114 protein-coding genes and 2 tRNA genes (1 of these 116 running past the window's edge) are annotated in these 115,343 nt (G+C 54.3%); 44 read left to right on the top strand and 72 right to left on the bottom strand.

Going from position 1 to position 115,343, the window contains the following annotated elements; genetic code table 11:
* From APU11_RS22140 to APU11_RS22095, 11 genes are all read right to left on the bottom strand, one after another.
* On the bottom strand, positions 1–180 hold the 5' end (the start) of the coding sequence (locus APU11_RS22140) for a DEAD/DEAH family ATP-dependent RNA helicase (protein WP_013098911.1). 1,716 nt of this gene lie to the left of the window's left edge; 180 of the gene's 1,896 nt are visible here — the first part of the coding sequence; the start codon lies at positions 178–180; its stop codon lies off the left edge, out of view.
* Positions 173–253 carry a protein YrbN gene (gene yrbN / locus APU11_RS28220; RefSeq protein ID WP_097533792.1) on the bottom strand — a complete coding sequence of 27 codons (81 nt, stop codon included), beginning with the start codon at positions 251–253 and terminating at the stop codon, positions 173–175. The genes APU11_RS22140 and yrbN overlap by 8 nt, the downstream gene beginning before the upstream one ends.
* A 108-nt stretch (positions 254–361) precedes the next feature.
* Entirely contained in the window at positions 362–1,246 is an 885-nt protein-coding gene (nlpI, locus tag APU11_RS22135; protein ID WP_013098912.1) for a lipoprotein NlpI, read from the bottom strand.
* A 108-nt stretch (positions 1,247–1,354) separates the two neighbouring features.
* Complete coding sequence (pnp, locus tag APU11_RS22130) at positions 1,355–3,493, bottom strand: polyribonucleotide nucleotidyltransferase (protein ID WP_013098913.1); 2,139 nt, start codon at positions 3,491–3,493, stop codon at positions 1,355–1,357.
* Positions 3,494–3,735: 242 nt separating this feature from the next.
* The gene (gene rpsO, locus APU11_RS22125) at positions 3,736–4,005 is read right to left on the bottom strand and encodes a 30S ribosomal protein S15 (RefSeq protein WP_013098914.1); all 270 of its coding nucleotides are present in this window, start codon (positions 4,003–4,005) and stop codon (positions 3,736–3,738) included.
* 156 nt (positions 4,006–4,161) lie between these two features.
* Entirely contained in the window at positions 4,162–5,112 is a 951-nt protein-coding gene (truB, locus tag APU11_RS22120) for a tRNA pseudouridine(55) synthase TruB (RefSeq protein ID WP_038420696.1), read from the bottom strand.
* Positions 5,112–5,516 (bottom strand): 30S ribosome-binding factor RbfA, encoded by a 405-nt coding sequence (rbfA, locus tag APU11_RS22115; protein WP_003024988.1) that lies wholly within the window; start codon positions 5,514–5,516, stop codon positions 5,112–5,114. The genes truB and rbfA overlap by 1 nt, the downstream gene beginning before the upstream one ends.
* A 102-nt stretch (positions 5,517–5,618) precedes the next feature.
* Entirely contained in the window at positions 5,619–8,309 is a 2,691-nt protein-coding gene (gene infB, locus APU11_RS22110) for a translation initiation factor IF-2 (RefSeq protein ID WP_013098916.1), read from the bottom strand.
* A gap of 24 nt (positions 8,310–8,333) precedes the next feature.
* On the bottom strand, positions 8,334–9,836 hold the full coding sequence (nusA, locus tag APU11_RS22105; protein ID WP_013098917.1) for a transcription termination factor NusA: 1,503 nt from the start codon (positions 9,834–9,836) through the stop codon (positions 8,334–8,336).
* A gap of 28 nt (positions 9,837–9,864) precedes the next feature.
* Complete coding sequence (gene rimP / locus APU11_RS22100) at positions 9,865–10,317, bottom strand: ribosome maturation factor RimP (RefSeq protein ID WP_014833432.1); 453 nt, start codon at positions 10,315–10,317, stop codon at positions 9,865–9,867.
* Positions 10,318–10,524: 207 nt separating this feature from the next.
* A tRNA-Met gene (locus APU11_RS22095) sits at positions 10,525–10,601 on the bottom strand.
* A gap of 286 nt (positions 10,602–10,887) precedes the next feature.
* On the opposite strand from APU11_RS22095, the gene argG reads away from it, so the two are divergent.
* A complete protein-coding gene (gene argG, locus APU11_RS22090) occupies positions 10,888–12,234 on the top strand; it encodes an argininosuccinate synthase (protein ID WP_029883387.1) in 1,347 nt (448 codons plus the stop codon).
* Between the two features lie 182 nt (positions 12,235–12,416).
* Here argG and APU11_RS22085 read toward each other — a convergent pair.
* The 6 genes from APU11_RS22085 to rlmE form a co-directional block, all read right to left on the bottom strand.
* A tRNA-Leu gene (locus APU11_RS22085) sits at positions 12,417–12,503 on the bottom strand.
* Positions 12,504–12,512: 9 nt separating this feature from the next.
* Positions 12,513–12,845 carry a preprotein translocase subunit SecG gene (gene secG, locus APU11_RS22080; RefSeq protein ID WP_003861803.1) on the bottom strand — a complete coding sequence of 111 codons (333 nt, stop codon included), beginning with the start codon at positions 12,843–12,845 and terminating at the stop codon, positions 12,513–12,515.
* Positions 12,846–13,068: 223 nt separating this feature from the next.
* A complete protein-coding gene (gene glmM, locus APU11_RS22075) occupies positions 13,069–14,406 on the bottom strand; it encodes a phosphoglucosamine mutase (RefSeq protein ID WP_013098919.1) in 1,338 nt (445 codons plus the stop codon).
* Entirely contained in the window at positions 14,399–15,247 is an 849-nt protein-coding gene (folP, locus tag APU11_RS22070) for a dihydropteroate synthase (protein WP_058651421.1), read from the bottom strand. The genes glmM and folP overlap by 8 nt, the downstream gene beginning before the upstream one ends.
* Before the next feature lie 98 nt (positions 15,248–15,345).
* Positions 15,346–17,280, bottom strand: coding sequence for an ATP-dependent zinc metalloprotease FtsH (ftsH, locus tag APU11_RS22065; RefSeq protein WP_013098921.1), 1,935 nt, complete (start codon positions 17,278–17,280; stop codon positions 15,346–15,348).
* 102 nt (positions 17,281–17,382) lie between these two features.
* A complete protein-coding gene (gene rlmE, locus APU11_RS22060) occupies positions 17,383–18,009 on the bottom strand; it encodes a 23S rRNA (uridine(2552)-2'-O)-methyltransferase RlmE (protein WP_003861812.1) in 627 nt (208 codons plus the stop codon).
* 127 nt (positions 18,010–18,136) lie between these two features.
* On the opposite strand from rlmE, the gene yhbY reads away from it, so the two are divergent.
* The gene (gene yhbY, locus APU11_RS22055; protein ID WP_014833438.1) at positions 18,137–18,430 is read left to right on the top strand and encodes a ribosome assembly RNA-binding protein YhbY; all 294 of its coding nucleotides are present in this window, start codon (positions 18,137–18,139) and stop codon (positions 18,428–18,430) included.
* 151 nt (positions 18,431–18,581) lie between these two features.
* Here yhbY and greA read toward each other — a convergent pair whose 3' ends face one another.
* On the bottom strand, positions 18,582–19,058 hold the full coding sequence (gene greA / locus APU11_RS22050; protein ID WP_013098923.1) for a transcription elongation factor GreA: 477 nt from the start codon (positions 19,056–19,058) through the stop codon (positions 18,582–18,584).
* A 227-nt stretch (positions 19,059–19,285) separates the two neighbouring features.
* On the opposite strand from greA, the gene dacB reads away from it, so the two are divergent.
* Genes dacB through pmrB form a run of 3 tightly spaced genes read left to right on the top strand, consistent with a single transcriptional unit; the run spans position 19,286 to position 22,424 of the window.
* Positions 19,286–20,719 carry a serine-type D-Ala-D-Ala carboxypeptidase gene (gene dacB, locus APU11_RS22045; protein WP_023622305.1) on the top strand — a complete coding sequence of 478 codons (1,434 nt, stop codon included), beginning with the start codon at positions 19,286–19,288 and terminating at the stop codon, positions 20,717–20,719.
* Positions 20,720–20,721: 2 nt separating this feature from the next.
* On the top strand, positions 20,722–21,384 hold the full coding sequence (gene pmrA / locus APU11_RS22040) for a two-component system response regulator PmrA (RefSeq protein WP_058651422.1): 663 nt from the start codon (positions 20,722–20,724) through the stop codon (positions 21,382–21,384).
* Positions 21,381–22,424, top strand: a complete 1,044-nt coding sequence (gene pmrB / locus APU11_RS22035; RefSeq protein ID WP_058651423.1) for a two-component system sensor histidine kinase PmrB — start codon at positions 21,381–21,383, stop codon at positions 22,422–22,424. Before pmrA ends, pmrB begins: the two co-directional genes overlap by 4 nt.
* 38 nt (positions 22,425–22,462) lie before the next feature.
* On the opposite strand, the gene cgtA is transcribed toward pmrB, so the two are convergent.
* From cgtA to rplU, 4 genes are all read right to left on the bottom strand, one after another.
* Positions 22,463–23,635, bottom strand: coding sequence for an Obg family GTPase CgtA (gene cgtA, locus APU11_RS22030; protein WP_014833442.1), 1,173 nt, complete (start codon positions 23,633–23,635; stop codon positions 22,463–22,465).
* Positions 23,632–24,606, bottom strand: coding sequence for a DMT family transporter (locus tag APU11_RS22025; RefSeq protein ID WP_013098928.1), 975 nt, complete (start codon positions 24,604–24,606; stop codon positions 23,632–23,634). Before APU11_RS22025 ends, cgtA begins: the two co-directional genes overlap by 4 nt.
* Positions 24,607–24,702: 96 nt before the next feature.
* A complete protein-coding gene (gene rpmA / locus APU11_RS22020) occupies positions 24,703–24,960 on the bottom strand; it encodes a 50S ribosomal protein L27 (protein ID WP_004385076.1) in 258 nt (85 codons plus the stop codon).
* Positions 24,961–24,979: 19 nt separating this feature from the next.
* Positions 24,980–25,291 (bottom strand): 50S ribosomal protein L21, encoded by a 312-nt coding sequence (gene rplU / locus APU11_RS22015; RefSeq protein WP_003025032.1) that lies wholly within the window; start codon positions 25,289–25,291, stop codon positions 24,980–24,982.
* A 257-nt stretch (positions 25,292–25,548) separates the two neighbouring features.
* Here rplU and ispB point away from each other — a divergent pair, with 257 nt between their 5' ends.
* Both ispB and sfsB read left to right on the top strand, forming a co-directional pair.
* A complete protein-coding gene (ispB, locus tag APU11_RS22010; RefSeq protein WP_013098929.1) occupies positions 25,549–26,520 on the top strand; it encodes an octaprenyl diphosphate synthase in 972 nt (323 codons plus the stop codon).
* Between the two features lie 228 nt (positions 26,521–26,748).
* Positions 26,749–27,036 carry a DNA-binding transcriptional regulator SfsB gene (sfsB, locus tag APU11_RS22005; protein ID WP_038983629.1) on the top strand — a complete coding sequence of 96 codons (288 nt, stop codon included), beginning with the start codon at positions 26,749–26,751 and terminating at the stop codon, positions 27,034–27,036.
* Positions 27,037–27,099: 63 nt separating this feature from the next.
* Here the strand turns inward: sfsB and murA are convergent, their stop codons facing one another.
* From murA to mlaF, 7 genes are all read right to left on the bottom strand, one after another.
* Complete coding sequence (murA, locus tag APU11_RS22000) at positions 27,100–28,359, bottom strand: UDP-N-acetylglucosamine 1-carboxyvinyltransferase (RefSeq protein WP_013098931.1); 1,260 nt, start codon at positions 28,357–28,359, stop codon at positions 27,100–27,102.
* A 50-nt stretch (positions 28,360–28,409) separates the two neighbouring features.
* Positions 28,410–28,664: a BolA family iron metabolism protein IbaG gene (gene ibaG, locus APU11_RS21995; protein ID WP_008501458.1), complete on the bottom strand. Its 255-nt coding sequence runs from the start codon at positions 28,662–28,664 to the stop codon at positions 28,410–28,412.
* A gap of 126 nt (positions 28,665–28,790) precedes the next feature.
* Positions 28,791–29,084 carry a lipid asymmetry maintenance protein MlaB gene (gene mlaB, locus APU11_RS21990; protein ID WP_023622313.1) on the bottom strand — a complete coding sequence of 98 codons (294 nt, stop codon included), beginning with the start codon at positions 29,082–29,084 and terminating at the stop codon, positions 28,791–28,793.
* Positions 29,084–29,719, bottom strand: coding sequence for a phospholipid-binding protein MlaC (mlaC, locus tag APU11_RS21985; RefSeq protein WP_013098933.1), 636 nt, complete (start codon positions 29,717–29,719; stop codon positions 29,084–29,086). The genes mlaB and mlaC overlap by 1 nt, the downstream gene beginning before the upstream one ends.
* Before the next feature lie 18 nt (positions 29,720–29,737).
* Complete coding sequence (gene mlaD / locus APU11_RS21980; protein ID WP_013098934.1) at positions 29,738–30,286, bottom strand: outer membrane lipid asymmetry maintenance protein MlaD; 549 nt, start codon at positions 30,284–30,286, stop codon at positions 29,738–29,740.
* A gap of 4 nt (positions 30,287–30,290) precedes the next feature.
* The gene (gene mlaE, locus APU11_RS21975) at positions 30,291–31,073 is read right to left on the bottom strand and encodes a lipid asymmetry maintenance ABC transporter permease subunit MlaE (RefSeq protein ID WP_010436044.1); all 783 of its coding nucleotides are present in this window, start codon (positions 31,071–31,073) and stop codon (positions 30,291–30,293) included.
* 7 nt (positions 31,074–31,080) lie between these two features.
* On the bottom strand, positions 31,081–31,893 hold the full coding sequence (gene mlaF, locus APU11_RS21970; RefSeq protein WP_020687352.1) for a phospholipid ABC transporter ATP-binding protein MlaF: 813 nt from the start codon (positions 31,891–31,893) through the stop codon (positions 31,081–31,083).
* 228 nt (positions 31,894–32,121) lie between these two features.
* Between mlaF and APU11_RS21965 the strand changes: the two genes are divergently transcribed.
* The 11 genes from APU11_RS21965 to npr all read left to right on the top strand — a co-directional run bounded on the left by APU11_RS21965 (position 32,122) and on the right by npr (position 40,041).
* Positions 32,122–33,099: a calcium/sodium antiporter gene (locus tag APU11_RS21965; protein ID WP_013098936.1), complete on the top strand. Its 978-nt coding sequence runs from the start codon at positions 32,122–32,124 to the stop codon at positions 33,097–33,099.
* Between the two features lie 13 nt (positions 33,100–33,112).
* Positions 33,113–34,099: an arabinose-5-phosphate isomerase KdsD gene (kdsD, locus tag APU11_RS21960; protein ID WP_029883390.1), complete on the top strand. Its 987-nt coding sequence runs from the start codon at positions 33,113–33,115 to the stop codon at positions 34,097–34,099.
* A gap of 14 nt (positions 34,100–34,113) precedes the next feature.
* On the top strand, positions 34,114–34,680 hold the full coding sequence (gene kdsC, locus APU11_RS21955; protein WP_029883391.1) for a 3-deoxy-manno-octulosonate-8-phosphatase KdsC: 567 nt from the start codon (positions 34,114–34,116) through the stop codon (positions 34,678–34,680).
* On the top strand, positions 34,677–35,252 hold the full coding sequence (gene lptC, locus APU11_RS21950; RefSeq protein ID WP_013098939.1) for an LPS export ABC transporter periplasmic protein LptC: 576 nt from the start codon (positions 34,677–34,679) through the stop codon (positions 35,250–35,252). The genes kdsC and lptC overlap by 4 nt, the downstream gene beginning before the upstream one ends.
* The gene (gene lptA, locus APU11_RS21945) at positions 35,221–35,775 is read left to right on the top strand and encodes a lipopolysaccharide ABC transporter substrate-binding protein LptA (protein ID WP_013098940.1); all 555 of its coding nucleotides are present in this window, start codon (positions 35,221–35,223) and stop codon (positions 35,773–35,775) included. Before lptC ends, lptA begins: the two co-directional genes overlap by 32 nt.
* Positions 35,776–35,781: 6 nt before the next feature.
* Positions 35,782–36,507 (top strand): LPS export ABC transporter ATP-binding protein, encoded by a 726-nt coding sequence (lptB, locus tag APU11_RS21940; protein ID WP_013098941.1) that lies wholly within the window; start codon positions 35,782–35,784, stop codon positions 36,505–36,507.
* 47 nt (positions 36,508–36,554) lie between these two features.
* Positions 36,555–37,988: an RNA polymerase factor sigma-54 gene (rpoN, locus tag APU11_RS21935; RefSeq protein WP_058651424.1), complete on the top strand. Its 1,434-nt coding sequence runs from the start codon at positions 36,555–36,557 to the stop codon at positions 37,986–37,988.
* Positions 37,989–38,010: 22 nt separating this feature from the next.
* Positions 38,011–38,298, top strand: coding sequence for a ribosome hibernation promoting factor (gene hpf, locus APU11_RS21930; RefSeq protein ID WP_006178790.1), 288 nt, complete (start codon positions 38,011–38,013; stop codon positions 38,296–38,298).
* Between the two features lie 82 nt (positions 38,299–38,380).
* Positions 38,381–38,872: a PTS IIA-like nitrogen regulatory protein PtsN gene (gene ptsN, locus APU11_RS21925; protein ID WP_013098944.1), complete on the top strand. Its 492-nt coding sequence runs from the start codon at positions 38,381–38,383 to the stop codon at positions 38,870–38,872.
* 45 nt (positions 38,873–38,917) lie between these two features.
* Positions 38,918–39,772 (top strand): RNase adapter RapZ, encoded by an 855-nt coding sequence (gene rapZ / locus APU11_RS21920; protein ID WP_013098945.1) that lies wholly within the window; start codon positions 38,918–38,920, stop codon positions 39,770–39,772.
* Positions 39,769–40,041: a PTS phosphocarrier protein NPr gene (gene npr / locus APU11_RS21915; RefSeq protein WP_003861872.1), complete on the top strand. Its 273-nt coding sequence runs from the start codon at positions 39,769–39,771 to the stop codon at positions 40,039–40,041. The genes rapZ and npr overlap by 4 nt, the downstream gene beginning before the upstream one ends.
* Positions 40,042–40,080: 39 nt before the next feature.
* Here the strand turns inward: npr and mtgA are convergent, their stop codons facing one another.
* From mtgA to lptF, 5 genes are all read right to left on the bottom strand, one after another.
* Positions 40,081–40,806, bottom strand: coding sequence for a monofunctional biosynthetic peptidoglycan transglycosylase (mtgA, locus tag APU11_RS21910; protein WP_020687356.1), 726 nt, complete (start codon positions 40,804–40,806; stop codon positions 40,081–40,083).
* A complete protein-coding gene (gene elbB / locus APU11_RS21905) occupies positions 40,803–41,456 on the bottom strand; it encodes an isoprenoid biosynthesis glyoxalase ElbB (RefSeq protein WP_058651425.1) in 654 nt (217 codons plus the stop codon). Before elbB ends, mtgA begins: the two co-directional genes overlap by 4 nt.
* A gap of 231 nt (positions 41,457–41,687) precedes the next feature.
* Positions 41,688–44,021: an aerobic respiration two-component sensor histidine kinase ArcB gene (gene arcB / locus APU11_RS21900; protein WP_058651426.1), complete on the bottom strand. Its 2,334-nt coding sequence runs from the start codon at positions 44,019–44,021 to the stop codon at positions 41,688–41,690.
* Between the two features lie 135 nt (positions 44,022–44,156).
* Positions 44,157–45,239: an LPS export ABC transporter permease LptG gene (lptG, locus tag APU11_RS21895; protein WP_013098949.1), complete on the bottom strand. Its 1,083-nt coding sequence runs from the start codon at positions 45,237–45,239 to the stop codon at positions 44,157–44,159.
* Entirely contained in the window at positions 45,239–46,339 is a 1,101-nt protein-coding gene (gene lptF, locus APU11_RS21890; RefSeq protein ID WP_029883394.1) for an LPS export ABC transporter permease LptF, read from the bottom strand. Before lptF ends, lptG begins: the two co-directional genes overlap by 1 nt.
* Before the next feature lie 266 nt (positions 46,340–46,605).
* Between lptF and pepA the strand changes: the two genes are divergently transcribed.
* From pepA to APU11_RS21865, 5 genes are all read left to right on the top strand, one after another.
* Positions 46,606–48,117, top strand: a complete 1,512-nt coding sequence (pepA, locus tag APU11_RS21885; protein ID WP_013098951.1) for a leucyl aminopeptidase — start codon at positions 46,606–46,608, stop codon at positions 48,115–48,117.
* An 86-nt stretch (positions 48,118–48,203) separates the two neighbouring features.
* Positions 48,204–48,647 (top strand): DNA polymerase III subunit chi, encoded by a 444-nt coding sequence (gene holC / locus APU11_RS21880; RefSeq protein ID WP_008502815.1) that lies wholly within the window; start codon positions 48,204–48,206, stop codon positions 48,645–48,647.
* Positions 48,647–51,502, top strand: a complete 2,856-nt coding sequence (locus APU11_RS21875; RefSeq protein ID WP_058651427.1) for a valine--tRNA ligase — start codon at positions 48,647–48,649, stop codon at positions 51,500–51,502. Before holC ends, APU11_RS21875 begins: the two co-directional genes overlap by 1 nt.
* Before the next feature lie 123 nt (positions 51,503–51,625).
* Positions 51,626–52,129, top strand: coding sequence for a GNAT family N-acetyltransferase (locus APU11_RS21870; RefSeq protein WP_038983643.1), 504 nt, complete (start codon positions 51,626–51,628; stop codon positions 52,127–52,129).
* Between the two features lie 83 nt (positions 52,130–52,212).
* Complete coding sequence (locus APU11_RS21865) at positions 52,213–53,232, top strand: NAD(P)-dependent alcohol dehydrogenase (RefSeq protein WP_058651428.1); 1,020 nt, start codon at positions 52,213–52,215, stop codon at positions 53,230–53,232.
* A 58-nt stretch (positions 53,233–53,290) separates the two neighbouring features.
* Here the strand turns inward: APU11_RS21865 and APU11_RS21860 are convergent, their stop codons facing one another.
* A complete protein-coding gene (locus tag APU11_RS21860) occupies positions 53,291–54,937 on the bottom strand; it encodes a dihydroxyacetone kinase subunit DhaK (protein WP_040021918.1) in 1,647 nt (548 codons plus the stop codon).
* A 137-nt stretch (positions 54,938–55,074) separates the two neighbouring features.
* Here APU11_RS21860 and APU11_RS21855 point away from each other — a divergent pair, with 137 nt between their 5' ends.
* Positions 55,075–56,577 carry a helicase HerA-like C-terminal domain-containing protein gene (locus tag APU11_RS21855; protein ID WP_013098956.1) on the top strand — a complete coding sequence of 501 codons (1,503 nt, stop codon included), beginning with the start codon at positions 55,075–55,077 and terminating at the stop codon, positions 56,575–56,577.
* Here APU11_RS21855 and APU11_RS21850 read toward each other — a convergent pair.
* Positions 56,557–57,498: a TIGR01212 family radical SAM protein gene (locus APU11_RS21850; RefSeq protein ID WP_096896980.1), complete on the bottom strand. Its 942-nt coding sequence runs from the start codon at positions 57,496–57,498 to the stop codon at positions 56,557–56,559. The genes APU11_RS21855 and APU11_RS21850 overlap by 21 nt on opposite strands.
* A gap of 681 nt (positions 57,499–58,179) precedes the next feature.
* Here APU11_RS21850 and gltB point away from each other — a divergent pair.
* Together gltB and gltD are read left to right on the top strand one after the other, a co-directional pair.
* The gene (gene gltB, locus APU11_RS21840; protein ID WP_013098958.1) at positions 58,180–62,640 is read left to right on the top strand and encodes a glutamate synthase large subunit; all 4,461 of its coding nucleotides are present in this window, start codon (positions 58,180–58,182) and stop codon (positions 62,638–62,640) included.
* Between the two features lie 9 nt (positions 62,641–62,649).
* On the top strand, positions 62,650–64,068 hold the full coding sequence (gene gltD / locus APU11_RS21835; protein WP_013098959.1) for a glutamate synthase subunit GltD: 1,419 nt from the start codon (positions 62,650–62,652) through the stop codon (positions 64,066–64,068).
* A gap of 30 nt (positions 64,069–64,098) precedes the next feature.
* Here gltD and APU11_RS21830 read toward each other — a convergent pair whose 3' ends face one another.
* The 9 genes from APU11_RS21830 to zapE form a co-directional block, all read right to left on the bottom strand.
* Positions 64,099–64,650, bottom strand: a complete 552-nt coding sequence (locus APU11_RS21830) for a hypothetical protein (protein ID WP_058651429.1) — start codon at positions 64,648–64,650, stop codon at positions 64,099–64,101.
* Complete coding sequence (locus tag APU11_RS21825; RefSeq protein WP_013098961.1) at positions 64,647–67,073, bottom strand: fimbrial biogenesis outer membrane usher protein; 2,427 nt, start codon at positions 67,071–67,073, stop codon at positions 64,647–64,649. The genes APU11_RS21830 and APU11_RS21825 overlap by 4 nt, the downstream gene beginning before the upstream one ends.
* A gap of 6 nt (positions 67,074–67,079) precedes the next feature.
* Positions 67,080–67,787, bottom strand: coding sequence for a fimbria/pilus chaperone family protein (locus tag APU11_RS21820; protein ID WP_038420707.1), 708 nt, complete (start codon positions 67,785–67,787; stop codon positions 67,080–67,082).
* Positions 67,788–67,897: 110 nt separating this feature from the next.
* Entirely contained in the window at positions 67,898–68,569 is a 672-nt protein-coding gene (locus tag APU11_RS21815; RefSeq protein WP_058651430.1) for a DUF1120 domain-containing protein, read from the bottom strand.
* Between the two features lie 421 nt (positions 68,570–68,990).
* On the bottom strand, positions 68,991–69,488 hold the full coding sequence (gene sspB, locus APU11_RS21810) for a ClpXP protease specificity-enhancing factor (protein ID WP_013098964.1): 498 nt from the start codon (positions 69,486–69,488) through the stop codon (positions 68,991–68,993).
* 5 nt (positions 69,489–69,493) lie between these two features.
* Positions 69,494–70,132 carry a stringent starvation protein SspA gene (gene sspA, locus APU11_RS21805; RefSeq protein ID WP_013098965.1) on the bottom strand — a complete coding sequence of 213 codons (639 nt, stop codon included), beginning with the start codon at positions 70,130–70,132 and terminating at the stop codon, positions 69,494–69,496.
* A gap of 308 nt (positions 70,133–70,440) precedes the next feature.
* Positions 70,441–70,833, bottom strand: coding sequence for a 30S ribosomal protein S9 (rpsI, locus tag APU11_RS21795; protein WP_000829818.1), 393 nt, complete (start codon positions 70,831–70,833; stop codon positions 70,441–70,443).
* A 15-nt stretch (positions 70,834–70,848) separates the two neighbouring features.
* Positions 70,849–71,277 (bottom strand): 50S ribosomal protein L13, encoded by a 429-nt coding sequence (rplM, locus tag APU11_RS21790; protein WP_013098967.1) that lies wholly within the window; start codon positions 71,275–71,277, stop codon positions 70,849–70,851.
* A 289-nt stretch (positions 71,278–71,566) separates the two neighbouring features.
* Positions 71,567–72,691, bottom strand: a complete 1,125-nt coding sequence (gene zapE / locus APU11_RS21785) for a cell division protein ZapE (protein ID WP_058651431.1) — start codon at positions 72,689–72,691, stop codon at positions 71,567–71,569.
* A 189-nt stretch (positions 72,692–72,880) separates the two neighbouring features.
* On the opposite strand from zapE, the gene zapG reads away from it, so the two are divergent.
* From zapG to degS, 3 genes are all read left to right on the top strand, one after another.
* Complete coding sequence (gene zapG, locus APU11_RS21780) at positions 72,881–73,279, top strand: Z-ring associated protein ZapG (protein WP_008502832.1); 399 nt, start codon at positions 72,881–72,883, stop codon at positions 73,277–73,279.
* 172 nt (positions 73,280–73,451) lie between these two features.
* Positions 73,452–74,819, top strand: coding sequence for a serine endoprotease DegQ (gene degQ / locus APU11_RS21775; RefSeq protein ID WP_013098969.1), 1,368 nt, complete (start codon positions 73,452–73,454; stop codon positions 74,817–74,819).
* Between the two features lie 93 nt (positions 74,820–74,912).
* Entirely contained in the window at positions 74,913–75,980 is a 1,068-nt protein-coding gene (gene degS, locus APU11_RS21770) for an outer membrane-stress sensor serine endopeptidase DegS (RefSeq protein WP_058651432.1), read from the top strand.
* Between the two features lie 50 nt (positions 75,981–76,030).
* Here degS and mdh read toward each other — a convergent pair whose 3' ends face one another.
* Positions 76,031–76,969, bottom strand: coding sequence for a malate dehydrogenase (mdh, locus tag APU11_RS21765; protein WP_020687375.1), 939 nt, complete (start codon positions 76,967–76,969; stop codon positions 76,031–76,033).
* 397 nt (positions 76,970–77,366) lie between these two features.
* On the opposite strand from mdh, the gene argR reads away from it, so the two are divergent.
* The 3 genes from argR (at position 77,367) to yhcN (APU11_RS21750) (ending at position 78,852) form a co-directional block, all read left to right on the top strand.
* Positions 77,367–77,837, top strand: coding sequence for a transcriptional regulator ArgR (gene argR / locus APU11_RS21760; RefSeq protein WP_013098972.1), 471 nt, complete (start codon positions 77,367–77,369; stop codon positions 77,835–77,837).
* Positions 77,838–78,212: 375 nt separating this feature from the next.
* Positions 78,213–78,476, top strand: coding sequence for a peroxide/acid stress response protein YhcN (gene yhcN / locus APU11_RS21755; RefSeq protein WP_013098973.1), 264 nt, complete (start codon positions 78,213–78,215; stop codon positions 78,474–78,476).
* Positions 78,477–78,585: 109 nt separating this feature from the next.
* Complete coding sequence (gene yhcN / locus APU11_RS21750) at positions 78,586–78,852, top strand: peroxide/acid stress response protein YhcN (protein WP_013098974.1); 267 nt, start codon at positions 78,586–78,588, stop codon at positions 78,850–78,852.
* Between the two features lie 67 nt (positions 78,853–78,919).
* Here yhcN (APU11_RS21750) and APU11_RS21745 read toward each other — a convergent pair whose 3' ends face one another.
* The 5 genes from APU11_RS21745 to aaeX form a co-directional block, all read right to left on the bottom strand.
* Positions 78,920–79,192: a barstar family protein gene (locus APU11_RS21745; protein ID WP_013098975.1), complete on the bottom strand. Its 273-nt coding sequence runs from the start codon at positions 79,190–79,192 to the stop codon at positions 78,920–78,922.
* Between the two features lie 45 nt (positions 79,193–79,237).
* Positions 79,238–80,692: an NAD-dependent succinate-semialdehyde dehydrogenase gene (locus tag APU11_RS21740; protein ID WP_013098976.1), complete on the bottom strand. Its 1,455-nt coding sequence runs from the start codon at positions 80,690–80,692 to the stop codon at positions 79,238–79,240.
* Between the two features lie 88 nt (positions 80,693–80,780).
* On the bottom strand, positions 80,781–82,748 hold the full coding sequence (gene aaeB, locus APU11_RS21735; protein ID WP_058651433.1) for a p-hydroxybenzoic acid efflux pump subunit AaeB: 1,968 nt from the start codon (positions 82,746–82,748) through the stop codon (positions 80,781–80,783).
* Positions 82,749–82,753: 5 nt separating this feature from the next.
* A complete protein-coding gene (gene aaeA, locus APU11_RS21730) occupies positions 82,754–83,686 on the bottom strand; it encodes a p-hydroxybenzoic acid efflux pump subunit AaeA (RefSeq protein ID WP_013098978.1) in 933 nt (310 codons plus the stop codon).
* Positions 83,687–83,693: 7 nt separating this feature from the next.
* Positions 83,694–83,897, bottom strand: coding sequence for a p-hydroxybenzoic acid efflux pump operon protein AaeX (gene aaeX / locus APU11_RS21725; RefSeq protein ID WP_003860416.1), 204 nt, complete (start codon positions 83,895–83,897; stop codon positions 83,694–83,696).
* A gap of 178 nt (positions 83,898–84,075) precedes the next feature.
* On the opposite strand from aaeX, the gene aaeR reads away from it, so the two are divergent.
* Positions 84,076–85,002 carry an HTH-type transcriptional activator AaeR gene (gene aaeR, locus APU11_RS21720; protein ID WP_013098979.1) on the top strand — a complete coding sequence of 309 codons (927 nt, stop codon included), beginning with the start codon at positions 84,076–84,078 and terminating at the stop codon, positions 85,000–85,002.
* Between the two features lie 49 nt (positions 85,003–85,051).
* Here the strand turns inward: aaeR and tldD are convergent, their stop codons facing one another.
* The 8 genes from tldD to csrD all read right to left on the bottom strand — a co-directional run bounded on the left by tldD (position 85,052) and on the right by csrD (position 97,306).
* Positions 85,052–86,497: a metalloprotease TldD gene (tldD, locus tag APU11_RS21715; protein WP_060578722.1), complete on the bottom strand. Its 1,446-nt coding sequence runs from the start codon at positions 86,495–86,497 to the stop codon at positions 85,052–85,054.
* An 84-nt stretch (positions 86,498–86,581) separates the two neighbouring features.
* The gene (yhdP, locus tag APU11_RS21710) at positions 86,582–90,382 is read right to left on the bottom strand and encodes an AsmA2 domain-containing protein YhdP (RefSeq protein ID WP_058651434.1); all 3,801 of its coding nucleotides are present in this window, start codon (positions 90,380–90,382) and stop codon (positions 86,582–86,584) included.
* A 41-nt stretch (positions 90,383–90,423) separates the two neighbouring features.
* The gene (gene rng, locus APU11_RS21705) at positions 90,424–91,893 is read right to left on the bottom strand and encodes a ribonuclease G (RefSeq protein WP_014833490.1); all 1,470 of its coding nucleotides are present in this window, start codon (positions 91,891–91,893) and stop codon (positions 90,424–90,426) included.
* Positions 91,883–92,476, bottom strand: coding sequence for a nucleoside triphosphate pyrophosphatase (locus tag APU11_RS21700; protein WP_038420713.1), 594 nt, complete (start codon positions 92,474–92,476; stop codon positions 91,883–91,885). Before APU11_RS21700 ends, rng begins: the two co-directional genes overlap by 11 nt.
* Positions 92,477–92,485: 9 nt before the next feature.
* Complete coding sequence (mreD, locus tag APU11_RS21695; protein WP_013098985.1) at positions 92,486–92,974, bottom strand: rod shape-determining protein MreD; 489 nt, start codon at positions 92,972–92,974, stop codon at positions 92,486–92,488.
* Positions 92,974–93,978, bottom strand: coding sequence for a rod shape-determining protein MreC (gene mreC / locus APU11_RS21690; protein WP_013098986.1), 1,005 nt, complete (start codon positions 93,976–93,978; stop codon positions 92,974–92,976). Before mreC ends, mreD begins: the two co-directional genes overlap by 1 nt.
* A gap of 61 nt (positions 93,979–94,039) precedes the next feature.
* Positions 94,040–95,083 (bottom strand): rod shape-determining protein MreB, encoded by a 1,044-nt coding sequence (mreB, locus tag APU11_RS21685; protein ID WP_000913396.1) that lies wholly within the window; start codon positions 95,081–95,083, stop codon positions 94,040–94,042.
* A 282-nt stretch (positions 95,084–95,365) separates the two neighbouring features.
* The gene (csrD, locus tag APU11_RS21680; protein ID WP_013098987.1) at positions 95,366–97,306 is read right to left on the bottom strand and encodes an RNase E specificity factor CsrD; all 1,941 of its coding nucleotides are present in this window, start codon (positions 97,304–97,306) and stop codon (positions 95,366–95,368) included.
* 181 nt (positions 97,307–97,487) lie between these two features.
* Between csrD and APU11_RS21675 the strand changes: the two genes are divergently transcribed.
* The 11 genes from APU11_RS21675 (at position 97,488) to fis (ending at position 106,973) form a co-directional block, all read left to right on the top strand.
* Positions 97,488–98,462: an MDR family oxidoreductase gene (locus tag APU11_RS21675; RefSeq protein WP_023620881.1), complete on the top strand. Its 975-nt coding sequence runs from the start codon at positions 97,488–97,490 to the stop codon at positions 98,460–98,462.
* Between the two features lie 77 nt (positions 98,463–98,539).
* On the top strand, positions 98,540–99,541 hold the full coding sequence (gene msrP / locus APU11_RS21670) for a protein-methionine-sulfoxide reductase catalytic subunit MsrP (protein WP_040021899.1): 1,002 nt from the start codon (positions 98,540–98,542) through the stop codon (positions 99,539–99,541).
* Positions 99,542–100,141: a protein-methionine-sulfoxide reductase heme-binding subunit MsrQ gene (gene msrQ / locus APU11_RS21665; RefSeq protein WP_013098990.1), complete on the top strand. Its 600-nt coding sequence runs from the start codon at positions 99,542–99,544 to the stop codon at positions 100,139–100,141.
* 233 nt (positions 100,142–100,374) lie between these two features.
* Complete coding sequence (gene aroQ, locus APU11_RS21660; RefSeq protein ID WP_040021895.1) at positions 100,375–100,827, top strand: type II 3-dehydroquinate dehydratase; 453 nt, start codon at positions 100,375–100,377, stop codon at positions 100,825–100,827.
* A 21-nt stretch (positions 100,828–100,848) separates the two neighbouring features.
* A complete protein-coding gene (accB, locus tag APU11_RS21655) occupies positions 100,849–101,313 on the top strand; it encodes an acetyl-CoA carboxylase biotin carboxyl carrier protein (protein ID WP_013098992.1) in 465 nt (154 codons plus the stop codon).
* Positions 101,314–101,323: 10 nt separating this feature from the next.
* Positions 101,324–102,673, top strand: a complete 1,350-nt coding sequence (accC, locus tag APU11_RS21650) for an acetyl-CoA carboxylase biotin carboxylase subunit (protein ID WP_003860388.1) — start codon at positions 101,324–101,326, stop codon at positions 102,671–102,673.
* Positions 102,674–102,781: 108 nt separating this feature from the next.
* A complete protein-coding gene (locus APU11_RS21645; protein WP_013098993.1) occupies positions 102,782–103,024 on the top strand; it encodes a YhdT family protein in 243 nt (80 codons plus the stop codon).
* Complete coding sequence (gene panF, locus APU11_RS21640; RefSeq protein WP_047351791.1) at positions 103,014–104,465, top strand: sodium/pantothenate symporter; 1,452 nt, start codon at positions 103,014–103,016, stop codon at positions 104,463–104,465. Before APU11_RS21645 ends, panF begins: the two co-directional genes overlap by 11 nt.
* A gap of 11 nt (positions 104,466–104,476) precedes the next feature.
* A complete protein-coding gene (gene prmA / locus APU11_RS21635; RefSeq protein ID WP_058651435.1) occupies positions 104,477–105,358 on the top strand; it encodes a 50S ribosomal protein L11 methyltransferase in 882 nt (293 codons plus the stop codon).
* Positions 105,359–105,687: 329 nt separating this feature from the next.
* Entirely contained in the window at positions 105,688–106,653 is a 966-nt protein-coding gene (gene dusB, locus APU11_RS21630; RefSeq protein WP_013098996.1) for a tRNA dihydrouridine synthase DusB, read from the top strand.
* 23 nt (positions 106,654–106,676) lie between these two features.
* On the top strand, positions 106,677–106,973 hold the full coding sequence (gene fis, locus APU11_RS21625) for a DNA-binding transcriptional regulator Fis (RefSeq protein WP_000462905.1): 297 nt from the start codon (positions 106,677–106,679) through the stop codon (positions 106,971–106,973).
* Between the two features lie 151 nt (positions 106,974–107,124).
* On the opposite strand, the gene APU11_RS29030 is transcribed toward fis, so the two are convergent.
* The 13 genes from APU11_RS29030 to APU11_RS28530 all read right to left on the bottom strand — a co-directional run.
* The gene (locus tag APU11_RS29030) at positions 107,125–107,280 is read right to left on the bottom strand and encodes a hypothetical protein (RefSeq protein ID WP_225380942.1); all 156 of its coding nucleotides are present in this window, start codon (positions 107,278–107,280) and stop codon (positions 107,125–107,127) included.
* Positions 107,281–107,321: 41 nt separating this feature from the next.
* On the bottom strand, positions 107,322–107,672 hold the full coding sequence (locus tag APU11_RS21620) for a hypothetical protein (protein WP_239691340.1): 351 nt from the start codon (positions 107,670–107,672) through the stop codon (positions 107,322–107,324).
* Positions 107,669–108,271 carry a tail assembly protein gene (locus APU11_RS21615; RefSeq protein ID WP_044704023.1) on the bottom strand — a complete coding sequence of 201 codons (603 nt, stop codon included), beginning with the start codon at positions 108,269–108,271 and terminating at the stop codon, positions 107,669–107,671. Before APU11_RS21615 ends, APU11_RS21620 begins: the two co-directional genes overlap by 4 nt.
* A gap of 13 nt (positions 108,272–108,284) precedes the next feature.
* A complete protein-coding gene (locus APU11_RS21610) occupies positions 108,285–109,946 on the bottom strand; it encodes a terminase large subunit (protein ID WP_042998350.1) in 1,662 nt (553 codons plus the stop codon).
* A complete protein-coding gene (locus APU11_RS21605) occupies positions 109,930–110,286 on the bottom strand; it encodes a phage terminase small subunit P27 family (RefSeq protein WP_023326190.1) in 357 nt (118 codons plus the stop codon). The genes APU11_RS21610 and APU11_RS21605 overlap by 17 nt, the downstream gene beginning before the upstream one ends.
* Before the next feature lie 128 nt (positions 110,287–110,414).
* The gene (locus tag APU11_RS29025; protein WP_226434703.1) at positions 110,415–110,567 is read right to left on the bottom strand and encodes a hypothetical protein; all 153 of its coding nucleotides are present in this window, start codon (positions 110,565–110,567) and stop codon (positions 110,415–110,417) included.
* Positions 110,560–111,003 carry an HNH endonuclease gene (locus tag APU11_RS21600; protein WP_032672058.1) on the bottom strand — a complete coding sequence of 148 codons (444 nt, stop codon included), beginning with the start codon at positions 111,001–111,003 and terminating at the stop codon, positions 110,560–110,562. The genes APU11_RS29025 and APU11_RS21600 overlap by 8 nt, the downstream gene beginning before the upstream one ends.
* Complete coding sequence (locus tag APU11_RS21595; RefSeq protein WP_032660536.1) at positions 111,003–111,296, bottom strand: head-tail connector protein; 294 nt, start codon at positions 111,294–111,296, stop codon at positions 111,003–111,005. The genes APU11_RS21600 and APU11_RS21595 overlap by 1 nt, the downstream gene beginning before the upstream one ends.
* Positions 111,293–111,631, bottom strand: coding sequence for a phage head closure protein (locus APU11_RS21590; RefSeq protein WP_001201224.1), 339 nt, complete (start codon positions 111,629–111,631; stop codon positions 111,293–111,295). Before APU11_RS21590 ends, APU11_RS21595 begins: the two co-directional genes overlap by 4 nt.
* Positions 111,628–112,863 (bottom strand): phage portal protein, encoded by a 1,236-nt coding sequence (locus APU11_RS21585; protein WP_060578721.1) that lies wholly within the window; start codon positions 112,861–112,863, stop codon positions 111,628–111,630. Before APU11_RS21585 ends, APU11_RS21590 begins: the two co-directional genes overlap by 4 nt.
* A gap of 1 nt (position 112,864) precedes the next feature.
* Entirely contained in the window at positions 112,865–113,425 is a 561-nt protein-coding gene (locus tag APU11_RS21580) for an HK97 family phage prohead protease (RefSeq protein WP_019077813.1), read from the bottom strand.
* A 51-nt stretch (positions 113,426–113,476) separates the two neighbouring features.
* Positions 113,477–114,643: a phage major capsid protein gene (locus tag APU11_RS21575; protein ID WP_060578720.1), complete on the bottom strand. Its 1,167-nt coding sequence runs from the start codon at positions 114,641–114,643 to the stop codon at positions 113,477–113,479.
* 242 nt (positions 114,644–114,885) lie between these two features.
* Positions 114,886–115,343: hypothetical protein (locus APU11_RS28530; protein ID WP_060578719.1), on the bottom strand; the 458-nt coding region annotated here is incomplete at its 5' end.

The following is a 115,343-nucleotide window of genomic DNA, read 5'->3' as shown; positions in this document are numbered from 1 at the left end:
GAATGCTGCGGTTTTGCCGCTACCAGTCTGGGCCATGCCCAGCACGTCACGACCAGAGAGCAGATGTGGGATACATTCTGCCTGGATCGGAGATGGTTTTTCGTAACCGAGATCGTTAAGAGCTTCAAGGATAGGAGCCTTCAGGCCCAGATCTGCAAAAGTGGTTTCGAATTCAGCCATGTAGTACGAGTGCCTCAATGTCAATGGCGGCCAGTCTACTTAGCTCATCGTGAAAATGATCTGCAATTTTCATTGAAAAGTGTGAACCGGCTCAAATTAGGTGTATTGACGAACAACAACGCCCTCACCAGTGAAGGTGATGGCAATCAAAAAGATTACGGGCTGATGTTTATGTCGTCAGCTATTGCTGGTCCGATTCTGCCAGGTCATCTTGCTCCTGGCCCAAGAGCGATAATTCCAACAATGCATAACGGTGCTCAACGAAGTTGTGTACGTTGTTAGCAACCGCTAATTTGAACAGTGCCGTAGCGCTGTCCTTATCCCCCAGACTTAGGTAGTACTTACCTAAATAGAAGTTGGTTTCACTGAGATGCTCAGCGAGCGAGGTGTTATCCGTTGCGTCCGCCTTGAGACGTTCCATCAGCGTTGCTTCGCTAATGTTGCCCAGGTAGAACTCGACAATGTTCCATCCCCACTGTTCCTTGTCCGATTTGTCGAAGCGCTGTTTCAGTGCCTCTTTTGCCTGCTTCTCATCGAGCTTCTGCTCAACGATGTAAAGCCACAGGCTACGGAAAGGATCATTAGGATCGTCTTGATAAAACGCCAGCAGATCATCTTGCGCTAACTTATCACGACCGCCGTAATACAATGCGATACCGCGATTCAAGTGCGCGTAGTTGTAAGTTGGATCAAGCTCAAGTACAGAATCAAACGCTTCATAGGCAGCATCAAAATTGCCTGCCTGCGTTAAATAAATGCCTAAGTAATTGAATACTTCAGGCATATCAGGTCGGATAGCCAGCGCTTGTGAGAAATCATTTCGCGCTAATGCCCTCAGACCGAGACTATCATACAACACTCCGCGCTCATATAAAAGCTGTGCGCGTTCGTCATCGGTTAAAGCCCGACTGGCAAGAATTTGTTCCATGCGTGCCAGAATCACTTCCTGCTGCAAAGTCGGTTGCAATGGCACTGCGAGGACTTCGCTCTTACGCCAGGCAGAGTTGCTGCATCCTGCCAGCGTTAAAGCTGTCGCAACGAAACACCAGCGCAAAAAAGGCTTCATTTCCCACTCCCGAAGACAACTATTGGATGAACGTCCTGTCCCCCGGCGGCTTAACAAGGCGTCCTGCCTGATAATGGCCCTCCGCGATGCGGAGGGCAAATGGCAACCTTACTCGCCTTGCTGTTCTGCTGCCGGTGCTTCTGGCGCAGCAGCTGGCTGAGACTGCTCGGTTGCTTCTTTAATGCTCAGACGGATACGGCCCTGGCGGTCAACTTCCAGAACTTTAACCGGTACTTCCTGACCCATCTGCAGGTAATCGGTCACTTTCTCAACGCGCTTGTCAGCGATTTGAGAGATGTGTACCAGACCTTCTTTACCGCCACCGATGGCAACGAACGCGCCAAAGTCAACGATACGGGTCACTTTACCATTGTAGATACGGCCCACTTCGATTTCTGCAGTGATTTCTTCGATGCGACGAATCGCGAATTTCGCTTTTTCGCCGTCGGTCGCTGCGATCTTCACCGTACCGTCATCTTCGATTTCAATGGTGGTGCCGGTCTCTTCGGTCAGCGCACGGATCACGGAACCGCCCTTACCGATAACATCTTTGATCTTGTCTGGATTGATCTTGATGGTGTGAATACGCGGAGCGAATTCGGAGATATCACCGCGTGGCGCGTTGATAGCCTGTTCCATCACGCCCAGGATGTGCAGACGCGCACCTTTAGCCTGGTTCAGAGCAACCTGCATGATCTCTTTGGTGATACCTTCAATTTTGATATCCATCTGCAGTGCAGAGATACCGTCGCGGGAACCCGCCACTTTGAAGTCCATATCGCCCAGGTGGTCTTCGTCGCCCAGAATGTCAGACAGAACAACAAAGTTGTCGCCCTCTTTCACCAGACCCATTGCGATACCCGCAACGGCGGCTTTGATTGGCACGCCTGCATCCATCAGCGCCAGAGAGGCACCACACACGGAAGCCATGGAAGAAGAACCGTTGGATTCGGTGATTTCAGAAACCACACGAACGGTGTACGGGAATTTGTCTGCGTCTGGCATCACTGCCAGCACGCCGCGTTTCGCCAGACGACCGTGACCAATTTCACGACGCTTAGGCGAACCCACCATACCGGTTTCCCCTACGGAGTACGGAGGGAAGTTATAGTGGAACAGGAAGCTGTCAGTGCGCTCGCCCATCAGCTCGTCGATGATCTGTGCGTCACGTGCAGTACCCAGGGTCGCGGTAACCAGCGCCTGCGTTTCGCCACGGGTGAACAGCGCAGAACCGTGAGTACGTGGCAGTACGCCAGTACGCACGTCCAGACCACGGATCATGTCTTTTTCACGGCCATCGATACGCGGCTCGCCAGCCAGTACGCGGCTACGAACAACGTTTTTCTCGATTGCGTGCAGAATTTCGCTCAGCTCGTTAGCGTCCAGCGTTTCGTCTTCAGCAACCAGCGTGGCGATGGTTTCGTCTTTGATCACGTCAACCTGAGCATAACGCTCCTGCTTGTCGGTGATACGGTATGCATCGCTCAGACGCGCTTCAGCCAGTGCAGCAACGCGTGCGTTCAGCGCGTCGTTAGCGGCTTCAGGCTGCCAGTCCCAACGCGGTTTACCGGCTTCTTTCACCAGCTCGTTGATGTTCTGGATAACAACCTGCTGTTGGTCGTGGCCGAAGACCACAGCGCCCAGCATCTGGTCTTCGCTCAGCAGCTCTGCTTCAGACTCAACCATCAGAACGGCGGCTTCCGTACCGGCAACAACCAGGTCCAGCTTACTTTCTTTCAGCTCTTCCTGAGTCGGGTTCAGCACGTACTGGTCGTTGATGTAACCAACGCGCGCAGCACCGATAGGACCATTGAATGGAATACCGGACAGAGACAGCGCAGCGGAGGCACCAATCATCGCAACGATATCCGGGTTAACCTGTGGGTTAACGGAAACCACGGTCGCGATAACCTGCACTTCGTTTACGAAGCCTTCCGGGAACAGCGGACGAACCGGGCGGTCAATCAGACGCGCGATCAGGGTTTCGCCTTCGCTTGGGCGGCCTTCACGACGGAAGAAGCCACCCGGGATTTTACCGGCAGCGTAAGTACGCTCCTGGTAGTTAACGGTCAGTGGGAAGAAGTCCTGACCTGGTTTAGCTTTTTTCTGGCCAACAACGGTCACGAATACCGCGGTGTCATCCATGCTTACCATAACGGCAGCAGTAGCCTGACGTGCCATCATGCCGGTTTCCAGCGTGACGGTATGCTGACCATACTGGAATTTACGAACGATCGGATTCAGCAAAATTCTGTCCTTTCTTAAATGTTTGACAGCACACCACCGGTGTGCTGACGATTTAACCCGACCTTCTTCGCATCCTCGCGACTAATGACAACCAACACCCCCATGGGTGAAGCCTCTCATTAGCCGCGCGAACCTCTGCAAGGAAGATCATTTATAGCAACAATACAATAGTTTCCAGTGAATTGCTGCGGTCCGGTTGAAAAAAGGGGCCATCAGGCCCCCTTTTCTGAAACTCGCAAGACTTAGCGACGCAGACCCAGACGCTCGATCAGCGCGGAGTAACGTGCAACATCTTTACGTTTCAGGTAGTCGAGCAGTTTACGACGCTGAGAAACCATACGCAGCAGACCACGACGGCTGTGGTGATCTTTTTTGTGCTCTGCAAAGTGACCCTGCAGGTGGTTAATCTGTGCAGTCAGCAGTGCAACCTGAACTTCGGTAGAACCGCTGTCGTTAGTACCACGACCAAACTCAGAAACGATTTTAGCTTTAGCTTCAACGCTTAGAGACATTTTCAAACTCCAAAGTATAAAGAATGTAAGGATGCCGATCTCTAATTCAGCAATCCCCGTATACGCCCCGCAAAATTGTTAAACAATTTGCCGGACGTTAAGCCGCGATATTCTACTCGCCTCACCGGTTTACCGCAAGGTGAGCTGATATCGCCGTCAGCCTTCGACCGGGTATTCCACCACCAGACGGCGGGGCGCAACGCGTCCTTCACCGTCCATTTCACCCATGCCGATAAACTTACTGTCATCCCCTTCGGTCACGCGTACCAGGCCTTCCAGCGGTGCATTCGTGGTCCGAACCGGGTTTCCGTTCTTAAAGTAAACGGACGATGTTAAAGGAAGATTAACAACCGGGAAGTCGGCCGCCGGGCTGTCCATCGGCATCAGCAGCGGGTCAAGCAAATCTGCCGCGGCAACACCCTGCGCTTGCGCCTGTTCAACCAGCGCGTGCAGATGCTCAAGGGTCACCATCCGCTCAACCGGATATTTACTGACTGCCAGGCGACGCAGGTAGATAACATGCGCACCGCAGCCCAGCTTCTCGCCCAGGTCATCGATAATGGTGCGAATATAGGTGCCTTTCGAACAGTGCACTTCCAGCTCCAGTTCGTCACCCTCGTGGCGAATAAAGAGCAGTTCATACACGGTGATCGGGCGGGCTTCACGCGGCACTTCAATACCCTGGCGCGCATATTCGTAGAGCTTTTTACCCTGATATTTCAGTGCAGAATACATCGACGGCACCTGCAGCGTATCGCCACGGAAGCTCTCCAGCGCCGCATCCAGTTGCTCTGCGCTAAACGTCACAGGACGCTCTTCCACCACCTGACCATCGGCATCGGAGGTGTCCGTGCGCTGGCCCAGCCTGGCGATAACGCGATAACGTTTATCGGAATCCAGCAGGTACTGAGAAAACTTTGTTGCCTCCCCCAGGCAGATGGGCAGCATGCCCGTCGCCAGGGGGTCCAGCGCGCCGGTATGGCCCGCACGGTTGGCATTATAAATACGCTTCACTTTTTGCAGCACGTCGTTGCTGGATGCGCCCTGGGGTTTATCCAGCAGCAGCACACCATGCACGTCGCGGCCACGACGACGAGGACGACTCATCAGTCCTCCTTGCTGTCGTCCGCCGGGTTAACACGACGTTCGTCGTCATGTTTCACCACGCTGGTCACCAGGTTGGACATACGCATACCTTCGACCAGGGAGTTGTCGTAGAAGAAGGTCAGCTCAGGCACGATACGCAGACGCATCGCTTTGCCGAGCAGAGAGCGGATGAAACCAGAGGCTTCCTGCAACGCTTTAATGCCATTTTTCACTGCTGCTTCGTCCTGATCGTTCAGGAACGTCACGAACACTTTGGCATACGCGAGGTCACGGGACATCTCCACGCCGGACACGGTGGTCATCATGCCCACACGCGGATCTTTAATTTCGCGTTGCAGAATGAGCGCGATCTCTTTCTGCATTTCCTGCGCTACGCGCTGCGGGCGACCAAATTCTTTCGCCATAATAAATTCTCCAGACAAAAAAGGGGCTAAAGCCCCTTTTTAAAATTATTGCCGGGTGGCACGAGGCGATCCCGGCCGACATATGGACCTATCCCAACAGGATTAGTCGATGCTGCGTTGGATCTCGATGATTTCGAACACTTCGATCATATCGCCAACGCGAACGTCGTTGTAGTTCTTCACGCCGATACCACATTCCATGCCGTTACGGACTTCGTTAACGTCATCTTTGAAGCGGCGCAGGGATTCCAGCTCGCCTTCGTAGATAACCACGTTGTCACGCAGTACGCGGATTGGGTTGTGACGCTTGATGGTACCTTCGGTAACCATACAGCCCGCGATCGCACCGAATTTCGGCGATTTGAACACATCGCGCACTTCAGCCAGACCGATGATCTGCTGTTTCAGCTCTGGAGACAGCATACCGCTCATCGCTGCTTTCACTTCGTCGATCAGGTTATAGATGACGGAGTAGTAACGCAGATCCAGGCTTTCTGCTTCGATCACGCGGCGAGCAGACGCATCAGCACGCACGTTGAAGCCAACCAGAATGGCGTTAGAGGCAGCCGCCAGGGTTGCGTCGGTTTCGGTGATACCACCTACGCCAGAACCGATGATCTTCACTTTAACTTCGTCAGTAGACAGTTTCAGCAAGGAGTCGGAAATCGCTTCCACAGAACCCTGAACGTCAGCTTTCAGTACGACGTTCACTTCGTGAACTTCGCCTTCAGCCATGTTCGCGAACATGTTCTCGAGTTTAGATTTCTGCTGACGAGCCAGTTTAACTTCACGGAATTTGCCCTGACGGTACAGTGCAACTTCACGCGCTTTCTTCTCGTCACGCACAACGGTCACTTCGTCACCGGCAGCCGGCACACCGGACAGACCGAGGATTTCCACTGGAATGGACGGACCTGCTTCCAGCACTTCCTGACCCAGTTCGTTACGCATCGCACGAACACGACCGTATTCGAAACCACACAGGACGATATCGCCTTTATGCAGTGTACCTTCGCGAACCAGAACGGTAGCCACCGGGCCACGGCCTTTATCCAGGAAGGATTCGATGACCGCGCCGCTCGCCATACCGTTACGGATCGCTTTCAGCTCCAGAACTTCAGCCTGCAGCAGGATCGCGTCCAGCAGCTCGTCGATACCAGTACCTGCTTTCGCAGACACGTGTACAAACTGGCTTTCACCGCCCCACTCTTCTGGCAGGATGCCGTACTGGGACAGTTCGTTTTTAACACGATCTGGATCCGCTTCTGGCTTATCGATTTTGTTCACTGCAACCACAACCGGCACACCCGCCGCTTTCGCGTGCTGGATAGCTTCGATGGTCTGTGGCATGACGCCATCGTCTGCAGCAACAACCAGAACAACGATATCTGTCGCCTGAGCACCACGAGCACGCATTGAGGTAAACGCGGCGTGGCCTGGGGTATCCAGGAAGGTGATCATACCGTTGTCGGTTTCTACGTGATATGCACCGATGTGCTGGGTAATACCACCCGCTTCACCGGAAGCCACTTTCGTAGAACGAATGTAGTCGAGCAGAGAGGTTTTACCGTGGTCAACGTGACCCATGATGGTCACAACTGGCGCACGCGGTTCTGCCGCAGCACCGGTATCACGGTCGCTCATTACTGCTTCTTCCAGCTCGTTTTCACGACGCAGGATAACTTTGTGGCCCATCTCTTCGGCAACCAGCTGTGCGGTTTCCTGGTCGATCACCTGGTTGATGGTCGCCATTGCGCCCAGTTTCATCATCGCTTTGATGACCTGAGAGCCTTTAACCGCCATTTTGTTCGCCAGATCGCCAACGGTGATGGTTTCGCCGATCACAACGTCACGGTTAACGGCCTGAGCTGGCTTCTGGAAGCCCTGCTGCAGGGAAGAACCTTTACGCTGTTTGCCGCCTTTACCGCCACGCACGGCTGCCCGCGCTTCTTCACGGTCAGCTTTAGACTCGGCGTGTTTGTTGCCTTTTTTCGCCGGACGCGCTGCTTTCGCATTGCGGCCACGACCACGACCGCCTTCTACTTCACGGTCGTTATCATCTTCAGCCTGACGCGCGTGCTGAGAAGTGGTCACGTGATAGTCGCTGGTATCTTCAGACTGCTCAGCGGTATCAATACCGTTCTTCTCGTTTTCTTCTGCCATACGGCGCGCTTCTTCAGCCACACGACGCGCTTCTTCTTCAAGCTTGCGGCGTGCTTCTTCTTCGGCTTTACGCTTCAGTTCGGCAGCTTCATTTTCACGACGGGCTTTTTCAGCCTGGGCGGTTTTGGTCATTTCGTCTGTCTGTTGATTGCTCACTTTGTCTTTTTCCGCAGCTTCACGCTTCACTTTTTCACTTGCGTCGCGTTTCGCTTTTTCTGCGGCCTCACGTTCAGCTTTTAATTCTGCCTCACGTTTGGCAGTTGCTTCTGCCTCACGCTGAGCTTGTTCTTCCGCTTCACGCTGTGCCTGCTCTTCCGCGGCAAGGCGCTCTGCCTCTTGCGGATCACGTTTTACAAAGGTGCGCGTCTTGCGGACTTCAATTTGTACCGATTTACTTTTGCCACCGGTACCTGGAATATTCAACGTGCTGCGCGTTTTGCGCTGCAGCGTCAGCTTGTCAGGCGCAGAGCCGTGTTCACGGTTGAGGTGCGCTAACAAGGTTTGTTTTTCGTTTGCCGTCACTGAGTCATCAGCGGTCTTCGGGATCCCTGCATCAGCAAATTGCTGTACCAGGCGGTCCACGGAGGTCTGAATCTCAGCAGCCAGCGATTTTACAGTTACATCAGTCATGCTGTTCCTTCCTGCTACAGTTTATTACGCTTCGTCGCCGAACCAGCAAATATTACGTGCGGCCATGATGAGTTCGCCGGCTTTCTCGTCGGTTAAACCTTCGATATCAGCCAGGTCATCAACGCCTTGCTCAGCGAGATCTTCCAGCGTACAAACACCACGGGCAGCCAGCTTGAACGCAATCGCACGATCAAGACCTTCCAGATTCAGCAGGTCATCAGCCGGCTTTTTATCGCCAAGGCTTTCTTCCTGAGCCAGTGCCAGGGTGGTCAGTGCGTTTTTAGCGCGTTCACGCAGGGCTTCAACGGTTGGTTCATCCAGACCGTCAATTTCCAGCAGCTCTTTCATTGGCACATAGGCCAGTTCTTCCAGCGTAGAGAAACCTTCTTCTACCAGAACCGTGGCGAACTCTTCGTCAATGTCCAGGTATTTCGTGAAGGTATCGATCGCCGCATGGGCTTCAGCCTGATGCTTGGCCTGCAGGTCATCAACGGTCATCACGTTGAGTTCCCAGCCGCTCAGCTGTGACGCCAGGCGTACGTTCTGACCGTTACGGCCGATTGCCTGCGCCAGGTTACCCGCTTCAACAGCGATATCCATGGTGTGTTTGTCTTCGTCAACAACGATAGACGCCACATCCGCCGGAGCCATTGCGTTGATCACGAACTGCGCCGGGTTGTCATCCCACAGAACGATATCGATACGTTCGCCGCCCAGCTCGGTAGAGACCGCCTGAACACGCGCACCACGCATACCGACGCAAGCACCGACCGGGTCGATACGCTTGTCGTTGGTTTTCACCGCAATTTTCGCACGGGAGCCCGGATCGCGAGCCGCCGCTTTAATTTCGATAACTTCTTCGCCGATTTCAGGCACTTCGATACGGAACAGTTCAACCAGCATTTCTGGTTTAGAACGGGTCACGAACAGCTGTGCACCACGCGCTTCAGGGCGAACGGCATACAGCACACCACGGATACGGTCGCCAGGGCGGAAGTTTTCACGCGGCAGCATGTCTTCACGGAGAATCACAGCTTCAGCGTTGCCCGGCATCCCTTCGGATTTGATCTCCAGAGAGATGTTGTCGCGGTTCACTTTCTTCACCACGCCAGTGATGATTTCGCCTTCCTGATCGCGGAACTGATCGACAACCAGCGCACGCTCGGCTTCGCGAACTTTCTGCACGATAACCTGTTTTGCGGTCTGGGTGGTGATACGGTCGAAGGTCACAGACTCAATCTGATCTTCAACATAGTCACCAACGTTCAGGCTTTCGTCTTCAAAACGCGCCGCTTCCAGGGTGATCTCTTTGGTTGGCTGGGTCACTTCTTCAACGATTACCCAACGACGGAATGTATCGAAGTCACCGCTTTTACGATCGATTTCTACGCGAACATCGATCTCTTGTTCGTATTTTTTCTTGGTTGCTGTAGCCAGTGCACTTTCCAGCGCTTCGAAAATCTTTTCACGCGGCAGTGATTTCTCGTTGGAGACGGCTTCAACAACAGCCAAAATTTCTTTGTTCATCGCGGGCTTTTCACCTCAATCCAGACTGTTAAAAGTGGGGAACCAGGTTCGCCTTCTGGATATTACTCAGCGCGAACACTTCATCTTTGCCTTCGACTGTTACCGTGATCATTTCACCATCAACGGCTTTGATAATTCCCTGCCATTTACGGCGGTTCTGTACGGCCATACGCAGAACGAGAGCCACTTCTTCACCGGTAAAGCGCACATAGTGCTCGGCCGTGAACATCGGGCGATCGAGGCCAGGTGAGGAAACTTCCAGGTTGTACGCAACGGTAATTGGGTCTTCAACATCAAGAACCGCACTCACCTGGTGGCTAACATCAGCACAATCATCAACATTGATGCCATCTTCACTATCAATATAGATGCGCAGCGTCGATGTGCGGCCGCGAACGAATTCGATGCCGACCAGTTCGTAGCCCAGTGCTTCGACCGGTGCAGTAATCATCTCTGTTAATTTTTGCTCTAATGTGGACAAGCCCACCCCCAAGACATAAAAAAAGGGCGTAAAGCCCAGTTATTCTGTAGTCAGATAACAAAAAACCCCGATAAATCGGGGCTTTAGATAACTGAACCCTATAGCCACAACTGTGGCCTGGAGCACTCTCCGAAAGAATTTTTTCAAATCCAGCTACGAAGGCTCTGAGTCTTCACAGTATATTTGAAAAATGACTTTATGGGAAAGTGGTTGCGGGGGCCGGATTTGAACCGACGACCTTCGGGTTATGAGCCCGACGAGCTACCAGGCTGCTCCACCCCGCGCCTGAAACGTGGCAAATTCTACGCGTTTTGGACAGAATTTGCAAATAATGCTGGGATTTGGTACCGAAGACGGGACGTAAAACCGGCGTTTAGTATATTGATAGTGAGCCCCATCTGTCAACTCAGTTTCCGCCAGGGCATACGGAGGGAAATTTTTACAAAAAACGCACGAGTCTCTTCCGGTCATCGACAAAAGATGATTAAATGAATACTCACTTATTTTGCATAAACATGCATCGAGAGCGAAAGCGGTCTCTAATCAGTCAATCACGCAGGGTTTTATTTTATGACGACGATTCTCAAGCATCTTCCGGTAGGACAACGTATTGGCATCGCTTTTTCAGGCGGCCTGGATACCAGCGCTGCACTGCTGTGGATGCGCCAAAAGGGAGCGGTTCCGTATGCATATACTGCGAACCTGGGTCAGCCGGATGAGGACGACTATGATGCCATTCCTCGTCGTGCTAAAGAGTATGGCGCAGAGAACGCACGTCTGATTGATTGTCGTAAGCAGCTGGTCGCCGAAGGTATTGCCGCTATCCAGTGTGGCGCGTTCCATAATACCACTGGCGGTCTGACCTATTTCAATACCACCCCACTGGGCCGTGCCGTGACCGGCACCATGCTGGTTGCCGCCATGAAAGAAGATGGCGTGAACATCTGGGGTGACGGCAGTACCTATAAAGGCAACGACATTGAACGTTTCTATCGTTATGGCCTGCTGACCAACGCCGAGCTGCAGATTTACAAACCGTGGCTGGACACCGATTTTATCGATGAGCTGGGCGGCCGTCATGAAATGTCTGAATTTATGATCGCCTGCGGCTTCGACTATAAAATGTCCGTCGAAAAAGCCTACTCCACTGACTCCAACATGCTGGGCGCAACGCACGAAGCAAAAGATCTGGAGTTCCTGAACTCCAGCGTGAAAATCGTTAACCCAATCATGGGCGTGAAATTCTGGGATGAAAGCGTCAAAATCCCGGCAGAAGAAGTGACCGTGCGTTTCGAGCGTGGCCACCCGGTTGCCCTGAACGGCAAGACCTTCTCTGATGATGTGGAACTGATGCTGGAAGCGAACCGCATCGGCGGTCGTCACGGCCTGGGTATGAGCGATCAGATCGAAAACCGTATCATCGAAGCGAAAAGCCGTGGCATCTATGAAGCCCCGGGGATGGCGCTGCTGCACATTGCCTATGAGCGTCTGCTGACCGGCATTCACAACGAAGATACCATCGAGCAATATCACTCCCATGGCCGTCAGTTGGGTAAACTGCTGTATCAGGGCCGCTGGTTCGATCCACAGGCACTGATGCTGCGTGATGCCCTGCAGCGTTGGGTGGCAAGCGCTATCACTGGCGAAGTCACTCTGGAACTGCGTCGCGGGAATGACTACTCCATTCTGAACACTGTGTCTGACAACCTGACCTACAAAGCAGAACGTCTGACCATGGAAAAAGGTGAATCCGTGTTCTCACCTGATGACCGTATCGGCCAGCTGACCATGCGTAATCTGGATATCACCGATACACGTGAGAAGCTGTTCAACTACGTTGAGAATGGCCTGCTGTCAGCCAGTTCCGGCAACGGCCTGCCGCAGGTTGAAAACCTGGAGCACAGCGATAAGAAGTAATCGAGAGAAGACATCCAAAAGGCGCCCAACAGGCGCCTTTTTTGTAGCCTTCGTAGGCCCGGTAAGCGCAGCGCCACCGGGCAATGGCGGGTGGCGCTGCGCTTACCCGCCCTACAAAAGATCAAATCCACAGAAGACAGACGAAAAAAAAGACGTCTTTCGACGTCTTTTTTCTGGAATATTGGTACCGAGGATGGGACTCGAACCCACAAGCCCGTTAGGGCACTACCACCTCAAGGTAGCGTGTCTACCAATTCCACCACCTCGGTACGGAATACTTACTGCGGGATATCGCTGGTTGGCTTAGCCGGTGCAGCTGGCTGAGTCTGCTCAGTTTTCGCTGGCGCGCTCAGATTTTCCCACTCGCTTCCTTTGCTGGTCTTGTTGCTGTTGATATTGCCAAGCACCAGGCTGATGATAAAGAACAGCGTAGCCAGAATCGCTGTGGTACGGGTCATGAAGTTCGCAGAACCACTTGAACCGAACAGCGTACCGGAAGCGCCTGCTCCGAAGGAGGCTCCCATATCAGCGCCTTTACCTTGCTGCAGCATAATCAGCGCTACGAGAGCGATGGCTACAATAAGGAAAATAACTAAAAGAGCTTCGTACATAATCAACCTGTTCCTTGCGGATTTGCCGCATACCAATGCTTCGACCAATTAGCAGGATTTTTGTTTCCCACTGAAGCGGGTGTGAATACTAACCAAAGCGAATGACCTTCGCAAGGGCAATTTTGACGCATTGTATCAACTGCAGAAAAAAACAGCAAAAAGCCATTAAATGCTTAAAACTAAGGCGGCAAGCGCCGCCTTTTTAAACACTTACTGTGAAAAGTTATGCAGCTTTTACAGCATCTGCAATACGGTGCGCAAATTCAGTCACCTGCGCTTCGTCTTCGCCTTCCACCATCACGCGGATCAGCGGTTCAGTACCTGACTTACGCAGCAGGACACGCCCACGGTTGCCAAGCGCAGCTTCAACGTCTGCCATCACCGCTTTGACGTTATCATTTTCCAGCGGATCGCCTTTGCCTGCGGTGAAGCGCACGTTAACAAGGATCTGCGGGAACATTTTCATGCCGCTGCACAGATCGTGCAGGCTCATATGGTTACGTGCCATCGCGGCAACAACCTGAAGCGCTGCCACAATGCCGTCACCGGTGGTGGTTTTGTCGAGCAGGATCACATGGCCGGAGTTTTCAGCGCCAATGCGCCAGCCTTTCTCCTGCAGTTTTTCCAGCACGTAGCGGTCACCCACCTTCGCGCGAACAAACGGGATCCCCAGCTGTTTCAATGCCAGCTCCAGACCCATGTTGCTCATCAGCGTGCCAACCGCACCACCGCGCAGCTGTCCCTGACGCAGACCTTCACGCGCAATAATGTAGAGGATCTGGTCGCCATCGACCTTGTTCCCTTCGTGGTCAACCATGATCACACGGTCGCCGTCGCCGTCCAGGGCAATACCCAGGTCCGCTTTTTCTGCCAGCACGCGTGCCTGCAGGGCACGAACGTCCGTCGCACCAACCTGTTCGTTAATGTTCAGACCATCAGGCTCACAGCCGATGGTGATCACTTTCGCCCCCAGCTCGCGGAAAACATTCGGCGCAATGTGATACGTCGCGCCGTTTGCACAGTCCACCACAATTTTGAGGTGAGCCAGGCTTAGCTCGTTCGGGAAGGTCCCTTTGCAGAATTCAATGTAACGGCCAGCCGCATCAACAATACGGTTTGCTTTGCCCAGCTCAGCGGAATCAACACAGGTGATCTCTTTTTCCATTTCAGCTTCGATCGCCTCTTCCACATCATCCGGCAGCTTGGTGCCATCGATGGAGAAGAACTTGATACCGTTATCATAGAACGGGTTATGTGAGGCTGAAATCACGATGCCGGCTTCCGCACGGAAGGTACGCGTCAGATAGGCGACAGCAGGTGTTGGCATTGGGCCAGTAAAGGATGCTGAAAGCCCGGCAGCGGCGAGACCGGCTTCCAGTGCGGACTCCAGCATATAGCCGGAAATGCGGGTGTCTTTGCCAATGATGATCTTACGCGAGCCATGACGCGCCAGAACCTTGCCAGCAGCCCAACCAAGCTTAAGCACAAAATCAGGGGTGATTGGAGCATCGCCTACGCGCCCACGGATACCATCGGTACCAAAATATTTACGATTACTCATAGCGTTTCTTTTCCTTCGCTGCCAGTGTGGCTTCCACCACACGCATGGCTTCTACTGTTTCTTTAACATCATGGACACGGATAATATGCGCGCCTTGCATTGCTGCAATCACCGCGCAGGCCAGACTGCCGCTCAGGCGCTCACTCGGCCCGACATTCAGCAACTGCCCAATCATCGACTTTCTCGACATGCCAACCAGCAACGGCAGGCCGAAATGATGAAACTCTGACAGGCGCGCAAGCAACGCATAATTGTGGGAGAGATTTTTACCGAAACCGAACCCCGGGTCGAGCAGCAATTTCTCTTTTGCGATACCTGCACGCTCACAGCGTGCAATATGCTCAATAAAGAAGCGATTCACATCTGCAAAGACATCCTCATACTTAGGCGCATCCTGCATCGTTTTCGGTTTTCCCTGCATATGCATCAGACAAACCGGCAGCCCGGTTTCCGCAGCCGCTTCAATCGCCCCCGGCTCGGTCAGAGAGCGGATATCATTGATGATGTGAGCACCCACTCGCGCCACTTCATGAATCACCTCTGGCTTAGACGTGTCCACGGATATCCACACCTCAAAACGTTGTGCGATGGCTTCAACCACCGGCACCACTCGCGCCAGTTCTTCCTCCACCGAAACCTCTGCCGCCCCCGGACGCGTCGACTCACCGCCAACGTCAATGATGGTAGCGCCCGCGTTGATCATCAGATTGGCGTGCTTAACCGCCTCAATAAGCGTGTTATGCGTACCGCCATCTGAGAAGGAGTCAGGGGTAACATTCAGGATACCCATCACATGCGGATGTGAGAGATCGAGATGCGAGTCCTGGGCGAAAAGTTTCATGGCTAAATCCCTGGTATTAATGTGGTTAAACAGAAAAGAAAAACCCCGGAGCAAGCTCCAGGGTTTGAGGTACAGACACACTCGCCAACAGCAGTGACTTACTTGTCGCCCAACTGTTCTGACATGGTGTTACCCGGGTTCGGCGTACGCGGTTCATCAACCGGACGCGGCGCACGCGGGGTGCCATTGTTGTCAGAATTGTTGGAAGCGCCTGGGTCTTCCCAGCCTGCTGGCGGACGCACTTCGCGGCGAGCCATCAGGTCGTCAATCTGCGGAGCATCGATGGTCTCATATTTCATGAGCGCATCTTTCATCGAATGCAGGATGTCCATATTGTCGTTCAGGATCTGACGTGCGCGACCGTAGTTACGTTCAATCAGCGCTTTCACTTCCTGGTCGATGATACGAGCCGTTTCATCAGACATATGTTTCGCTTTCGCCACAGAACGGCCCAGGAATACTTCGCCCTCTTCCTCTGCATAAAGCAGTGGACCGAGTTTGTCGGAGAAGCCCCACTGAGTCACCATGTTACGCGCCAGGTTTGTCGCCACTTTAATATCGTTGGACGCACCGGTAGAAACATGTTCCGGACCGTAGATAATCTCTTCCGCCAGACGACCGCCGTACAGGGTTGAAATCTGGCTTTCCAGCTTCTGACGGCTGGCGCTGATCGCGTCGCCTTCAGGCAGGAAGAAGGTCACACCCAGCGCACGACCGCGCGGAATGATCGTCACTTTATGCACCGGATCGTGTTCCGGCACCAGGCGACCGATAATCGCATGGCCCGCTTCGTGGTATGCTGTGGACTCTTTTTGCGCTTCCGTCATCACCATGGAGCGACGTTCCGCACCCATCATGATTTTGTCTTTCGCTTTTTCGAATTCCACCATCGACACTACACGTTTGTTACCGCGAGCGGCAAACAGTGCAGCTTCGTTGACCAGGTTAGCCAGGTCCGCACCGGAGAAGCCCGGAGTACCGCGCGCAATGATTGCCGCGTCGATATCTGGCGCCAGCGGTACGCGACGCATGTGCACTTTCAGAATCTGTTCACGACCACGAACATCCGGCAGACCGACCACAACCTGACGGTCGAAACGGCCTGGACGCAGCAGCGCAGGGTCAAGAACGTCCGGACGGTTAGTTGCCGCGATAACGATAATACCTTCGTTACCTTCGAAGCCGTCCATCTCAACCAGCATCTGGTTCAGGGTCTGCTCACGTTCATCGTGACCACCGCCCAGACCAGCGCCACGCTGGCGGCCTACGGCGTCGATTTCATCGATGAAGATAATGCACGGTGCTGCCTTTTTAGCCTGCTCGAACATGTCACGCACACGAGATGCACCGACACCCACGAACATTTCTACGAAGTCAGAACCTGAAATAGTAAAGAACGGTACCTTCGCTTCACCCGCGATGGCTTTCGCCAGCAGGGTCTTACCGGTACCCGGAGGGCCGACCATCAGGACGCCTTTCGGGATCTTACCGCCCAGCTTCTGGAAACGGCTCGGCTCGCGCAGGTATTCAACCAGTTCACCCACCTCTTCTTTTGCTTCGTCACAACCGGCGACGTCTGCAAACGTGGTTTTGATCTGATCTTCCGTCAACATACGCGCCTTGCTCTTACCGAACGACATGGCACCTTTGCCACCGCCGCCCTGCATCTGGCGCATAAAGAAGATCCAGACGCCGATAAGAAGCAGCATCGGGAACCAGGAGATGAAGATAGAAGCCAGCAGGCTCGGTTCTTCTGGCGGCTCACCTACCACCTTGACGTTTTTAGTCAGAAGGTTATCAAGCAGCTTAGGATCGTTCACCGGGATGTAAGTCGTGTAACGGTTACTATCTTTCTTGGTAACGTTGATCTCACGTCCGTTGATACGCGCTTCGCGAACCTGGTCCTGATTGACCTCCTGCAGGAAGGTAGAATAATCCACCTTGCGGCCATTCGACTCGCTGGGCCCAAAGCTCTGGAATACTGACATCAGCACAACGGCAATGACCAGCCAGAGTATTAGGTTTTTCGCCATGTCACTCAAGGGATTAACCTCATATTACAACTGTGTTAAAAACAGCGTCAGGATACTCTATATCCAGTGTCATTCAAACTTTCGTCTGAAATCTACCGGTTATCATTTTCGCCCGGTCGCTACAATATACACTTCACGGGAACGGGCCCGGGAAGAGTCCGGCTTACGAACTTTAACCTTCGCAAACAGGGAGCGAATTTCCTTAAGATACTCCTCGAAACCTTCGCCCTGAAACACCTTCACAACAAAACTACCACCAGGCGCTAGTACATCACGACACATTTCTAACGCTAGCTCCACCAGATACATGGCGCGGGGGATATCCACCGCCGGTGTTCCACACATATTTGGTGCCATATCCGACATGACAACCTGGACCTTACTGTCACCAACACGATCAAGTAACGCTTTCAGCACTAATTCATCACGAAAGTCGCCCTGAAGGAAGTCGACACCAACGATGGGATCCATTGGTAAAAGATCGCATGCGATGATGCGGCCCGTGCCGCCAATCTGCGTTACCGCATACTGCGACCATCCGCCAGGTGCCGCACCGAGGTCAACCACCGTCATCCCCGGCTTAAAAAGTTTGTCACTTTGCTGTATTTCATCAAGTTTAAACCAGGCACGGGAACGCAACCCCTTTTTCTGTGCCTGTTGAACATATTTATCGCTAAAGTGTTCCTGAAGCCAGCGGCTGGAGCTGGCAGAACGCTTTTTACCTGTCATTTAACATTTCCGTCCTGGTTCATCGTTGCTTGCCTGTGACGTAAATTTCTACGCAGCTATTTGGCGATATAAGGGAGATGGCGGTAGAATGAACCGTTTTCAATCCCAACGTAAGCAAAAATATACGATGAATCTGAGTACTAAACAAAAACAGCACCTTAAAGGTCTGGCACATCCGCTCAAGCCTGTAGTCATGCTTGGCAACAATGGTTTGACCGAAGGGGTGCTTGCCGAGATTGAACAAGCGCTGGAACACCACGAGCTGATCAAGGTGAAAATTGCCTCTGAAGACAGAGACACGAAGAACTTGATCGTGGAAGCCATCGTGCGCGAAACCGGTGCCTGTAACGTGCAGGTCATCGGTAAAACGCTGGTGCTCTATCGCCCAACTAAAGAGCGTAAAATCTCGCTGCCACGCTAAGGATATCCTGAATTAAACACATTTTCTGTGTAAAACGAGGGATTTCTGTCAGCAGGTGAGCAAAATGCCATGCTCCTTGAGTTGATAAAAGGCCGCTATGCGGCCTTTTTCCTTTCTTTACAATGTATCAACATCTTCGTAGAGAGGCGAATTACAGGTACTCAACCTTAATAATTTCGTATTCCACTTCGCCACCCGGGGTACGGATGGTCACGACATCGTCCTGCTCTTTGCCAATCAGGCCGCGAGCAATCGGTGAGTTCACTGAAATCAGGTTCTGTTTGAAGTCTGCTTCATCGTCACCCACGATGCGGTAAGTCTGCTCTTCGTCAGTGTCCAGGTTCAGCACGCTAACGGTTGAACCAAAGATCACACGCCCATTGTTTGGCATTTTGGTGATATCGATAACCTGCGCATTGGACAGCTTAGCTTCGATATCTTTAATACGCCCTTCACAGAAACCCTGCTGCTCACGCGCCGCGTGGTATTCAGCGTTCTCTTTCAGGTCGCCATGCTCACGCGCTTCCGCGATAGCGGCGATGATTTCAGGGCGACGAACAGATTTCAGGAAATCCAGCTCTTCGCGCAGTTTTTCGGCACCACGTAAGGTCATCGGAATAGCTTGCATTTGTTATACCTCTTAAACATTCCTGTTGGGAGCAGTGTTCCCTGCCCCGGCCCTCGCGAGCGGGCCAGAAGCAAAAAGAAAACCGACCCGGGAGCAACGCCCCAGGTCAGCAGCAATTTTCAATTTGATACGTATTTTACCGCGAAGTTCACTATGGGTCATCGTTTACTTTGCAGTGCCATGCACCGTAGTATGACGGTTTGTTTTCGGGTTGTTAGCGCGAGATTATGCGATTTTCCAGATTTATCATCGGATTGACTACCAGTATAACGTTCAGCGTTCAGGCCGCGAATGTTGATGAATACATTAATCAGCTCCCTGCCGGGGCCAACCTTGCTCTGATGGTGCAGAAGGTCGGCGCGCAGGCACCTGAGATTGACTACCACAGTCAACAAATGGCGCTGCCTGCCAGTACTCAGAAGGTGATCACTGCGCTCGCTGCCCTGCTTCAGCTTGGTCCTGACTTCCGTTTTACCACGACTCTTGAGACCAGGGGAGAGGTTAAAGACGGTGAGCTGAAAGGCGATCTTATTGCCCGTTTTGGCGGTGACCCCACCTTCAAACGTCAGGATATCCGCAACATGGTGGCGGTGCTGAAAAAATCTGGCGTACAGAAGATCGATGGCAACGTGTTGATCGACACCTCCATCTTTGCCAGCCACGATAAAGCGCCGGGCTGGCCGTGGAACGACATGACGCAGTGCTTTAGCGCACCGCCATCGGCAGCGATTGTTGATCGTAACTGCTTCTCGATTTCGCTTTACAGCGCGCCAAAACCGGACGATTTAGCGTTTATTCGCGTGGCGTCTTACTACCCGGTCACCATGTTTAGCCAGGTCCGAACGCTGGCAAAAGGCTCCCCGGATGCGCAATATTGCGAACTGGATGTGGTGCCCGGCGACCTTAACCGTTTCACGCTTACCGGGTGCCTGACGCAACGTGCCGATCCCCTCCCGCTGGCCTTCGCCATCCAGGATGGTGCAAGCTACGCGGGCGCAATTCTCAAGGACGAACTGAAACAGGCTGGGATCACCTATACCGGTACCCTGCTCCGCCAGACGCAGGTTAATCAACCCGGCACGGTTATCGCCAGCAAACAGTCTGCACCGTTGCACGATTTGCTAAGGATCATGCTGAAGAAGTCTGACAATATGATCGCCGACACCGTGTTCCGCATGATTGGTCACGCGCGTTTTGGCGTTCCGGGAACCTGGCGTGCGGGTTCCGACGCTGTGCGTCAGATCCTTCGTCAGCAGGCGGGGATCGATTTGGGCAATACTATCGCTGTCGATGGCTCTGGGTTATCGCGACACAATTTGATCTCCCCGGCAACCATGATGCAAGTGCTTCAGTACATTGCACAACATGACACTGAGCTAAACTTTATTTCGATGCTGCCACTTGCCGGGCATGACGGTTCACTTCAGTACCGGGCCGGTCTTCACGCTGCCGGTGTGGACGGTAAGGTATCAGCCAAAACAGGTTCACTGCAGGGTGTTTACAACCTTGCAGGCTTCATCACCACCGCCAGCGGGCAGCGTCTGGCATTCGTGCAGTATCTTTCCGGCTATGCCGTCGAACCGGCCGACCAGCGCAATCGCCGTATCCCGCTGGTGCGCTTCGAAAGCAGGCTTTATAAGGACATCTACCAGAATAACTAGCGATGAAACTACTTATAGTTGAAGACGATCTGTTATTACAGGAAGGGCTGGCGCTGGCGCTGTCCAATGAAGGCTATGCCCTCGACTGCGCCGCCACGGCGGCAGAGGCGGATGCCCTGATCCAGAGCGGTGAATACAGTCTGGTGATCCTCGATCTGGGCCTCCCGGATAAAGACGGGGCCACGTTGTTAAGCCAGTGGCGGCGTCGCGGTGCCGACAACCCGGTGTTGATCCTGACGGCGCGCGATGCCATCGAAGATCGTATCAACGGCCTGGATTCCGGCGCGGATGATTATCTGGTGAAGCCGTTTGCCCTTGCAGAGCTACAGGCGCGCGTGCGGGCGTTAATTCGCCGCTATCAGGGGCACAGTGATAACTTACTGACCGACGGTGATATTACGCTGAATCTGCAAACTCAGCAGGTGCTGTGCCAGTCTCTGCCTGTTGAGGTCACACCGAAAGAGTTCGCCCTGCTTACGCGTCTGATCATGCGTAGCGGGCAGACGGTACACCGTGAAACCCTCCAGCAGGATATCTACTCCTGGCAGGACGATCCGGGGTCAAATACCCTTGAAGTCCACATTCACAATTTGCGACGCAAACTTGGCAAAGACCGGATAAAAACCGTTCGTGGCGTGGGTTATCGTCTGGAGAGACAGAAATGAACAGTATGCGTCGGCGATTAATGGTTTTGCTGGCGGTGATCCTGTTATTTTTCCAGTTGATAAGCGTGATCTGGCTGTGGCATGAAAGCCGCGAACAGATTGGCTTTCTGGTCAATGAAACGCTGTCTGCAAAGGCACGTAACAACCATGTCGAAAAAGAGATCCGCGAAGCGATTGCCTCGCTGCTGGTCCCTTCCCTGGTGATGGTCGGTTTTACCCTGCTCTTCTCCTTCTGGGCAGTCACCTGGATAACTCGTCCGCTGAAACAATTGCGGGCCAGTCTGGCAAATCGTTCGGCGGACAACCTCACTCCGCTGCCCATGTATTCAGATATGGAAGAGATTGGCGCCGTCACAACCTCTCTTAACCAATTGCTCGCCAGGCTTGATCACACCATACAACAGGAAAGGCTCTTTACCGCCGATGCCGCGCATGAACTGCGAACCCCACTCGCCGGGATCAGGTTGCATCTGGAACTGATGGCACAGTCAGGTTCGCCACAGGCTTCAGCATTAATCAGCCGTATCGATCAACTCATGCATACCATTGAACAGCTGCTGATGCTGGCGCGGGCCGGGCAGGCAATGGCGAGCGGCCACTACGAGACGGTAAACTGGACAGACAATATCATCACCCCGCTTGGCCTTGAGCATGAAGCCAAAGAACATACGGTGATATGGCCAGCCAAAAGTCCGCTAACGGTGCAGGGGGACGCGGTGCTTCTGCGACTCATGCTGCGTAACCTGCTGGAGAATGCCGGGCGCTACAGCCCAGCAGGGACCACCATCACAGTGACATTGACCGCACAGGACGGCGGTACGCGGGTCAGCGTAATCGATCAGGGTCCCGGTATTGATGAAGCACACCGGCAGTCGATTACCGAGCCGTTCCGTCGTCTCGATCAGCGCTACGGTGGCAGTGGCCTGGGTCTGAGCATTGTGCAACGCATTGTGCAGCTTCACCACGGAAAGCTGACGCTGGAGAATGCCGCAGAAGGCGGTCTCATTGCCAGTTGCTGGCTGCCTTCAACGTTAGAATAAAAAAAAGCACCTGTATCAACAGGGGCCTTATCGGGTCATTAGTGCTTGTAGATGAACTCGACGCCTTCTTCGTCGTCTTCATCCCAGTCGTCGTCCCAGTCGTCTTCCTCTTCCGCTTCCAGCTCTTCAAGCTGTTGACGGTGGTAGTCATCCCACATGAATTCGACTTTTTCAGGCTGCTTCGCTTCTTCCGCCTGAACAACCGGGTTCTCGATGATAAAGGTCATCACATCCCAGCAGAGATCTTTCACGCCAACCTGGCTTGCCGCAGAGATCAGGTAGTATTTCTCTTCCCACCCCATCGCTTCAGCAATGGCTTTCGCTTTTGCTTCCGCTTCGGCTTTATCCATCAGGTCAATCTTGTTAAAGACCAGCCAGCGCGGTTTGTTCGCCAGTTTCTCGCTGTATTTCTCCAGCTCGCCGACGATGATACGGGCATTTTCTACCGGATCGGACCCGTCGATCGGATCGATATCGATGAGGTGCAGCAGTACACGGCAGCGCTCAAGGTGTTTCAGGAAGCGGATACCCAGACCGGCACCTTCCGCTGCGCCTTCAATCAGACCCGGGATATCGGCAACCACAAAGCTCTTCTCGTTATCCATACGGACAACGCCCAGGCTTGGCACCAGCGTGGTAAACGGATAGTCCGCTACTTTTGGCTTAGCGGCAGAGACGGCGCGAATAAAGGTGGATTTACCAGCGTTTGGCATCCCCAGCATCCCCACATCGGCCAGCAGCATCAGCTCCAGCTGCAGGTCGCGCTTATCGCCCGGTGTACCCATTGTTTTCTGACGCGGCGTACGGTTGACGGAAGATTTGAAACGGCTGTTGCCCAGACCGTGCCAACCCCCTTTTGCAACCATCAGACGCTGACCATGTTTGGTCATATCGCCCATGGTCTCACCTGTACCCTGATCGATCACACGCGTACCCACCGGCACCTTAATGGTGACGTCTTTGCCACGTTTACCGGTACAGTCACGGCTCTGGCCGTTCTGGCCACGCTCAGCGCGGAAAGATTTTTCGAAACGGTAGTCGATCAGCGTGTTGAGGTTCTCATCCGCCTCCAGCCATACGTCACCGCCGTCGCCGCCATCGCCGCCGTCAGGGCCACCACGAGGAATATATTTTTCACGGCGGAAGCTTACGCAACCGTTGCCGCCATCACCTGCCACGACCAGGATCGTCGCTTCATCAACAAACTTCATTTTACTCTCCGTAAATCATTCGCCTGAGCGGGGACCGCTTCATTTTTGCGCCAACGCCCCCAGAGACGATGACCAATGGCGGAATACATCGCGCCCGCAACCACGACAAACGCACCGAGATAGCCCAACAGGTTGAGCATCGGTCTGACGAAGACATCGGGCCAGGCCATTGATAACAAATCTGAAAATAACAGCGTAAACAGCGGAGTGAGCGTAATCAATGCGCTCACCTGTGCTGCCTGCCAGCGCGCCATTGCTTCGGCCAGCGCGCCATAACCGACCAGCGTATTCAGCCCACAAAATATGAGGCACGCCAGCTGCCAGTCGCTAAGCTGAGTGATCACCCCCGGCTTCGCTAACGGCAATAATGCTATTGTACACAAAGTGTACAGCAAAAAGAGGATCTGCTGTGAGGCAAGACGACGCAATAACACCTTTTGCGCGACGCCATAGCTCACCCAAACCGTTGCTGCCCCCACACCGAAGATTACACCCCAGGTGTAATCGGTCAGGCGGGTAAAAATCTCTATCAGGCTGGTATTGAAGAACATTACCAGGCCACATAGCAGCATGCTCGCCCCGACGATCTGCGTACCGCGCATCTTCTCCTTGAGGATAACGACGCTGGCAACCATCATGCCGACCGGTGAAAGTTGACCAATCACTTGCGACGCCGTCGGGCTGAGATATTGCAGGGAAGAACTGAACAGAATGAAGTTACCAAACAGTCCCCCCGTCGCAATAGCCAGTAATACCAGCCAGCGCGGTTTACGGAAGAGACGCAGGGGCGGAAGCTTGCCTTTAACAGCAAGGATGGCCCCCAGGCCGATACTTGCCATCAGAAAGCGATAAAACACCACCGTAGGCGGTTCCATCACTTCCAGTACCTGCTTCATTGCAATTGGCAGCGCACCCCAGCACATTGCGGTTGTGAGCGCCAAAAGAATTCCAATGCCGGCCTGCTGCTTCATGCCCGTTTTCCCTACAGAAAAAATTACCGGGTTTCCAATGTAAAAAGCCCCGCAACAGGTTGCGGGGCTTTAATCCGTTACCGGACCGAGAAAACCTTACTCAGCAACGATGCTGATGTATTTACGGTTGTTCGGGCCTTTAACTTCAAATTTCACTTTACCGTCTGCTTTAGCAAACAGAGTGTGGTCACGACCGCAACCTACGTTGTTGCCAGCGTGGAATTTGGTACCACGTTGACGAACGATGATGCTACCCGCCAGAACGGATTCGCCACCGAAACGCTTAACGCCCAGGCGTTTAGCTTCTGAATCGCGACCGTTACGTGTGGAGCCGCCAGCCTTTTTATGTGCCATTTAAATCTCTCCTCAGGTCTTAGGCGCTGATGCCAGTAATTTTCACATCAGTGAACCACTGACGGTGGCCCTGCTGCTTACGGTAGTGTTTACGACGACGAAACTTAACGATTTTAACTTTCTCGCCACGACCGTGAGCAACAACTTCAGCTTTGATAACGCCGCCATCAACGAAAGGAACGCCGATTTTGACTTCTTCACCGTTTGCGATCATCAGAACTTCTGCGAACTCAACAGATTCGCCAGTTGCGATGTCCAGCTTTTCCAGGCGAACGGTCTGACCTTCGCTTACTCGGTGTTGTTTACCACCACTTTGGAAAACCGCGTACATATAAACTCCGCTTCCGCGCACATCCTCGTATGAATCAGAGTGCGCTATAAATATTCACAATAGGGCGCGAATATTACGCAAAACGCGAGCCTTTGACAAGTGCTACCATCAATACATGAAGAAAAAAAACACAACACGTACGGTAGCGTTTATCTGAGCCGTTTTTTCAGTACAATCAGCAATACTATTGATAAACCGAAACCCTTCGTTACCCCATTAAAGATGGGATAAACAGGATAAAAAGCCCGGCTTTTGCGATGAATTTAGAAAAAATCAACGAGTTAACCGCGCAAGATATGGCGGGTGTGAATGCAGCAATCCTGGAACAACTCAACTCTGATGTTCAGCTAATCAATCAGTTGGGCTATTACATCGTCAGCGGCGGCGGTAAACGTATTCGCCCGATGATTGCCATACTGGCCGCCAGAGCCGTGGGTTATCAGGGAAAGGCTCATGTCACTATCGCAGCACTGATCGAATTTATTCACACTGCGACGCTTCTGCATGATGATGTTGTGGATGAATCAGACATGCGTCGTGGCAAAGCCACGGCAAACGCCGCCTTCGGCAACGCAGCCAGCGTTCTGGTCGGTGATTTTATCTATACCCGTGCCTTCCAGATGATGACCAGCCTCGGCTCTCTGAAAGTGCTGGAAGTGATGTCTGAAGCCGTTAACGTGATCGCGGAAGGCGAAGTGCTGCAGCTGATGAACGTCAACGATCCTGACATCACCGAAGAAAATTACATGCGCGTAATCTACAGCAAAACCGCGCGCCTGTTTGAAGCCGCGGCGCAATGTTCCGGCATTCTGGCTGGCTGTACCGCTGCGCAGGAAAAAGGGCTGCAGGACTACGGCCGTTATCTGGGGACCGCATTCCAGCTGATTGACGATTTGCTGGACTACAGTGCTGATGGCGAAACGCTCGGCAAAAACGTCGGCGATGACCTCAACGAAGGTAAACCGACCCTGCCGCTGCTCCATGCCATGCACAACGGATCCGCTGACCAGGCGAAAATGATCCGTGAAGCGATTGAGCAGGGAAATGGTCGCCATCTACTGGAACCGGTACTGGAAACAATGGCCATCTGTGGCTCGCTGGAGTGGACGCGTCAGCGCGCTGAAGAAGAGGCGGATAAAGCCATCGCGGCACTGCAGGTCATTCCAGACAGCCCATGGCGCGATGCGTTAATCGGCCTTGCCCACATCGCCGTACAGCGCGATCGTTAACGTCTCGCTTCTCCCCGCGGCCTTCGCGGGGAGATTTCAATAAGTTCTTATAAATTCCATATTCACGTAAAATCATCGGCTTACAGACCGCATGAATAAAGCCATGTCTTATTCTGAATATTCCTTCAAGTAACGCGAACTTTTTAGAGCCCGTGTTCAAAATGAGTATAGTAACCCCGTCGTTTCGGTAGAAATGACGTGGGTGATTACGAACACAAGGACAGCTTTATGGATATGAAATTTATCGACTGGCACTCAGCAGATATTATTGCTGCACTGCGCAAAAAAGGAACATCGCTCGCCGCTGAATCACGTCGCAATGGATTGAGCTCATCAACGCTGGCAAATGCCCTGACTCGCCCCTGGCCAAAGGGTGAATTGATTATTGCATCGGCGCTGGAGACGCACCCGTGGGTCATTTGGCCCTCGCGTTACCACGATCCCATTACCCATGAGTTTATTGACAGAACACGCATGATTCGCCAGAAAAAAACCAGGAAAGAGCAACCGGTCTGACACGCTTTTTTTGACAGGAACAGCAACCCCCCGGCCATCTCTGGCAGGGGGCTGCCGGAACGATTACTCGCCCTTCACACGCTCGATATTGGCACCCAGCGCGCGCAGTTTGTCTTCAATACGCTCGTAACCACGATCGATGTGGTAGATACGATCCACAACCGTCGTTCCTTCCGCGATACAACCCGCTAATACCAGGCTCGCAGACGCACGCAGATCGGTTGCCATAACCTGCGCACCGGAGAGCTTCTCAACACCGTGGCAAATCACCGTGTTACTTTCGATCTCTGCATGTGCGCCCATACGGATCAGCTCCGGTACGTGCATGAAGCGGTTCTCGAAGATAGTCTCGGTGATCACACCGGTACCTTCCGCCACCAGGTTCAGCAGCGTGAACTGAGCCTGCATATCGGTCGGGAATGCCGGATGCGGCGCCGTGCGAACGGTTACCGCTTTTGGACGTTTACCGTGCATATCAAGGCTGATCCAGTCTTCACCGGTTTCGATATCCGCACCCGCTTCACGCAGCTTCGCCAGCACCGCATCCAGGGTGTCAGGCTGCGCATTACGGCAAACAATCTTGCCGCCAGAAATGGCCGCAGCCACCAGGAAAGTCCCGGTTTCAATACGGTCTGGCAGAACGCGATACACACCGCCACCCAGACGCTCAACGCCTTCAATGGTGATGCGATCGGTACCCTGGCCAGAGATTTTTGCACCCAGCGCCACGAGGAAGTTGGCAGTATCCACAATTTCCGGCTCGCGCGCGGCGTTTTCGATAATGGTGGTACCTTCTGCCAGCGTTGCCGCGGACATAATGGTGACGGTTGCGCCAACGCTCACTTTATCCATGACAATGTGTGCGCCTTTCAGGCGGCCATTAACGGACGCTTTAACGTAACCTTCTTCCAGTTTGATCTCCGCGCCCAGCTTCTCCAGACCGAAGATATGCAGGTCAACAGGACGCGCGCCAATGGCGCAACCACCAGGCAGTGACACCTGGCCCTGACCAAAACGCGCTACCAGCGGGCCAAGCGCCCAGATGGATGCACGCATGGTTTTCACCAGGTCGTACGGTGCTGAGAAGTTGTTCACGTTGCTGGCATCGATCCAGACGGAGCCATTACGCTCGACTTTCGTCCCCAACTGGGTGAGCAGCTTCATGGTGGTGTCGATATCTTTCAGCTTCGGTACGTTCTGAATTTCTACCGGCTCTTCCGCGAGCAGCGCAGCAAAGAGGATCGGCAGCGCGGCGTTTTTCGCGCCAGAAATTGTGACTTCGCCCTGGAGGCGCGTCGGCCCCTGTACACGAAATTTATCCATGGTGTGCTCTCTTATAAATTCAACCGTGCTGCGGGCGCATCGCCCTCAGCTCAAAAACCGTTTAGTTTGCGATCGCGTGCCCACTCTTGCGGGGTGAACGCTTTAATCGACAGGGCGTGGATGCGGTTATCCGCAATATATTCCATCAGCGGCGCGTACACAGCCTGCTGTTTCTTCACACGGCTCATACCGTCGAACATCTCACCCACAGCAATAACCTGGAAGTGACTGCCATCGCCTGTGACGTGGGCTTCCTGAAGGGAGAGTGCATTCATCAGCACTGTCTGGATTTCATGATTTTCCATGGGTTCTTAATCATCTGATAGTGAAAACAAGCCCAACATCTTAGAGCAAAGTGGCGTCGTCTTAAACAAGCAAAAAGCCCCGACGATGAAACTGTCAGGGCTTTCAGAAGTAACGCACTGAAAATATTAATGCGGCAGTACGTCCTGAGGAAGATTGTAGAGCTGCGCCAGGGTGACGACATTATCGCTGGCCCCGTGAAGCATTACGGTTGCCCCCTGCTTTTTCCCCACGGCAATGAGGTGGGCAAGCAGCGCCACCCCAGCCGTATCTACCCGCGTGACGCCGCTCAAATCGATCAGCGTAACGCCCTGCATGGCGTCATGGCGTTTATCCCATAACGGGTTGAGCAGATCCTGATCGAGTTCACCGGACAGCTTTAATGTTTCGCCCTCACGCGACCAGCTCAGTTGCTGCGACATTACTTCTTCTCATCCAGGGTGATTTTCTGGCGAGAGATAGACTGCAGCTGGGCGGTCAGGCCATCAATGCCTTTAGTACGCAGCAGGTCGCTCCACTCATTCTGTTTAGTCGTGATCATGCTCACCCCTTCGGCGATCATGTCATACGCCTGCCAGTTACCGGTCTGGCTGTTTTTACGCCACTGGAAATCCAGGCGAACCGGTGGACGACCGTTAGGATCGATGATCGTGACGCGAATAGGCACTATGGTGGCATCACCCAGCGGCTGTTCCGGTGCAATCTGGTAGGTCTGGCCGTGGTACATCGCCAGCGCCTGGCCGTAAGCCTGTTTCAGGTATTCACGGAAGGCAGCAAAGTAGGCTTCACGCTGCGCAGGGGTAGCGTCTTTGTAATAACGCCCCAGCACCAGCGCACCGGCATATTTGATCTGCACATACGGCAGCAGCTCCTGGTCGACCACGTCACGCAGATAATCAGGATTAGAACGAATTTTAGGCTGTTCGTTTTTAAGACGATCGAAGGTTTTCTTCGCGGCTTCGTCCATCAGTTTGTACGGGTTGCTCTGATCCGCGGCGTGTGCTGCCGTGAGAGGGGCAATAACCAGCATGGCAACCATTAACAGTCGTTTAAACATGAATGACTTCTCCTGATATTAATTCGTCGTGCCAGGTGTCGGTGCGACGTTGGTATGATCTTCAGTCTGCGCAGGGGCAGCATCGGACTTTTTATCATCTCCCTTACTGTTGTAAAGGAACTGACCAATCATGTCCTCCAGCACCATCGCGGACTTGGTATCCTGGATCACGCTACCGTCTTTAAGGATAGTCGTTCCAAGCTCAGGATCTTCAAAGCCCACGTTCAGTGCCAGATATTGTTCGCCCAGCAGGCCGGAGGTGCGGATAGAAAGCGAGCTGGTATCCGGGATATGGTTGTAACGCTCTTCAATATCCATCGCCACGCGCGGCAGATAGGTTTTTTCATCAAGCGTAATGTCAGCCACACGGCCAATAACCACACCGCCAATACGCACAGGAGAGCGCGCCTTCAGCCCTCCGATATTGTCGAAAGTGGCATAGATGCGATAAGTCGGTTCGGTACGCACTGAGGTGATATCCGCCGCTCTCAGGCAGATAAACAGTGCGGCAAGCAGTGCCAACAACAGGAACACGCCGACCCAAATTTCATTTTTTCTCGTTTGCATGAACTCAATTCCCAAACATCAGTGCGGTGAGCACAAAATCCAGACCCAGTACGGCCAGCGACGAATGTACGACAGTACGTGTAGTTGCACGGCTAATGCCCGCCGACGTCGGGATGGCATCGTAACCATTAAATAACGCAATCCAGGTGACCGTAATGGCAAATACCACGCTTTTAATCAAACAGTTAACCAGATCCATTCGCAGATCGATGGCGTCCTGCATGGCAGACCAGAAGAAACCGGCATCAATCCCTTTCCAGTGAACGCCCACCAACGAACCGCCCCAGATACCGACGGCCACAAACAGGATAGTCAGCAACGGTAAGGAGATAACCCCTGCCCAGAAACGGGGTGAGATAACACGCCGCAACGGATCGACCGCCATCATTTCCATACTGGAAAGCTGCTCGGTGGCACGCATCAGACCAATCTCTGCGGTGAGTGCCGACCCCGCGCGTCCGGCAAACAGCAGTGCCGCCACCACCGGCCCCAGTTCACGCAGCAGCGAAAGCGCCACCAGCATGCCGAGGCTGGTTTCCGCGCTGTAGGTCGTCAGAACAAGGTAGCCCTGCAGCCCCAGCACCATGCCGATAAACAGACCGGACACAATGATGATCAGCATCGACAGCACGCCGACGTTATAGAGTTGCCGTACCAGTAAAGGCGCGTGCTTGCGGAACTCCGGCTTGCCGACCAGCGCGTTGAACAACATCAATCCGGCGCGCCCGAACGTCCTGATGGTTTTTATGCCACGGTGTCCAAGAGCGGCCAACGCATTTAACAGCATGAGTGGCTTAACTCCCTATTCCCAATAAATCGTCACGATAGTCGCCCGCAGGGTAGCGGAACGGCACAGGCCCATCCGCAATACCGTCGAGGAACTGCCGTACTCGCGGATCGCAGTTTTCCTGCAACGCCTGGGCGCTGCCGTGCGCGACGATCCTTTTGTCTGCCACAATGTAGGCATAGTCGGCAATACTCAACACTTCCGGCACATCGTGAGACACCACAATGCAGGTGACGCCGAGCGCGCTGTTCAATTCAGAGATGAGCTTCACCAGCACGCCCATCGTAATTGGATCCTGTCCGACAAACGGTTCGTCGAACATGATTAAATCGGGTTCCAGCGCAATGGCTCTCGCCAGCGCGGCGCGACGCGCCATGCCACCAGACAGCTCTGACGGCATCAGCTTTGCGGCGCCACGCAGCCCTACCGCCTCCAGCTTCATCATTACCGTGCTTTTCAGCAGCTCTGGCGGAAGCTGCGTATGCTCGCGCAGCGGATAGGCGACATTATCAAAGACGTTCATGTCGGTGAACAAGGCCCCCGACTGAAAGAGCATGCTCATCCGCTTGCGCACAGTATACAGGCGCGACCGCGACATCTCCGGTACGTTTTCGCCGTCGAAGAGGATTTCACCGCTATCGGGTGGGATCTGCCCACCGATAAGTCGCAGCAGGGTCGTTTTACCGATCCCGGACGGTCCCATGATGGCTGTGATTTTGCCACGTGGCACGGTCAACGAAATATCATCAAATATCAATCTGTTGCCGCGAGAAAAGCTCACCCCACGGACATCGACTAAATTCGCCATCGTTTGGCTCATTTACGGTTCCTTTCTTACCCTGCTTCATGCGAAGCGTGAAGCTTAAATCAGCCCTAAACCCCACATTTTTACAGAATATTAGCCGTAGAGGTTAGCGAAAGCTGGCATTTGTTTTACTTTTCCGGCGCATAAAGTCAAAATTAGGAATTCGTTACGTCTTAGGCTGTATGCAGCGCTAACAATTCCCGCGCGGTGGACCGGCGAGTATACCTGAAGAAAGGACTTTTGATGCTTTTAGCAACAGCACTGTTAATAATTGGTTTACTTTTGGTGGTCTACAGTGCTGACCGTTTGGTGTTTGCTGCATCGATCCTGTGCCGCCTCACTGGCGTCCCACCTGTTGTCATCGGGATGACCGTGGTCAGTGTTGGAACCTCCCTGCCTGAAATCATCGTCTCTGTGACGGCATCGCTGCATGGTCAGATAGACCTTGCTGTTGGCACCGCGATTGGCTCTAACATCGTCAATATTCTGCTTATTCTGGGCCTGGCCGCGCTGCTCCATCCATTTCGCGTGCATTCTGATGTTCTGCGCCGGGAATTGCCGCTAATGTTGATCGTAAGCCTGTTGGCAGGATGCGTATTTTACGATGGCGTTCTGAGCTACAGTGACGGCATTTTCTTGCTGGCGCTGGCGGTCATCTGGCTGCTCTATAGTGTTAACATTGCCCGCCTGGCGGAAAAACAGGGTCAGGACAGCCTGACACGTGAGCAGGTCGCCGAGCTACCGCGTGAAGGTACGCTGCCTGTTGCACTGCTCTGGCTGGGTGTCGCGTTGATCATTATGCCCATGGCAACACGGATGGTCGTGGATAACGCGACGGTACTGGCGAATTATTTCGCCATGAGCGAACTGACCATTGGCCTGACCGTGATCGCCATCGGCACCAGCCTGCCGGAGCTGGCCACGGCCATTGCCGGGGCACGTAAAGGTGAAGATGACATCGCCATCGGCAATATTATCGGCTCGAACATCTTCAATATTGCCATCGTCATGGGCCTGCCAGCCCTGATAACGCCCGGGCCGTTTAACCCGCTGGCCTTCTCACGTGATTACGGGGTGATGTTGCTGGTAAGCGTTATCTTTGCCCTGCTCTGCTGGCGGCGGCAACGACAGATCGGCAAAGGCGCAGGCGCGCTGCTGACGGGTGGATTTATCGTATGGATGGCGATGCTGTACTGGCTTTCGCCTCTTCTCTCTGGGTAAACGGAAACGCATTATGTCGCAAATAGAATTGCAGCCGGGTTTTGACTTTCAGAAAGCAGGCAAAGACGTTCTGGAGATTGAACGTGAAGGTCTGGCGCAGTTAGATCAGTACATTAATCAGGATTTTAGTCTGGCCTGTGAGAAGATGTTCTACTGTGCCGGTAAAGTCGTGGTAATGGGGATGGGCAAGTCCGGCCACATTGGCCGCAAAATGGCCGCCACTTTCGCCAGCACCGGCACCTCCTCCTTCTTTGTACATCCAGGAGAAGCGGCACACGGCGATCTGGGCATGGTGACGCCGCAGGATGTCGTCATTGCGCTGTCAAACTCCGGGGAGTCCAACGAGATCCTGGCACTGATACCGGTTCTGAAGCGGCTGCAGGTCCCGCTCATTTGCATGACCAGCCGCCCGGAAAGCAGCATGGCACGTGCGGCGGATATTCACTTGTGCGTGAAAGTGCCGAAAGAGGCCTGCCCACTGGGACTTGCGCCGACATCCAGCACCACCGCGGCGCTGGTAATGGGCGACGCGCTTGCCGTTGCGCTCCTTGAAGCCCGCGGTTTTACCCCTGAAGATTTCGCGCTTTCCCATCCTGGCGGTGCGCTGGGTCGGAAACTGCTGCTGCGGGTTAACGATATTATGCATACTGGCGATGAAATCCCTCACGTCAGTAAAGAGGCCTCCCTGCGTGATGCGCTGCTGGAAATCACCCGTAAAAACCTGGGCATGACGGTGGTGTGTGACGATCTGATGAAGATCGAAGGGATTTTCACCGACGGTGATCTGCGTCGCGTGTTCGACATGGGCGTGGATGTTCGCACGCTGGGTATTGTCGATGTGATGACGCCCGGCGGGATTCGCGTTCGCCCGGGCACGCTGGCGGTGGATGTACTGAACCTGATGCAGTCCCGACATATCACCTCAGTGATGGTTGCCGATGGCGACCAATTGCTGGGTGTGGTACATATGCATGATCTGCTGCGCGCAGGCGTAGTGTAATGAAGGATAAGACAATGAGTAATGCGGGTGCATCCCTTGCAACCTGTTATGGTCCGGTCAGTGCCCACGTGATGGCAAAGGCAGAAAATATTCGCCTGCTGATTCTGGATGTGGACGGCGTACTGTCCGATGGCCTGATTTACATGGGCAATAATGGTGAAGAGCTGAAAGCGTTCAACGTTCGCGATGGCTACGGTATTCGTTGTGCACTCACATCGGGTATCGAGGTTGCCATCATCACCGGGCGAAAAGCTAAACTGGTAGAAGATCGCTGTGAAACGTTGGGCATTACCCATCTGTATCAGGGACAGTCCGATAAGATGGCTGCTTTCAATGATTTACTGGGTAAACTGTCTATCGCGCCAGAACATGTGGCCTATGTCGGGGACGACCTGATCGACTGGCCGGTAATGGCCGAGATTGGCCTGAGTGTCGCGGTTGCGGATGCGCATCCGCTGCTGATCCCGCGTGCTGATTATGTTACCCACATCAACGGTGGCCGTGGTGCCGTACGTGAAGTCTGCGATCTGCTTCTGCTGGCGCAGGGCAAGCTTGATGAGGCCAAAGGGCAATCGATATGAGTAAAACCAGACGTTGGGTTATCATTCTGCTTTCGCTTGTCGCACTGATACTGATTGGCGTGAACCTTGCCGATCGTGACGATACGCAAACGGAAGTGATCAACAATAACGATCCAACCTATAAAAGCGATCACAGTGATACCGTAGTCTATAGCCCGGAAGGTGCGCTGAACTATCGCCTGATTGCCCAGCACGTTGAATATTTTTCAGATGACGGTATTTCGTGGTTTACCCAGCCGGTCATGACGACGTTTGATAAGGACAAAGTGCCGACGTGGTCGATTAAGTCTGACCGGGCAAAACTGACGAATGACCGTATGCTTTATCTTTATGGCCATGTTGAAGTCAACGCCCTGACCGCTGACTCACAACTGCGCAAAATTACGACAGATAATGCCCAGATCAACCTGGTTACTCAGGATGTGACGTCGCAGGATCTGGTCACTCTGTACGGCACAACATTTAATTCCAGCGGTTTAAGAATGCGCGGGAACTTACGCAGCAAAAACGCCGAGCTGATTGAAAAGGTTAGAACCTCCTATGAAATTCAAAACAAACAAACTCAGCCTTAAAGTAATTATCGCCAGCGCGATGCTGGCGGCCAGTCTTCCCGCGCTTGCTGTTACTGGCGATACCGAACAGCCGATCCATATCGAGTCCGATACGCAGTCTCTTGATATGCAGGGTAATGTCGTTACCTTTACCGGCAACGTGGTCATGACCCAGGGCACCATCAAGATTAACGCCGATAAGGTGGTCGTTACCCGTCCAGGTGGCGAACAGGGCAAAGAGATCATTGATGGCTACGGCAACCCGGCCACGTTCTACCAGATGCAGGACAACGGCAAGCCAGTGAAGGGCCATGCCAGCCACATGCATTATGAACTGGCGAAAGATCTGGTCATCCTTACCGGTAACGCCTATCTGGAACAGCTCGATAGCAATATCACCGGCGATAAGATCACCTATCTGGTGAAAGAGCAAAAAATGCAGGCCTCCAGCGAGAAAGGCAAACGCGTCACCACCGTGTTAGTGCCGTCTCAGCTGCAGGACAAAGGCAAGGGCCAGGCCCCGGCACAGAAGAAGAGTAACTAATTCGTTATGGCAACATTAACTGCAAAAAATCTCGCGAAGGCCTATAAGGGCCGCCGTGTCGTGGAAGATGTCAGTCTGACCGTCAACTCCGGCGAAATTGTAGGCCTGCTTGGTCCAAACGGTGCAGGTAAAACCACGACCTTCTACATGGTCGTGGGTATTGTCCCACGCGATGCCGGTAACATCATCATTGATGATGAAGACATCAGCCTTCTGCCACTGCATGCGCGCGCACGCCGTGGTATTGGCTACCTGCCGCAGGAAGCCTCCATTTTCCGTCGCCTGAGCGTCTTCGATAACCTGATGGCCGTTCTACAAATTCGTGATGACCTGACCAGCGAACAGCGTCAGGATCGCGCCAACGAGCTGATGGAAGAGTTTCACATTGAGCACCTGCGCGATAGCCTCGGTCAGGCGCTGTCCGGGGGGGAACGCCGCCGTGTTGAAATTGCACGCGCGTTGGCAGCAAACCCGAAGTTCATCCTGCTGGATGAACCATTTGCAGGCGTTGACCCCATCTCCGTTATCGACATTAAACGTATTATTGAGCATCTGCGCGACAGCGGTCTTGGCGTGTTGATTACTGACCACAACGTCCGTGAAACACTGGCCGTATGTGAACGTGCGTATATCGTGAGCCAGGGCAACCTGATCGCCCACGGTACGCCACAGCAGATCCTCGAAGATGATCATGTTAAGCGCGTCTATCTTGGGGAAGACTTCAGACTCTGATAGGGTAGAGGTAACGTAACGCCGAACCGGAGAAAAATGCTCTGAACATGAAGCAAGGTTTGCAATTAAGGCTCAGCCAACAACTGGCGATGACGCCGCAGTTACAGCAGGCGATTCGCCTGTTGCAACTGTCCACATTAGAACTCCAGCAGGAGCTCCAGCAAGCGCTGGACAGCAATCCGCTGCTGGAGCAAGCCGATCTTCATGACGAGGTAGACACTCAGCAATCACAGGACACGGAAGCCCTCGATACCGCCGATGCACTCGAACAAAAAGAGATGCCGGATGAGCTTCCGCTGGATGCCAGCTGGGATGAAATCTACACCGCCGGAACCCCTTCCGGCACGCGTGCAGACTACCAGGACGATGAGCTACCGGTCTATCAGGGTGAAACCACCCAGTCACTACAGGATTACCTGATGTGGCAGGTGGAGCTAACCCCTTTCTCCGATACCGATCGCGCGATTGCCACCTCCATCGTCGATGCCGTTGACGATACCGGCTATCTGACCGTCACGCTGGACGATATTCTGGAAAGCATGGGCGATGACGAGATTGAACTCGAAGAGATAGAAGCCGTTCTGAAGCGCATTCAGCGTTTCGACCCGGTGGGCGTAGCAGCGAAAGACCTGCGCGACTGTCTGCTGATCCAGCTTTCGCAGTTCAGCAAAGAGACGCCCTGGATCGATGAAGCCCGCTTAATCATCAGCGATCATCTGGATCTGCTGGCTAACCATGATTTCCGTACCCTGATGCGCGTTACGCGTCTGAAAGAAGAGGTGCTGAAAGAGGCGGTTAACCTGATTCAGTCGCTCGATCCTCGCCCCGGCCAGTCGATCCAGACCAGTGAGCCTGAATACGTCATACCTGACGTGCTGGTCAGAAAACACAACGGCCGCTGGGTCGTTGAACTCAATTCAGACAGCATTCCTCGCCTGCAAATCAATCAGCAATATGCCTCCATGTGCACCAGCGCGCGTAACGACGCCGACAACCAGTATATTCGTAGCAATCTGCAGGAAGCGCGTTGGTTAATCAAAAGCCTGGAGAGCCGCAATGATACGCTGTTGCGTGTGAGCCGCTGTATCGTCGAACAACAGCAGGCTTTCTTTGAGCAGGGCGAAGAGTATATGAAACCGATGGTGCTGGCGGATATCGCCCAGGCCGTCGAGATGCATGAATCAACGATTTCCCGCGTGACCACGCAGAAGTATCTGCACAGTCCTCGCGGTATAGTTGAGCTTAAGTATTTCTTCTCCAGTCATGTGAATACCGAAGGCGGTGGCGAAGCCTCGTCAACGGCGATTCGTGCACTGGTGAAGAAGTTGATCGCCGCGGAGAACCCCGCGAAGCCACTGAGCGACAGTAAGTTAACCACCATGCTGTCCGACCAGGGTATTATGGTGGCACGTCGTACTGTTGCGAAGTATCGAGAGTCTTTATCCATTCCGCCGTCTAACCAGCGTAAACAGCTGGTCTGACACAACCGATAAGGAAGACACTATGCAGCTCAACATCACTGGACAAAACGTCGAAATTACTGAAGCTTTACGCGACTTTCTGAACACGAAATTCGCAAAACTCGAGCAGTATTTCGAAAGGATCAATCAGGTCTATATTGTGTTGAAAGTGGAGAAAGTGACTCATATCTCGGATGCAACCCTGCATGTCAATGGGGGCGAACTCCACGCCAGTGCGGAAGGGCAAGACATGTACGCTGCTATCGACGGCTTGATTGATAAGCTTGCAAGACAGCTCAATAAACATAAAGATAAACTGAAACAACACTAATTGTCCGGGCAGTTAACGGGTGCAGGAAGGCCTGTTGTGGAGCACAACAGGCCATTTGTACAGTTAGCGCTTAGGTGAAATTATGATGAACAACGATTCCGCTCTTCAATTGAGCAATGTCCTTAACCAGGAATGTACCCGCAGTGGCGTTCACTGCCAGAGCAAAAAACGTGCGCTGGAGATTATCAGTGAACTGGCCGCAAAACAGCTGGGCCTGCCACCGCAGGTCGTATTCGAAGCCATCCTGACCCGTGAAAAAATGGGCAGTACCGGTATCGGCAACGGCATTGCGATCCCGCATGGCAAACTGGAAGAGGACACCCTGCGTGCCGTCGGTGTGTTTGTGCAACTGGAAACGCCTATTGCCTTTGATGCCATCGATAACCAGCCCGTTGATCTCCTCTTCGCGCTGCTGGTTCCTGCCGATCAGACGAAAACCCATCTGCATACGCTTTCACTGGTCGCTAAACGCCTGGCCGATAAAACCATCTGCCGTCGACTGCGCTCAGCGCAAAGTGATGAAGAGCTTTATGAAATTATCACTGAAGCAGAAGGCAGTCAGGATGAGGCATAACCAGGAGATGGCCTTCACATCTGTTGTCCTGAGGAGAAACGGAACATGGTGCTGATGATTGTCAGTGGCCGTTCAGGGTCGGGGAAATCCGTCGCCCTGCGCGCGCTGGAAGACATGGGTTTTTACTGCGTAGATAACCTGCCGGTGGTACTGCTGCCCGAGCTGGCACGCACCCTTGCAGACAGACAAATCTCTGCCGCCGTCAGCATCGACGTCCGTAACATGCCTGAATCGCCAGAAATCTTTGAACAGGCGATGAGCAACCTGCCGGACACGTTTTCACCTCAGCTGTTGTTCCTTGATGCGGACCGCAACACACTGATCCGTCGCTACAGCGATACCCGTCGTTTGCACCCGCTTTCCAGCAAGAACCTCTCTCTGGAGAGCGCAATCGACGAAGAGAGCGACCTGCTGGAGCCCCTGCGCTCACGTGCCGATTTGATTGTCGACACCTCCGAAATGTCCGTTCACGAGCTGGCAGAAATGCTTCGTACCCGTTTACTGGGCAAACGCGAGCGTGAACTGACAATGGTGTTTGAGTCATTCGGCTTTAAGCACGGCATACCTATCGATGCGGATTATGTTTTCGACGTGCGCTTCCTGCCAAACCCCCACTGGGATCCGAAACTGCGTCCAATGACCGGTCTGGATAAACCCGTCGCGGCGTTCCTCGACAGGCACACAGAAGTTCACAATTTTATCTACCAGACGCGAAGCTACCTTGAGCTATGGTTACCTATGCTGGAGACAAACAATCGTAGCTATCTGACGGTGGCGATTGGCTGTACCGGCGGTAAACATCGTTCGGTCTATATCGCCGAACAGCTGGCCGACTATTTCCGTTCACGCGGAAAGAACGTTCAGTCCCGTCATCGCACGCTGGAAAAACGTAAAACATGACCGTAAAACAAACCGTTGAGATCACCAATAAGCTGGGCATGCACGCACGCCCGGCGATGAAGCTGTTCGAACTGATGCAGGGTTTCGATGCGGAAGTTCTGCTACGAAATGATGAAGGGACCGAAGCGGAAGCAAACAGCGTCATTGCACTGCTGATGCTGGATTCCGCCAAAGGTCGCCAGATTGAAGTCGAAGCCACCGGCCCACAGGAAGAGGAAGCGCTGGCGGCGGTGATTGCGCTGTTTAACGCCGGGTTTGACGAGGATTAATTTCAGCCCCGCTGGCGGGTGGCGCTGCGCTTACCCGCCCTACATTAATTTATTGCGCTGCATAAACCCTTCCCCGCCTAACTGACGCATCTGGCGCATGATCCACGCCTGACGGCTTCGCACGTACCCGGACGGGGCACTGGCCTTAAAGCGGATGGGATTAGGCAAGACGGCAGCCAGGAGCGCTGCTTCGGACATACTCAGTCGGCTGGCCGGTTTATTGAAATAGCGCTGCGCGGCGGCCTCCACACCAAACACACCATCGCCAAACTCAGCAATATTGAGATAGACGGTCAGAATGCGTTTTTTGCTCCAGACCGTTTCCATCCCCAGCGTCAACCCCGCTTCCAGCCCTTTTCGTACCCAGCTGCGACCGTCCCACAGGAACAGATTCTTTGCGGTTTGCTGCGATAATGTCGATGCCCCACGGACGCGGTTTTCGTGGCGTTCATTGTGCGCCAGCGCTTTCTCGATTGCCGCCACGTCAAACCCCCAGTGTTCCGGGAATTTCTGATCCTCTGCCGCAATGACCGCCAGCCCCATAAAAGGTGAGATCTCATCCATACTTACCCAGTCCGAGTGGGCCACATAGCTGAAATCACCGCTGAGCCATGCCCCAAGCTGACGCTCGACCATCACGGCCGAAAACGGGACCGGCATAATGCTGAATAAGGCGAGTCCGCCGCCCCAGAATACCGCGAGCACGAGAACGATGCGCAACAGGGCGCGTTTCACCCACGCGCCTGCGCCGAATTTACGACTCATTCAGTCATCACCAGCACTATGGCCACCAGTTTTTCGATGCCTGCAGCGGCCTCGGCAATATTCTGCGCCAGCATCCAGGCAGGCGTGGTAACGACCTTGTTGTCTTCATCCACCACAATGTCATCCACCGGACAAGGTACGTGCTCGCCGCCCATCTCCTCGATGATTTCTGCGGTATCAATATCGGTGCCGATTGTCAGCCGCAGCGGGAAATCAAAAATTTTAGGCAGCATTGCCGGCGCGATACAGATAAAGCCCTGCGGTTTACCTGCCGCGTGCATTGCCTGCGACAGCGCTTTTAAATGGGGATCGATCTGACACGCCGCCCCTTCTGAAGCAAAGGTACTGAGATTTTTGGCCGCCCCAAACCCGCCCGGCACGATTAACGCATCGAGCTCAGCGGCGTCCGCCTGAATAAGGGGGTGGACATCGCCACGCGCAATACGCGCCGCTTCAATCAGTACGTTACGGGTTTCCGCCATGGCCTCTCCGGTCAGATGATTAATCACATCTGCCTGCTTTTTGTCTGGCGCGAAACAGATCGCTTCCGCCCCCTGCCTTGCCAGGGCCAGCAGCGTGATGACGGCTTCATGAATTTCTGAACCATCGTAAACACCGCATCCGCTCAGTACGACACCAACCTTTTTCATCCTGACGTTCCTTCTTTGCAACTTGCTGAAGCACATAATTAATTTTGATTAAAACGCTATGCTTCACACATTTCACTGATTCATGTAACAAACCATTTAAGATTTGCTATCTTATCTGCGTGCGGCCTAAATTTTCAGGCGGCGCCCATGCGAAAACAACACGAAAAATCAGGCGCAGCCACGATTTCCCTGGTGTTGGCGCAGTATTCGCGCACCCCGGTTAAGCCGGGGTCATTTTTTTCTGGCATCCACCCAGGCTTTGAGCACCGCCACATCGTTCTGCCACTCTTGTTTCATCTCCTCGACCCAATCACCCACGTTATCTTCCCATGCCGGTAAATCAGGTGACTGAATCTGTTGTCCCAACTGCTGTAAGTGGCGTAACCCGACAGAGCCTGCAGCACCTTTGATCTTATGTCCTTCTTCCACAATGCCTTTCTGATCGCGTGCGGTCAGGTTGGACTCCAGCACGCTCAGGTAGCCAGGCATCATTTTTTCGAACACGGCCAGACCATCGGTAATCAGTTTTGGGCCAACCAGGTCGATGTACTGCTCCAGCATCGCAGTATCCAGAATCGTTTGGGCCTTCGCGCTATCAACAGACGTCATGGTGCTCTCCTCTTCATCATGGGTATCCCAGAACTTCTTGATCATGGCGGTCAGAGCAGGCACCGCCAGCGGCTTGCTGAGCACATCATCCATACCGGCATCGAGGTACTCTTTTTTATCTTTCAGGGCGTTGGCCGTCAGCGCGACCAGCGGCGGCAGTTCATCGGCGGCATACTGCGTTGTCAGCGCACGGGAGATATCCAGCCCGGTCATGTCCGGCAGTTGAATATCCAGCAGGACGAGGTCATATTCGCCCGGTTTAAACATCTCCAGCGCGGCTTTACCGGTCATCGCCACGTCCACGCTGTTACCCAGTTTTTCCAGCACCGAGCGCGCCACAATCACGTTCAGCTCGATGTCTTCGACCAGCAGAACATGCAGCGCCGGGAGCGGCATATCGTCTTGTTCAAAGGTATCCTCAACCTCTTCTGCCACCGCCGGGGCATGCACCGTCAGCGTAAAGGTCGAGCCTTTGCCCGCCTGGCTGGCCACGGTGATATCACCGCCCATGCTCTTCGCGAGCCGTTTCGATACCGCAAGGCCAATGCCCGTGCCGGTAGCAGGCTTACCACCGTTGCTGTCCTTCACCTGATAATACATGGCAAAGATTTTGTCCTGCTCTTCCTGCGGAATGCCAATGCCTGAGTCTTCCACCTCAAAGTGCAGCATGTCGCCTTCGTCATAGCGGATACGCACCGCCACCTGCCCCTGCTGGGTAAATTTCACCGCGTTGCTGATCAGGTTCCAGAGGATTTGGCGCAGACGCGTGCCGTCCGTGACCACTTTGTGCGGCAGCGGCAGGGTTGGCTCCATGACAAAGCTCAGCCCCTTCTGCTGCGCCTGCAGGCCGGACAGGTTTTCCAGATCGGCAAGGAAGCTGGTGAAATCAACCGGCTGGTTATCAAGCTGGACTTTACGGCGCTCCATCTTATCCATGTCAATAATATCGTTGAAGATATTCCCCAGCGTGACCGCCGAGACATGGATCGTTTTGAGGTATTTTTCCTGTTCCGCCGTCAGGTCGGTGTCCAGCAGAATACGGCTTAAGCCGACGATGCCGTTCAACGGGGTACGCAGTTCATGGCTTATGGTGGAGATGAAGGTCGTCTTATCGCGGCTGGCGCGCTCAAGGGCATCCTGATAACGCTTACGCTCGGTGATATCGCGGCCAAAGCCCATCAGGCCGTGGCGTTTCCCGACGCGGTCGTAGTACGGCACTTTACGGATCTCAAAGCAGGCTTTACGCCCGTCCGGGTAATCCAGCCACTGTTCATAGGTCAGCGAGACATTGTGGCGGAAGACTTTTTCGTCCGTCTCCATGACCTTGGCGGCCGCCTCTTCGGAGTACACATCCTGGGGTTTCAGGTGGATCAGCTGCTTTTCGCTTTTGCCGGTCAGCAGCTCCATCGCCCGGTTACAGCCGGAGAACTCTTTGTCTTCGTTGCGGTAGAAAACCAGATCCGGAGAAGCATCAAGGAATGAACGCAGGAAAGAGGATTGCTGCTCAAGCTGGATCTGCGTCACCTCACGCTCTTTCATTTCGATTTTCAGCTGCTCAAGCGTCGCCTGACGCTCGGCTTCCGCCTTCTCACGATCTGAAATCTCCTGGTTAAGCTGGGCAATGTTGTCTTTCAGCTGGACGTTGAGCTTTAAATCGCGCTCACGCATCTCTTCCAGCTTATCAACCAGTTTTGACAAGCGCTGACGGGACTCTTCCAGTTGTTCAACGACGACGGAAAGAAAATAGACCGCCCAGGGGGTGATCAGCAAACCGAAGAAGATAGAGCGGATGACGTCGATACTCTCGACCTGACCATGCAACACCATGGTCACGGCCATTTGCACGACAATGGCCAGAACAACCAGCGCCAGCGCCAGCAGCATGGAGAAACGCACCAGCCCGAGCTTCATCATCAGGTCGACGTAGTACTGGGCAAGCATTCGAATTTGCTTCATAGAGGATCCCTTCACGACTTTATCGCTCAATAATACTCAAATTCGCGGCGGGACGTTGAAGGTTGTGAGAAAAAGTGCGGGGTGAAACAGGAGATTAGCCTCGCTTCCGGCTAACCGGAAGCGAGGAGAGGACAATCAGGAGCGTTTCAGCAGCAGCCAGAGGCTGATCAGCAGGAAGCTGGCGCTCGGCAGCAGCGCACCAATAATTGGCGGAATGCCGTAAACCAGCGTCAGCGGGCCAAAGATCTGATCGAGGACGTAGAATACAAAGCCGAAGCTGATCCCGGTGACCACACGAACACCCATCGGCACGCTACGCAGCGGGCCAAAGATAAACGACAGGGCCATCAGCATCATCACCGCCACGGACATCGGCTGGAAGATTTTGCTCCACATATTGAGCTGATAACGCCCGGCATCCTGCCCGCTCGACTTCAGGTATTTGACGTAGTTGTGCAACCCGCTGATGGAGAGCGCGTCCGGATCCAGCGCCACCACCCCGAGTTTGTCCGGCGTGAGGTTGGTTTTCCACGTCCCGGACACCGTCTGAGAGCCGGTGATCTGTTTTGGGTTCGTCAGGTCAGACTCGTCAACCTGGGATAACCGCCACTGCTTGTGTTCGGGGTCAAACTTCGCTGACGATGCGTGACGTACAGACTGTAAACGACGCTCATCATTGAAGGCGTAAATACTCACGCCGCCCAGTTCATCATCCCCTTTCACGCGTTCGATATAGACGAAGTTCTGGCCATCTTTCGCCCATAACCCTTGCTGTGTAGAGAGCAGTGAACCGCCATACATCGCCTGGGCACGATAGTTACGCGCCATCTGTTCGCCCTGCGGTGCCACCCACTCGCCAATCGCCATGGTCAGCAGCACCAGTGGGATCGCGGTTTTCATGACCGACAGCGCCACCTGCAAACGGGTAAAGCCCGATGCCTGCATCACAACCAGTTCGCTGCGCTGTGCCAGCATCCCCAGCCCCAGCAGCGCGCCCAGCAGGGCCGCCATCGGGAAGAAGATCTGCACATCTTTTGGCACGCTGAGCAGGGTATACATCCCTGCGCCCAGCGCGTCGTAGCTCCCTTGCCCGGCTTTTTTCAGCTGATCGACAAATTTAATAATGCCGGAGAGCGACACCAGCATGAACAACGTCATCATGATGGTGGTGAAAATGGTTTTACCGATATAGCGATCAAGAACGCCAAACGCCTGCATTAGATGGCTCCTTTACGCGAAAATCGGGCACGTATGCGGCGCACTGGCACCGTATCCCACAGGTTTAATCCCAGCGCCAGTAAGATGTACAGGCTGTTGACGAACCACGTCCAGACCATCGGGTCCAGCTTACCCTTCGCGCCGTTAGAACGAATCGAGGTTTGCAGCAGGAAGTAGATCAGGTACAGCAGCATCGCCGGCAGCATTGAGAGCACGCGTCCCTGACGCGGGTTCACCACGCTCAGCGGCACGACAATCAATGCCATCATAAATACGGTGAAGACGAGCGTAATACGCCAGTGGAACTCCGCACGCGCTCTGTCAGTATCAGTGTTCCACAGCGTACGCATATCCATTTGCTCGGTATCCGTTGGATCGAGCGCCACCGCCTGATGACCAATAATGGCCTGATAGTTCTGGAAATCCGTAATACGGAAGTCACGAAGCATCGCGGTGCCTTCAAAGCGGGTGCCTTTATTCAGCGTCACGACCTGGGAACCATCTTTGCGCTGCGCAAGCTGACCGGAGTCTGCCACCACCACCGATGGACGGGCGTTTCCTTTGGTCCGCAGTTGTGCCAGGAAGACGTCGTTGAATTTACTGCCGTCGACGCTCTCAATAAACAGCACTGAGTTTCCGTCGGTCGCCTGCTGGAACTGCCCCTGCGCTAATGCCGCCATACCGGGGTTCGCTTTTGCTTCAGCCAGCACTTCATCCTGATGACGAGAGGACATTGGACCCGCCCACATCACATTCACCGCGGCGACGATACCCGTGAACAGCGCCAGTATCATGGCGGCTTTCACCAGAACAGCCTTGCTCAAACCACAGGCATGCATCACCGTGATTTCACTCTCGGTATAAAGCTTACCGAGCGTCATGAGCAGACCGAGGAAAAGACTTAGCGGCAGAATAAGCTGCGCCATTTCCGGGATCCCTAAACCAAGCAGGGAAAGCACCAGATTCGTTGGAATTTCGCCGTCAACGGCCGCACCGAGGATCTTGACCAGCTTCTGACAGAAAAAAATCAGCAGCAGGATGAAGAGGATCGCCAGTTGGCTTTTGAGCGTCTCCCGCACCAGATATCTTATGATTATCACTTTAAATACGCCCGTAAAAACCCGTCTCTTTGCTGGAAAATCGCTTGTTTCATGGCTTAAACGTCATTTATTCTCTTGAGTCGTCGAAATCATCGCTAAGATTAAAACACCCGGCGGATTCACGCTTCAGGACTTTTTCTGACGTGTCGAAACCGTAATAACGTAAGATTAACACGAAGTCACCACAACAGCGGACTTGAGTTACGAAAGGTTTCAATTCTATCCGTAGCAGCCGCTGTTGTCTTTAAGATTCAGGAGCGTAGTGCATGGAGTTCAGTGTAAAAAGCGGTAGCCCGGAGAAACAGCGGAGTGCCTGCATCGTTGTGGGCGTCTTTGAACCACGCCGACTCTCCCCGATCGCCGAGCAACTCGATAAAATCAGTGACGGCTACATTAGCGCCCTGCTGCGCCGTGGCGAACTGGAAGGCAAACCTGGGCAGACGCTGTTACTGCACCATGTTCCGAACGTGCTGTCCGAACGTATTCTGCTGATTGGCTGCGGTAAAGAGCGCGAGCTGGATGAACGTCAGTATAAGCAGGTGATTCAGAAAACAATTAATACCCTGAATGACACCGGCTCAATGGAAGCCGTTTGCTTCCTGACCGAACTGCACGTCAAAGGTCGTAACACCTACTGGAAAGTGCGCCAGGCTGTCGAAACCGCAAAAGAGAGCCTGTACAGCTTCGATCAGCTCAAGACCAACAAAAGCGAGCCGCGTCGTCCGCTGCGTAAAATGGTCTTTAACGTGCCAACCCGTCGCGAACTCACCAGCGGCGAGCGCGCCATCCAGCACGGTCTGGCGATTGCCGCCGGGATTAAAGCCGCAAAAGATCTGGGCAACATGCCGCCTAATATCTGTAACGCCGCCTATCTGGCTTCTCAGGCGCGCCAGCTGGCTGACTCCTACAGCAAAAATGTCATCACCCGCGTTATCGGCGAACAGCAGATGAAAGAGCTGGGTATGCACTCTTACCTGGCGGTGGGCAACGGCTCGCAGAACGAATCCCTGATGTCGGTTATCGAATACAAGGGCAATCCGTCAGAAGACGCGCGTCCTGTTGTGCTGGTCGGTAAAGGCCTGACCTTCGACTCCGGTGGTATCTCCATCAAGCCTTCTGAAGGCATGGATGAGATGAAGTACGACATGTGTGGTGCAGCGGCGGTGTATGGCGTGATGCGTATGGTGGCTGAACTTCAGTTACCGATTAATGTTATCGGCGTGCTGGCGGGCTGCGAAAACATGCCGGGTGGACGCGCTTATCGTCCGGGTGATGTCCTGACCACCATGTCCGGCCAGACCGTTGAGGTGCTGAACACCGATGCCGAGGGCCGTCTGGTGCTGTGCGACGTATTAACCTACGTTGAACGCTTCGAACCTGACGTGGTGATCGACGTGGCCACCCTGACCGGTGCCTGCGTGATCGCGCTGGGCCACCACATCACCGGCCTGATGTCGAACCACAATCCGCTGGCGCACGAGCTTATCGGCGCGTCCGAACAAGCCGGTGACCGCGCATGGCGTCTGCCACTGGGTGACGAATACCAGGAACAGCTGGAATCTAACTTTGCGGACATGGCGAACATCGGCGGCCGTCCTGGTGGTGCCATCACCGCGGGCTGCTTCCTGGCACGCTTCACCCGCAAGTACAACTGGGCGCACCTGGATATTGCCGGCACCGCATGGCGCTCCGGAAAAGCCAAAGGCGCGACCGGTCGTCCGGTTGCGTTGCTGTCGCAGTTTCTGCTAAACCGCGCCGGATTTAATGGCGACGAGTAAGTCAAAACGGCAGTAAACCGTAGGCCGGGTAAGGCGAAGCCGCCACCCGGCTTAAGTATTTAAAGTGAGCACAAGAAGCCCCATATATGAAGAATGCAACGTTCTACCTTCTGGACAATGACACCCATCAGGATGGCCTCAGCGCCGTAGAACAGCTGGTGTGTGAAATTGCCGCAGAACGTTGGCGCGCAGGTAAGCGGGTTCTGATTGCCTGTGAAGATGAACAGCAGGCGATTCGTCTTGACGAAGCGCTGTGGGCGCGCCCGCCGGAGAGTTTTGTACCGCATAACCTGTCTGGCGAAGGGCCGCGCGGCGGCGCACCGGTCGAGATAGCCTGGCCGCAAAAGCGCAACAGCAGCGCGCGCGATATTCTGATTAGCCTGCGGATAGATTTTGCAGATTTTGCCACCGCTTTCACAGAAGTGGTAGACTTTGTCCCTTACGAAGAATCCTTGAAACAACTGGCGCGCGAACGCTACAAAGCGTACCGCCTGGCTGGTTTTAACCTGAATACGGCAACCTGGAAATAATGGAAAAGACATATAACCCACGCGATATCGAACAGCCGCTTTACGAGCACTGGGAACAGCAGGGCTATTTCAAGCCTAACGGCGATGAAAGCAAAGAGTCCTTCTGCATCATGATCCCGCCGCCGAACGTCACCGGCAGTTTGCATATGGGTCATGCCTTCCAGCAGACCATCATGGATACCATGATCCGCTACCAGCGCATGCAGGGCAAAAACACCCTGTGGCAGGCGGGGACTGACCACGCGGGTATCGCGACCCAGATGGTGGTTGAGCGTAAGATTGCCGCTGAAGAGGGTAAAACCCGTCACGATTACGGTCGCGACGCCTTTATCGACAAAATCTGGCAGTGGAAAGCAGAATCTGGCGGCACCATTACCCGTCAGATGCGCCGTCTCGGTAACTCCGTAGACTGGGAGCGCGAGCGTTTCACCATGGACGAAGGCCTTTCCAACGCCGTAAAAGAAGTGTTCGTCCGTCTGTACAAAGAAGACCTGATTTACCGTGGCAAACGCCTGGTTAACTGGGACCCGAAACTGCGCACCGCGATCTCTGACCTGGAAGTGGAAAACCGCGAGTCTAAAGGCTCCATGTGGCACATCCGCTATCCGCTGGCAGACGGCGCGAAAACCGCAGACGGTAAAGATTACTTAGTGGTGGCGACCACCCGTCCGGAAACCCTGCTGGGCGATACCGGCGTGGCCGTTAACCCGGAAGATCCGCGTTATAAAGATCTGATTGGCAAATTCGTGGTGCTGCCGCTGGTGAACCGCCGCATTCCGATAGTGGGCGACGAACACGCCGACATGGAAAAAGGCACCGGCTGCGTGAAAATCACCCCGGCGCACGACTTCAACGACTACGAAGTGGGTCGTCGTCACGCCCTGCCGATGATCAACATTCTGACCTTCGACGGTGACATCCGTGAAAGCGCAGAAGTGTATGACACCAAAGGCAACGAATCCGACGTTTACTCAAGCGACATTCCGGCGGAGTTCCAGAAGCTGGAACGCTTTGCCGCGCGTAAAGCGATTGTGGCTGCCGTTGACGCACTCGGCCTGCTGGAAGAGATTAAACCTCACGATCTGACCGTGCCGTACGGCGACCGTGGTGGCGTGGTTATCGAGCCAATGCTGACCGACCAGTGGTATGTGCGTGCCGACGTGCTGGCAAAACCGGCTGTTGAAGCGGTTGAAAACGGCAGCATTCAGTTCGTGCCGAAGCAGTACGAAAACATGTACTTCTCCTGGATGCGCGATATTCAGGACTGGTGTATCTCCCGTCAGCTGTGGTGGGGTCACCGTATCCCGGCATGGTACGACAACGAAGGCAACGTATACGTTGGCCGCAGCGAAGATGAAGTGCGTCAGGAAAACAACCTGAGCGCAGACGTTGCCCTGCGTCAGGACGAAGACGTGCTGGATACCTGGTTCTCCTCCGCGCTGTGGACCTTCTCCACCCTCGGCTGGCCAGAGAACACCGACGCGCTGCGTCAGTTCCACCCAACCAGCGTGATGGTCTCCGGCTTCGATATCATCTTCTTCTGGATTGCCCGCATGATCATGATGACCATGCACTTCATTAAAGATGAAAACGGCAAGCCGCAGGTTCCGTTCCATACCGTCTATATGACCGGTCTTATCCGTGACGATGAAGGCCAGAAGATGTCCAAATCCAAGGGCAACGTCATTGACCCGCTGGATATGGTGGACGGGATCTCCCTGGAAGAGCTGCTGGAAAAACGCACCGGTAACATGATGCAGCCACAGCTGGCAGAGAAGATCCGCAAGCGCACCGAGAAACAGTTCCCGAACGGGATTGAATCTCACGGTACTGACGCCCTGCGTTTCACCCTGGCGGCGCTGGCCTCCACCGGTCGCGACATCAACTGGGACATGAAGCGTCTGGAAGGTTACCGTAACTTCTGTAACAAACTGTGGAACGCCAGCCGCTTCGTGCTGATGAACACTGAAGATCAGGATTGCGGCTTCAACGGCGGCGAAATGGTCCTCTCTCTGGCCGACCGCTGGATCCTGGCGGAATTCAACCAGACGGTGAAAGCATTCCGCGAGGCGCTGGACAGCTACCGCTTCGACATCGCGGCGGGCATTCTGTACGAATTCACCTGGAACCAGTTCTGTGACTGGTACCTGGAGCTGGCGAAGCCGGTCATGAACGGCGGAACGGAGGCAGAACTGCGCGGTACGCGTAACACGCTGATCACTGTGCTGGAAGGCCTGCTGCGTCTGGCGCACCCGATCATTCCATTTATCACCGAAACCATCTGGCAGCGTGTGAAAGCGATCGCGGGCATCAACGCCGACACCATCATGCTGCAGCCGTTCCCGGAATTCGATGCCGCTAAAGTGGATGAAGCTGCCTCAGCGGATACCGAGTGGCTGAAGCAGGCGATCGTTGCTGTACGTAACATCCGTGCAGAAATGAACATCGCCCCGGGCAAACCGCTGGAACTGCTCCTGCGCGGTTGCAGCGACGCGGCTGTTCGTCGTGTCACCGAGAACAATACCTTCCTGAAAACCATGGCGCGTCTGGAAAGCATCACCGTGCTGCCAGCCGATGACAAAGGTCCGGTCTCCGTGACGAAAATCATCGACGGCGCCGAACTGCTGATCCCAATGGCGGGTCTCGTCGACAAAGACGCTGAGCTGGCACGTCTGGCAAAAGAAGTGGCAAAAGTCGACGTGGAAATTGGCAAAATCGAAAGCAAACTGGCGAACGAAGGCTTTGTCGCCCGCGCGCCGGAAGCGGTCATCGCCAAAGAGCGTGAACGCCTGGTTGCTTTCGCCGATGCGAAGACCAAGCTGATTGAGCAGCAGGCGGTGATTGCGGCCCTGTAATGCTTTTACCCCTTACGCTTCAGGGCGTAAGGGGTATTCTTCCTGAAAACTCCTCGCTTGCACTCCCCTTTCTGCGGTGCTATTAACAGCAGTTGTGTGTCAATTTTTGTAATGAGTAATGCTATGAGCGTGATTACCCCCGTCGCGACGACGATGCGTCGGATCGCTGTGCAGGACAACCCGGCTATCGCCGCCGTTATCCGTACGGTTTCTGCCGAATATGGCCTGACGGCTGATAAAGGCTATACGGTTGCTGATCCAAATCTGGACGAGCTGTTCCAGCTTTACAGCCAGCCGGGCCATGCCTACTGGGTTATTGAGCAGAATGGCCAGGTGGTGGGCGGCGGCGGCGTTGCTCCGCTCAGCTGCAGCGAGCCGGATATCTGCGAGCTGCAGAAAATGTATTTCCTGCCATCTGTTCGCGGACAAGGCCTGGCGAAGAAACTGGCGCTGGTCGCATTCGACTATGCCCGCAATCAGGGTTTTACACGCTGTTACCTCGAAACAACCGCCTTCCTCAAAGAGGCCATCGGCCTGTATGAACATCTCGGCTTTGAGCATATTGATGCACCGCTGGGCTGCACCGGCCACGTCGATTGCGAAGTCAGGATGCTGAAAACGCTGTAAATACTTTTGCTGCCCTCTTCTGTTAAGCGGTGGTTAACTGAATGCTCTACACTCTCAGTTCACACCATAACGGGGGAAATACGATGTCGAAGATAAAAAGCTACGCCGCACCGCAGGCGGGTGCAGAACTTGAACTGTACGAGTACGATGCGGGCGAACTAAAAGCGGAAGACGTCGAAGTACAGGTTGATTACTGCGGGATCTGCCACTCGGATCTCTCCATGATCGACAACGAATGGGGCTTTTCAAGCTATCCACTGGTCGCCGGACACGAAGTGATTGGCCGCGTCGTGGCGCTCGGCAGCGCTGCGCAGGGCAAAGGCCTGAAAGTGGGCCAGCGCGTGGGTATTGGCTGGACGGCACGCAGCTGCGGTCATTGCGACGCCTGTATCAGCGGCAACCAGATCAACTGCCTTGAAGGCGCCGTTCCAACCATCCTCAACAAGGGCGGTTTTGCCGATAAACTGCGAGCCGACTGGCAGTGGGTCATTCCGCTGCCGGACAGCATTGATATCGAATCCGCAGGTCCGCTGCTGTGCGGCGGCATTACCGTCTTTAAACCGCTGCTGATGCACCATATCACCGCCACCAGCCGTGTGGGTGTGATTGGTATCGGGGGTCTCGGTCATATTGCCATCAAACTGCTGCACGCGATGGGCTGCGAAGTGACGGCATTCAGTTCTAACCCGGCGAAAGAGCAAGAAGTGCTGGCGATGGGTGCGGATAAAGTGGTGAACAGCCGCGATCCAGACGCGCTGAAAGCACTGGCGGGTCAATTCGATCTGATCATCAACACCGTTAATGTCGATCTCGACTGGCAGCCGTACTTTGAAGCACTGACCTACGGCGGTAACTTCCATACGGTGGGGGCCGTGCTGAAGCCGCTGCCGGTTCCGGCGTTTACCCTGATCAGCGGGGATCGCAGCGTGTCCGGCTCTGCAACCGGCACGCCGTTCGAGTTGCGCAAACTGATGAAGTTCGCCGGGCGCACGAAAGTATCGCCAATCACCGAACTCTATCCGATGTCGAAAATCAACGAAGCGATCCAGCACGTGCGTGACGGCAAAGCCCGTTACCGTGTGGTGTTGAAAGCAGATTTTTAATGTGACACACCCCTCTCCCACCGGGAGAGGGCGCAAACACTAAAAACGGTAACGGTTGTTACCGTTTTGCTTCTACCATGGCCTTAAACACCTCTGCCACCGCAACCGCTCCCGGATCCATTACCCCATCCAGATTCTCTTTATTCACATACGACGAACGTCCCGCGCCCGCTTTGCCCATTCTGGCCGTTGCCTCTGCGCCCTGCTGTGCCGCCTGCGCCGCCGCCTGAAGATCGTTTTTCTGCAACGTCTCCAGCGCCGGCTGTAGCGCATCGATCAGCGTGCGATCGCCGAGATCGGCCCCGCCATACTGCTTCATCTGTGCCAGCCCGCTCAGCAATGCATCCGCAAGCGATTGTCCGTCATGCAGCTTTTGTCCGGCTGCCGTGAAAAAGATCGACATTAATACGCCACTCGATCCGCCCATCACCGTTGCCAGCCGCTCGCCCACCAGCAGAAGTAATGTCGACACGTCGTTAAGAGGAAGGTTGTTCTCCTCCAGACGCTGCGCAATCTCCCGCGCCCCTTGCGCAAAGGTGGATCCGGTATCGCCATCCCCCACTTTCGCATCCAGCGCGTTCAGACGGTTTTCCAGCTGAATCAACGTCTTTGTCACCACAGAGACATATTCGCCCACCTGCGGATTTGCGGACGGGGTAAACTCCACGCGGTCATGGATCGCACTATGCTCCAGGGTACGCAGCGGGGCAAACGCCACCGGCTTCTGCCAGCCCAGCGTCTCAACCTCTTCATGAAGGGCTTTTTCGAACAGATCGTTTAACTTCAGCAGCGTCAGCGAAAAGCCCTTCATATCGAGGGCGCTCACCAGCGGTGCCGGGCCAATCAGATACGCCAGGTTATCTTTCAGTGCCGAGTGGGCCAGCTCTTTGGTGAGCAGAGCCATCTCAAGCGCTGATACGCCCCCCAGGTTATTGATCAACACTGCGAAGCGCCCGTCACCCGCCTTCGCCTTGAGCGGCGTCACCAGCGTGTCGATAATCGCTTTACTGTTCTGCGTATCCACGACGGAAGCCCCCGGCTCACCATGAATGCCCAGACCCAGCTCGACATGACCTTGCTTAATGCGCCCTTCTTCCTCGTCGCTTCCCGGCAGATTACACGTTTGCATCGCAACACCCAGGCTCCAGAGGTTATCGCAGGCCTGTTGCGCAATATTACGCACTTCACTCAGCGATTTTCCGTGCTCTGCGGCATAACCCGCGATCTTATGAACCAGCGCCGTACCGGCAATGCCGCGCGGCTGTTTGTTGTCCGGCAGCGCAATATCGTCTGCCACAATGACCATCTCCACCTTCAGGCCGTAGCGTTTCGCCTTTTCTGCCGCCAGACCAAAATTCAGGCGGTCACCGGTGTAGTTTTTAACGATCAGCAGGCAGCCACGGTCACCCGTCACCGCCACAATGGCATTCAGCACCGCATCCACGCTCGGCGAGGCGAACAGATCGCCGCACACTGCTGCCGTCAACATACCTTTGCCGACAAACCCGGCGTGTGCAGGCTCGTGGCCGGAACCGCCACCGGAGATCACCGCCACGCGGCTCTTGTCCCAGTCGCTGCGGGCCACAATGCGAATGGCAGGATCAACATCAAGCTTGACGAGGTTACCGTGCGGAGCAGAAATCAGAATGCCTTCAATAGCATCGTTGACCAGTTGTTTGCGATTATTAAAAAAGAATCTGGACATACATTCTCAACTTGTTGTGAACCGTATGCAAAAGCATAGTCCGCGCTGGGTAATACGCCGCAAAGTAAGGAATTTTTAACGCCATTTTGCCGTCAGGTTGCCTATACTCCACCCAGGACTAAGAGAGGATGAGTATCATGAGTACACCATTGTTAATTGCCAGGACGCTGGAGAAAGAGCTGTTTCTACTGCCTGCGATGGCGAACCGTCACGGCCTGATCACCGGCGCCACCGGGACGGGGAAAACCGTTACCCTGCAGAAGCTGGCCGAATCGCTCTCTGAGATTGGCGTGCCGGTCTTTATGGCCGATGTAAAAGGCGATTTAACCGGTGTGGCTCAGGAGGGGGCACCCTCAGAAAAACTCCTTGAGCGTCTGAAAAATATCGGCGTCAATGACTGGACGCCGCACAACAACCCGGTAGTTGTCTGGGATATCTTTGGTGAGAAAGGTCATCCGGTACGTGCCACCGTCTCCGATCTTGGCCCGCTGCTGCTGGCCCGTCTTCTGAATCTCAACGATGTCCAGTCCGGGGTGTTGAACATCATCTTCCGTATTGCCGACGATCAGGGGCTGCTGCTGCTCGATTTCAAAGATCTGCGCGCCATTACCCAATACATCGGCGATAACGCTAAATCCTTCCAGAACCAGTACGGCAACATCAGCAGTGCCTCCGTGGGGGCCATTCAGCGCGGGTTACTGACGCTGGAGCAACAGGGTGCAGAGCATTTCTTCGGCGAGCCGATGCTGGATATCAAAGACTGGATGCGCACTGACAGCAACGGCAAAGGCATCATCAACATTCTGAGCTCAGAGAAGCTCTATCAGATGCCGAAACTCTACGCCGCCAGCCTGCTGTGGATGCTCTCTGAACTTTACGAACAGCTGCCGGAGGCGGGCGACCTTGAGAAGCCGAAGCTGGTGTTCTTCTTCGACGAAGCGCACCTGCTGTTCAACGATGCGCCGCAGGTGCTGCTCGACAAGATCGAGCAGGTTATCCGGCTGATCCGCTCCAAAGGCGTCGGCGTGTGGTTTGTTTCGCAAAACCCGTCGGATATCCCCGATAACGTGCTGGGGCAGCTCGGTAATCGCGTCCAGCACGCCCTGCGCGCCTTTACGCCAAAAGATCAGAAAGCCGTCAAAGCTGCCGCACAAACCATGCGCGCGAACCCGGCCTTTGATACCGAAGCGGCGATTCAGGCGCTGGGTACCGGTGAAGCGCTGATCTCCTTCCTGGATGCCAAAGGCAGCCCGTCCATTGTGGAACGCGCCATGGTGATTGCCCCTTGCTCGCGAATGGGGCCGGTAACGGACGATGAGCGCAACGGCCTGATTAACCACTCCCCGGTTTACGGGAAATACGAAGATGAAGTGGATCGCGAATCTGCCTTCGAGATGCTGCAAAAAGGGGTACAGGCCACCACCGACTCGCAGGACGCCCCACCCGCCAGGGGTCAGTCAGTCGCGGTGGATGACGGCATTCTGGGCGGGCTGAAAGACATTTTGTTTGGCAGTACCGGGCCGCGCGGCGGCAAGCGCGATGGCGTTGTGCAGACAATGGCGAAAAGCGCCGCGCGGCAGGTCACGAATCAGATAGTGCGCGGCATGCTGGGGAGTCTGTTAGGCGGTCGCCGCCGGTAGCGGAGCAACCCACGGCCGTCCCAGCGCCGAGCCCTGCACACCGTGCTCATGCAGATAGCGATCAATCTCCACCATCCCCGTCCAGCGGTTCTCACACCACAGCGGTGCCAGAAGCGTTGGACGACGGGCGCTGGCGGAGATACGGTGATAGACAATCTCGGGCGGCGTATGACGGATCATCTCCCCTGCCGTTACCGTATACTCGTCGAGTGCGATGCCATTTAACCGCCCGGCTTGCCAGGCTTTGGCCATAATGCTGCCCTGCACAATATGCAGCGGGTGCAGCTTGATCCCGTCCACGCCTGTCTCAATGACTTTTTCCAGCGTCTCCAGGCCATGCTGCTGCCCTTCTCCCGGCAGGCCGACAATCAGATGCGTGCAGACTTTCAGGCCACGTTCGCGGGCAAGGCGCGTGGTGCGCTGATAGCAGGCAAAATCATGGCCGCGATTAATACGGTGCAGGGTTTTGTCATGCGCGCTCTGCAGGCCTAGTTCCAGCCAGATCTCATAGCCCTGCTCTTTATACTCGCTGAGTAAATCCAGCACCGCGTCAGGCACGCAGTCCGGACGCGTACCGACACACAGCCCGACAATGTTCGCCTGAGCGACCGCCTGTTGATACATCGAACGCAGCACCTGCACTTCCGCCCATGTGCTGGTGTAGGCCTGGAAATAGGCCAGATACTGCTTTGCCCGGTTCACAAGACGGGCCTGATGCGCGAGCTGTTCCGCGATAGATTTATGCTGCTGCGCCTCGTCCGCAAAGGAGGCCACGTTACAGAAGGTGCAGCCGCCGCGCCCGAGCGTACCATCGCGATTCGGGCAGCTAAAACCGCCATGCAGCGTCAGCTTGTGAACCTTTTGCCCGTAGCGCTGCAAAAGATCCCCACCAAACATATTGACTAATTTCTGTAACTGCATAATCTGATAGACCGTCCCGAAGAAAGGGGACAAGCCTGCCATTTTTAGCCACCATCGGCGATGACCTGGATCAATCGCCCTGGCTGGCCTTTATCTATTTGAATAACTACTCAAGATTACTGCAATTTCATTCACGCCAAATGTGATTACTTTTCCTTATGTTCTGATTGTTTTTTTTATTTATAACGCCAGCACTGAAAAACAGTGACTTTATGCGGGTTTAAACCGCACAGCAGTTTATTATCCTGTAAAAAAACCGGCATTCAGCACGCTGCATCAATAATACCGCTTTCATATAGTGAGTCAGATCACACTCCGCTGCGACTTCGCAGGGCGCTTAGTGGTTGTAAAAATAGTTAAATATCTTTTAAATACAATGCATTATCTTCTCTATAGCACATTTTTGTATAAATAAGATTGCCATTTGACCTGTGTACCAATTCCCGATAAGTTGGAAATCCGCTGGAAGCTTTCTGGATGAGCGGCCTGCTCATCATATTTATGCAGTAATTGAGATTCCCTCTGAAGCAAGTCCTCAAACTTGTTTACCTGCGCGAAAGGATGAAAAGAGGGCGAATGCGAGGTCCGCGTATGAAACGCAAACCCCGTCGCCATGCTCTTTCTGTGCCTGTGCGCCACGGTTCAGTGGGAAGCCCGACGAGCCTGGGGAGGTTCACTGATATGTTGTACGATAAATCCCTTGAGAAGGATAACTGTGGTTTCGGCCTGATCGCCCACATAGAAGGCGAACCTAGCCACAAGGTAGTGCGTACTGCTATTCACGCACTGGCCCGTATGCAGCACCGTGGTGCCATCCTTGCCGATGGTAAAACCGGCGACGGTTGCGGCCTGCTGCTGCAAAAACCGGATCGTTTCTTCCGTATCGTGGCGGAAGAGCGCGGCTGGCGTTTAGCCAAAAACTACGCTGTCGGTATGCTGTTCCTGAATCAGGATCCTGAAAAAGCTGCCGCCTCACGCCGCATCGTTGAAGAAGAACTTCAGCGTGAAACCCTGTCTATTGTCGGCTGGCGCGATGTGCCAACCAACGAAGGGGTGCTCGGTGAAATCGCCCTCTCCTCGCTGCCTCGTATTGAACAGATTTTTGTTAATGCGCCTGCGGGCTGGCGTCCACGTGATATGGAACGCCGTCTGTTTATTGCCCGCCGCCGCATTGAAAAACGTCTCCAGGACGACAAAGAGTTCTATGTCTGTAGCCTCTCGAACCTGGTGAACATCTATAAAGGTCTGTGTATGCCGGCTGACCTGCCGCGCTTCTACCTGGACCTGGCGGACCTGCGTCTGGAATCGGCCATTTGCCTGTTCCACCAGCGCTTCTCCACCAACACCGTTCCACGCTGGCCACTGGCACAACCGTTCCGCTATCTGGCGCACAACGGCGAGATCAACACCATCACCGGTAACCGCCAGTGGGCGCGCGCCCGTACCTATAAGTTCCAGACCCCACTGATCCCGGACCTGCATGATGCTGCGCCGTTCGTTAACGAAACCGGCTCTGACTCCAGCTCCATGGATAACATGCTGGAGCTGCTGCTGGCAGGCGGCATGGATATCGTGCGTGCCATGCGTCTGCTCGTGCCACCGGCCTGGCAGAACAATCCGGATATGGATCCGGAGCTGCGTGCATTCTTTGACTTTAACTCCATGCACATGGAGCCATGGGATGGCCCGGCGGGCATCGTCATGTCCGACGGTCGTTTTGCCGCCTGTAACCTGGACCGTAACGGTCTGCGTCCGGCGCGCTACGTCATCACCAAAGACAAGCTCATCACCTGCGCCTCAGAAGTCGGTATCTGGGATTACCAGCCTGACGAAGTGGTTGAGAAAGGCCGTGTTGGGCCGGGCGAGCTGATGGTTATCGATACCCGCGGTGGGCGTATTCTGCACTCCGCTGAAACAGACAACGATCTGAAGAGCCGCCATCCCTATAAAGAGTGGATGGAGAAAAACGTGCGCCGTCTGGTACCGTTCGAAGATCTGCCGGACGAAGAAGTGGGCAGCCGCGAGCTGGACGACGATACGCTGGCAAGCTTCCAGAAGCAGTTTAACTACAGTGCGGAAGAGCTGGATTCCGTCATCCGCGTGCTTGGTGAAAACGGCCAGGAGGCTGTCGGCTCCATGGGTGACGATACCCCGTTTGCCGTGCTCTCCAGTCAGCCACGTGTAATTTATGACTACTTCCGTCAACAGTTTGCACAGGTGACCAACCCGCCAATCGACCCGCTGCGTGAAGCCCACGTCATGTCATTGGCAACAAGCATTGGTCGCGAGATGAACGTCTTCTGCGAGGCAGAAGGCCAGGCTCACCGCCTGACCTTTAAATCTCCGATCCTGCTTTACTCCGATTTCAAACAGCTCACCACGCTGAAAGAGGATCACTACCGCGCTGACACGCTCGATATCACCTTCGACGTGACCGAAGCGACCCTCGAAGAGACGGTGAACGCGCTGTGTGACAAAGCGGAACAGATGGTGCGTAACGGCACCGTTCTGCTGGTGCTGTCTGACCGTAATATTGCGAAGAACCGCCTGCCGGTACCTGCGCCAATGGCGGTGGGGGCTATCCAGACGCGTCTGGTCGATAAGAGCCTGCGCTGCGACGCCAACATCATTGTTGAAACCGCAAGCGCACGCGATCCGCACCACTTTGCCGTGCTGTTAGGCTTTGGTGCGACGGCGATCTATCCATACCTGGCCTACGAAACGCTGGCTCGTCTGGTGGACACCCGCGCGATCGACAAAGATTACCGTACCGTGATGCTGAACTACCGTAACGGCATCAACAAAGGCCTTTACAAGATCATGTCCAAAATGGGCATCTCGACCATCGCCTCTTACCGCTGCTCGAAGCTGTTTGAAGCGGTTGGCCTGCATAACGACGTGGCAAACCTCTGCTTCCAGGGCGTGGTCAGCCGCATCGGTGGAGCCGGTTTTGCCGACTTCCAGCAGGATCTGGTGAACCTGTCTAAGCGCGCCTGGCTGGCACGTAAGCCGCTGGAGCAAGGTGGTCTGCTGAAGTACGTTCACGGTGGCGAATATCACGCCTACAACCCGGACGTGGTGCGCACGCTGCAGCAGGCCGTCCAGAGCGGCGAGTACAGCGATTATCAGCAGTATGCTGAGCTGGTGAACAACCGCCCGGCAGCCACGCTGCGCGATCTGCTGGCGCTGAACCCAGGTGATGAAGCGGTCAGCATCGACGACGTAGAGCCTGCGTCTGAGCTGTTCAAACGCTTCGACACCGCTGCGATGTCCATCGGCGCATTAAGCCCGGAAGCCCACGAGGCGCTGGCCGAAGCGATGAACAGCATCGGCGGTAACTCTAACTCCGGTGAAGGCGGTGAAGATCCTGCCCGCTACGGCACCAATAAAGTGTCCCGTATCAAGCAGGTGGCATCCGGTCGCTTTGGCGTAACGCCTGCGTACCTGGTTAACGCCGACGTCATTCAGATTAAAGTCGCTCAGGGGGCAAAACCGGGCGAAGGCGGTCAGTTACCGGGTGATAAAGTCACCCCGTACATCGCTAAACTGCGTTACTCGGTACCGGGCGTGACGCTGATCTCCCCGCCGCCGCACCACGATATCTACTCTATCGAGGATCTGGCGCAGCTGATTTTCGACCTGAAACAGGTAAACCCGAAAGCGATGATCTCCGTGAAGCTGGTTTCCGAACCGGGCGTCGGCACCATCGCGACCGGTGTGGCGAAAGCCTATGCGGATCTCATCACCATCGCCGGTTATGACGGTGGTACTGGTGCAAGCCCGCTCTCTTCCGTGAAATACGCGGGTTGTCCGTGGGAGCTGGGCCTGGTGGAAACCCAACAGGCACTGGTGGCAAACGGTCTGCGTCATAAGATCCGTCTGCAGGTGGACGGCGGCCTGAAAACCGGCCTCGACATCATCAAAGCGGCGATTCTGGGTGCGGAAAGCTTCGGCTTTGGTACCGGCCCGATGGTTGCGCTGGGCTGTAAATACCTGCGTATTTGCCACCTGAACAACTGTGCGACCGGCGTTGCAACCCAGGACGAGAAGCTGCGTAAGAACCACTATCACGGCCTGCCGTTCAAAGTGACAAACTACTTTGACTTCATCGCCCGTGAAACCCGCGAGCTGATGGCGCAACTGGGTGTAAAACGTCTGGTGGATCTGATTGGCCGTACCGACCTGCTGAAAGAGCTGGACGGTTTCACTGCCAAACAGCAGAAACTGGATCTGGGCAAGCTGCTGGAAACGGCCGAGCCGCATCCGGGTAAAGCGGTCTACTGCACCGAGAACAACCCGCCGTTCGACAATGGCGTGCTGAACGCGCAGCTGCTGCAGCAGGCGAAGCCATATGTGGATGAGAAGCAGAGTAAAACGTTCTGGTTTGATATCCGCAACACCGACCGCTCTGTGGGTGCGTCGCTCTCTGGTTACATCGCGCAAACGCACGGCGATCAGGGGCTGGCAGCGGATCCGATCACCGCGCACTTCAGCGGTACGGCGGGTCAGAGCTTCGGCGTGTGGAATGCCGGCGGCGTTGAGCTGTACCTGACTGGCGATGCTAACGACTACGTCGGTAAAGGCATGGCGGGTGGTCTGCTGGCGGTGCGTCCTCCGGTGGGCTCTGCCTTCCGCAGTCACGAAGCCAGCATCATCGGTAACACCTGTCTTTACGGCGCGACCGGTGGCCGTCTGTTTGCCGCGGGCCGTGCGGGTGAGCGTTTTGCGGTGCGTAACTCCGGTGCTATCACCGTGGTGGAAGGCATTGGTGATAACGGCTGTGAATACATGACGGGCGGGATTGTTTGCGTGCTGGGGAAAACCGGCGTGAACTTTGGCGCAGGCATGACGGGCGGTTTTGCATACGTCCTGGATGAAGATGGTGAGTTCCGCAAACGCGTGAACCCAGAGCTGGTGGAAGTGCTGGACGTTGATACGCTGGCGATCCACGAAGAACACCTGCGCGGTTTGATTACCGAACACGTGCAGCATACCGGTTCTTCGCGCGGCGAAGAGATCTTGGCGAACTGGCCAGCGTTCTCTGCGAAATTCGCGCTGGTTAAACCGAAGTCCAGCGATGTTAAAGCCCTGTTGGGTCACCGTAGTCGTAGCGCAGCAGAGCTGCGTGTGCAGGCGCAGTAAGGAATTCAGATGAGCCAGAACGTATACCAGTTTATCGACCTGCAGCGTGTTGATCCGCCAAAGAAACCGCTGAAGATCCGTAAAATTGAATTTGTAGAAATCTATGAGCCGTTTTCAGAAGGCCAGGCCAAAGCACAGGCAGACCGTTGCCTGTCCTGCGGTAACCCTTACTGTGAGTGGAAATGTCCGGTCCATAACTACATCCCTAACTGGCTGAAGCTGGCCAACGAAGGGCGTATTTTTGAAGCCGCCGAGCTTTCTCACCAGACCAACACCCTGCCAGAAGTGTGCGGCCGCGTGTGTCCGCAGGACCGTCTGTGTGAAGGCTCCTGTACGCTGAACGACGAGTTTGGCGCGGTGACCATCGGTAACATTGAGCGTTACATCAACGATAAAGCGTTTGAGATGGGCTGGCGTCCGGATATGACCGGCGTGAAGCAAACCGATAAGCGCGTGGCGATCATCGGCGCGGGTCCGGCGGGCCTGGCCTGTGCGGATGTCCTGACCCGTAACGGCGTGAAGGCGGTGGTCTTTGACCGTCATCCGGAGATCGGCGGCCTGCTGACCTTCGGTATCCCGGCCTTCAAGCTGGAGAAAGAGGTTATGACCCGTCGCCGTGAAATCTTCACCGGCATGGGCATTGAGTTCAAACTGAATGTAGAAGTGGGCCGCGACGTGCAGCTCGACGATCTGCTGAAGGATTACGACGCCGTGTTCCTGGGCGTGGGTACCTATCAGTCCATGCGTGGCGGGCTCGAGAACGAAGACGCGCCAGGGGTGTACGACGCGCTGCCGTTCCTGATTGCCAACACCAAGCAGATCATGGGATATGGCGAAACGGCCGATGAGCCTTACGTCAGCATGGAAGGCAAACGCGTGGTGGTGCTGGGCGGTGGTGACACCGCGATGGACTGCGTGCGTACCTCCATTCGTCAGAACGCGGCGCACGTAATCTGTGCTTACCGTCGTGACGAAGAGAACATGCCGGGCTCAAAACGCGAAGTGAAAAACGCGCGTGAAGAGGGCGTGGAGTTCCAGTTCAACATCCAGCCTCTGGGTATTGAAGTGAATGCCAACGGTAAAGTGAGCGGCGTGAAGATGGCGCGCACCGAGATGGGTGCCCCGGATGCCAAAGGCCGTCGTCGCGCGGAGATCGTGGCTGGTTCTGAGCACGTGATCCCGGCTGACGCGGTCGTCATGGCGTTCGGTTTCCGTCCTCACAGCATGGAGTGGCTGGCGAAGCACAGCGTTGAGCTGGATTCGCAGGGTCGTATTATCGCGCCAGAAGGCAGCGACAATGCGTTCCAGACCAGCAACCCGAAAATCTTCGCCGGTGGTGATATCGTTCGTGGTTCTGACCTGGTGGTGACGGCAATTGCCGAAGGCCGTAAGGCGGCAGACGGTATACTGAACTATCTGGAAGTGTAAAAAATGGCCCGGCGATTGCCGGGCCAACTTTTATTTTTTAAGCAGTTGCCAGGTTAAATCGGTCTCCAGCGCGGTTTGATCCGAAATATGGTTAAACGCGCTGTCATTGAGCACCGGGAAAATGGTGACGGTAAAGTTCATCTGCTGGCCGCTGGGTACCCTGCCGTTTTCAACCGCCACGACAGCCTCGTTATTGCGGATATAGAGCGATGACCCGTTATCAGTATCCGGCGTAAAATTCACCTGATCCGTTGTTTTCCCTACGTTGTAGCTTTTACCATCCAGCGTCAGGTTGCTGACCTTTATCGCCACACCACCGTTCTGACCAAACTGAAAACGCCCTTTCTGACCAGAAGCCCCCTGTAACAGCGTCGCCATCTGTTGTTTTTCCGGGCAATAGACGCTGACATTTATGTCTTTTCCCGGCATTTTGTTCCAGCTCTGCTGGCTGGTGACAATGCTGTCACGCCGCATCTGGTGATAATCCACAACTGGCTGAGAGAGCGTTAGCTGACAATCGTCAGCATAAGAAAGGCACGGCAAAGCAAGCAGCAATAGCGCAGCCAGACGTTGAATGTTCATCGACATACTCCGTTAACTTCTTCGTAAAACGCGTCTTCGTCGTGCTTTTCAGGAAGCGTAAAATCAAGTTTGCACAGACGGTTATTGTCATCATCAACGGCATAAAGCGCGCTAATCTGATCGGCATCGTTCAGGAAGACATGTCCGTCATCAACCACCGTCACCACGTAGTTATTTTTATCATCCACCACCGACAGACCTTTCGTCAGCGGCTTCCCGTCGGCCTGCTTAATACGTAACATCACGCGGCGGCTGTTCAATACTTTGAAGCTCACTTCGCTTACCGAGCCATGTGCAGCAGCAATATATTTGGTCCCGTTCGCCAGGGTCATGCTCTGCGGTAGCTTGTTCGCATCCACTTCGATACGTGAGTTACGCCATTCAGTCAGGCCGGGAATGACAGCCTGGCCCCAGCGGTCGGTCCAGACGGTGCCCTGCGGCGTGGTGATCTCAACGCCCGCTTTCGGTTCGCTAAGTCTGGCGATGGCAAACGTGTCCTTGATGGAATACGGTGAGAAGGTCACACCGTCTTTGTGCATCGCAATGCCGCCAGACAGGGTCGCATTGTAGTTACGCTGATGATCGCCGCTGGTACCGCCCCCGACGCTAAGCTGGGTGTAGTGAAGATTAGTGTTGATGTTGCCGTTGAAGCTGTTTTCCTGTGATTCGTCATCACGATCGGCAGAAATATAGTAGTTGGTGTTCTCTCCCAGCGACCCGCTGTTCGCCAGACCATAGCTGGTGCTGTCGCCCTGCTTACGCATATACGAACTCAGGCTCTGCGAACCGCCTAACGGAATGCTGAGGTTGATATAGAGCAGATCGTCGTCCTGGTCGTCATCCGTGCTGCCCACTGCGCTTTGCCAGTTCACGTTGATTGAAGCGTATTTGAAGGTTTTCCCCCACGACAGAAGCAAGTAGCGGGAATCTTCGCCGTCTCCTGCGGCCTGGTTGTAGCTCAGGCCCGCGCTAAATGCCCCGGCCAATTCTGTGGACCAACGTACGTTGGCCGAATAACTGTTGTCATAGCCCTGATAATCATCATCCATGGCATCTGCGAGTTCACGATAATCACCGCTGTAATGCGCCACGCTGGCAGACAGGCCGACATTCTCAGTCAACGAGTAATCGCTCTGGAGTTCGTTTTTGATACCGTTATCACTGTCGCCAAATTGCGCGTTGCTGGCGGCCATACTGGTTGAGACGTTCCAGCCATCGGTAACCATAAATTCTGTGCGCGCCCCCGCGGCCTGGTAATCTTCGGCCACCACGCCGGAGGCAAGCAGGTTCATCCAGGGGAAAATTCGCCAGCCATCGGATACGTTGAACACCAGCGGATCGCTGTAGTCACTGTCTATACCACGCACCTGGCCCGCCGAAACGGTCAGGCCGTTTGGTTTTGAAAGATTTCGGGCTTTTACGGATGCGGCGGGAACAATGTAGCGGTTGGTCGAACCGTCGGACTCCACAACGGTGACGTCAAGATCGACGTTGTTACGGACCATCGGGACGTCATCCAGCGTGAACGGGCCCGCCGGTACTAACGTGTTAAAAATGAGTCTTCCGTTTTGACGCACTTCAACGCGCGCCTGCGAGGTTCGGGCAATACCGGATACGCTCACCCCCGAACTGTCTTTCTGCAGACCACTGGTCGGCATTAACTGCACACCGGTAATCGGGACGCCGCTTAACACATCTGACATGGCGTTAATTTCCCCCACCTGCATGGTCAGGCGTTGAGGAACAAACACATGCTCTGCGTAGGTATAAATACTCTCTGCGTTTCGGTTGCCGTTGTCATCCGTCAGGATATAGCGGCTGCGTAGCGACCAGTCCATCGCGTTGAAGCCCGCCTCCAGGCTTGCCTGTGAGTAACGGTTACTGCTGCTGTCACTTCCGCTGTATTCGTTTTTGGTGCTGAAGAGCGAGTAGTTAAGCATGCCTGCCGTGCCGCCATGCTGGAAATTTTTGACATCAGCGCTCAGGCTGTTAAGTGCTTCCGCTGGCAGATAAAGCTCGACCGCTTCCTGGTTTGGCAAGGGATTGATCACCGCCTGAGCGTAATCGCTACGCAGATCATGGCAGGTTTCATTCGCCTTTATGGGCACCGGCATGAGACCTGCAAATTCCAGGAAGTCGTTATCAACGCACATCGTTCCGTCTTCACTGAAGCGTACGGCCGCTGTTCCGCGATCGTTACCGTTCACTTTGACAGAAACGGAATGCGTCCCCGGTAAAAAGCGCGGCGCTTGTGCAAAATAGCGGTTTAGATCGGCCCCAAGACCACGTGATTTCAGGATATCAGTATCAAACGTCACCTCCCTCGCATGGAGGGAGGGAGCATCAAGCAACATCAGAGGTATTGCGCTATAAATCACAGCGCGCACAAAAAGTGCAAGTTGGCTTTTTTTACGCACCGCCATAATCCTTTATTTTTTATTGAGATCCGAGATAAAGCTGGGCACTTCTACCCCATAACGGCTGGCCGGGAAAAACTTCACTTTCGTGTTTCCACTGACGGATTTGCCCATAGAAACCGTCATGGTTTCACCGGGTAAAATGTAGGTTTTGGCAAGCGATCCGCTGATACCCGAAGGCTGCAGCACCACGTTCTGTGCCAGACGCACAACATATTTGCTTGGGTTTTTTACCGTGACGGACGTGCCTGACGCGGTCCATTCGAGGAATTTCCACGCATCGGTTACCACGGCCAGCTTCGCAGGGCGAATCAGCACGGGAAGGTCCTGGCGAATATTGATGCCAATTTTCACTTTATTGTCATCGCTCTTCGGCGGGATCCCTTCGAAGGTCACACGCTTGTAGTGCTCAACGTCCAGCGGTTTGCTGGTTTGCAGGATGAAGCGCAATTGCTGAGTCTGACCGGGCTCAAGACGCACCACGGGCTGAGTGGTGACGAGTTTCAGGCCTTTATCATCTGGCAGATCCACCACGTCGGTGTACAGCAGCGACGGATGGCTATCGGTATTTTTGACGTTGATGGTGCCACTGTGGGTCGCTTCATCGATCACTAGCAGACTGGTTTCTGGCACCATACCGGCTGCATGTACGCCAAACTGCGCAGAGAATAAAGCTGCGGCAGCGAGTGTTTTAAATAAAACCTTTTTAGAGCATGTCATATGTATATTCCTTGAAAGCACTACTTAACATTCCGTGTTGATGGCGCTTATTTTTGAGAGAAAGCGTATTCCCTCTGCATTAAATTTAACTCACTTTAAATTTGAAAGAATTACAGATACTTTAGGCTGATCGTCAACTGACCATCCAGCCGGGTATCATCGGTAATGGCAAGCGTTGTGGTATTCTGAATAGCCAGAGACGTTACCAGCGGAAATGTTGCTGTCTGGAAAGCAAGCGGGTCAATACTTCCCGCTAATGCGACGGTAATATTGCGATTATTTTCACCCTGACTTGAACCATCGGTACTTTTAGCCCAGGCCGTTGAGCCATTCTGCTGATATATTGGACCGACAGATTTTCCGTCTGCAGTAACGCTATTCACCTTCATAAACATGGCATAAGAGCCAATATTTACCGTGCCTGCTTTGCCAACGCCATAGGTCTGGTTAGTCGCACTCTGTGCCCCACCCGTAAATGTACCGGCAGAAACGGTTAATCCTGCGTTAGAGTCGGCGCGATCGTCTATCATATTCCAGGCCACTTTTGTTGCTGCCGTGCAGGTAATGGTGAGATCGATATTCCGTTGCCCTAACTGGTTCACCGCCGTAGAGGACAATTCACCTAAGCGGATATTTCCATAGTCCACCACGCCGCCATTGCTAAATTCAGGAGTACAGGCCGAGGCTGTCAGCGTCCCTTTAATTTTCAATATCGCGGTTTCAGCGGCAAACGTAGAGTTTACGCAAAGGAATAATGCTGTAGCCAATAGAATTTTTTTCACGAGTTAATCCATAACTTATGATTTAAAGAAAATAAAATTCGACTGAGTTCATCCTTGATAGTCGCTATTACCTCCGTTTGCAAAATGCATGGTGCGATAATATAGAAATCATAAATACATGCAACTTAGGTTTATTAACTTTTCTTTTTAGATTTACTCAAACAATAGGCAGGATTTATAAAACAGAGGTTTCCAGTTCTTTTTAGACCATTTATATTCAGAATAATTATTGCTTGCGATGATTTATTTTCGCTGGCTTTGTATTCCAAAATTTCTGTCATATAGAATAAAGCATTGCACTGTCTTAATTTTGTACAAATCTATACATAGAAAAAATATTCGTTCAACAGGCGCTTAATCATTACATCGGCAAAAAAAATCCAGCCGACTGAGGAGGGCTGGATTTTATAATGGATGACGTTTATTTTACCACTCTGAGCGCCGGACGCCCGCCGCGTGGTGGCGGATCGTCATCAGGATCGTTTTCATCCTGGCGGTCAGGTTTGTCGCCGTCAATAACCGACATCACCGTGTCGCTGTCTCGCTCCCCGGTTGCATCGTCTTCATTCAGGCTGGCAACGTCTTCATCGTAAGCCGCTTCCGGCTCGAACATCGTACCCGCGCCGTTTTCCCGCGCGTAGATAGCCAGCACCGCGGCCAGCGGCACGGAAACCTGACGCGGTACGCCGCCGAAACGCGCGTTAAAACGCACTTCGTCGTTCGCCAGTTCAAGATTACCCACCGCACGGGGGGCAATGTTCAAAACGATCTGTCCGTCACGCGCGTATTCCATCGGAACCAGCACGCCCGGCAACGTCACATCCACAACCAGGTGCGGCGTGAGCTGGTTATCCAGCAGCCATTCATAGAAGGCGCGCAGCAGATACGGACGGCGTGGTGAAAGTTGTGACATTTCCACAGTCATTAGCCTCGGCCGAGACGCATTTCACGTTCCGGTTCAGTTAAGGATGCCAGGAAGGAGTCGCGTTCAAAGACGCGGGTCATATAGCCTTTCAGCTCTTTTGCGCCCGGGCCGCTGAATTCAACGCCAAGTGTCGGCAGACGCCACAGCAGCGGTGCCAGGTAGCAGTCCACCAGGCTGAATTCATCGCTCAGGAAGAACGGTTTTTGGCCGAATACAGGGGCAATCGCCAGCAGCTCTTCACGCAGTTGCTTACGTGCAGCGTCTGCTTCTGAAGCAGAGCCGTTTTCGATCACGTTCATCAGCGTGTACCAGTCTTTCTCGATACGCTGCATGTACAGGCGGCTTTCGCCACGCGCAACAGGGTAAACAGGCATCAGCGGTGGATGCGGGAAACGCTCATCCAGGTATTCCATAATGATACGGGATTCCCACAGGGTCAGCTCGCGATCCACCAGCGTTGGTACACTTTGGCTCGGGTTGAGATCGATCAGATCCTGAGGTGGGTTATCCTTTTCCACATGCTCGATCTCAAAACTGACACCCTTCTCGGCCAGCACGATACGAACCTGATGGCTATAAATGTCAGTAGGACCAGAAAACAGCGTCATTACCGAACGTTTGTTGGCAGCGACAGCCATGAAAACCTCCAGGTATATTCAGAATTTTTACTGCTACCGACCCGGTGGGGCCAGCCAGATGATGTAGCGCCCATCCCAGAGAAGACACATTGTTCAAGAATCGAACAAAAATCGAGTATTCACCGATATTTGGGCAGAAAATTGGATGATAGTTTACCAGATTTTGATGGCTTTGTGGTGAGGGGATTCTGGAAATGCGGAAAAAGAGGAGATATATGCATTGATAATGTGGATAACCTGAGCATTACCCATAAAAAAACCCGCCGAAGCGGGTTTTTCGCCAATCGTTCTGCGTGAGCAGAAAATGATTAACGTTTGGAGAACTGTGGACGACGACGTGCTTTACGCAGACCCACTTTCTTACGTTCAACCTGACGAGCGTCACGAGTAACGAAGCCAGCTTTACGCAGTTCAGAACGCAGGGATTCGTCGTACTCCATCAGAGCGCGGGTGATACCGTGACGGATCGCACCTGCCTGACCGGAGATACCACCACCTTTAACGGTGATGTACAGATCCAGTTTTTCTACCATATCAACCAGTTCCAGCGGCTGGCGAACTACCATGCGGGCAGTTTCGCGACCGAAGTACTGTTCCAGAGAACGCTGGTTGATTACGATTTTACCGTTGCCCGGTTTGATGAACACGCGAGCTGCGGAACTTTTGCGGCGACCAGTGCCGTAGTATTGATTTTCAGCCATTGCCTATAATCCCGATTAGATGTCAAGAACTTGCGGTTGCTGTGCCGCGTGGTTGTGCTCGTTACCTGCGTAAACTTTCAGTTTACGGAACATAGCACGACCCAGCGGGCCTTTTGGCAGCATGCCTTTAACCGCGATTTCAATCACACGCTCAGGACGGCGAGCAATCATCTCTTCAAAGGTCGCTTCTTTGATACCACCGATGTGGCCAGTGTGGTGGTAGTACATTTTGTCTTCGCGCTTGTTGCCGGTTACAGCAACTTTTTCTGCGTTCAGAACGATGATGTAGTCACCAGTATCAACGTGCGGAGTGTATTCCGCTTTGTGCTTACCGCGCAGGCGACGAGCCAGTTCAGTAGCCAGACGGCCCAGAGTTTTACCGGTCGCGTCAACAACATACCAGTCGCGTTGTACGGTTTCTGGTTTAGCTGTAAAAGTTTTCATTAAAAGCTTACCCAAATAATAAGTTACACGTTGGTGAACACCCAAACGTTTAGTCAGTTGAGGTTCACACGACAAAGTCCGGCAAACCTACCCCTTCGAATAGCTCATGCCGACACATAGAAAGTTTCGGGAAAAAAACCTTCTCGTAACGTGGGGTCGCAAGATTATAGAGAAGTTGAGGTCAAAGATCGACCCTTAAATGTGATTTGGAATGGGTTTTTCGGGGGGCGAGTTTTTGCGGTCCGGTGCCCTCACCCCCAGCCCCTCTCCCACGGGGAGAGGGTAGCATTTAAGGCATATGCTCCAGCTTCAGGTATTCTTCGCTTTGCATCTCCTGCAGGCGCGACAGGCAGCGCTGGAACTCAAACTTCAAACGTTCCCCCTGATACACCTCATATAAAGGCACCTCGGCGCTCACCACCAGCTTGACGTGGCGTTCGTAAAACTCGTCTACCAGCGCAATGAAGCGTCGCGCTTCGCTTTCCATCAGCCGTGTCATGACGGGTACATCCAGCAGCATCACCGTGTGGAACAGGCGCGAAAGAGCGATGTAGTCGTGCTGACTGCGGGCGTCCACGCACAGCGTCGCAAAAGAGACCGCCAGCGTTTGGTTTTCAACACCGAGCGTAGGCAACGGACGATGGTTAATCTCCAGCGTCGGGGCGTTTTCGCGCTTTGCCCCCGCCAGCGCCAGCCACAGTTTATCCATCTGGCGGGTGGTCTCGGCATTCAGCGGTGAGAGCCACAGGTGCGCCTGAGTCAGCGTGCGCAAACGGTAATCCACGCCCGCATCAACATTCATAATGTCACAATGCTCTTTGATGGCATCAATGGCAGGCAGAAAACGCGCCCGCTGGAGGCCGTTACGATACAGCTCATCCGGCGGAATATTCGAGGTGGCGACCAGCGTGATGCCGCGGGCAAACAGCGCTTTCATCAGGCCGCCCAACAGCATGGCATCGGTGATATCCGAAACAAAAAACTCATCGAAACAGAGGACGTCCGTTTCGGCCTTAAACCTGTCAGCCACAATCTCCAGCGGATCGCTTTTGCCCTGCAGCGCCGTTAACTCTTCATGCACCCGCAGCATAAAGCGGTGGAAGTGCAGGCGTTGTTTACGCTCACCCGGCAGGCTCTGATAAAACAGATCCATCAACCAGGTTTTCCCGCGACCGACACCGCCCCACATATATAAACCGCGTGCCGGAGCGTTAGCCTGTAGCTCTTTTTTTCCGAGCAGCCGGCTCAATGCCGCCTTCAGCCCACCGCTCTGCCCTGCTTCCGCAGGTTTTGCCGTAAGCTCATGGAAAAGGGTATCCAGACGGTTAACCGCTTCACGTTGAACGTCATCCGGCTGATGTGAGCCCTCGTCCAGGGCCAGTTGATATCGCGATGCGGGGGACAGGTTTTGCATAATCTTGTTGTTATTCCTTCAATTAAACCTCATCAGCAGGCGTGACTGATGAAAAAAAGGCCGTTCTACACTACGCGATGATACGTCAGGATTCCACTTCTGCAGAAATAGCGGTTATAGTGGCAATATCAGGCACAGGCAGGAGCCGAGCCAACACCCTACGGAACAACAAGACAACGGGAGAAGTTCATGACCTGGGAATATGCGCTAATCGGTTTAGTCGTCGGCATCGTGATCGGTGCTGTGGCCATGCGTTTCGGTAATCGCAAATTGCGTCAGCAGCAGTCACTGCAATACGAACTGGAAAAGAACAAAGCCGAGCTGGAAGAGTACCGCGAAGAGCTGGTCAGCCACTTTGCCCGTAGCGCTGAGCTGCTGGACAACATGGCGACCGACTACCGCCAGCTGTATCAGCACATGGCAAAAAGCTCCAGCAGCCTGCTGCCGGAAATGACCGCGGAAACCAACCCGTTCCGCAACCGTCTGGCAGACTCTGAGGCCGGTAACGATCAGGCCCCTGTTCAGATGCCTCGCGACTATTCTGATGGCGCGTCCGGCCTGCTGCGCGGCGGTGTTAAGCGCGATTAATCACACAACCTGAAATTATTTTACGGGCGCAGCGATTGCGCCCGTCCTTTCTTCCTGACCCCAGCTATTATTTAGTTAAACACCTCATTGTTCAGCGGTTTAAAATTCAATAACATCAACGTGTTTTTGGGCCCGTTTTTTCCTTTACTCCAGGTTACGAGAGTCAGCATCGATGAAGAAAAAGAACCAGCTGTTGAGCGCGTTAGCGTTAAGTGTCGGGTTATCTCTCTCGGCGTCCTTCCCTGCCTTTGCCGCCCTTCCCTCGCAGGTGCCGGGCCAGACGGCGATTCCGAGCCTCGCACCCATGCTGGAAAAAGTGTTGCCTGCGGTAGTCAGCGTGCAGGTAGAAGGCACTGCCGTGCAAAGCCAGCGCGTACCTGAAGAACTGAAAAAATATTTTGGCGATGAGTCGCCCGACCAGCAGGCTCAGCCTTTTGAAGGGCTGGGCTCAGGCGTCATCATTGATGCGGCCAAAGGCTATATTCTGACCAACAACCACGTTATCAGTCAGGCCGATAAAATCAGCGTGCAGCTGAATGATGGTCGGGAATTTGATGCCAAACTGATCGGCGGCGATGACCAGAGCGACATCGCGCTGTTGCAGGTGCAAAACCCAAGTAATCTGACCCAGATTGCCATCGCGGACTCCGACAAACTGCGCGTCGGCGACTTTGCTGTTGCCGTGGGCAACCCCTTTGGTTTAGGACAAACGGCGACCTCCGGGATCATTTCCGCGCTGGGGCGCAGCGGCCTGAATCTTGAAGGCCTGGAAAACTTTATCCAGACCGATGCCTCAATTAACCGCGGGAACTCCGGCGGGGCGCTGCTGAACCTTAACGGCGAGCTGATTGGTATTAACACAGCAATCCTCGCGCCAGGTGGCGGCAGTATCGGGATCGGGTTTGCGATTCCCAGCAATATGGCCAAAACGCTGGCACAGCAGCTTATCCAGTTTGGTGAAGTCAAACGCGGCCTGTTGGGCATCAAAGGGATGGAGATGAGCGCCGATATCGCAAAAGCGTTCAACATCAACGTGCAGCGCGGTGCGTTCGTCAGTGAAGTGCTGCCCAATTCCGGCTCGGCAAAAGCGGGCATTAAATCAGGTGATGTGATCGTCAGCCTGAATGATAAGCCGCTGAGCAGCTTTGCAGAGCTGCGCTCACGTATCGCCACCACCGAACCGGGCGCCAAAGTGAAGCTGGGCCTGATTCGTGACGGCAAACCGCTGAATGTGGAAGTGACGCTGGACAAGAGCACCTCTTCCTCCGCCAGTGCGGAGCTTATCGCCCCGGCACTGCAGGGCGCGACGCTCAGCGACGGGCAGCTTAAAGACGGCACCAAAGGCATCAGCATCGATACCGTAGAGAAGAGCAGCCCTGCCGCACAGGCGGGATTGCATCAGGATGATGTGATCATCGGCGTGAATCGCACCCGCGTGCAGTCTATCGCTGAGCTGCGCAAGGTGCTGGAAAGTAAACCAACGGTCATTGCCCTGCAAATTATGCGCGGCAACGAATCTATCTATATTCTGTTGCGCTAAGCATTTGCTATCCCGGGTATCACCGCCGCGTGTGATGTCCGGGATAACTCATGTTATGCTGCAAACCGTTCCTTTTTTAACGACACGCGCATCATGCTTTTAAAGCTCTTTCGTTCCATTGCCATCGGTTTGATTGTTGCGGGCCTGCTGTTAGCGGCCATGCCGTCTTTACGCCAGTTCAACAAGCTGTCGGCTCCCCAGTTTGACAGCGCGGATGAAACGCCTGTCACCTATAATCAGGCCGTTCGCCGTGCCGCACCCGCAGTGGTGAACGTCTACAACCGTGGTCTTAACAGTTCAGCCCATAACCAGCTGGAGATCCGTACCCTCGGCTCCGGCGTGATTATGGACGATCGCGGATACATCATTACCAACAAGCACGTGATCAACGATGCTGACCAGATCATCGTCGCACTTCAGGATGGCCGCGTGTTTGAGGCCTTACTTGTCGGTTCTGACAGCCTGACCGATCTGGCCGTGCTGAAAATCAACGCCACCGGCGGGCTGCCGGTGATTCCGATCAACCGTAAACGCACTCCGCACATTGGCGACGTGGTTCTGGCTATCGGTAACCCATACAACCTGGGGCAGACCATCACCCAGGGGATCATCAGCGCCACGGGTCGCATCGGTCTGAACCCATCGGGACGGCAGAACTTCCTGCAAACCGATGCCTCCATCAACCACGGGAACTCCGGCGGCGCGCTGGTCAACTCGCTGGGCGAGCTTATGGGTATCAACACCCTCTCCTTCGATAAAAGCAACGATGGCGAGACGCCGGAAGGGATCGGCTTTGCCATTCCGTTCCAACTGGCAACCAAAATTATGGACAAGCTGATCCGGGACGGTCGCGTGATCCGCGGTTACATCGGGATTGGTGGTCGCGAAATTGCTCCTATGCATACGCAGGGTGGCGGGATCGATCAGATTCAGGGGATTGTGGTTAACGAAGTGGCGCCTGGCGGACCGGCTGCCAATGCGGGCATTCAGGTTAATGATGTCATTCTGTCGGTCAACGGCACACCGGCGGTCTCTGCGCTTGAGACGATGGACCAGGTGGCAGAAATTCGCCCGGGTTCCATCATCCCGGTTGAAGTCATGCGCAACGATAAGAAACTGACGCTACATGTGACCATTCAGGAATACCCGGCCACCAACTGACGGGCATAAAAAACGGAGCGTAGCGCTCCGTTTTTTTTACCGGGACAAGATCACTTGTTAACGAACTCTTCGCCCAGCGTGATATCTTTCTTCAGCGTGTCCAGCATGCCTTCCATCGCGTTTTGTTCAAACGCGCTCAGCGTGCCAATTGGCTTACGCTCTTCGATACCGTTTTTACCGAGCAGCAGCGGCTGGGAGAAGAAGCGCGCGTGTTCGCCATCGCCTTCAACATAAGCGCATTCAACCACGCCCTTCTCGCCCTGCAGCGCGCGAACCAGTGACAGACCGAAACGTGCAGCCGCCTGGCCCATAGACAGCGTTGCAGAACCGCCACCCGCCTTCGCTTCCACCACTTCGGTGCCTGCGTTCTGGATACGTTTGGTCAGGTCAGCCACTTCCTGCTCGGTGAAGCTCACGCCAGGGATCTGCGACAGCAGCGGCAGAATCGTCACACCAGAGTGACCACCGATGACCGGCACTTCAACCTCCGTAGGCTGCTTGCCTTTCAGCTCAGCCACGAAGGTGTTAGAACGGATGATATCCAGCGTGGTCACGCCGAACAGTTTGTTCTTGTCGTAAACGCCTGCTTTCTTCAGCACTTCTGCCGCAATAGCGACCGTGGTGTTCACCGGGTTAGTGATGATACCGATGCACGCTTTCGGACACACTTCAGCGATCTGCTGCACCAGGTTTTTCACGATGCCTGCGTTGACGTTGAACAGGTCGGAACGATCCATACCAGGCTTACGCGCCACACCGGCGGAGATCAGCACAACGTCAGCACCCTGCAGCGCAGGACGCGCGTCTTCGCCAGAGAAGCCTTTGATGTTAACAGCGGTCGGGATGTGGCTCAGGTCAACCGCCACACCTGGGGTTACCGGAGCAATGTCGTACAGGGAGAGTTCTGAGCCTGAAGGCAGTTGGGTTTTCAGTAGTAGGGCAAGCGCCTGGCCGATACCACCAGCAGCGCCGAGGACTGCGACTTTCATCCTAAACTCCTTATTATGGTTAACTTAAGTATCTGTAAATCCGTTGCGGCGACCTTAATTCAGCAGGTAATTAATTACAATTTTCGTAGCTAAAGAATTTGAGGTCACGCGACTTTCTCTCTTCCCAGAAGACTCTCTGACAACAGACGGCAACGAATTAAGAGGTGGTTACAATACACCCTGCCACGCCACCAAAACAACATCATTTTGATAACATTTAATTTACTTTTAAGCTTATTTGCGTGGCGTGACCCAGGCATGTTTTCCGATAACGAAATCTGATAATATCACTCCCTTTCATAACATTATTTCAGGCTGCTGCCTGGTAGATAATTTGCATAAAAATTCATCCACATGCATAATAATGTTGTTTCTATCGTCATATTCCGGGTGACTTATGCGAAGCTCGTCTAAGCAAGAAGAATTAGTAAAGGCGTTTAAAGCGCTACTCAAAGAAGAGAAATTCAGTTCTCAGGGAGAAATTGTTCAGGCGCTGCAGGAACAAGGCTTCGACAATATCAACCAGTCGAAAGTCTCCCGTATGTTGACCAAATTTGGCGCGGTGCGTACCCGTAACGCCAAAATGGAGATGGTCTATTGCCTGCCAGCTGAACTTGGCGTGCCGACAACCTCCAGCCCGCTGAAGAATCTGGTTCTGGATATCGACCACAACGATGCCGTTGTGGTGATCCACACAAGCCCTGGCGCCGCACAGCTGATTGCCCGCATGCTGGACTCTCTGGGTAAAACGGAAGGGATTCTCGGTACCATCGCCGGTGATGACACCATCTTTACCACGCCAGCCAACGGCTTTTCGGTGAAAGATCTCCACGAGGCGATCCTGGTTCTGTTCGAACAGGAGCTGTAATCCTCTCTCCCCGTAGCGTCGCTACGGGGTTCATTCTGCCCCCGCTGCGTTTTCCCCTGTTTTCTCCTGTCCTCAATTTAACAAATAGTGCTTTTTACCACTCATTAACATTCAGCCAGTGAATGGTAAATCAAAGAATCGCACAAAATATCAAAATCATTTATCCATATGATTTACTTAGATATAACACGCCAAGGTGAACAGAAAACAACCAACATTATGCCATTAGGTTATAAAAATTGCGCTGTTTAACACGTAATTACCCATGAAACAATTAGTCTGGTATTAATTTTTACCGTTATTAGTGTATACTTGATTTTGTGATGAGGGTCACGAAACAAAGACCCCACTAAAAAATTCGACGAGGTAAAAATCATGAAAATCAAAACAACTGTAGCGGCGCTGAGCGTCCTGTCTGTCCTGTCATTCGGTGCTTTCGCAGCAGATTCCATTAATGCCGATCAGGCGCAATCCCGTGAGGCTATCGGTACGGTTTCTGTCGGCGCAATCGGCACGTCTCCAATGGACATGCATGAGATGCTGAACAAAAAAGCGGAAGAACAAGGTGCATCATCCTATCGCATCATTGAAGCGCGTTCCGGTGACCACTGGCACGCTACCGCTGAGCTGTATAAATAAGGTTTAGTAATAACAGAAGACGACTATCTCCACTCAACGGCACCAGGCATAAAAATAGCAGTTCAACCCTTCTCGCCGTTGAGCAAAAACCTCTTCAGGAGCAAAGACTATGAAAACCAAATTAATCATCGCAACCCTCGGTCTGGCATCGGTTCTCTCTTTCGGCGCAAGCGCAGCCGTCCAGCAGGTGAATACCGAGCAGGCGCAAAATCTGCAGTCTATGGGTAGTGTTTCCGTAACGTCCGTCACCGGCTCTCCGATGGATATCCGTCAGGAGCTGGCTGCAAAAGCTGAAAAAGCAGGTGCCAGCAGCTACCGCGTCACCGAACTGAATCAGGGTGACCACTGGCACGCTACGGCAGAACTGTATAAATAAACCCTCGTCGTATCTCATCATACGACTTGCCCCTGGTCTCGCTGGTCAGGGGCTTTTTTTCGCGTAATCAATGGCGCGCGTTGAAACGCAACTGCCCTTCCAGCTCTTCTTCTGCTTCATCAAACAATAAAATCAGCGCCCCAAATCGCCTGCGCAGCTTATCGGGCAGATGAATAAACTCTATTTCCAGCGGTAACGGCAGCTGACTGCCGGTCACCACATCCCACAGCATATCCAGATTCGTGACGCTTTCCCGTTCCAGATCAAACGCCCGGATAAATTCACGATAGAAGTCTTCCTGACTGTCGATCTCGTCAAAATCAAAGGTATAGGTTTTCATTGCCAGCCACCCAGTCCAGGCGAGCGGCAGATGCCGCCCTGTCTATTATAATCCCCCGATATGCAGGGTTTTGACTTCCAGATACTCTTCCAGCCCCAGCACGGACCCTTCTCGACCCAGGCCAGACTCTTTTACCCCACCAAAAGGTCCAAGCTCCGTGGAAACGGCGCACTCATTAATCCCAATCATCCCGCTTTCGATTGCCTGCGAGACGCGGAAAACGCGCGACAGATTCTGAGTATAGAAGTAAGCCGCCAGACCATAAGGCGTGTTGTTGGCGCGCTGGATGACTTCATCTTCAGAAGTGAAACGGAAGCAGGCGGCAACGGGACCAAACGTCTCTTCTTCCGCCAGTTTCATGCCTTCATGACAGTCGCCCAGCACGGTAGGCATCCAGAAATTGCCGCCAAGCGGATGTGGTTTACCGCCCGCCAGGACCGTCGCCCCCCGGGCAACAGCGTCTTCCACATGCTCGCGCACTTTGTTCACCGCGGAGGGTTCAATCAGCGGGCCTACGACCACACCGTCTTCCAGACCATTTCCCACCTTCAGCGCGTTCACCGCATCGGCCAGTTTGTTCACAAACTTGTCGTAGACGGTTTCCTGAATATAGAAGCGGTTAACGCTGACGCAGACCTGTCCGGCATTACGGAATTTGTTGGCGATTGCCCCTTTGACGGCAGCATCGATGTCCGCATCTTCAAACACGATATACGGGGCATTTCCCCCCAGCTCCATCGAAACTTTTTTCATGGTGTCCGCGGCGTTACGCACCAGCGTTTTGCCGACGGAAGTGGAGCCGGTAAACGAGATTTTCCGCACCTCGTGGCTCGCCATAATCGCGTCGCTGATCTCATGCGTATTACCGGCCACGGCGTTGAGGACGCCATCCGGCACACCGGCCTGTTTCGCCAGCGTGAGCAGCGCAAACGCGCTGAGCGGGGTGTTGTTTGCCGGTTTGATGACCCCGGTACACCCCGCGGCCAGCGCCGGGCCGAGCTTACGGGTGAGCATCGCCATCGGGAAGTTCCACGGCGTAATTGCCGCCACCACTCCCACAGGCTCACGGGTAGCCAGAATGCGGGAGCCCGGTTTGATCGGCGGAATAATTTCACCGTTAGCGCGCTTGGCCTCTTCGGCAAACCACTGAATAAAACTGGCGGCGTACTCCACCTCGCCTTCAGCTTCTTTCAGGGGTTTGCCCTGTTCGGTGGTCATTAACCGACCAAGCCAGCTTTTATTCTCAATAATCAGTTCATACCAGCGATAGAGAATGGTCGAGCGCTCTTTCGCGGTTTTGGCCCGCCAGGCCGGGAAGGCTTTCGCGGCGGCGGCAATCGCCTCTTCGGTTTCTGCTTTACCGGCTTTCGCCACTTTGGCGATAACATCACCGGTGGCCGGGTTCAACACATCAAACGTCGTGTCCAGCGGTTTCCATATGCCGTTAACCAGATAACCGGTCTGAAAAAGAATGTGGTCCTGAAGCGCCTGGGTAGTCATGTGTCCTCCCTTTCTGAATGTAAGAGCCTGCAGAAATAAGTATAGCCACAAAAAAACCGACGCTTTTGGCGTCGGTTTTTTACTTCAGTCAGTTATCCGTCAGGACATTCTGGTAGCGATGCAGCATAAACACCAGCCGCGCTACCGGCTCTGTCACCTGAGGAGGTGCTTCCCAGACCCTGAGCTTCTCCTGGTAGACATCCAGCTCTTCCAGCAACTGCTTAAAGTAACGGCGTCGTTTGTCATCACTGGAGGCGGAAAGCACATGGTCCGCGGTACGGCGCAACTGGCGGTGGAATACCGACAGATCGTCGTTGATGGGCACCGGTGCGTTACGCAGACGCTGATGCGCAATGATCATGGTTAACGCCAGACGAAAGCGGGCAATGTCGCCAGGGAACTTATTCAACAGTAAAAATAGCTGCTGATAGAGCGCAGGCAGATGGTTCTCTTTACGGCGCGCAGTGTTGGTGGTCATGGAAGAGACCGCCGCCGAAACAAACTGGTTCAACAGCACGCGACCTGTTCGCGCCTGGGAATTGTCGCGCACCAGCAGAATCACCATCATCGCCAGGAAACAGCCCACCAGCTGACCCAGGGCGCTGTCGAGGAACTGGCTGAAATGGAACGTCATGGGGTTATCCAGCACCAGAATGTTAATAGTACTGGCGAGGGCACCGAGCGATCCCAGGCGGCGCTTTTGCACTTCTATCCCGATAAAGAATGCCATCACCGCAAGACTGATACAGAGCAGCAACATGCTCTGCTGCGTGGACGGGAGGATCACCAGGAAATAGAGCGCGCCAAGCGGTAACGCGGCAATCGTGCCGTACAGGAAATCGATAGCGACCATACGCGGGTTGGGCAGACGCATTGCCAGCGCCGTGACGACAGCAATCATGACCATCGCGCCGCTGCCGGAGGTCCAGCCAGTCCACAGCCAGAACAGCGTGCCGAGCATACAGGCAAGTGTCGTACGCCAGAAGTTGACCATCGCGTGGTGGCGCTCAGCCGATTCCGCCTTGATCACCACTTCGCCCTGCAGGACTTCCTCTTCCGCCGCGCTGATTTTCGTATTGCCGATCACGCCCCGTTTCAGCAGCAGGTAGCGCGTCGCGGCGCCAACCCACGTATAAATGGTCACCGGTGTGTCGCGCTCTCCGGTCCAGGCAATGACCCGCCGCATGCGTTTGAGCTGCTTATGTACGTCCTGCACCGTTTCCACCGGCTCGGCAAACAGTTCGCGAAAGGTATCGGTAACCGATTCCGGGCGAGTGTTCTGAATAAGGTAGGTTTCGCACGCCTGGGTAATCAGCGTTAAGGAGACGGTATTGATCGCTTTAAGACGACGGTTGGCGCGCGCCCAGCGCGAGGACTCCATGTTAAGGTTACTGCGCATCCCTTCCAGCGCCTGCGTGCGGCGAACCAGTCCACTCCAGGCTTTGTCCACCTCTTCGCTGTCACCGTGCTTGATGCAGAGCTGCATCAGCTGATACTGGGAGACGATCAGCGCATCCAGTTCGCGATCCACCTCCTGTTTGATGGATCGAGGGGAGAAAAGCAGGTCAGCAACAATTGCGCAGACGATACCAATCACGATCTCACTGCAGCGTTCCACGGCAAACTGCGGCGCGAGCAGCGGTTCGGTTTGAATGGTGATGACAATAATCAGTGCGGTATAACCCGCCAGCCCCCAGGCGTAAGAGTTTTCGACCTTCACCAGAGAGGAGAGCCAGGTGCAGAAGCCCGCCCAGATACAGCACACCAATACCATCAACAGTGGCGTGCGGATCATCAAAATGATAATGGTGAGCGCGGCGATACAGCCGATAAACGTCCCGATGATACGCAGCATCCCGCGATAGCGGATCGCCCCGGAGTAAGGCTCCCCACCTGCCGCGAATGCCGGGCCAGCCGCGACAATCGCCGCCGTTAACACCGCCCAGCGGGGGGTTTCCAGCTGGAAGTGAAAGCCGACAAACAGCGCCAGCACAATGGCACTCGCCAGCTTCACGGCGAAGCGAATGTGCTGGCTGGCGATAGTAAAGATCCCCATAGCGATTAACCAAACTCGCGCAGACGATGGGCGATTTTACGGAAAATAGAGTCCTGGCTGGCGTCCCGGTCTTTCTCACCGGTGATCACCACCGTCGCGGTTGTGCCCGCAGGCCACAGGTTGCCCTGCTGTTCGTCCAGATGAATACGTACCGGCACACGCTGGGCCAGGCGCACCCATTCCAGGTTGGAATCAACCGTCGCCATCCCTTTCGCATCATTGGAGCTGCTGGAGTTGGTGACGCCAGCCGCAACGCTGTCTACGGTACCTTTAAAGACGCGGTTGCTGCCAAGCGGCGTGATCTCTGCGCGGTAGCCAGGACGAACGCCTTCCAGTTTGGTCTCTTCCATATAGGCAAGCACATAGAATGAGTTTTGTTTCACCAGCGCCACGGCGGTTGAACCGCGGGTGATAAACTCACCGGCATAGACATTCAGGTTGGTGACCCAGCCATCGGCAGGTGCGCGGATCACGGTACGCTCCAGATCGAGCTTCGCCAGGTCGCGCGTCGCCTGCGCCTTTGCCAGCTGATGCAGCACGGTTTGCAGCACGTTGTTAGACTGATCGATCTCTTCCCGGGACATCGCCTGAACCCCCAGCTGGTTACGGCGGCCCGCCTCGCGGCGTTTCTCCGCAGCCAGCGCCTGGTAATAGGCGACATCCGCTTCCGCTTCTTCCAGTGCTTTCTGGTAACGCGGCTGGTCAATGGTGAACAGCACCTGGTCTTTCTTCACCAGCTGGTTATCGTGGACGTTAACCGCCGTGATAAGACCGGCCACGTCGGGGGCGATCGCCACGACATCGGCGCTAAAACGCGCGTCACGCGTCCACGGTGATTCGGTGTAATAGACCCAGGCGCGAAAAATAGCGATGAACGCGAGGATAACCAGCGCCATGGTGATGGCGGTGCGGGAGATTTTTCTTGTTAGCGTTTTCACATCAACCTCAGACAAACATGCGCGATATCAGGTAGAACAGGCAGCAATACAGCGCGGTATTGAACAATGCAGGGTGCCAGACGAAATCGTAGATCCCGGTAGGAACCAGCACCTTGCGCACCAGCCAGAAGATCGCCAGTGATAAAAGAAGCTCGAAAAATATCGGTGGGAACGACAGACCGAACACCACGATAACGGGAAACAGACTCATGTTGACCTTGATAAGAGAGAGTGCAGGCTTCAGAATTTTTAGCGCACGCCACCGCGGGAGAGCAAGAAACGCCGGGCGAGAATGGCGCAGCCGTTATGTAATTAATAATATATTAACGTAACTGTTATGCTGTTATCTATAATATGTGATCTAAATCACTTTTAAGCCAGAGTGAACAATGGAACGTTTAAAACGCATGTCGGTCTTCGCCAAAGTGGTTGAACTTGGCTCATTTACTGCTGCTGCCCGGCAGTTGCAGATGAGCGTCTCCTCCATCAGTCAGACGGTGTCAAAACTGGAAGATGAACTGCAGGTGAAGCTGCTCAACCGCAGCACCCGCAGTATTGGTCTGACGGAGGCGGGTAAAATTTACTATCAGGGCTGTCGCCGCATGATGCATGAAGTGCAGGATGTTCACGAGCAGCTCTATGCCTTTAACAACACGCCCATCGGGACACTGCGGATTGGCTGTTCTTCAACTATGGCACAAAATGTTCTCGCCGCCATGACCGCAGAGATGCTGAAAGAATATCCGGGATTAACCGTGAATCTGGTTACCGGTATTCCCGCCCCGGACCTGATCGCAGACGGGCTGGATGTGGTGATCCGGGTTGGCGCGCTGCAGGACTCCAGCCTCTTCTCCCGTCGACTCGGGAGTATGCCGATGGTGGTCTGTGCCTCGAAGAGCTATCTGGCGCAGTACGGCGTGCCGGAGAAACCAGCCGATCTCGCCAACCACTCCTGGCTGGAGTACAGCGTCCGCCCCGATAATGAATTTGAACTGATTGCCCCGGAAGGCATTTCTACCCGACTGCTGCCGGAAGGACGGTTTGTCACCAACGACCCGATGACCATCTCGCGCTGGCTGGTGGCAGGCGCCGGGATCGCTTACGTCCCGTTAATGTGGGTGATCAATGAGATCAACAGCGGGGTGCTGGAGATCCTGTTCCCTCGCTACCAGTCCGATCCGCGTCCGGTGTATGCCCTGTATACCGAAAAAGACAAACTGCCGCTTAAGGTGCAGGTGTGTATTAACTATCTGACCGAGTATTTTGTGGAGGTCGCGGAACTGTTTCAGGGCATGCGGGGAAGAAGGAAAGAGTAGGTATTTCCCCTCTCCCCGTTGGGGAGAGGGTTAGGGTGAGGGGAGAAAATTACGCCGTGCCGCCCACCGTGAGGTTATCGACCTTCAGTGTCGGCTGGCCCACGCCCACTGGCAGGCTCTGGCCCTCTTTACCGCAGACGCCCACGCCGTTGTCCAGCTTGAGATCGTTACCGACCATGGAGATCTGCTGCATGGCTTCGATACCGGAACCAATCAGCGTCGCGCCTTTCACCGCTTTGGTCACTTTGCCTTTTTCGATCAGATACGCTTCTGACGTAGAGAAGACGAATTTACCGGAGGTGATGTCCACCTGACCACCGCCAAAGTTTGGGGCGAAGATCCCGTAATCAACAGACTCGATGATCTCATGCGGCGTGGACTGGCCTGGCAGCATGTAGGTGTTAGTCATACGCGGCATCGGCAGATGCGCATAAGATTCACGACGGCCGTTACCCGTTGGCGCCACGCCCATCAGGCGTGCGTTCAGTTTGTCCTGCATATAGCCTTTCAGCACACCGTTTTCGATCAGCACGTTGTACTGACCCGGCGTACCTTCATCATCGATGGAGATAGAGCCACGGCGATCAACCATGGTACCGTCATCCACCACCGTGCACAGTTCAGAGGAGACAAGCTGCCCTATCTGACCGCTAAATACGGAGGTGCCGCGGCGGTTAAAGTCCCCTTCCAGACCATGCCCCACGGCTTCATGCAGCAGCACGCCCGGCCAGCCAGCGCCCAGTACCACCGGGAATGTCCCCGCAGGTGCCGCCACGGCAGAAAGATTGACCATCGCCATACGCACGGCTTCTTTTGCCCACGCGTCCGCACGGGCTTCACCGTCGACGTCACCCAGGAACCAGTCATAACCAAAACGACCACCGCCGCCGCTTGAGCCACGCTCGCGCTTGCCGTCCTCTTCCACCTGCACGCTGATGGAGAGACGCACCAGCGGACGGACATCCGCCGCCAGGGTACCGTCCGTCGCCGCGACCAGAATCAGTTCATAGACACCGCTCAGGCTGGCAGACACTTCCTGTACGCGTTTATCAGCAGCACGCGCCACTTTGTCCACGCGGCGCAGGATATCCAGCTTCTCTTCACGGCTCATGCTCTGCAGCGGGTCGATGCTGGTATAGAGCGCAGAATGCTGCACCTCACCCAGCGTTTTAACACGGCCATCGCCAGCGTCACGCACAATGGTACGCGCCGCCTGCGCGCTCTGCTCCAGCGCAGCCAGGCTTATCTGGTCCGCATAGGCAAAACCGGTTTTCTCGCCGCTGATGGCGCGCACGCCAACGCCCTGGTCAATGTTGTAAGAACCATCTTTGATGATGCTGTCTTCTAAAACCCAGGATTCGTGATAGCTCGACTGGAAATAGAGATCGCCGTAGTCGAGACGGCGTTCGGTCAGTTGACCAAGAATGGAGAACAGGTCCTGATGGCTCAGGCCGTTCGCTGCGAGCAAATGTTCACTTACCAGGTTCAGACTCATCGTATTGCTACTCGTTCGTTGCCGCCTGTGGCGGTATAAAGATCGTATTTATTGAGAGTGAGGCAATTACCTGCCCACGTCAAATCATTGCTGTGCATCTTTGCGCGGCTGGCGCAGCACTTCATTAATCTGCGGTTTATCCACCGGACCGGTGATGCGGTAGCGCAGAATAGAGACTTTGCTCCACAGCGGCCCCAGCACTTTACTGGCGGCAAACACCGCAGCACCAACAATCGGGTTCACCACAAAGGCGGCTGCCACCCCCACGCTCGCGGAGATTTCTGGCGCCACCACGGCTTCCATATCAAGCTCGCGACGTACAAGGTTAACCGAGCCCTTCATGGCGATATCCGCTTCCAGGCCGTCCACCAGCGTGTCGTCCGTATGCATAACGCCGTCCTTGATCCATGCCGTACTGCGGATGGAATCGTAGTAGAACCCTTCACTGAAGGTATCGCTGAAATCAAAACGCAGCTTACGCAGCAGTGCATCAAAGCTCAGGAGACGCAGGATCTGCCCGGCGCGTCCCGTGCTCACATCGGCAATTTCACCTTTTCCGAAGCGGGTTTTCAGTATGCCGTTAAGCGAGGCCTCATCCGGCTTCCACGGCGCGTCACGCCAGTGAAGATCGTAATCGACGTCAAATGACGAGCCGCGCAGCGGCGTGCTGATACCAAAGAAATTGGCTGCTGCATCCAGTTTGTTACCCTTAATGTCGCCTTTCAGCGAGGTGCGCTGTTCACCTGGGTTATTCACCCACTCGCCCGCGGCCGTCAGACGACCAAAGCCGGTATCCACCAGCCCACCGGTGAGGCTCAGCGTGTTGCCCTGAATCGCGAAGTCACCGTCAATGCGGCCATATTTTTGTCCCCACAGCCAGCACTCAGCACAGCGCAGTTGCAGATCCGGCCAGCCGCTGAAGTCCACGCGGGAAGTGTTACTCAACGGCGATGCCGGAGTCGATTGATCTTTCCCGCCCGCCGTTGCCGGGTTGTAGTAGAGATAGCGGATTGCCGCCTGCCACGGGGCGTTATCGCGCATGGTCAGGGTGGCGTTGATCTCCCTGCCCTGAGCCTCTACTTTCGAGCCGTTAGCCGTGGGCTGAGAGACGATACTCAGGTTGTTCCACTGTTGCCCACCCAACGTGAGCGACGGTGTGCGCACGGTGACGGTTTGCGGGAACTGCGCCGCCTCATCCACGTTTTGCCCGACGCCTTTCTGGAACAGCGCCAGCCACTGCGCGCCATCCATCGGCGGGAGATTCAGCTCAATGCCCTGGTGATCCGGGAGCGGAGGCGTGGTTCGGCTGTCCGTCGTCCAGATGGCTTTGTCCAGCGTCAGCTTACGGTTGAGCAGCCAGCGGCTGTTGAAATGATTCGTGCCACCCGCGCTGCCGGTCAGTTCGAAGCTGTTCAGGTTGCCCACGACGTTAAGCTTCACGGGCAGCGCCTGTCCGGCCTGTTTATCCAGCGGTGCAGGCAGCTGGCTGCTGAGATTTTTCAGATCGCCAGTAAGATCGACCTTATACTTCGTACCGGCGTGGTAGGGCAGTTCAATATCCACCTTCCCCTTCCAGGCGGCTGCACCATCAACCGACTCCTGAATGGGTTTCGGCAGTACATCCATCCGCGAGGGTTGCCAGTTACCGTCCAGATTGACAGCCACCTGGTAGGCCTTCTCCCCCTCGGTGGTCGAGAAGTCGATGTTGACGGGCTGATTGAACCAGTTGGCTGTGAGCGGCTCACTCTTCAGGTTGCCGTTCACAAAGCTGAACTGCCCGCTGAGGTTCTTCAGCGTACTTTCCAGCGGTTTGATATACAGGCTGTTGTTGTTCAGGCGGACATCACCTTTGGCGGTGGTCATTTCGCCGTCCAGCGGGATATCCAGATGTAAGCGAGCATTCACATCGCCATCAAGCTGGAGTTGCTCAAGTGTGGCAGCCAGCGAGGCTTTCAGCGGCGTCTCTTCAAAATAGGGACCGACCGCCTTGCCCGGCCCGTTGATATCGGCATCAATCAGCAGTTTCTCTTTTGAGTAATCGGGGATATTTGCCGTCAGGTTGGTGGCCGTCACGCCGCCCAGCGCGACGCTGTCTGACTTCATCCACAACCCGTCATTGAGAAAATTAAGCTCGATATCGAGGTTTTTCAGTGCAGGCCAGCCCGGCTGGAACGCAAAGGTAGCGTTGTGCAACGGCACCAGCACCTGGAACTGACCTTCGTTATGTTTGTATGGGAAAAGATGCGGATTACCGCCATAGGCCAGGGTGGCGTTATCCGCCTGACCGCCCTGGATCGCCCCGCTCAGGTAGTCCACGAGCGCTTTACCCATCAGGTTTTCCGGGAAGTAACGCCAGGCCTGAGAACCGTCGCTGGTGCTGATCCCCGCCAGAATACCCAGCCACGGCTCTTCACCTTCAGGCTTTAAATAGCGGAAATCCCCGCGGGCATGAACCGCTTTGGCTTTCACATCGATATGGCGGCCATCAAGCTGGAAGCCTTTATCATTGCGCAGCCAGTTAAGCACCGCGTTGCCTTTTTCAATTTCCAGCGGTGCCCTGAAGACCGTTTCATAAGGCATTTTGGCGTCATGCATCTCAATGGTCAGCCTGCCGTTCTCAACGCTGCCCTCCAGCTTGCCACTGAAGTTCTCAGCCCCCGGCAGCAGTTTCCACTGTTTCCAGGCCAGATCTTTCCACGTCGCCTGGAAGCGGGTTTTCTCGGTTGCCTGCAGCGGGATATCCAGCGCGAGGGCGTCAATTTCCCCACTTGGCTGCGTTGCCAGCCAAACGTCACCCAAATCCGGAGAGAGCTTCGCTGCCATGGAGCGCAGCCCTTCAATGGCCGCCAAATCGAGATGCGTGGCGCGGATACGCAGCTCATCGCTACGCTTATTATTCGTGCCGCCGACATCCTGCTCAGGCATCCATGCCAGCGTCAGCGCGCCGCGCGGCCAGGGTTTGCCGTCCATGGTGATGCGCGTATCCGGGATGGCAAACTGCCAGCCCGCTTTCTCTTTCGTCACATGTGCGGTGAGGTTATCTACAGAGAGTTGATGCTGCTTGCTTTCGCCTTGCCAGCTTGCACCGCCCTGCTTCAGCCAGATATCGCCGCTGGCGAACACGCCTTTCGTCAGGGTCATCCAGCCTTCCAGGCTAAAACGGGCCGTTTCCAGCTGCATATTTTGCTGCAGCCAGTCACCGAGCCACGGCTTCACATCCACGTCGTCAGCCTGCAGCCACACCTTGCCGTTGTTGAGCAAGCCGTCGTCATCACGCAGATCCATACGGACCTGCATGACCCCATGCTGGCCGTTCAGGCTGGAGAGGTTCACCTGCCCCTCGGCACGGTGACGCTCTTTGCCGTTAAGCCAGGTCAGTTGCGGGATCTTCAGTTCGGCGCGCTGGCCGGAAAGGGTAATAAAGCTCACTTCGCTGTCGCGCAGATCGAAATGATCGAACTGACGCAGGAAGAGATCGCTCAGGCGGTTGGCTTCAAGGCTCTGCGTGTTATCCCCGCCGGAGAGCGGCGTGTTGGTCAAAAACTGAAGCTGATAAAAGGTGAGATCGCGGAACTGCCAGCGCATGTGCAGCAGGCTTTGCCAGACATCCAGTGCCAGGGTCACGCGTTTGATTTTCAGATAGCCGCCATCTTTCAGGCTGGCACTGATGTCCCGGGCATCCAGCGTCGGGCCAAAGTTTTGCCAACTGGCGCTGACCTGGCTTACGTCAACCGGCACACCGGTGGCGGATTCGATCTTCGCCAGCACCTGCGGACGCCAGCTGTCCAGATGCGGTAAAACGAGGCGCAGCCCACTCACGAGCAGCGCGACAATCACGACAAGCGTTGCCCCTGTAAGCAGTAAAATCCCCGGCAATCGCCTCACGCATCTCTCCTTGTCAGCTTTTTCACGCAGCGAACTGCGTCTTACATCATGACGACGTCAAATTGCTCCTGGTTATAGAGCGGCTCAATTTGTACTTTTACCTGTTTGCCGACAAAGATTTCCACTTCCGCCAGCGCGTGCGACTCTTCACCTTTCAGCGCTTCAGCCACCGCAGGGGAAGCATAGACCAGAAAACGATCGGAGTCGTAGGCATGATGAACGCGGACAATTTCACGCATGATCTCATAGCAGACGGTCTCCACCGTCTTTACGGTGCCGCGTCCGTGGCAGGTTGGACACTCGTTACACAGCACATGTTCCACACTTTCACGGGTCCGTTTACGCGTCATTTCCACCAGCCCCAGCTGTGAGAAGCCGTTAATGCTGGTTTTCACGCGATCTTTACTCAGCGCCTGCTCAAGCGAGTGCAGCACACGACGGCGATGGTCTTCATTGTTCATATCGATAAAGTCGATGATGATAATGCCACCCAGGTTGCGCAGACGAAGCTGGCGCGCAATGGCCTGTGTCGCTTCAATGTTGGTATTGAAGATAGTGTCATCCAGGTTGCGATGACCGACAAACGCACCGGTGTTGATGTCCACGGTGGTCATTGCTTCGGTCTGATCGATGATCAGATAACCGCCGGACTTCAGTTCAACCTTGCGCTCCAGCGCACGCTGGATCTCATTTTCGACATCATAGAGATCGAAGATTGGCTGACGCCCGGTGTAATGTTCCAGCAGGCCAGGCATTTCCGGGATGTACTCAGCGGTAAATTCGAGCAGCGCTTCGTAGGTGAGGCGCGAGTCCACGCGGATTCGGTCGAGCTGAGCATCAGCAAAATCACGCAGCACGCGCTGGGCAAGCGCCAGCTCACCGTACAGCTGATAGCGGGTCTGGTTGCGTTTCTTACGCTCCATCACCTTGGTCCAGACGCGCTTCAGGTAAGCCGCATCGGATGCCAGATCCTCTTCGCTAACCCCTTCGGCGGCGGTACGGATGATAAACCCGCCCTGTTCGTCGCAGTAGGCGCTGACCACTTTCTTAAGGCGCTCGCGCTCGCTTTCACTTTCAATACGCTGGGAAACCCCCACGTGCGACGCGCCGGGCATAAAGACCAAATAACGGGAAGGTAACGTGATGTCGGTTGTCAGACGGGCGCCTTTGGTGCCAAGGGGGTCTTTCACCACCTGCACCATCAGATCCTGCCCCTGACGCACCAGCTCTGAAATGTCGCGTACGGCAAACTGCTTTTGCTCTTCGCCTGCGACACACTCGGTATGCGGCATGATGTCGGAGGCATGTAAAAATGCCGCCTTATCCAGTCCAATATCTACAAAAGCCGCCTGCATACCCGGCAGTACGCGGCTGACACGACCTTTGTAGATATTGCCTACTATTCCGCGTCGCGCTTCACGCTCAATATGAATTTCCTGAAGAATGCCACCATCAATGTAGGCCACACGGGTTTCCGATGGCGTTACGTTTACCAACAATTCAGCCGTCATAATTATCCCTTCCCTCACGCAGTGAGTTAAAATTGCTCAGCAACTCATACGTTTCCACCAGCGGTAAGCCGACTACGGCGTGATAGCTGCCATTTATCTTCCTGACAAAACAGCCACCCAGCCCTTGAATACCGTATGCACCTGCTTTATCCATCGGTTCACCGCTGGCAATATACGCGGCGATCTCGTCGTTGGTCAGTACTCTGAAGGTCACGTCCGTCACCACCAGACAATCCAGCACGTGCTTGCTGTCCGCCAGCGCCACCGCGGTCATCACCTGATGCGTTTGCCCGGACATTTTGTGCAGCATATGTGCTGCATGCTCAGCGTCTCGCGGTTTCTCAAGCACTTCACCGTTAAGGATAACGATGGTATCCGCCCCCAGCACCGGCAGGTCGCGTGGCACGCACGCAACGCCAGCCTGCGCTTTCTCACGCGCCAGGCGAGAAACATACTGCTGAGCACTTTCGCCCTCAGCACGTTTTTCTTCGATGCCGGTAACGATACGTTCAAAAGCGATGCCCAACTGCGTGAGCAACTCCTGACGACGTGGAGAACCGGAGGCAAGATAGATAGACGTCATAGAAACCTTTTACTGCACAGCAAACTGCTGGCGAACCTTACGCATCAGCAGGAACAGCCACGGCCAGAGCACACCGTTGACTACACTACTCCAGAATACTTCGGGTCGGAAAGAGACGTTGATCACTAAAAACTCTGCCCAGAAAACAACGATATCCGCGGCAAGCGACAACAACATCACGACCAGCGCCTGTTGCCAGAGCGCGAGGTTACGAAAGAGCTGGAATTTGAGTGCAACGAGATATGCAATGATGCTCATGGATAACGCACGAACACCCAGCGTTGAGCCACTAATGAGATCCAGTATGGCACCCATTACAAAGCCTGTGCCAACATTTACGCGGTGCGGCAGGGCAAGGATCCAGTAGAGCAAAATGAGCAATACCCAGTTTGGCCGGTAAACAAGAATGTCGTCCGGCCAGGGCATTATCTGCAGCAACAGCGCGATGAGAAACGAGAGCCAGATAACCCAGCGTCCCTGGCTACGATAACTGGCCACTACTGCCCTCCGGATGAGAGTTTAGGCGGTGGCGGCGCATCCGTTATCCCGGTGGCCGGCGCGGGTACTGGCGCAGGTGGTCCCATCGCATCCGGAGCAGGAAGAACCTGCGGCATCATCTGCATCAGGCGCTCATTGGCAACGCGATGCACCTCTTCAGGCGTCATTGGGTTGGCACCGTTACGATCGGCTCCCCACAGCAGCAGCAGGTAGCGAAGACGCTGTAAACCCGCCGTTGGACGCGCCTGAATCACGGTGTAGGCACGCTGCGTATCAAGCTTCACAGAAGAGACAACCGCAACCGGATACCCTTCAGGGAAACGTCCACCCAGACCGGAGGTGACCAGCACGTCGCCCACACGGATATCCGTGTTGGCTGGCAGGTGCTCCAGCTGCAGATCGTCCGTGCAGCCGTTACCCGCCGCAATGACGCGAATATCGTTACGCAGAACCTGAATAGGCAGCGCATGGGTGGCATCGCAGATCAGCAGTACACGGCTGGTCAGTTTGGCGACGGCGACCACCTGGCCCACCACACCTTTATCACTGATAACAGGCTGACCTTCATACACACCATTCACGCTACCTTTGTCGATCACCACCTGATCGCTGTAAGGATCGTTTACGGTGGAGATCACCTGCGTCACCATCTTCTGCTCATCCTGACGCAGCGGCGATCCAAGCAGCTCACGCAGACGCGCATTTTCCTGCTTATATTGCCCTAACATTAGCAGTTCGCTGTTTTTCAGCAGCAGTTCCTGGCGCAATGCCCGGTTTTCAAGTTCGAGTTGGTCACGTGAGGACAGCGTTTGAGAAACGGAGTCGAGCAGTTCACGGGGACCATTGGATATAAAGTAGAAAGGACTGACGGCGGTATCCATGTACGTTCTGATCTGGCTGAACGTACCGAGGCGGCTATCGGCAATAATGACACCAAGCGCAACCAGAACCGCCAGGATCAGGCGAAACTGTAGCGAGGGGCCACGGCTAAAAATTGGCTTCATAGGCTATGCGTATTCTCGTGTCAGAGAGAAAGGGTAGCGATTCGCTACCCTTTCACCATGACTACTCTTCGCTGAACAAGTCGCCGCCGTGCATGTCGATCATTTCCAGCGCCTTGCCACCACCACGGGCGACGCAAGTCAGTGGATCTTCTGCAACTACGACAGGAATACCTGTCTCTTCCATTAACAGGCGGTCGAGGTTACGCAGCAGCGCACCACCACCGGTCAGAACCATACCGCGCTCAGAGATATCGGACGCCAGTTCAGGCGGGCACTGTTCCAGCGCAACCATCACCGCGCTCACGATACCGGTCAGCGGCTCTTGCAGCGCTTCCAGAATTTCGTTGGAGTTCAGGGTAAAGCCGCGTGGCACACCTTCCGCCAGGTTACGGCCGCGCACTTCGATTTCGCGAACTTCATCACCCGGATAAGCAGAACCGATCTCGTGCTTGATGCGCTCAGCGGTCGCTTCACCGATCAGGGAGCCATAGTTACGGCGCACGTAGTTAATGATCGCTTCGTCGAAACGGTCACCACCGATACGCACAGAAGAGGAGTAAACCACGCCGTTCAGGGAAATAACGGCCACTTCAGTGGTACCACCACCGATATCAACCACCATCGAACCGGTAGCTTCAGAAACAGGCAGGCCTGCACCGATAGCCGCAGCCATTGGCTCTTCAATCAGGAACACTTCACGCGCGCCTGCACCCTGAGCAGATTCGCGAATTGCGCGACGTTCTACCTGGGTCGCACCGACCGGCACACAAACCAGCACACGTGGGCTTGGACGCATGAAGCTGTTGCTGTGAACCTGCTTGATGAAGTGCTGAAGCATTTTTTCAGTCACGAAGAAGTCAGCGATAACGCCGTCTTTCATTGGGCGGATCGCGGCGATGTTACCTGGGGTACGACCCAGCATCTGCTTCGCGTCATGACCCACTGCGGCTACGCTTTTCGGCGAGCCGGCACGATCCTGACGAATGGCCACAACAGAAGGCTCATTCAATACGATGCCTTGTCCTTTTACATAAATAAGGGTATTCGCGGTACCCAGGTCAATGGACAGGTCATTGGAAAACATGCCACGAAATTTTTTCAACATACTAAGGGATAATCCTGAAAGCTGGGGCGGAAAACAAAATCCGCTTACTTTACCAACCACACGCAGCAGCGACAAGGCGCAAAAATCACCTGCTGCGGTGAAAATTTGTGCAGTACGTTTCCTTCTGTTACAAATTCATCCCCTGACTCCCTCAGGGCTGAGTACACAGTAGCGTTCCTCACTTTCATTTGTAACCCGCTAAAGGTCGTTCACTGGCTTTTTGCTCGTCATACTCAAAGCTACAGGCGCGATATTCTACGTGAAAACAGCGTAAACGGCAGGTCAAACAGAGTATCTTTGCAAATATTTTTTCACATTGGTGTCAAGCGGCTGAGAGGCGGCAAAAAAATCCCCCTGACCGCCCATCACACCACGCTCTGTCAACATCTGCCATTCGCCTCTGGAGCGCACGCCCGTGGCAAATACTTGTGTTCGCGTTCCCTTACACGCTTCCACCAGACTCTGCACCAGCAGCTGGTTTTCCGTGCGCTTTTCAATATTCCTGACCAGCCCCGGATGTAGCTTTAATAATTCCACATCCAGCTCCTTGATCCAGCTGGTACTGACCAGCGTCAGGCCCGCCTGTGTCACCGCCACACGCGCACCCAGCGCATTGATCAAACGTACCACCGGACGTAACCGGCTGATGTGTTGACCAACATCCGCCTCTGCAAGTTCAAAAATAATGTGTTTGCGTTGCGATTTTTCGCATTGCATTAATGTATCGCGCAGCCAGCGTTGAAAACGCGGGCGAATTAACGACTCGACGGTCACCTGTAATGCCAGACTTTCTTCAGGCCAAAAAGATAAAAACGGAATCAGTCGGCTAATTTGCTGACGGTCATACTCTTCGGAGAGTCCAAATTGCAGGACCATCGGCAGATATTCCGCCGAAATAACCTCTTCCGTGCCGTCGAAAATGCGACACATTAATTCACGGTGGTGAACATGGCCGTTTTTCATCACCGCTGGTTTTTGATAAAGGCGGGGGCCACCGCGGCTCAACATTTGTTCAATCAGGGTACGCCAGCGCACATTGCCACGCCCTTTCTCGGGCAGGGAATCGTCATATACCGCCCAACCGTTCGCCCCTTGCAGCACCGCGTTTCGGGTTGCCGCTTCCGCATGCTCCATCACCTGTTCAGTTGACTGCCCGCCGCGCCAGGCGCAGATCCCCATATGCACCATATCATCCCGGTCAAGCATTTTGCTCTGCGGCAGCGCATCCACCGCCTTCAGCAACTGGCTGGCGATGCTCTCCGACTCCTTAAGTGTGCGATGGGGTAACAACACCGCAAAGTCGCTGCGGTGATAGCGCGCCAGCAGCGCGCCGGGATAGCGCATAATAAAAGTCGACAGCAAATTGATGAGCGTAAAGAGGTTCTCTTCCGCCACGCGGCGTCCCCAGGTATCGCGCAGGAGATCGAAATCCGGCAGACGAACCATCATGACGACCCCGTGCGTTCCCACCTTTTCCGGGTCGTCCAGCAGCGTGGCCAGTTGATTATCAAAGAACAGGCGGTTATTCAGACCGGTTTTGTTATCCTGCGCGGCATAGGAACGGATCAGCGTATCCATGCGGCTGCGCTGATCGCTGGCGAATTGAATTTCTGAAAGCAGCGTATCCAGCGCGCTGCTGGTGCTGGACGGCCACTCATAGACCGACCCCCGCACCTGTGGGCCGCGCTCCCCGTTGAGTATTCGCACGGAGCGGTTTTCCAGCAGCTCCTGACCGGAGAGCTGACGGCGTAGCCAGCGAACCGCAAGAAAAATCAGCAGGACAATAAAGGCGACGGCAACGGTGAGTGGCGCGGTGGTCATCATCGAGCGGAAATAGCTGGCCATGGGATCGAGGTAGACCAGGCGTATCGTCATCCCCGGATTTTTAAGGGAATGGACATTCACTTCCCGATACTGGCTCACGACGCCCGCAGGCCGATAGCTCCCCTGACGCTGATGGCTTAATACCGGATGCTTTCCCTGCGTGATGTCGACCTGCACAATATCAACCGGTACCATCAATTCATCCAGCTCGCGGGAGAGTTCCGGTAGCGGAGTGGTAATCAGACGCGTATCAATAACTGACGCAACAGACTCAACCCGGTTGACCAGCTTGTCCTGAATGGCGTTATAAAAGCTCAGGGAGCAGCCAAGGAGCGTGACAAAAATGGTTAACCCCGTCAGCAACGTGATAAAAGCTGAGAACTTCGTCGTTAATCGCATCCTTGAGATTACTCCGTGGGTTGATGGGTAGCGAGTAAGCGCTAACTTGCATTTCAAATGCGCCATACTACCAAACCTGGTGTATCTGGCAATTTATTGCGTTAAATCGGCATAGCGTTTCATTGAGCGAGTATAGTCTTCAGAACGCATTTTCCAATCATCAGAATAGTGAGGATCCTGTATGCAGGCTTTGATCTTAGAACAGCAGGACGGCAATACCGTTGCCTCGGTGCAAGCCCTTGATGAGAGCCGTCTGCCCGAAGGCGACGTCACCGTCGACATCGACTGGTCCAGTCTGAATTACAAGGATGCCCTGGCCATCACCGGCAAAGGTAAAATCATCCGAAATTTCCCGATGGTGCCGGGGATTGATTTTGCAGGCCACGTTCATTCCAGCGAAGATCCGCGGTTTCATGCCGGCCAGCAGGTGCTGCTCACCGGTTGGGGCGTCGGCGAAAATCACTGGGGCGGGCTGGCAACGCAGGCGCGGGTGAAAGGCGAGTGGCTGGTGCCCATGCCTGCAGGACTGGATGGCCGCAAAGCGATGATTATCGGCACCGCAGGCTTTACCGCCATGCTGTGCGTCATGGCACTTGAAGATGCCGGTATCCGCCCTGAGTCAGGCGAGATAGTCGTGACCGGGGCCAGCGGTGGCGTTGGCAGCACGGCGGTGGCTTTACTGCACAAACTGGGGTATCAGGTCGTCGCGGTCTCAGGCCGTGAAAGCACCCATGACTACCTGCGTCAGCTTGGTGCCAGCCGCATTCTTGGCCGCGACGAATTTGCCGAAACCCGTCCGCTGGAAAAACAGCTCTGGGCCGGAGCGGTGGATACCGTCGGAAATAACGTGCTGGCAAAAGTGCTGGCGCAGATGAACTACGGTGGCTGCGTGGCGGCCTGCGGTCTGGCGGGCGGTTTTGCGCTGCCAACCACCGTTATGCCCTTTATCCTGCGTAACGTGCGCCTGCAGGGTGTGGATTCCGTCATGACTCCGGCGGCCCGTCGTGCAGAAGCCTGGGAGCGTCTGGTACGCGACCTGCCTGAGTCCTTCTTCACGCAGAGTGCAACCGAAATCGCCCTCAGCCAGGCGCCGGAATATGCCGGTAAGATCATGGATAATCAGTTCCATGGCCGCGCGCTGGTAAAAATTGCCTAATCTTCAAATTTTCGTGACATATTCGCGCTAATCCTTCTCCTCCGTCATGCTTAGAAAAACGCATGACGGAGGATGCCATGAAAACCCGAAAACTGACGGAAGCCGACGTAACGTCCGAATCTGTCTTTATGTTACAGCGCCGCCAGATCCTGAAAATGCTTGGCATCAGTGCCACCGCGTTGACGCTCACACCTGCGGCTCACGCTGATTTGCTCGACTGGTTTAAAGGCAACGATCGGCCAAAAGCCCCTTCCGGTGCCCCGCTCACCTTTACGAAACCTGCCGAGTGGCAAAACAAACTGACGCTCACGCCAGAAGATAAAGTCACCGGTTATAACAACTTCTACGAATTTGGGCTTGATAAAGCCGATCCTGCGGCCAATGCAGGCAGCATGAAAACCGATCCGTGGACGTTGAAAATTGACGGCGAAGTGGCAAAACCCTTAACGCTGGATCACCACGATCTCACCACCCGTTTCCCGTTAGAGGAACGCATCTATCGTATGCGCTGCGTGGAAGCCTGGTCGATGGTGGTACCGTGGGTAGGTTTTCCGCTGCATAAGCTGCTGGCAATGGTTGAACCCACCAGCAATGCGAAATATGTCGCATTCCAGACGCGTTACGCCCCGGACGAGATGCCAGGCCAGAAGGACCGGTTCATCGGCGGTGGGCTTGCATATCCTTATGTAGAAGGATTACGCCTTGACGAAGCCATGCATCCTCTTACCCTTCTGACCGTCGGCGTTTACGGTAAAGCGCTCCCGCCGCAGAACGGCGCCCCCATCCGGCTAACGGTACCGTGGAAATATGGCTTCAAGGGCATTAAATCGATCGTCAGTATTAAGCTCACCCGCGAGCGTCCGCCCACAACATGGAATCTCGCCGCGCCGGACGAGTACGGTTTCTTCGCCAATGTGAACCCGCATGTCGATCACCCACGCTGGTCGCAGGCGACGGAACGGTTTATCGGTTCTGGCGGTGCGCTGGATGTGAAGCGTCAGCCCACGCTGCTCTTTAACGGCTATGCGGATGAAGTGGCGTCGCTCTACCGTGGCCTCAATTTACGGGAGAACTTCTGAGTGCGTTTAACGGCAAAACAGGTAACCTGGCTGAAAGTGCTGCTGCATTTAGCCGGGTTGCTCCCGTTTATCTGGTTGTTCTGGGCCGCCAGCCAGGGGCTTTTCAGTGCCGATCCGGCTAAAGATATCCAGCACTTTACCGGTCGGATGGCTCTGAAATTTTTACTGGCGACCTTGCTGGTTTCGCCGCTGGCGCGCTACGCTAAACAGCCATTATTGATACGCACACGTCGGCTTTTAGGGCTATGGTGTTTTGCCTGGGCCACGTTGCACCTGACCAGCTACGCGCTGCTGGAACTGGGGATTAACAATCTGGCACTGCTGGGCCGCGAACTGGTCACGCGTCCTTATCTGACGCTGGGCATTGTCAGTTGGCTGGTGTTACTGGCATTAGCGCTGACATCCACGCAATATGCGCAGCGAAAACTGGGTAAGCGCTGGCAGTTGCTGCACAACTTCGTCTATCTTGTCGCGATCCTCGCACCCATCCATTATCTGTGGTCCGTGAAGATCCTCTCGCCTCAGCCCATCCTCTACGCGCTGCTGGCTTTGGCGCTTTTAGCATGGCGTTACAAGAAGTTCCGCCAGTGGTTGCGATAGTTCGCGAAACTGTGCGTTTTCCCGCAGATTACTTATCAACCGCCATTCTTTTTCGGATAGCGGTTGATAATCTTCCCTGATAAGACCAGTATTTAGCTGCCAAATGCTACGAAATCGTTATAATGTGCGACTTTGGTTTTCCTGAATGCATTTTAGGAAAGTCATCAGGTGACTTTCGCGTTTCAAAGGTATATTTTGGTTTTTACCCGAGATTCGCAGGAGATAGCGACACAATGGCAGAAAAATTCCGAATCTTAGTTTTAAACGGACCGAACCTGAACATGCTCGGCACCCGTGAGCCAGAGAAGTATGGCACGCTGACATTAAGTGAAATTGTTAACCGTTTGGGCACGGAAGCAACGTCACTGAATGTGGATTTGGATCATTTTCAGTCAAACGCGGAGTACGCACTCATCGACCGTATTCATCAGGCTAAAGACACTGTGGACTATATCCTGATCAATCCGGCCGCGTTTACGCACACCAGTGTTGCTATCCGCGACGCACTGTTGGCGGTGAGTATCCCGTTTATCGAGATCCACCTCAGCAACGTGCACGCCCGAGAGCCGTTCCGCCACCATTCGTATCTGTCGGATATCGCCGCTGGCGTTATCTGCGGACTGGGCGCAGACGGTTATTCATACGCTTTACAGACAGCGGTAAAACGCCTGTCACAATCACACTAAACAAGAGTACGGAACCCACTCATGGATATTCGTAAGATTAAAAAACTGATCGAGCTGGTTGAAGAATCAGGCATCTCCGAACTGGAAATTTCTGAAGGCGAAGAGTCTGTACGCATCAGCCGTGCAGCCCCAGCCGCTAGCTTCCCGGTAATGCAGCAAGCTTATGCTGCGCCAGTGCAGCAGCCTGCGCTCTCTGCAGCCGTTGCACCAGCCGCAACTGAAGCCGCACCTGCCGCTGCAGCAGAAATCAGTGGTCACATCGTACGTTCCCCAATGGTTGGTACTTTCTACCGCACCCCGAGCCCGGACGCGAAGGCGTTCATCGAAGTGGGTCAGAAAGTCAACGTAGGCGATACCCTGTGTATCGTTGAAGCCATGAAAATGATGAACCAGATCGAAGCAGACAAATCAGGTACTGTGAAGGCGATTCTGGTCGAAAGTGGTCAGCCGGTAGAATTTGACGAGCCGCTGGTCGTCATCGAGTAACGAGGCGAACATGCTGGATAAAATTGTTATCGCCAACCGCGGCGAGATCGCACTGCGTATTCTTCGTGCCTGTAAAGAACTGGGCATCAAGACTGTCGCTGTGCACTCAAGCGCGGACCGCGATTTAAAACACGTATTGCTGGCGGATGAGACGGTCTGTATCGGCCCGGCTCCGTCCGTAAAAAGCTATCTGAACATCCCGGCAATCATCAGCGCCGCTGAAATCACTGGCGCGGTGGCAATTCACCCGGGTTATGGCTTCCTCTCCGAGAACGCCAACTTTGCTGAGCAGGTTGAACGCTCTGGCTTTATCTTCATCGGCCCGAAAGCTGACACCATCCGCCTGATGGGTGACAAAGTGTCTGCAATCACCGCGATGAAAAAAGCCGGTGTTCCAACCGTTCCAGGTTCTGACGGCCCGCTGACTGACGACATGGATGCAAACCGTGCACATGCTAAACGCATTGGCTACCCGGTGATCATCAAAGCGTCCGGCGGCGGCGGCGGTCGCGGTATGCGCGTAGTGCGCAGCGACGCTGAACTGGCACAGTCCATCTCCATGACCAAAGCGGAAGCGAAAGCAGCTTTCAGCAATGACATGGTGTATATGGAAAAATACCTGGAAAACCCACGCCACATCGAAATTCAGGTGCTGGCTGACGGTCAGGGTAACGCTATTTATCTGGCAGAACGTGACTGCTCCATGCAGCGTCGTCACCAGAAAGTGGTCGAAGAAGCACCAGCACCGGGCATTACCCCGGAACTGCGTCGCTACATCGGCGAGCGTTGTGCCAAAGCGTGTGTCGACATCGGCTATCGCGGGGCGGGTACCTTCGAATTCCTGTTCGAAAACGGTGAGTTCTACTTCATTGAGATGAACACCCGTATTCAGGTTGAACACCCGGTTACCGAAATGATCACCGGCGTTGACCTGATCAAAGAGCAGCTGCGTATCGCTGCCGGCCAGCCTCTGTCCATCAAACAGGAAGAAGTAGTGGTCAAAGGCCATGCGGTCGAGTGCCGTATCAACGCCGAAGACCCGAACACCTTCCTGCCAAGCCCGGGTAAAATCACGCGTTTCCACGCGCCGGGTGGCTTTGGCGTGCGTTGGGAGTCTCATATTTACGCCGGTTACACCGTACCGCCGTACTATGACTCAATGATCGGTAAGCTTATCTGCTACGGCGAAAACCGTGACGTGGCGATTGCCCGCATGAAGAACGCCCTGCAGGAGCTGATCATCGACGGTATCAAAACCAACGTTGATCTGCAGATGCGCATCATGAGCGACGAGCACTTCCAGAATGGTGGGACGAACATCCACTATCTGGAGAAAAAACTCGGTCTCAACGAGAAGTAAGAAAGCATCTATGCTAAAAGGCCGGTTTAACCGGCCTTTTTTATTTCTGGGGATCGTCAAGGCCCATCATGTACAATCCCCGCTTTCTTCATCCACAAGGGACAAAAAATGGACAAACGTTTTGTTCAGGCCCATAAAGAAGCGCGCTGGGCGCTGTGGCTGACCCTTCTCTATCTTGCCGCATGGTTGGTAACCGCTTACTTACCTGATTCTGCAATTGGCATCACCGGCCTGCCTCACTGGTTTGAAATGGCCTGTCTGCTGGTACCGCTGATTTTTATCCTGCTGTGCTGGGCAATGGTGAAATTCATTTATCGCGATATCCCGCTGGAGGACGACGATGCAGCTTGAAGTCATTCTGCCGCTTATCGCGTATTTGTTGGTCGTGTTTGGCGTGTCCGTGTATGCCATGCGCAAAAGGGCAACCGGCACCTTCCTGAACGAATATTTCCTCGGCAGCCGTTCAATGGGCGGCATTGTGTTAGCGATGACGCTCACCGCCACCTATATCAGCGCCAGCTCATTTATTGGCGGTCCCGGGGCAGCCTATAAATATGGGTTAGGCTGGGTGCTGCTGGCGATGATACAGCTCCCGGCTATCTGGCTTTCGCTGGGTATACTCGGCAAGAAGTTCGCTATTCTGGCGCGTCGCTATAATGCCGTGACGCTGAACGACATGCTGTTTGCCCGCTACCGCAGCCGTTTACTGGTATGGCTGGCAAGTCTAAGCCTGCTGGTCGCCTTTGTGGGTGCGATGACGGTGCAGTTTATTGGCGGTGCACGTCTGCTTGAAACCGCAGCAGGGATCCCTTACGAGACTGGCCTGCTTATCTTTGGGATCAGTATCGCGCTTTATACGGCGTTTGGTGGATTCCGCGCCAGCGTACTGAACGACACCCTGCAGGGCATGGTGATGCTCATCGGAACCATTGTGCTGCTGGTGGGGATTGTCCATGCGGCAGGCGGCCTGAGCCATGCTGTTGAAACCCTGGAAGCGATTGACCCGAAACTGGTCACTCCAGAGGGCGCAGATGACATTCTTTCACCCACCTTTATGACCTCCTTCTGGGTGCTGGTCTGCTTCGGCGTCATTGGACTGCCGCATACCGCTGTACGGTGTATCTCCTATAAGGACAGTAAAGCGGTCCATCGCGGCATTATTATCGGGACCATTGTGGTGGCGATACTGATGCTGGGAATGCATCTGGCGGGTGCATTAGGTCGTGCGGTGATCCCAGATCTTACCGTGCCCGACCTGGTGATCCCTACCCTGATGGTTAAAGTCCTGCCCCCCTTTGCTGCCGGGATTTTCCTTGCCGCACCGATGGCCGCCATTATGTCGACGATCAACGCTCAGTTGCTGCAAAGTTCCGCTACGATTATCAAAGATCTCTATCTAAATTTGCGTCCCGAGCAGTTGAAAAACGAACGACGCTTAAAACGGATGTCTGCGGTGATTACGCTGGTATTAGGGGCACTGCTGCTGCTGGCCGCCTGGCGTCCACCGGAGATGATCATCTGGCTGAACCTGCTTGCGTTTGGCGGCCTTGAAGCTGTTTTCCTGTGGCCGCTGGTGCTTGGCCTGTACTGGGAACGCGCGAATGCTGCGGGCGCGCTAAGCGGCATGATTGTTGGCGGTGTCGTGTACGCCGTGCTCGCCACCTTTAAGATCCAGTACCTGGGCTTCCATCCAATTGTGCCTTCGTTACTGTTAAGTTTACTGGCGTTTGTGGTGGGGAACCGTTTCGGTCAACCCGTCCCACAACCCGCTATGATGTCTACTGATAAATAAAGAGTTTTGCCATGCCGTGGATCCAACTAAAACTGAACACAACCGGCGCTCACGCCGAAGAGCTGAGCGATGCGCTGGTGGAGGCCGGCTCGGTCTCTATCACCTTCCAGGACACGCATGACACGCCGGTCTTTGAGCCGCTGCCGGGCGAAACGCGCCTGTGGGGCGATACCGACGTGATTGGCCTGTTTGATGCCGAAACCGACATGAAAGAAGTGGTCGCGATTCTGGAACATCATCCTCTGCTGGGCGTGGGTTTTGCGCACAAAATCGAACAACTGGAAGACAAAGACTGGGAACGCGAGTGGATGGATAACTTCCACCCCATGCAGTTTGGCAAGCGTCTGTGGATCTGCCCAAGCTGGCGTGAGGTTCCCGATGAAAACGCGGTCAACGTGATGCTCGACCCGGGTCTGGCATTCGGTACCGGCACCCACCCGACCACCTCACTGTGCCTGCAGTGGCTGGATGGCCTGGATCTGGAAGGGAAAACCGTGATCGACTTCGGCTGTGGATCCGGGATCCTCGCCATTGCCGCACTGAAGCTGGGCGCCGCAAAAGCCATCGGGATCGATATCGATCCGCAGGCCATTCAGGCCAGTCGTGATAACGCCGAGCGTAACGGCGTTTCCGATCGCCTTGAGCTGTATCTGCCGGACGCGCAGCCAGAGGCCATGAAAGCCGATGTGGTGGTCGCTAACATCCTGGCGGGCCCATTACGCGAGCTTGCACCGTTAATCAGCGTGCTGCCCGTTGAGGGCGGTCTGCTGGGGCTTTCCGGGATCCTGGCGAGCCAGGCTGACAGCGTTTGCGAAGCCTACGCCGATCTCTTCACCCTCGATCCGGTGGTGGAAAAAGAAGAGTGGTGCCGCATCACGGGCCGTAAAAAATAAGAACATTTTTCGTACTGAGATGATGTTCTAAAATGCGACGCAGATCGCATAGAAGCGGGAGAATCTGCTGCTAAAAACAGCAGAATATCCCGCTCAACGGATTCATTTTTTGAGAAATGATGAGAAGTTACGGGAAATTGTAAGCGGTCATAAAATCGCCGTTAATACATAACACAATGATTTAAATAAAAAATAATTTTCATCATTGTGACTGGGTGGCGATTCCATGATCTACAACAGTGGATTGTTCAAAGTTTGGCCTTTCATCTCGTGCAAAAAATGCGTAATATACGCCGCCTTGCAGTCACAGTATGGTCATTTCATAACTCATGCGCATCGGACACCACCAGCTCAGAAATCGCCTGATCGCAGCCCCAATGGCAGGTATTACCGACCGGCCGTTCAGGACGCTGTGTTATGAGATGGGAGCCGGTTTAACCGTTTCCGAGATGATGTCGTCTAACCCGCAGGTCTGGGAAAGCGATAAATCCCGCCTTCGGATGGTGCACATTGATGAACCAGGTATTCGCACCGTGCAAATCGCCGGAAGTGTGCCTGAAGAGATGGCAGATGCCGCGCGGATTAACGTGGAAAGTGGCGCCCAGATTATTGATATCAACATGGGTTGCCCGGCCAAAAAAGTGAATCGCAAGCTTGCAGGTTCAGCCCTTCTGCAATACCCCGACCAGGTGAAGTCAATCCTGACGGCGGTTGTCAGCGCAGTGGACGTTCCTGTTACGTTGAAGATTCGCACGGGTTGGTCGCCGGAACACCGTAACTGTGTAGAGATTGCCCAACTGGCCGAAGACTGTGGCATTCAGGCCCTGACCATTCATGGACGCACTCGCGCCTGTTTGTTCAACGGTGAAGCTGAATACGACAGCATTCGGGCAGTTAAGCAGAAAGTTTCCATTCCGATTATCGCGAATGGCGACATTACTGACCCGCTTAAAGCCAGAGCTGTGCTCGACTATACGGGAGCTGATGCTCTGATGATAGGACGTGCAGCTCAGGGAAGACCCTGGATCTTTCGGGAAATCCAGCATTATCTGGACACTGGGGAGCTGCTTGCCCCGCTGCCTCTGGCAGAGGTTAAGCGCTTGCTTTGTTCGCATGTTCGGGAACTGCATGACCACTACGGCCAGGCAAAAGGGTACCGAATTGCGCGTAAACACGTCTCCTGGTATCTCCAGGAGCACGCTCCAAATGACCAGTTTCGGCGCACATTCAACGCCATAGAGGATGCCAGCGAACAGCTGGAGGCGTTGGAGGCATACTTCGAAAATCTTGCGTAATGAAATAAAGAGCTGACAGAACTATGTTCGAACAACGCGTAAATTCTGACGTACTGACCGTTTCTACCGTTAACTCTCAGGATCAGGTAACTCAAAAACCCCTGCGTGACTCGGTTAAACAGGCACTGAAGAACTATTTTGCTCAACTGAATGGTCAGGATGTTAATGACCTGTATGAGCTGGTACTGGCTGAAGTTGAACAGCCACTGTTGGACATGGTGATGCAATACACCCGCGGTAACCAAACCCGCGCTGCGCTGATGATGGGTATCAACCGTGGTACTCTGCGTAAGAAACTGAAAAAATACGGCATGAACTGATACTAATCAGTTAAATGCTTGTTTAAAAAGGCGCTCTTCGGCATGGGGAAGCGCCTTTTTTATTTGTGTTTATACATATGTTTATACACGTTGGCTCGCACAAATAAAAAAGCACCAGAACATAGTCCAGTGCTTTGATTGGTTGGGTTCATCACCTTGGCCTTTCCGGCTTTCTCCATTGATACGGTTCGGCATCCATCCTTTGCCGGAGGCGTTCTTTCGCAGCCAAGCAAGTGGCAACGCGATTACGCACCATAAGACGATCTCGCCCGTTGAGTTCATGACCCTGCAACTCAGCCGCTACCATTATTGCTTTCTCTAATACTGTCCGATCCAGCATACAAACCCTCAGTTAATTGACTGGCTGTAACCTGCGAAGAGCTGCGCATTTACCGTCAGCACTTCTTTCATATGCTCATACCATACGGCAAAAATAGCCTCATCGGTTCCCGGGTAGCCTGCCAGAAAGCACATCAGAATATCGTCGGTGAGTTTGTCCTGCTGATCCCAGTCAACAATGAACTGTCTAAACAGAGCGTAAGCCTTAGCTGGGTCTCTGTTCTGCCACGTTTCCACAACGATCTCGAAAGGAGGAACGGTGTAAGTTACCTCCACTGGTAATGGCTCGTATTTCGTCGGTATCAATACCTCTCGGGTAAATACCTCACCTTCCGGCCAGAGTTGCACCTGATTTGTCAAAGCTGATCCTCCACATAGATACCCGCCGATATGATTGCACCGCCGATACGGCGCTTACCGTAAAGCAATGGTACCGGATAGCCCTGCGCGGCAGTATTAGTAACGCCACCAAACGCATACGAGGCTTTATTATCGGCACTTTGTTTGCTGGCTAAACCCGTAGGTTGAGGTGATAGCATCTGAACAACACCGCCCAAGGCCATCGCTGCGCCAAATTTATAGAAAAATGGTGAAGCTGCTGCCCAGGGTGTAAAACTCAGCACAGCCCCCACTGCAATTAGCGCAGCGCCGAGAATTGTTTGCAGTACGCCAGCTTTTTTGCTCCCGATTATGACGGGAACAATTCGAATAGTCCTGTTGCCGTTCGGAAAATCGAGATCATCCTGAGTAACGTTCTTTTTGTCCACGAATACAGCGAACGTTAGCCCTCGGGCTTTGCTGGTATTCATGAATTTCTGAAAGCCGGGAATGGTGGCGGATAACGCAGTAAACGCCTCACGTGTCGGGCCAATAAGCCGCTGGTGAGTACGGCCAAAAAGTTTAGCCAGCGAGCCGCTCAGAAGGATCGTGCTCATGGTTTCATGGTTTGCTGTATTCATAGTTTTACTCCAGTCAGATACCGTTAAATGTCGCCAGCCGTTGTTTGTGGCTGTCGCTCATATCGAAAGCAAAATCCTCATGCTCAGCCTGGAAGGTGCCGAACGCCATCAGCGCAGATACCGCAGGGTCTATCTTGTTAGAGGATTTCTTTTTGTTGGGCTTAATGTTGGCGTTAGCGTCGGACTCCATCACCACGTTTCCAATTGCCCAGGCCAGAACCGGATCGCCACGATGACGCACCACCTTACGGTTAACGAATACCTCAAATGATTTCGCCACCGGACTGAATTTGAGATAGGTTTGCGGGAACGGCTCCACATCAAGCCCCGCCCCCTGTAGCTGGGTGCGCAGGTGCGTGGCGTTCCACGTATCGAAACCCACCAGCCTGATATTGAAGATTTCAGCGTCGCGCAGAATATCGTCACGGATGCGGTCATAGTCGATGCAGTCGCCGGGCGTGGTGCGTATCCATCCCGCTTTTACCCACTGGCGGTAGATGGCGCGGTTTTTGTTGGCGACGTTAAGTAGCTGGGCTTCCGGCAGATAATGACGGGTCAGCAGGCGGATCTCCCTGTCGAACGGGAAAGCGTAACTCACGCTGGTGATGTCGCTGGTAGAGGACAGGTCAAACCCGGCGTAGCACTCCATTCCGGCCAGATCGTCTTCGTTATAGTCGAGCGCACAGGCATCCCATGCACCGGCGCCCATCCACGGCGTGGAGCCCTGACACCAGATATTGAAACGTTTGGTCAGCATTTCCACCCATTGCGACGGTATGCCCCGCGCTTTCTGGATTGTGGATTCCAGTTTCGCCGCGTCAACGGACACATGCAGGTTAGGGTTGGCCTTGATCCACATCTCAGGCTGCTCAACCTCGCTTTCGTCGTCCAGCTCGTAGATCAGGACAAACAGCGAATCGTTGCTCTCTTCCCCGGCAAGAATCTGGCAGCAGTAGTCGTAATGCTGTTTACAGGCGGAGACAACGTTACTCCCGGCGGTCGTGATGGCGAACAAAATCGCCTCAGGACGTGCGCCCATACCCAGCTCAAGCGCGGAATAAACGCCGTTATCCGGGTGAAGGTGGTATTCATCGACAATTGCCAGGCTGGGGTTAGTCCCCTCAATGGTGGCCGCTTTCGCCGCCAGCGGCTTTAACAGGCTGTTGCTCTTCGGGAAAATGACCTTATGCGCCTGGATATTGACGCGCTTTTTCAGCGGTTTTGACAGCAGGCACATCTGGCGGGCATCGTCGAACACGATTCGGGCCTGATCCCGGCTTACCGCCGCCGTGTAGATATCCTGCTGGCCCTTCTCCATTACCAGAAACCAGTTAGCCAGCATGGCGGCCACGGTGGATTTTGCATTCTTGCGTGGCACTTCAATAAAGGCACTGCTGTACTTCCGGCGGCCTGACTCCCTGACCTTAAAGCCCAGCAGGTTAGCAAAGGCGAACTGCTGCCAGGGCTCAAGCTCGATAGGCTGGCCCCGCAGCGGGCCTTTGACGTGTGGACAGAGCCGGGAGAAGGCAATAAACCGCTCCACGGTCGCCGTATCGAACTCATAACGGGGGTCATTCAGGTCTGAAAAGTACCTCTCGACGGCCTGTTTTACGCGCTTACATGCCGGAATTTCACCCGATTTAATGGCGTTTGCGTAATCATTCCAGACGGTCAAGCTCGTCCTCCTCTTCCGTTTCTACCGGATTGCGGCGGCGGCTTACCGGATCAAAGCCCAGCAGCGACGACATTTTTATAAGAATTTTTTCGGCATCCGCTTTTGCGCTCAGTGCCGGATTCCGGCTCTCACCGCCCTGGCTGTTCACTATGCTGAATCCCCGCGTGGCAAGGTCTTCCACGGCTTTGCGGTACATCGAGTAATTGACGCAGTACAGCTCAAGGTTGTTCCAGTCGGCAGGCGTCAGATCACCACGCTCCGCCAGCTGCTTCGCCTTCGCTTTCCACTGCTGCGCCGCGATTTCATCAAGATAGGCGGGCGGTTTGGGTGGTCTTGCCATAACTTACTGTTTTCCTGTCTGTTTTATTTTCAAAAAAATCACCGTGCGTAAAAATTTGAGGGGGCGGGTGGTTCCTCGCTGAGAGGGGTTTGTCCTGAAAACCTCCCCCACCCCGTCCATGCGCCCTGTCAGTGATTGCGGAAGCATTCCATAAGCTCACGGTCACGCTGGCTCATGCGCTTTACTACGGGCTTCGTGTGCGCTCTCTGTCTGGCTGGTTGCCATGACTCACGCTGCTTTATCAGCCCACTAATCAGCCGCTGCTGTTCCTGCTCAGTCATTGTTTGCCTCATAGATCCAGTCGGTGCGATGACGCGCTGCTTCTTCCTGCTCGCGGAACTTACCGGCTTTACGCTGCTGCTTCGTCACCGGGTCTGTTGTGGTTGTCTTCCGTCCATGACAGGCAGCGCATAACGACTGGTGATTACTGGCGGGCCAGAACAGCACATCGGCCTCACCCTCGATAGGGATGATGTGATCGACGATAGTTGCCGATGTATAGACGTCAGCCTTAAGACAATGGACACACAGCGGATTAGCTTTCAGAAAATGACGACGGTATTCGCCCCAACGGTTGGAGTAACCGCGCTCTGTTCGTGTACCTCTTCGGCTGTCGCTTTGTCGGCGGGCATCCCGCTTATGCTCATCACACTTGCCGGATTTCACCCGCTTATTACATCCCGGCTCATTACATCGGCGTAGTGGTTGCCACGGCATCAGTACACCCCCACATCACGGTAGACAGACCACAACGCAGAGACAGCCATCGGTATCTCTTTGGTGTCAGTGTCGCCAATTGTCGTGCGGTACTCGTACAGCTGAGAGACGTACATCAGACAGCCAATCTTGATAGCTGGCGTAAACTCCAGCCCGTTATCAAACCGCTTGCCGATATGCTTCTGGCAAACCTCCAGCGCCGCATCGATGTACGCCTGTATCAACGTATCTTCGTAATCATCATCAATACGGCAATGCAGCTTTGCTTCATCCAGGGTGATTTCTGCTGTCATTTTTCCGTTCCTGTCTTGCAGAGAATTTCCAGCCGGGTACCTTCCGAATCAGGAATAGGAGGCCCGATAATATTGAGAGTGCTGCCAGCAAACGGGCCAGTAAGCACTTTCAGACGGTTGGCTGCGGTAATATCACGGCGGAAACGCACCCAAACGCGGATCGTCGCTTCGGCAACCTCGGCACCTGACGCCATTAACTCTCGGCCACTGATCCCCTTAACCTCAGCCCATATGGTTTCCCCGTCTTCCCAGACCTGAACAACCTGACCGGACGGCTCCCTGTGGGTAGTGAATACCCGAATAGTGACGCGGCTTCTCAGCCCCCCGGCTCTCATGCGTCACCTTCCTTGCCGTCTTTGCTGATCTTCACTTCCTGCTTCCATGCCTGGCTGAATTCGTCACCACCTTCACGCGGCGGCATCCCCTCACGCTCACGGGCTTCGTTCGGGTTCATGATCCCGTTCTTAATGCCTCGCTCATAAGTGGCGTAACGTTCGGTTGGCGTAGCGCGGAGAAGGTCAGCAGAGTCAAACTCCACCTGATAGCGGGTTCCCGGAACCGGAGAGGCCACCAGCAGCGCAGATTTGATTTGTTGCTCGAAGTTCGCCAGCCACGGGCGCATGGTCATGGTGAGAAATGCGCGGCTCGCTTCGCTAAAGTTGCTGTAGGTGCTATTGCTATATTCCTGCAAGAAGATGGGCGACACGTTGAACATGCGGGCAATGTCTTCAATGGTGAAGCGACGGGAGGCCAGCCATTCGGCATCCTGATTACTCATGCCAAGCTGCTTGTAGTCCATGCCACCTTCAAGGATCGGCGTTTTCCCGGCGTTTCTGGCACCTTTGTAGCGCTCCAGTGCGTCCAGAGCCTGTTTGCCCTTCACGCTGTCGAGCCACTCAGCAGTAGTGACCACGCCAGCCGCCATCATGCCATCTTTCATAATGCTGGCACCGTGGCGCTGTTGGGCCAGACCTAACCCCAGCGCCTCACGGCAGGTGGTGATCGGCGAGCGCCCCAGAAAACCATCATCGGTCGAGTAACGCAGGTGCAGGATCTCTTCTTGCAAGTAGGTGCGCACAGCCCCGGTAAATGGTTCAGTAATGGTGTATTTGTATTTATGCTGGCCGATACGCTCAGGAACAACCGCTCCCGGCACATACGGGTGCAGGGATTGCGGCTGGCCGTCGTGGCCCCACTGGATCACCGCATAGGCGTTACCATTCAGCAGACAATGGCGCATCATCGTGCGTTTAAACTGATAAGGTGTCTGGCAGTCGTTAGGCTGCTCGTTCAGCAGAAAATCCACCGGATGATTGCTCAGCCATTCTCGCGCCTCACGCCCGTTATCATTACGCACGCGGTAGAGGTAGCAGGGCATTGTTGCCACCGCCTCACTGATAACTGATACGGCGTTCATGACCGCCGGCAGAGATTCCGCAGTACCCGCAGACACATACTCGCCTGATCCGGTATTTGGAATCCCTGCCATCGCCAGAAATTCATCAATGGTCATGCTGCGCTGCTCAGAGGGTTCAGACTTACGGCCAAACGGCCAGATATTCCACATATCAGAGCCCCGCTAATTCAGCCCAGCGGCGACGGTTATCGCCAGCGCGGCGCAGTTCAGGATGTTGGGAGAAAAGCGAACGGTGCGCGATTTCCACGCCAGACTCAGGATAAGCAGGCATTGAGGTAACGGTAATCTCCCGCAGTTCGGCTGCGGTAACAGTGCGCAGGTATGGAGACTGAGCAATATCCCACGCCTCTTTCAGCGCCCGGAAACCAAAGCTCATGCCGGAGATATCCCCGCGCTCCACCAGCTCCAGCACATCGTTGCCAAGCTGGGTATTCGGCGGGGTCAGCTCGAAGCGCAGCCCGGTATCGTCTTCGGACAGCACCAGCGTGCCGGATTTAGTGCGCCCCAGCAGCTGGGTATAGTTATGCTCGTACAGCGCACGCACATCGCTACCGGATGCCAGGCTGTCTTTAAACGCTCCCGGCGCAAACTGCTCGCGGAACTCGTCCCAGATAATTTCAGAGAGACTGTTCCAGCGCACGGCATAGCCCACCAGCTTTTTGTTGCTGGCGCTCACTTCGGAGGTACGGATTTCAAAATCGATTGTTTTCATTACTGGACTCCACAGAGGGCAAAAAGGGGCCGTAGCCCCTTAAACGTCAAATCAGGAACCGGAGCCGGAAAGCTCAAGCACCTTGATGGCGTTGGAGTCCACCACGCCGCCGCCCAGGTATTTATCGGTATGCACCTTGTAGAAACCCGGTTCGGTGATGTTGTCAGGGCGGGTACGCACGCCAGTGGTGTGATCCACGATGAAATAGCCGCGCTTGAAGTCGCCTACCGCGAGGAATGCTTTACCTGCCTCCGCATCCGGCATGGTTTCCAGATACTGAACAGGACGGCCCAGCAGCGTATCGGGAGAACCGGCAACCAGACGATCGCGCCAGATGTAATCCCCGTTGCCGTTTTTCAGCTTTTGCAGTTTGGCTGCGGTGTTGGAGTTCATCACCCATACGGCGTTTTTGCGGTATTTGGCTTTCAGCTTATACAGCAGGTCGATCAGGCCATCAGAGGAAACGTCAGCCGCTTCCATCTTCTCCAGCGTACCGAACGGACGGGTTTTGTCGGCAGTGGCCGCGCGAGGGTAAGACAGGAAGCCTTTGGATTTTTTATCACCGTCGCCGTTCACAAAGTCGCTTTCTTCGGTCGCGGTGAAGGTGTCGGCAATTTCAGAAGACAGCCAGCCCAAAATATCCACCTCGGAGAAGTCGAGAATCTCCTGAGTGGTTTTCGGGTAGGCGTAGATCGGGTTGAGTTTGATATCAACGCGCTCCATCTTCGGCGTACTGGTTTCGGTACGTGCCTCACCTTCGGTACCACGATTAACGGTAGTGCCGCCCACAGATACCAGCTTCTGGTATTCGTTGGTTTTGGTCGTCTTCACCGTTGCGATGGAGCGCATCACGCTATCATCCTGCAACTGGCGCATAATCTCTTTGTCCAGCTCAGGGATAACGGTATAGCCGCCGTCAGCCTGCACCAGCGTGGAGAGAGAGCGGGTATCACCTGTCATGATATAGTGGCGCAGCTCGTTGTTGCTTACTGGCTCACCTTCGACGGAAGTACCAGGCAGATTGCGCTGATCGTCGGCGACGGCTTCAAGGCGGGTGATTTCAACTTCAAGCGCATCAGCCTGTGCGCGGAGTTCGTCGAACTTTTTGCCCTCTTCTTCGTTCAGGCTGCGCTTTTCGGTGTCGGCTTTGTCCAGCATGGAACGCATCTGTGTTTTGAGTGCGGCTTTCTGCTGGCGTAATTCGAGTAGTTTCTTCATGGAGTGGTTTCCGTAACAATTAACGTTGAGACGTGAAACCAGCGCTTGGAGGGGAGGCCGTTAAATCTTTTTCTGCCTCTCGCAGGCTGTACTCGCTACAGCTTGACTTAACGGCCAGTGGCGGCTCACGTCTGAGTGCCACTCTTCAAGATATACATGAAAAATATAAAGAAAACCCCCATCAGAGACAGGGGTAATCACGGGTAAACATGAGTACAAATAATTTACAAATCTTTTGTAAGTTACATTTTGCGGTGTTTCTCATCCTGTTCACGACGAACCAATTTAGCTTTGAAATTTGTAACTTCGTTCATCAATGAATAAATGATAAAGATTGTAAAAACTGTAACCCCAAGCAGCCCACCTGATATTATTAGAGTTATTTTTTTAAATAATTGCCCACCGTCGCCAATCATCATAGATATGCCAACAAAGATAGCCGAAAGAAAATAAAAGACTATACAAGTAAATAACCTACCACGTTTCAAATCAACTATATAAAAAAGCCGCCTAGCTTCATCGCCATTTAATTGCTGGCTTTCTTTCAAATCGCTTAATTTATAAATCGCTTGCAAGCAGTAAGCTAAAGGAAGGACTAAAACCGCAATGATTGGGGAAGGCGCAGTCAACTTATCCACACCGAAATGATGGATAAGGCCGAATAGACACAATGCTCCTATCAAAAAAGACAGGATAGTGA

The organism is Enterobacter sp. 50793107 (assembly GCF_001463365.1).
GTDB lineage: Bacteria > Pseudomonadota > Gammaproteobacteria > Enterobacterales > Enterobacteriaceae > Enterobacter > Enterobacter cloacae.
The sequence above is the reverse complement of the archived record's forward strand: the minus strand, read 5'-3'. Positions and strand labels throughout refer to the sequence as shown.

Bases quoted from the DNA above. Each gene is read 5' to 3' on its own strand.
- yhbY (WP_014833438.1), top strand. From the start codon at position 18,137: ATGAATCTGAGTACTAAACAAAAACAGCACCTTAAAGGTCTGGCACAT.
- nlpI (WP_013098912.1), bottom strand. From the start codon at position 1,246: ATGAAGCCTTTTTTGCGCTGGTGTTTCGTTGCGACAGCTTTAACGCTG.
- lptC (WP_013098939.1), top strand. From the start codon at position 34,677: ATGAGTAAAACCAGACGTTGGGTTATCATTCTGCTTTCGCTTGTCGCA.
- rplU (WP_003025032.1), bottom strand. From the start codon at position 25,291: ATGTACGCGGTTTTCCAAAGTGGTGGTAAACAACACCGAGTAAGCGAA.
- APU11_RS21595 (WP_032660536.1), bottom strand. From the start codon at position 111,296: ATGACAGCAGAAATCACCCTGGATGAAGCAAAGCTGCATTGCCGTATT.
- elbB (WP_058651425.1), bottom strand. From the start codon at position 41,456: ATGAAAAAGGTTGGTGTCGTACTGAGCGGATGCGGTGTTTACGATGGT.
- dacB (WP_023622305.1), top strand. From the start codon at position 19,286: ATGCGATTTTCCAGATTTATCATCGGATTGACTACCAGTATAACGTTC.
- pmrA (WP_058651422.1), top strand. From the start codon at position 20,722: ATGAAACTACTTATAGTTGAAGACGATCTGTTATTACAGGAAGGGCTG.
- APU11_RS21645 (WP_013098993.1), top strand. From the start codon at position 102,782: ATGGACAAACGTTTTGTTCAGGCCCATAAAGAAGCGCGCTGGGCGCTG.
- rbfA (WP_003024988.1), bottom strand. From the start codon at position 5,516: ATGGCGAAAGAATTTGGTCGCCCGCAGCGCGTAGCGCAGGAAATGCAG.
- dusB (WP_013098996.1), top strand. From the start codon at position 105,688: ATGCGCATCGGACACCACCAGCTCAGAAATCGCCTGATCGCAGCCCCA.
- folP (WP_058651421.1), bottom strand. From the start codon at position 15,247: ATGAAACTTTTCGCCCAGGACTCGCATCTCGATCTCTCACATCCGCAT.
- APU11_RS22025 (WP_013098928.1), bottom strand. From the start codon at position 24,606: ATGAAGCAGCAGGCCGGCATTGGAATTCTTTTGGCGCTCACAACCGCA.
- rpoN (WP_058651424.1), top strand. From the start codon at position 36,555: ATGAAGCAAGGTTTGCAATTAAGGCTCAGCCAACAACTGGCGATGACG.
- mlaF (WP_020687352.1), bottom strand. From the start codon at position 31,893: ATGAGCCAAACGATGGCGAATTTAGTCGATGTCCGTGGGGTGAGCTTT.
- APU11_RS21825 (WP_013098961.1), bottom strand. From the start codon at position 67,073: ATGGCGGTGCGTAAAAAAAGCCAACTTGCACTTTTTGTGCGCGCTGTG.
- cgtA (WP_014833442.1), bottom strand. From the start codon at position 23,635: ATGAAGTTTGTTGATGAAGCGACGATCCTGGTCGTGGCAGGTGATGGC.
- panF (WP_047351791.1), top strand. From the start codon at position 103,014: ATGCAGCTTGAAGTCATTCTGCCGCTTATCGCGTATTTGTTGGTCGTG.
- APU11_RS21600 (WP_032672058.1), bottom strand. From the start codon at position 111,003: ATGCCGTGGCAACCACTACGCCGATGTAATGAGCCGGGATGTAATAAG.
- mlaC (WP_013098933.1), bottom strand. From the start codon at position 29,719: ATGTTTAAACGACTGTTAATGGTTGCCATGCTGGTTATTGCCCCTCTC.
- hpf (WP_006178790.1), top strand. From the start codon at position 38,011: ATGCAGCTCAACATCACTGGACAAAACGTCGAAATTACTGAAGCTTTA.
- aaeR (WP_013098979.1), top strand. From the start codon at position 84,076: ATGGAACGTTTAAAACGCATGTCGGTCTTCGCCAAAGTGGTTGAACTT.
- gltB (WP_013098958.1), top strand. From the start codon at position 58,180: ATGTTGTACGATAAATCCCTTGAGAAGGATAACTGTGGTTTCGGCCTG.
- mlaD (WP_013098934.1), bottom strand. From the start codon at position 30,286: ATGCAAACGAGAAAAAATGAAATTTGGGTCGGCGTGTTCCTGTTGTTG.
- ibaG (WP_008501458.1), bottom strand. From the start codon at position 28,664: ATGGAAAATCATGAAATCCAGACAGTGCTGATGAATGCACTCTCCCTT.
- gltD (WP_013098959.1), top strand. From the start codon at position 62,650: ATGAGCCAGAACGTATACCAGTTTATCGACCTGCAGCGTGTTGATCCG.
- mdh (WP_020687375.1), bottom strand. From the start codon at position 76,969: ATGAAAGTCGCAGTCCTCGGCGCTGCTGGTGGTATCGGCCAGGCGCTT.
- zapE (WP_058651431.1), bottom strand. From the start codon at position 72,691: ATGCAAAACCTGTCCCCCGCATCGCGATATCAACTGGCCCTGGACGAG.
- APU11_RS21830 (WP_058651429.1), bottom strand. From the start codon at position 64,650: ATGAACATTCAACGTCTGGCTGCGCTATTGCTGCTTGCTTTGCCGTGC.
- rplM (WP_013098967.1), bottom strand. From the start codon at position 71,277: ATGAAAACTTTTACAGCTAAACCAGAAACCGTACAACGCGACTGGTAT.
- zapG (WP_008502832.1), top strand. From the start codon at position 72,881: ATGACCTGGGAATATGCGCTAATCGGTTTAGTCGTCGGCATCGTGATC.
- APU11_RS21605 (WP_023326190.1), bottom strand. From the start codon at position 110,286: ATGGCAAGACCACCCAAACCGCCCGCCTATCTTGATGAAATCGCGGCG.
- APU11_RS21580 (WP_019077813.1), bottom strand. From the start codon at position 113,425: ATGAAAACAATCGATTTTGAAATCCGTACCTCCGAAGTGAGCGCCAGC.
- yrbN (WP_097533792.1), bottom strand. From the start codon at position 253: ATGAAAATTGCAGATCATTTTCACGATGAGCTAAGTAGACTGGCCGCC.
- rapZ (WP_013098945.1), top strand. From the start codon at position 38,918: ATGGTGCTGATGATTGTCAGTGGCCGTTCAGGGTCGGGGAAATCCGTC.
- sfsB (WP_038983629.1), top strand. From the start codon at position 26,749: ATGGATATGAAATTTATCGACTGGCACTCAGCAGATATTATTGCTGCA.
- APU11_RS21590 (WP_001201224.1), bottom strand. From the start codon at position 111,631: ATGAGAGCCGGGGGGCTGAGAAGCCGCGTCACTATTCGGGTATTCACT.
- sspA (WP_013098965.1), bottom strand. From the start codon at position 70,132: ATGGCTGTCGCTGCCAACAAACGTTCGGTAATGACGCTGTTTTCTGGT.
- argR (WP_013098972.1), top strand. From the start codon at position 77,367: ATGCGAAGCTCGTCTAAGCAAGAAGAATTAGTAAAGGCGTTTAAAGCG.
- APU11_RS21870 (WP_038983643.1), top strand. From the start codon at position 51,626: ATGAGCGTGATTACCCCCGTCGCGACGACGATGCGTCGGATCGCTGTG.
- yhcN (WP_013098973.1), top strand. From the start codon at position 78,213: ATGAAAATCAAAACAACTGTAGCGGCGCTGAGCGTCCTGTCTGTCCTG.
- rng (WP_014833490.1), bottom strand. From the start codon at position 91,893: ATGACGGCTGAATTGTTGGTAAACGTAACGCCATCGGAAACCCGTGTG.
- APU11_RS21675 (WP_023620881.1), top strand. From the start codon at position 97,488: ATGCAGGCTTTGATCTTAGAACAGCAGGACGGCAATACCGTTGCCTCG.
- secG (WP_003861803.1), bottom strand. From the start codon at position 12,845: ATGTACGAAGCTCTTTTAGTTATTTTCCTTATTGTAGCCATCGCTCTC.
- APU11_RS21575 (WP_060578720.1), bottom strand. From the start codon at position 114,643: ATGAAGAAACTACTCGAATTACGCCAGCAGAAAGCCGCACTCAAAACA.
- APU11_RS21865 (WP_058651428.1), top strand. From the start codon at position 52,213: ATGTCGAAGATAAAAAGCTACGCCGCACCGCAGGCGGGTGCAGAACTT.
- holC (WP_008502815.1), top strand. From the start codon at position 48,204: ATGAAGAATGCAACGTTCTACCTTCTGGACAATGACACCCATCAGGAT.
- pmrB (WP_058651423.1), top strand. From the start codon at position 21,381: ATGAACAGTATGCGTCGGCGATTAATGGTTTTGCTGGCGGTGATCCTG.
- APU11_RS21740 (WP_013098976.1), bottom strand. From the start codon at position 80,692: ATGACTACCCAGGCGCTTCAGGACCACATTCTTTTTCAGACCGGTTAT.
- mreC (WP_013098986.1), bottom strand. From the start codon at position 93,978: ATGAAGCCAATTTTTAGCCGTGGCCCCTCGCTACAGTTTCGCCTGATC.
- aaeB (WP_058651433.1), bottom strand. From the start codon at position 82,748: ATGGGGATCTTTACTATCGCCAGCCAGCACATTCGCTTCGCCGTGAAG.
- msrP (WP_040021899.1), top strand. From the start codon at position 98,540: ATGAAAACCCGAAAACTGACGGAAGCCGACGTAACGTCCGAATCTGTC.
- rpsO (WP_013098914.1), bottom strand. From the start codon at position 4,005: ATGTCTCTAAGCGTTGAAGCTAAAGCTAAAATCGTTTCTGAGTTTGGT.
- lptA (WP_013098940.1), top strand. From the start codon at position 35,221: ATGAAATTCAAAACAAACAAACTCAGCCTTAAAGTAATTATCGCCAGC.
- APU11_RS21855 (WP_013098956.1), top strand. From the start codon at position 55,075: ATGAGTACACCATTGTTAATTGCCAGGACGCTGGAGAAAGAGCTGTTT.
- APU11_RS21615 (WP_044704023.1), bottom strand. From the start codon at position 108,271: ATGAATACAGCAAACCATGAAACCATGAGCACGATCCTTCTGAGCGGC.
- APU11_RS21850 (WP_096896980.1), bottom strand. From the start codon at position 57,498: ATGCAGTTACAGAAATTAGTCAATATGTTTGGTGGGGATCTTTTGCAG.
- APU11_RS21700 (WP_038420713.1), bottom strand. From the start codon at position 92,476: ATGACGTCTATCTATCTTGCCTCCGGTTCTCCACGTCGTCAGGAGTTG.
- degQ (WP_013098969.1), top strand. From the start codon at position 73,452: ATGAAGAAAAAGAACCAGCTGTTGAGCGCGTTAGCGTTAAGTGTCGGG.
- mlaB (WP_023622313.1), bottom strand. From the start codon at position 29,084: ATGTCGCAGCAACTGAGCTGGTCGCGTGAGGGCGAAACATTAAAGCTG.
- murA (WP_013098931.1), bottom strand. From the start codon at position 28,359: ATGGATAAATTTCGTGTACAGGGGCCGACGCGCCTCCAGGGCGAAGTC.
- fis (WP_000462905.1), top strand. From the start codon at position 106,677: ATGTTCGAACAACGCGTAAATTCTGACGTACTGACCGTTTCTACCGTT.
- aaeX (WP_003860416.1), bottom strand. From the start codon at position 83,897: ATGAGTCTGTTTCCCGTTATCGTGGTGTTCGGTCTGTCGTTCCCACCG.
- lptB (WP_013098941.1), top strand. From the start codon at position 35,782: ATGGCAACATTAACTGCAAAAAATCTCGCGAAGGCCTATAAGGGCCGC.
- degS (WP_058651432.1), top strand. From the start codon at position 74,913: ATGCTTTTAAAGCTCTTTCGTTCCATTGCCATCGGTTTGATTGTTGCG.
- rpmA (WP_004385076.1), bottom strand. From the start codon at position 24,960: ATGGCACATAAAAAGGCTGGCGGCTCCACACGTAACGGTCGCGATTCA.
- APU11_RS29025 (WP_226434703.1), bottom strand. From the start codon at position 110,567: ATGACTGAGCAGGAACAGCAGCGGCTGATTAGTGGGCTGATAAAGCAG.
- yhcN (WP_013098974.1), top strand. From the start codon at position 78,586: ATGAAAACCAAATTAATCATCGCAACCCTCGGTCTGGCATCGGTTCTC.
- mlaE (WP_010436044.1), bottom strand. From the start codon at position 31,073: ATGCTGTTAAATGCGTTGGCCGCTCTTGGACACCGTGGCATAAAAACC.
- rpsI (WP_000829818.1), bottom strand. From the start codon at position 70,833: ATGGCTGAAAATCAATACTACGGCACTGGTCGCCGCAAAAGTTCCGCA.
- APU11_RS29030 (WP_225380942.1), bottom strand. From the start codon at position 107,280: ATGGTAGCGGCTGAGTTGCAGGGTCATGAACTCAACGGGCGAGATCGT.
- ptsN (WP_013098944.1), top strand. From the start codon at position 38,381: ATGATGAACAACGATTCCGCTCTTCAATTGAGCAATGTCCTTAACCAG.
- APU11_RS21585 (WP_060578721.1), bottom strand. From the start codon at position 112,863: ATGTGGAATATCTGGCCGTTTGGCCGTAAGTCTGAACCCTCTGAGCAG.
- APU11_RS21820 (WP_038420707.1), bottom strand. From the start codon at position 67,787: ATGACATGCTCTAAAAAGGTTTTATTTAAAACACTCGCTGCCGCAGCT.
- tldD (WP_060578722.1), bottom strand. From the start codon at position 86,497: ATGAGTCTGAACCTGGTAAGTGAACATTTGCTCGCAGCGAACGGCCTG.
- accC (WP_003860388.1), top strand. From the start codon at position 101,324: ATGCTGGATAAAATTGTTATCGCCAACCGCGGCGAGATCGCACTGCGT.
- glmM (WP_013098919.1), bottom strand. From the start codon at position 14,406: ATGAGTAATCGTAAATATTTTGGTACCGATGGTATCCGTGGGCGCGTA.
- csrD (WP_013098987.1), bottom strand. From the start codon at position 97,306: ATGCGATTAACGACGAAGTTCTCAGCTTTTATCACGTTGCTGACGGGG.
- kdsC (WP_029883391.1), top strand. From the start codon at position 34,114: ATGAGTAATGCGGGTGCATCCCTTGCAACCTGTTATGGTCCGGTCAGT.
- arcB (WP_058651426.1), bottom strand. From the start codon at position 44,021: ATGAAGCAAATTCGAATGCTTGCCCAGTACTACGTCGACCTGATGATG.
- APU11_RS21745 (WP_013098975.1), bottom strand. From the start codon at position 79,192: ATGAAAACCTATACCTTTGATTTTGACGAGATCGACAGTCAGGAAGAC.
- argG (WP_029883387.1), top strand. From the start codon at position 10,888: ATGACGACGATTCTCAAGCATCTTCCGGTAGGACAACGTATTGGCATC.
- kdsD (WP_029883390.1), top strand. From the start codon at position 33,113: ATGTCGCAAATAGAATTGCAGCCGGGTTTTGACTTTCAGAAAGCAGGC.
- lptG (WP_013098949.1), bottom strand. From the start codon at position 45,239: ATGCAGGCGTTTGGCGTTCTTGATCGCTATATCGGTAAAACCATTTTC.
- pepA (WP_013098951.1), top strand. From the start codon at position 46,606: ATGGAGTTCAGTGTAAAAAGCGGTAGCCCGGAGAAACAGCGGAGTGCC.
- aroQ (WP_040021895.1), top strand. From the start codon at position 100,375: ATGGCAGAAAAATTCCGAATCTTAGTTTTAAACGGACCGAACCTGAAC.
- ftsH (WP_013098921.1), bottom strand. From the start codon at position 17,280: ATGGCGAAAAACCTAATACTCTGGCTGGTCATTGCCGTTGTGCTGATG.
- APU11_RS21965 (WP_013098936.1), top strand. From the start codon at position 32,122: ATGCTTTTAGCAACAGCACTGTTAATAATTGGTTTACTTTTGGTGGTC.
- mtgA (WP_020687356.1), bottom strand. From the start codon at position 40,806: ATGAGTCGTAAATTCGGCGCAGGCGCGTGGGTGAAACGCGCCCTGTTG.
- accB (WP_013098992.1), top strand. From the start codon at position 100,849: ATGGATATTCGTAAGATTAAAAAACTGATCGAGCTGGTTGAAGAATCA.
- APU11_RS21875 (WP_058651427.1), top strand. From the start codon at position 48,647: ATGGAAAAGACATATAACCCACGCGATATCGAACAGCCGCTTTACGAG.
- nusA (WP_013098917.1), bottom strand. From the start codon at position 9,836: ATGAACAAAGAAATTTTGGCTGTTGTTGAAGCCGTCTCCAACGAGAAA.
- APU11_RS21860 (WP_040021918.1), bottom strand. From the start codon at position 54,937: ATGTCCAGATTCTTTTTTAATAATCGCAAACAACTGGTCAACGATGCT.
- greA (WP_013098923.1), bottom strand. From the start codon at position 19,058: ATGCAAGCTATTCCGATGACCTTACGTGGTGCCGAAAAACTGCGCGAA.
- prmA (WP_058651435.1), top strand. From the start codon at position 104,477: ATGCCGTGGATCCAACTAAAACTGAACACAACCGGCGCTCACGCCGAA.
- infB (WP_013098916.1), bottom strand. From the start codon at position 8,309: ATGACTGATGTAACTGTAAAATCGCTGGCTGCTGAGATTCAGACCTCC.
- npr (WP_003861872.1), top strand. From the start codon at position 39,769: ATGACCGTAAAACAAACCGTTGAGATCACCAATAAGCTGGGCATGCAC.
- truB (WP_038420696.1), bottom strand. From the start codon at position 5,112: ATGAGTCGTCCTCGTCGTCGTGGCCGCGACGTGCATGGTGTGCTGCTG.
- mreB (WP_000913396.1), bottom strand. From the start codon at position 95,083: ATGTTGAAAAAATTTCGTGGCATGTTTTCCAATGACCTGTCCATTGAC.
- rlmE (WP_003861812.1), bottom strand. From the start codon at position 18,009: ATGACAGGTAAAAAGCGTTCTGCCAGCTCCAGCCGCTGGCTTCAGGAA.
- ispB (WP_013098929.1), top strand. From the start codon at position 25,549: ATGAATTTAGAAAAAATCAACGAGTTAACCGCGCAAGATATGGCGGGT.